This window comes from Myxococcales bacterium (assembly GCA_016706225.1).
Classification (GTDB): Bacteria; Myxococcota_A; Polyangia; order Polyangiales; family Polyangiaceae; genus JADJKB01.
Genome location: JADJKB010000021.1, coordinates 1 through 113,682, shown reverse-complemented (window position 1 = coordinate 113,682; position 113,682 = coordinate 1). Strand labels below are relative to the sequence as shown.

Below are 113,682 nucleotides of genomic sequence, written 5' to 3'. Positions count from 1 at the left end.
CGGAGGGAGATCCTGACCGCCGAGGGTTTCGATGTCGATGCGACGCTCGACCGGGTCGACGACGCCGAGCCGGGTGCGAGCGTTCTCAGGCGCTTCGTGGAGCAGGCCGTGCGCGGTGGGACTGGGTGAGGGGGGCGGACGCCCAGGCGCTGGTGCGGGCATACATGCTAGAGATACCGTGATGGCCAACTCGAAGGCTCCGCCGGGGCGCAAGTCCTCGAGGCCCACGAGCCGCAACTCGAAAGCGCCCGCGTCCCCCTCGAAATCCCCCGCGCGCCCGTCGAAGGCCCCCGCGCGCCCATCGAAGTCCCCCGCGCGCCCGTCGAAGGCCCCCGCGCGCCCGTCGAAGGCCCCCGCGCGCCCATCGAAGGCGCCGCGCGCCCGCGTCAGCCATCGCCCGCCGGCGTCCAACAAGAAGCTCATCGTCGTAGCGGATGACGATCCCGCAATCGCCAAGATGCTGCTGCGCATGCTCGAGCCCAAGTACGACGTGCGCTGGGCCCAGGATGGGCCGCAGGCCCTCGCGCAGGCCACGGCGGAGCCCCCACCGCAGTTGCTCGTGCTCGACGTGATGATGCCCGGCTTCGATGGGTTCGGCGTCGCGCAGCGGCTGAAGCTCGTGCCTCAGGCCCGGCGCCTGCCCATCCTGTTCCTCACGGCGCGCGACGCACCCAAGGACATCGTGCAGGGCATCCAGCTCGGGGCGCGCGGCTACATCATCAAGCCGTTCAAGGTGAAAGAACTGCTGGACAAGGTCCGCGCGCTAATTGGCGACTGAACCGAGCGCGGGTCAAACCCCGCGCGTGAAGCTCGGCAGCCCGGCGTACCTCGCGGTGTGAAACGCATCGTCGCCAAACAGCGTGGCGAGGATGTGCATGCGCTTGAAATACAGCCCGACGTCGTGTTCGTCGGTGACCCCGATGCCGCCGTGCAGCTGGATGCCCTGGCGAGTCACGAACGCCCCGCTCTCGATGACGCTGGTCTTGGCGGCGCTGATGGCCCGGTGCCGCTCGGCGACGTCGGTCTCGTCGGCCTTGATCATCGCGAGCATGGCCACGGATTTGGTCAGCTCGGTCTCCACGAACATGTCCACGGCGCGGTGCTGCAACGCTTGAAAGCTGCCGATGGGCGCGCCGAACTGCTTGCGCTCCATCAGGTAGCTGCGGGTCATCCACAGCACGGACTGCAGGATGCCACTTGCCTCACACACCGTGGCGGCGGCGCCGTAGTCCATCAGGTGATCGAGCAGCGGCCCGGCCTTGCCCTCTTCGCCGAGCAAGCGGTCCCTGCCGAGCTCGACGTTCTTCAGCTCCAAGAGCGCGCCCTTCTGGCTGTCCATCATCTGGACGGCCTGGATTTTCACGCCGGGCGTGTCCTTGTCGATCACGAACAGCGAGAGCCCGTCGCCACTGCGGGTGTCCCCGCCGGAGCGCGCGCTCAGCACGATGTGATCGGCCGCGTGGCCGTTCAGCACCCAGCGCTTCTGCCCATCGAGGCGGAACCCGTCCTTGGTCTTCTCGGCGCGGGTCTTCACGTCGTTGACGTCGTGCCGGCTCTGCTCCTCGTTCCAGGCAAAGGCCAGGCTCTCGTCGCCAGTCAACGACTTGGCCAGGAAGCGCTCTTGCTGCTCCGGCGAGCCGGACCTCGCGATGGCGGTGCCCGCAACCATGAGCGGGATGATGGGTTCGGGCACGAGCGTCGTGCCGAGCTCCTGCAAGATCAACCCGGCCTCGACGAACGTCATGCCGGCGCCGCCCACGCTCTCGGGGAACATCACGCCGAGCCAGCCGAGCTCGCCCATCTGTTTCCAGGTCTTCCGGTCCCAGCCGAGCTCCGTGCCGCGCAGCTTGCGCATGCGCTCGACGGGAGATTCCTTCTTCACGAACTCACGGACGGTGTCCACGAGCAGGGTCTGATCCTCGGTCAATTCGAAGTCCATCGTCGTTCCTCAGCTGGGGAGCCCAAGAATCATCTTCGAGATGATGTTCTTCTGGATCTCGTTGGAGCCCGCGTAGATCGTGGCCGCTCGCAGGTAGTTGAACCCCGGCGCGACCCAGTGCTCGCGCGGTGGAACGACGCCGGCCTCGTTGTACCAAGACAGCGAGTTGTGCCCCATCAAGACCATCAACAGGTCCATGCACCCCTGCTGGATCTCGGTGCCGCGGAGCTTGAGGATGCTGGACTCCGGTCCCGGCGCGTGACCGAGCTTGGCTCCGGCCAGCGCCCGATAGTTCGCCATGCGCAGCGCCTCGAGGCGGATCTCGAGGGTGGCGATGCGTGCACGAACGACCGGGTCGTCGAGCAGCGCCCGCCCGCCCGCCTGGGTATCTCGCGCAATGCGCTTGGCCCGAAGCAGCGCCCGGGCGCTGATGCCGATGCCCGCGACCAGCGTGCGCTCGTGGCCGAGCAGCGCTTTGGCGTAGGTCCAGCCCTGGTTCATCTCCCCGACCAGGTTCTCCTTCGGCACCTTCACGTTCTCGAACCAGGTCTCGCAGAACGCGGGCGTTCCACCGGTAGTCAGGAACGGTTTTGCCGTCACTCCCGGCGACTTCATGTCACACAGGATGAAGCTGATGCCTTCTTGTTTCTTCTTCGCTTCGCCGTTGGTCCGCGCCAGCAAGAAGATCCAGTCCGCGTACTGCGCGTAGGTCGTCCACGTCTTCTGCCCGTTCAGGATGAAGTGGTCGCCCTTGTCTTCCGCACGCAGCGCCAGCGAGGCCAGATCACTGCCGGCGTTCGGCTCCGAGTAACCCTGACACCAGACGTCCTCACCGCTGAGGATCTTCGGCAGGTAGCGCTTCTTCTGCGCGTCGTTGCCGAACTGGATCAAGAGCGGACCGACCATGGCCAGGCCAAACGGGGAGGTGCGCGGGGTGCCCGCCAGCTCCAGCTCTTCACTGAAGAGGAAGCGCCGTGCCGCATCCCAGCCGGTGCCGCCGACCTCTTTCGGCCAGTGGGGCGCAGCCCAGCCCTGCTTGCCGAGGATCTTGTGCCACTCCATCACCTCGTCGTGGTCGAACTCCGCGTCGATCTCGGCTTTGGCCTTGAGGTGTGGGGGCAGGGCGCTCGCGATCCAGGCGCGAACCTCGTCGCGGAAGGCGAGCTCTTCGGGGCTGAAAGAAAGGTCCATGGCGGGTCCTCGGGGTGGGCGTCCAGCCGACGCAGCGTGGGCTTATAACACGGCGCGGCAATTCGGGAGGCGCAGTGTCCGCGCCCAATTTCCCTAGCTGTTTCGTCGCTCCGAAAGATGCTCTATAGGGCTCGCCCTCATGGGATTTTCCTGCGGCATCGTCGGCCTGCCGAACGTCGGCAAGAGCACCCTCTTCAACTCGCTCTCCACCGCCAAGGCGGAGGCCGCGAATTTCCCGTTCTGCACCATCGAGCCGAACGTCGGCGTCGTCACGGTGCCGGACCCGCGGCTCGATGCGCTGGCCAAGGTGTGCAAACCCGAGAAGATCATCCCGACGACGATCCGCTTCGTGGACATCGCCGGCCTGGTGAAGGGCGCGTCGAAGGGTGAAGGCCTCGGCAACAAGTTCCTCTCGCACATTCGTGAGGTCGACGCGATTGCGCACGTCGTGCGCTGTTTCACCGACTCGAACGTGGTGCACGTCGACGGGCGGGTCGATCCGGTCGCCGACGTCGCGACCATCGGCACCGAGCTGTGTTTGAAAGATCTCGACACGGTACAGAACCGCCTGGACCGCGCCCGCAAGCAGTCGAAGGGTGGCGACCCCATCGAGAAGCTCGCCATCGGGGTGTGCGAGAAGCTGGCGGAGCACCTCGACGCCGGCAGGCCGGCGCGCAGCCTGCGCTTCGAGGACGAAAAGGAGAGCGCCATCGTCAAGGAGATGCAGCTGCTCACTTCGAAGCCGACGTTCTACGCGGCCAACGTCGACGAGGCCTCCCTGACGAACCTCGCAGGCAACCCGCACTACGCGGCGCTCGTTGCGCTGGCGAAAGCGGAGGGCGCGCCGGTCGTCCCGATCTGCGCATCGCTCGAGGCGCAGATCGCGGAGCTAGAGCCCGCCGATCGCCCCGACTTTCTCGCCAGCGTCGGCCTGAGTGAACCCGGCCTCAATCAGGTGATCCGCGTCGGTTACGAGATGCTCGGCCTGATCACGTACCTGACGGCGGGTGAAAAGGAGGTCCGTGCCTGGACCATCCAGAAAGGCTGGACGGCGCCCCAGGGTGCCGGCGTGATCCACACCGACTTCGAGCGCGGTTTCATCAAGGCCGAGGTCATCTGGTGGGAAGATCTGGTCAACCTCGGCAGCGAAGCCAAGTGCCGCGAGGCCGGCAAGCTGCGCATCGAGGGCCGCGACTACGTGGTCAAGGACGGCGACGTGATGCATTTCCGGTTCAACGTTTAGGCGCCGGGTTCCCTGCCACGGGTCGGGAGGCCGCCCGATCATCTCGCGCCGACCGCCTGGTGCTCGCCCGCCGCCAGCCTGGCGGCGGCGCGCTCGAGCCCGCGCTTGGACTGCGCCTTCCACTGCCGAACGATGATCTCGTGACCGGTCAGCGCCATCCTCAGGCCCGGCAGTCGGCGTTCTCGTCCCGTAGTGAGACGAGATCTGGTAGGTGGCGAACGCATCATCGATCCACTCTATCAAGCGGTGGTGGGCCTCGACTCCATCGTACGGCGCCACGCGCGCGATCCGCGCCAGGTGGGCCACGCCGCGCGCGTTGTTGCGCACGAATCGCCTCAGGCTTTGCCAAAGGGGCGGCCGTGCTCGAACCCTGTTGGCAGTATGCCACGACGGAAGTGCACGGCATCCGCCGGCCTCGCCGGTAGTTCAAGTGGGTTTACGCCGCTCATGCCGATCGCGATCTGAGCGTCGCAAGACTGCTCGAGTCGAGGCTAGATGGCGAAAACTCGAACCTGCTTGAAGGGTGAAGCAAGTCGCCGCATGTCCGCGGGGTCCCCGGTTGCGATCACGGAAGCGTCAAAGAGTAGCGCGGTTGCTACGACGAATGCGTCCACAGCGTGGGCGGAGGATAGCTTGGCACGACCTAGCAGATGGCCAGCCCGTTTGGCGATCGTCTGGGTGAGGTCACAAACGACGATCCCGCGCGAGGCGAGGAGGTGGTCAATGGGAGGGTCATGCCGAGGGCCTCGGCACACTTCGGCGAGCACAGGTGCGGGGACGCGGACGAGCGCACCACGCTCATGCGCCACGGTGAGGATGGCCCGGGCTCTATCCGCCAGCACGCCGCGCTCGGTCGCATTGGCGAGCGCATTGACCGCCTCCGAATCCAGAATCAGCGCTTCGGCCATGCTTTACGAGCAGTGGAGAGGGTGCCTTTCGGCACCGGACCGAGATCCCGGTCGAGCCCAGCCAAGAACGCACCGAGTTGTTCGCGCTCGAGCTCGTGCGCGATGGCACGCGCCACGAACCCCGAAAGCCCGCGAGGCCCGACCCGTCGCCGTACCGCCTTCGCCAGGTCGCTCGGGACGCTCACAGAGAGCTTGGCTGCAGCTGTCTCCGCCACACATGATTCCTACCAGAGTAGGAATCGTCACGCAAGTGGCGACAGGAGCCTCCACCCTGCACCCGCCCGCTCTTCTTCTTCGTGCGCAGGCGCGTCCGCGCGCCGCCCCGTCGCCGCCCGATCGCGGCCACCTCGCCGCCCCGCGCCGCGCTACGCGCTCGTTGCCGCGGTGCGCCCCCTCGGCTGCTTCGCCCGAATCGCTACTTGATGGGCGGAACGTACTGATCGCAGCTGTCGTCGACCACGTTGACGGCCTGCGCAAACGTGGTCGCGTAGTCCGTCGCACAGACGGGCGCGGCGATGGAGAACGGGAACTTCTTGATGAACTCCTCCCAGTGCGCGCCCTTGGTGGTGCCGCCGCCGCCGCAGGTGGCGGGCGTGAAACCGACCACCACCGCGGCCTTGGGGTCGCCCTTCTTGGCCGCAACGACCGCGTCGTACCAGCTCTGGGGTGTGCCCTTGTCTTCGTAGTTGGGGTCGTCGCTGATGAACGTCACGACCAGCAGCGCGTCGTCGCGCAAGAAACCTTCGTTGCAGCCGCCGGCCGCGTTGATCTGGGGTGTGAGCGCGGCGAGCATTGCATCCATGGGGCGCTCCTTCGAGTGACCCGCGACTCCGACCTGGGCCGCGCACGCGAAGGCCGCCGGCACGTTGGGATCGCCCTGCTGCAAGAAGCGACGCCCCGCGGGGAACGGGCAGATCTTGTTGCTGGCGAACTCCCCCGCGGGGTTGATCACTCCAGCGCCCAGCGTGCGGTCGCACTCCTCGAACTTGGTCTTCTTGATGTAGCCGTTGCAGGTCGTGCTGGTCGGATCGATGCCGGTCCAGGGATTGGCCGTGTTGCAGCGGCCCCACTCGTCGGTGTCCGCCACCATCACGTGGTAGTTGCTGCCCGCGGCGACGGTGCTCTCCACCGCGGCGATAAAACCCGGGAACGCCGCGACGAGCGCCGCCTGCTCCGGCTCCATCGAGACGGAGTTGTCGACGATGAACAGGAAGTCGATCTTCTCGCAGCCCTTCGTGCCGCCGCCGCCGCCCGTCCCGGTGCTGGCGCCGCCGCCGTCGAGGTTGATGCCGCCACCGCTGCCACCGTTCGCGCCGCTGGCCGCGCTGCCGCCGCCCCCTGCGTTGGCGCCGCCGCCGCCCGCGCCACCCAGGCTCGGCCCAACGGTGCCGCCGTCGTCGTTCCCGCCGCAGCCGCCGAGGCTAACGGAGAGGAGCCCAGAGAGACCGATGGCGAGTCCGGCCCGGCGCGCGGCGTTCAAGTTTCTCATGGGTTCAGCTCCGAGGTTCTTCGTGACGCGCTCGCGTCAGTCGAGCCCACAGTCTAGCGCATGTGGCGTTTGCTCTCCCGCGCGGGCCTATTTTGGCGGGAGAACCCCGGCTCGCGACCGCGTTCACCTGTGCGAAGCGCGGAAGGTTCGGATCTCGACGGGCCCACCGAACGCCCCAAAGAACCGCGCAAGCCAGATCCCCATCAGGAGGAAGAAGGTCACGACGGCCAGGGCCGAGATCAACTTCGTGAGGCGGCCGGAGGGGATCTTCTCGATGCCGCCGCGCACGTAGCCAAACGCGATGCTGCCGATGACTCCGAAGTACATCGGCGTCGCCAGGAACACGAGCGGGTGATAATGAAGCGCGCCGCCCAGATCACCGTGGAAGAGCGCGAGCGTGGCGCGAGTGAGGCCGCAGCCTGGACACGGGATGCCGAAGATCGCGGCAGTCGGGCACATCGGCATGTCGATGAGCACTGCGGCGAACAACGGTGACAGGATCAGCGCCACCAACAAAACGCGCTTGGGCCACCCGGGTTGAAATCCGAGTGGCCCAAAAGACGGGGCGGTCGCCGCGCTGCTCACATCTGCCGGCCGCCGCTCGCCGCCTGCCAGATCTCATTCAGATCGGCAGTCAGGAAGTACGGCCACAGGAAGAAGTAGAGAATTGGGTGCGACACCTGAGCATTGGGCACGCCGGCCATTTGTTTGGCCTCGAGCCTTCGGGGCCAAAAGTGGGGTTGAGGATCGGCACGAAGAACATGATCGGGTTGATGTCGTCCTTGCCGCGGAAGGCCTTGAGCGTCATTTCGACCGGCACGTAACAAAGCGCGTGCAGCCGTTGCGATGGGTGTCTGCTGGGGCCGAAGGGGGCGCGCCGCCGCACCATCATGGGTGCGCCGCCGGGTGGCGCGCGCGGGCGGTGTCGCCCGAAGCCCGGGGGCGGGCGCCGGCCGCGAAACCATGGCGGGGGCGGACGTAGGACCACCTGGGGGACCCCATCGGGCCGGGGCGGACCGCCGGGGGAGGACCGTAAGGCCCACCGGGGGAGACCACCCAGGGGGGGCCGTAAGGTCCACCGGAGGAGCCACCGTGGGATCACAGGGAGGCGGACCCCCCATCGGACCACCAGGAGGAGGGCCACCCATCGGACCACCGGGAGGCGGGCCGCCCATCGGACCGCCGGGCGGCGGACCCCCGAACCCTGGATCCGCACCAGGAGGAGGGAACCCGGGCGGCGCACCGCCGGGTGGCGCGACCATCGTGCCGCCGAGGGGATCGGCGGGGCCGCCAAAACCACCCGGAGGGGGTCCGGCCGGCGGGGGAGCCGCCGGAGCGGGTGCTCCTCCAGGGGGTAGCGGTGCGGACCCCATCGAGGGCGGCGCGACGCCGAGCATCGTCCCCTTCAGTTGAGGCTTGGGCGCCGAAGGCACGGCCGGAGCCGCTGGCGCACCCGGTTTAGGAGCTGCCGCCCCTTGCTGCGGGTTCATCATCAGCATCGTGCCCTTGAACTTAGGGGCAGCGGCGCCTTTGAGGTTGAAACCACACTTGGTGCAAGTGGTGGCCGTATCAGGATTCTGCGTCCCACAATTCGGGCAAAACACGAGTGACCTCCGCGCCTCGGGATTTACCACCGAGCGGCGTCAGCCTACACGCGGCAGTGGGGGGTTCTCAAGTCAATAGGATTGAAATTTCGAGGCCCCACACCCGCCTTGACACCGCGGTTTCCCGCTCACTAGGGTTCGCTCGCCCGACGCCCCGGGTCGGCACGGCAAAAGCCCTCGCGCCAGCGCCGCGCCCTTTTCGGGTCGCTTGGGCGGGGCCCGAGGCCCGAGCCGGGCGGCCCCCCACCGGTACACGGAAATCCCTAACATGGCTTTTTCTCTAAGCGGGGAGCAGGAGCGCGAGCTCGAGCGGATCCTCGCGCGATATCCGAACAAGATGGCGGCCACCATCCCGGTCCTCCACCTGTGTCAGGAGGCCAACGAGAACTGGGTGAGCGAAGACGTCATCCAGTTCGTCGCGCAGAAGCTCGGAGTGGGCACCGCGCACGTGATGGGTGTCGTCACCTTCTACACGCTCTTCAACCAGTCCAAGCCGGGCAAACACCAGGTCTGGGTGTGTCGCACGTTGTCCTGTGCGCTGCGGGGTGCGGACCAGATCCTGCACCACTGCGAGAAGCGCTTGAAGATCCACCAGGGCGAGACCACGCCCGACGGCAAGGTCACCTTGCGGACCGCGGAGTGCCTGGCCTCGTGCGGCACCGCGCCGATGATGCAGATCGACAAGACCTACCACGAGAACCTCACCACGGAACAAGTCGATCAGTTGCTCGACGGCCTGCTCTCGGACTGAGCGCCCATGTTGAAGATCACCAACTACCTCACGCACTCGTACGACAAATCGGACGGGCACACGCTCGCCGCTTACGAAGCAGCGGGCGGCTACAAGAGCGCAAGGAAGGCGCTCACCATGAGCCGCGACGCGCTCGTCGACGAGGTGAAAAAGGCTCACATTCGCGGCCGCGGCGGCGCGGGTTTCGACTGCGGCATGAAGTGGAGCTTCATGCCCAAGGAGAGCAAGAAACCTTGCTACCTGGTGGTCAACGCCGACGAGGGAGAGCCCGGGACCTTCAAGGATCGCACGATCATGGAGAAGAACCCGCACTCCGTGATCGAGGGCTGCATCATCGGTTGTTTCGGCATCGGGGCGCACGCGGCCTACATCTATGTGAGGGACGAGCTCCACCTCTCGAAGCAGCGGCTGTGGGAGGCCATCGAAGAGGCGCGGGCAAAGGGGTATCTGGGCGCAAGACCCTTCGGCCTCGACTACCCCGTCGAGGTGTACGTGCACACCGGCGCAGGCGCGTACATCTGCGGCGAGGAGACCTCGCTCCTCAATTCACTGGAGGGGCGTCGCGGCGAGCCCCGCTTCAAGCCGCCGTTCCCCGCGCAGTACGGCGCGTTCGGTTGCCCGACCACGGTGAACAACCTCGAGACGATCGCCATCGTGCCGACGGTGATGGCCATGGGAGGGGACGCCTTCAGTCGCCTCTCGACCTTGCACGACTTCAACGATGGGGGTGCGCGCCTGTTCGGCGTGAGCGGACACGTGAAGACCCCCGGCGTGTTCGAGTGCGCCGTCGGCCTCACGCTGCGCGAGCTGATCTACGATCTCGGCGGCGGCATCCTGGGTGACAAGCAGCTCCTGGCGGTGGATCCCCGGCGGCTCCTGCCCCGTCCACCTGCCCAGCGAGGTCGTGAACGTGCCCGGCGACCCGCGTTTCGACCCGTATAACGGCAAGAGCATCCTGGACCTGCCGCTCGGGGTCGAGACCTTCCGCAACGTCGGGGGCATGCTCGGCACCTGCTGCGCCATCGTGCTCTCCGAGGACGCCGACCCCGTGCTCGCGCTGCACAACCTGATGCGCTTCTACAAACACGAGTCCTGCGGCCAGTGCACCCCCTGCCGTGAGGGCTGCGGCTGGATCGACCGCATCTTGAACAAACTCGTGGAGGGTCACGCGACCCTGGAGGAGCTCGATCAGCTCCACCGCATCGCGTCGGACATCACCGGCAACACCATCTGCGCCTTCGGCGACGGTGCGGCCCAACCCGTTCTGTCGTTCGTTCGCAAATTCCGCAAACACTTCGAGGACTACGTCGTCACCGGCGGTAAGTCCCAGACCAAGAAGCTCGTGGCATGAGCGTCGGATCCCTCTTTTTCAGCGTGTGCGCGCTGGTCGCACTGGTTGGCGCGGTGAGCACGGTCGCAGCCAAGAACCCGATCCGCAGCGCGGTCGGTCTCTTGGCGACGATCGTGGGGATCGCCGCGCTGTTCTTGAAGCTGGCAGCCCAGTTCCTGGCGGCGATTCAGCTGATCGTCTACGCGGGCGCGGTCGTCGTGCTGTTCGTGTTCGTGATCATGCTGCTCGGACCGGACTCGAACCTCGGGGACAAACCGAGCAAGGAACGCCTCTCGCGGTATGGCGGCGCCGTGCTGCTGGTGGTGTCCGCAGTGGCCGCGTTCTTCGGCATGCGGGGCGGGTGGGGCGCACCGGTGGCCCTCGGCCCCACGGCTGCGGATTTTGGCTCGACGGAGGCCGTCGGTGGGCAGATCTTCCGCCAAGATCTGGTGGCGCTCGAGATCGCGACGGCGCTCTTGATCGTGGCCGTGGTCGGCGCCATCGCCGTCGCCCGCACCAAACCGCGCGCCAAAAAAGCGCGGGACTCGGAGCACGAGACCCGCCGCCTGTTCGTCGGGCCGCTCCACCCGCGGGATGCTCAGCGCCCGCTGCCCAAGGAGTCCGGCCGATGATGGGGCAACTGATCCAGCACTACGTGCTGCTCGCCACCGTCATCTTCCTGATCGGGGCGGTCGGTTTCCTGGTTCGCCGAAACATCCTGGTTCAGCTGATGAGCATCGAGCTCATGCTGAACGCGGTGAACCTGGCGCTGGTCGCCTTCAACCGCCAACACGGCGGCAACATGAACGGCCACGTGTTCGCGTTCTTCATCATCGCCGTGGCAGCGGCGGAGGCCGCGGTGGGTTTGGCCATCGTGCTCTCGTTCTACCGGCTCAAAGCCTCCGTCAACAGTGACGAGGCGGACACACTGAAGCACTGAAGGAGCAACGATGCAGGAGCTTCAGAAGATCTTTCCTCCGACCGAGTTTGCTCTGCTCGCGGTGATCCTGGCGCTGCCGCTGATCGGCGCCATCGTGAACGGCATCTTCGGCAAACGGCTCGGCAAAGAGGCCGTGACGATGATGGCGCTGTTTGCCGTCGGCGGTTCGTTCGTTGCCAGCGTGATCTCGTTCTTCATGCTCCAGAGCGCGCAGTCCGCCGCCCACGCCAAAGGCGCGGAAGAGGCCGTGCGGTTCGTCTGGAAGGGCTGGGAGTGGGTGCGCCTGTCCGGTCGCCACGACATGGGGCAGATCGGCGTCGACGTTGCGTTCTCGTTCGACGCCCTGAACGGGGTGATGAGCCTCGTGGTCACCGGCGTCGGCTTCTTGATCCACCTGTACTCGACGAAGTACATGGCGGAAGACGCCGGGTATCACCGCTTTTTCGCCTATCTGAACCTGTTCGTCTTTTCGATGCTGGTGCTGATCTTGGGCAACAGCCTGCCGATCCTGTTCGTGGGTTGGGAGGGCGTGGGCCTCTGCAGCTACCTGCTGATTGGCTTCTGGTTCGACGACGCGAAGAACGCCGCCGCCGGCAAGAAGGCGTTCATCACCAACCGCATCGGTGACTTCGGGCTGATCATCGCGATGGCCCTGCTCCTCTACTATGTCGGGGCACTCGACTGGTCGGGCATCGAGGGCGGGCGCATGAACCTGGTCACCCGGGTCCAGCTGTGGCCCATCGGCAACCAGGTGCTGGGCACGGGCTTGCTCCAGGGCAGCATGCCGTCGGTGGCGGAGTGGCTCAATCGCCCGCGCTTCGTGTCGGCGGCGACCCTGGTGGGGTTGGCCCTGTTCCTGGGCTGCGCCGGCAAGAGCGCGCAGTTCCCCCTCTACGTCTGGCTGCCGGACGCCATGGCCGGCCCGACGCCGGTCAGCGCGCTGATCCACGCCGCCACCATGGTGACCGCCGGCGTGTACCTCGTGTGCCGCATGGCAGGTGTGTTCGTGCTGAGTCCGGCCGCGATGTTCACGATGGCGCTGGTCGGTGCCTTCACCGCGCTCCTGGCCGCGAGCATCGCGTTCGTTCAGAACGACATCAAGAAGGTGCTGGCGTATTCCACCGTCAGTCAGCTCGGGTACATGTTCCTCGGTGTCGGCGTCGGCGCGTTCTCGGCGGGCTTTTTCCACGTCGTGACCCACGCCTTCTTCAAGGCCTGCCTGTTCCTCGCGGCTGGCTCGGTCATCTACGCCATGCACAAACGCATCCACGACACGGATGCCTCGCAGGACATGCGGAACATGGGCGGCATGCGCAAGTACATGCCGTACACGTTCGCGGCGTTCGTGGCCGCGTGGGTGGCCATCATCGGTGTGCCGGGCACCAGCGGCTTCTGGTCCAAGGACGAGATCCTCTACAAGGCCTACACCTCGAGTGTCGCCTTCCCGATCCCGGACGGAAAGCTGATCGATCCGCGCTCGGGCAAGGTCGCGCTCCAGCTCTTTGGCTGGCCGAGCTGGGGTGGCCCCGTGCTCTATACCCTGGGCGTCATCGGTGCGGTGATGACCGCGTTCTACATGTCCCGGCTGGTGTTCGGGATCTTCTGGGGCGACTTCAAGGGCTGGAAGATCGTCAAGGGCTGGAAGGAGCCAAAGCACGACGAGCACCACGACGAGCACCACGCCCACCACGACGCTGAGCCCCTCGAAGGGCCGAAGCCAAAAGAGAGCCCGTGGCAGATCACGGTGCCCATCGGCATTCTCGGCGGTCTCAGCGTGGTGGCCGGGTTCCTCAACGCACACCTCTTGCACATTGCGCCGTTCGAGCACTTTCTCGCGCCGGTCTTCGAGTTCGCGAACGGCAAAGAGGCGGTGGTGTCCGGCGCGAAGGGACCGGGGGTGGCGCTGCTGGAGAACGCAAAGGCTCTCGAGCTTCCGCTCTTGGTCCCCGGGCTCCTGGCGCTGGTGGCCGGCGCGGGCGGCGCCTTCTGGGTCTACATTCAGCAGGCGGGCGGCCCGGCCAAGGCGCTGGCCGAGAAGTTCCCGGCTCTTCACGAGCTGGTCTACGACAAGTGGCGCATCGACGAGCTGTACGAGGAGACGATCATCGGCGCGGTCGATTCGCTGGCGGAGTTCGCCGCCGGGTTCGACAGGATCGTGGTCGATGGCATCGTGGCGCGGCTCACATCGTTCATCGTCGCGGCTGCCGGCACCGGCTTGCGCTTCGTGCAGACCGGTCACGTGCAGGCGTACGCGGCCGTCATGGTCGTGGGCATGGGCGGGGTTGGGTGGTTCTTCGTCGCGCCGCACGCCACCGTCACCGTGAAGGCCGACGAGACCAGCGGGAACTACGAGCTCAACGCGGCTCCGGGGCTGGGTTACACGTACCGCTGGGACAGCGACGGGGACGGCAAGCCGGACTCCGAAGAGTTCACGCTGGAGAGCGCGCGTACGATCACCGTCGAGCGCGGCAAGAGTAAGAAGGTCGTGCTCGAGGTGAAGAACGCCTTCGAGCGCGTCGCAAAGCGTGAGGTCAACCTGGACCGTCCGCAGCTCGATGCGTCGAAAGGCGCGGGCCCGGGTGTGATCCAGATCGAGCAAGGCGCCGACGGGCAGCTGCGCGGGGTGGTGCCGGGGCAGAATCGCCCCATGCCGCTCCGGCCGGCGATGCCGCCGGGTCAGCCGGGTCAGCCCGGTCAGCCCGGCATGCCGAACCCCGGTCTGCGCATGCCCATGCCGCCCGGCAGACCGATCCCGCCCGCTGGCGATGGCCACCAGCATCAACCTGGAGACGTGCATTGAGCCCCGGAATGAAGTTGGTCTTCGAGGCCTGGCCGTTCCTGGCAGCGTTTGTCCTCGGCGTGCTGATCCCCAGGCGCCAGGGCAAGTTCGAGCGCATCGCCATCGGGGCCGTCTCGGCTCTCGCGGTGCTCTTGGTGATGGGCCTCTGGCCGGCCAAGGAAGCGGCGGAGGGGGCGGCCGAGATGGCCACGCCGAAGGAGTGGCCGAACCTCCTCAACGTGATCGTGTTCTTGCCAATCTTCGGCTCGATCTCGATCCTGTTCCTGCCGCGTCAGTCGCCCAAGCTGCTGCGCCGGTTCACGATGCTGATCCTGGGGCTCGACCTCCTGGCGTCGCTCTGGCTGCTCGGCGTGCCCATGACCGCGGGCTGGCATTTCCAGTACATCCGCGACTGGTTGCCGAGCTTCGGCATCCGGTACCACGTGGCCGTCGACGGGGTCTCGACCTGGCTCGTGCTGCTCAGCACGTTCACCACGCCCATCGCCGCGTACGTCTCGTTCGGTAGCCTCAAGACCCGCACCAAGGATCTGTGTTTCGCGCTGCTGCTCTTGCACGGCGCGATGCTCGGAGCCTTCGTCTCGCTGGATCTATTCCTGTTCTACGTGTTCTGGGAGCTGATGCTGATCCCGATGGTCATCCTGATCGGCATCTGGGGTGGCATCGACAAGATCAAGGCCGCGTACAAGTTCTTCCTCTACACGATGGCCGGCAGCGTGCTGATGCTCGCGGCCATCATCTACATGGTGTGGACCCACCAGCAGCTGGCGGGGTTTGTCACCTTCGACTACCTCGCGCTGAAGAACCTGGTGCTGCCCAAGAACGCGGCGATGCTGTGTTTCGGGGCCTTCTTGCTGGCGTTCATCATCAAGGTTCCGATGTTCCCGTTCCACACCTGGCTGCCCGACGCTCACGTCCAGGCCCCCACGGGTGGCTCCATCATCCTGGCGGCGGTGCTGCTGAAGCTCGGCACCTACGGGTACATCCGCTTTTGTATGGGCATGTTCGGAGGCCCGGCGTGGTCGACCGCCGCCAACCTGGCGGGCCTCGCGGTCGGAGGCGGCGTCCTGTACGGCGCGCTGGTCGCGTGGAAGCAGGACGACGCCAAACGCCTGATTGCCTACTCGTCCGTGGCCCACATGGGTTTTGTCATGCTCGGCCTGTTTGCGGCGACTCGCTCTGGCATCGAGGGGGCACTGCTGCAGATGGTGAACCACGGCATCTCGACCGGCGCGTTGTTCCTCCTGATCGGGGTCATCTACGACCGCCGGCACACCCGGGAGATCCGCGAGTTCGGCGGCCTGGCCAAGGTCATGCCGGTCTACACGGCGGTTTTCGTGATCGTCACCATGTCGAGCATCGGTGTGCCGGGTACCAACGGCTTCGTGGGTGAGTTCCTGGTAATCATGGGCACCTTCGTCTCGTTGCCGCTCGGCTCCCACGGGCAGCTTCAGGCCGGGCTGGCGACGCTGGGCGTGATCCTCGCAGCCGTGTACATGCTGAGCTTGGTGCAGAAGATGTTCTTTGGCCCGCTGTCGAATCCGAAGAACAAGAACCTGCCCGATCTGAGTGTCCGCGAGACGCTGGCGTTGGCGCCGCTGATCGCGCTGATCTTCGTGATCGGGTTGTTCCCGAACCTGTTCATCGAGCGCACCCGCGAGTCGGTGGGTTCGGTCATCGAGAGTTATCAGGAGGGGCGCAAGGCCTACATGGACATGACGCCGGGGGCGAAGGCTCGGCTTCGGCCCCGCAAGGGTGGCATGCTCGAGACCGGTTATCCTGAGCCGCCGAAGCCCGCCGACGCTAGCGGCGACAAGAAGGACGACAGCCAGACCGCGGCACTTGCCCCAGGTGGCCAAGAGCGGCCGACGGGAGGTGCCCATTGACCCTCTGGTTCGGCCTCTCCCCGATGCTCGTCGTCGGGCTCGGCACGTTGCTCTTGATGCTGGCGGAGGCCTTCGGCAAGGCACCCGCGGACAGCGACAACCCAGCGGACGCCGGCTCCGGCCGCTCCGGTGAGCTGGCGCTCGTCGCCGCGGTCGTGCTGATGGCCGGCGCCGCGTTCAGCATCGGCGTCTGGATGGTCGGTCCGGAGAACCTCCCGGGGCTCGAGGCAACGCGCCCGTACCTGGTGATGGACCGTTTCACCGTCTTCTTCTGCTTCGTGCTCTCCATCGGCGGGGCCTTCGCTGCGCTCCTGGCCGGCGGTTATTTGCCGGAGCACGGCATCGATCGCTCCGAGTTCTTCCCGCTCCTGCTGCTCAGCACCGTGGGAGCGATGACCCTGGCCGCGGCCGGCGATCTGCTCACGCTGTTCGTCGCGCTCGAGACCATGTCCCTCGGTGTGTACTGCATGGTCGGCCTCCGGCGCAGCGCGCGAGCGGCCGAGGCCGCCGTCAAATATTTCTTGCTCGGTAGCTTTGCCGCGGCGCTGATGCTCTTCGGGGCAGCGCTCTTGTACGGCGCAACGGGGCACACCGATCTGGTGGGCATCGGCGAGGCCATCAAGACCATCGGGCAGCCCGGGAGTGTGGTGCCGGTTGCGCCGGTGCTGCTCGCAGTGGTGCTGACGCTGACCGGTCTTGCGTTCAAGGTGAGCGCAGTGCCGTTCCACATGTGGACGCCGGACGCCTACGAGGGGGCGCCCACTCCCGCGACGAGCTTCATGGCTGTGGCCGTGAAGGCCGCGGCCTTCGCCGTGCTCCTGCGTGTGGTGGTCGTTGCCTTTGGTGACGCCCGCCTGATGAGCTGGGGCACCGGCTGGCCTCCGGTCCTGGCGACCTTGGCCGTCTTGTCGATGACCGTCGCCAACCTGGTCGCCGGGCGTCAGAGCTCGGTCAAGCGCATGCTGGCGTACTCGTCGATCGCGCACGCGGGCTACGCGCTCGTCGGCGTCGTCTCGACGATGCGTTCGGCAGACGGTCAGGCGAGTGTGCTCTTCTACTTGCTCACCTACACGGTCTCGACCGCTGGGGCCTTCGGCGCCTTGATCTTGTGCGGCAGCCGCGGCGCCGAAGCGACCAGCTACGAAGATCTGGCGGGGCTCGCCAAGCGCCACCCGTCCGCTGCGCTCGCCTTCAGCTTGTTCCTGATGTCCCTGGCGGGCATGCCGCCGACCGCTGGATTCTTCGGCAAGATCTACGTTTTCCGCGCGGCCATGGACGCCGAGCTGTACGTGCTCGCCGTCATTGGCCTGCTGAACAGCCTGGTTGGCGCCTACTACTACCTGCGGGTGATGGTGTTCATGTACATGCGTGAACCGGCGCCCGGAGCCGAGCTTGCCGTGCCGATGCGGTCGGCGTTCGTCTCGAGCGCGCTGGTCATCGCGGCGGTGCTCGTCTTCGCGCTGGGCATCGCCCCGGGTTGGTCGCTCGACATGGCGAGCGCAGCGAAGATCGTGGTCTCGGCTCGCTGAGCCCCGCGCACCCGCGCGACGCCGGTCCTACAAAACGAAAACGGGGCGCCCGAGAGCGCCCCGCTGTCACGACTGAGTTGCGATCAGCGACCCAGGTCGAACTTCACTTCTTGCTTCACCGTGCTGATGATGAACGGGTTGTAGGTGAGCTTCAGGTTGCTCGCCTTCTGCGGGACCTCGAAGGTGATCCAGCCCTTGGCCTTCTCCGCCTTGGTCACGCGCACACTCTTCAGCTCGGGATCACAGCCACCGAAGGTGCTGGTGTACGAGTAACCCTCGCCGTCGGTGATCTTCGCGTAGAAGGGGTTCACCGGCACGTCTTTGTCGGCGGAACCCTCGATCTGGACCTCGACGCCCAGCTTGATGTTCCCCTTCTTGGGCTTGAAGTAGTACGGGACCTTGCACTCCTTGACGTTCTCGATGCTCATCGAGAAGTCTGGGGCCTTGGCGGTCTCTCCCACCTTGTAGAGTTTGGTCGAGTCGAAGCTCGGCGTGGTGCCGGTTCCGGTACCCGTGCCCGTGCCCGTTCCGGTGCCCGTGCCGGTTCCGGTGCCCGTGCCCACTCCGGGATCCGGCGTCGGCGGCGGAGTCTTCTTCTTGCAGGCGAGCAGTGCGCCGGCGATGAGCGCGGTGCAGGCAAGGACGGTGAACGAGCGGGATCGAGTCTGCATCGACGGTTCCTTATCTCGGGCCCGAGCTATGGGCGTCCGGACGTTACACAGCTTGAAGCGGGTTCTCAAACATCCCGAACGATCGGGTCCGCGCTTTGCTACGCGCCGTGGTACGCACAGCGACGTGATTTCTACCCTGCCCCGCTCGGCTTTGAAATCACTTTATGATTCGGTAACTTGAAGCGCCTCCCCGCCCGGAATTGGAGCCCCCCAGATGCCCGCCCCACGCCTTCGCCTCGCCACCTTGGTTGCCGCCCTTGCCACCTGGGTCGGCGGTTGTGAGCGCTCCCCGGGCGCCGGTGGGCCAACCCCGAGCGCCACACAGAGCGCCGCCCCGGTGCCCTCCGCATCTGCCCCCGTCATGAATGCCACGCCGTTCTCCGAGGATTCGGTGCGCGCGCAGGTGAATCCGAAGGGGGAGCAGCCTTACTCCGGGCCCACGGGAACGCTGCGCGGGTCCATCGTGATGAAGGGAGATCCGCCGCCGGCGCTGCTCGAGGTGACGGAGAAGATCTCCGACAAGTGCAAGGGAGCCCGCGTCGTCTACGGGCGGTTGTTTCGAGAGGGCATGCTGCGGAGTCTGGCCGATGTGCTCGTGACGGTCACCGAGTACCAGGGCTTCGTGCCCGCCAAGGGGCAGGCTGTGACCTTGAACACCGAAGGCTGTGCTTTTCCCAGTCGCACCGTGGGCGTGACGTTTGGGCAGCGCCTCGATGTGCTCAGCAAGGACGGCGAGCCGTACGTGCCGAAGCTGATGGGGGGGCAGATGAAAGCCGACATGATCGCAGTGCCGGGTGGCTCGGCGGTGAAGCTCTATCCGCACGTGCCCGGTCGATACACGCTGATCGATCAGATGCACCTGTTCATGACCGCGGACGTGTTCGTGCTCAAGTACGCAACCTTCGACGTGACGGGACTCGACGGGAAGTACGAGATCACCGGCGTGCCGGTGGGTGAGGTCAGCGTCAACGCGCTCTTGCCCGCGACCATGTCGGTGGCTCAGAAGAAGGTGAAGGTCGAGGCCGGGAAAACGACGGTCGTCGATCTCGAGCTCCAGTTCGACAAGAAGACGATGGAAGACAAACCCAAGCCCCCGAAGCTGAAGATTCACTGAGCGCCGCGGGCCTCGACCCGGGCTTCGAGGGGCTCGCGAGCTTTGGTAAGGGCCCAGCCTTCGAGCCAGATGGCGGCGGCATCCTTGCCGACGCGCCGCCGCAGCAGCTCCGCGAACAAGCGCACGCCGAGGCTGCTCGGGGCGAGGGGCTCCGCGCCGCCGCGGGTGAGGAGGGCCGCGACGCCCGCGGGGTCACCGTCGAGCGAGGCGGCCGAGAGGGCCGCGATCAGCGCATCGCTGTCGTTCGGATCGGCGTCGAGCACGCGGGCGGCTTCCGTCCTGGCCACGTCGGTGACACCGAGCGCCGCTGCGCGCAGCGCCAGGTGGCTCGTGCGAAGGCCCACGAGTTTTGCCAGGCGGCGTGCCCGAGCCGGGGCGCGCTCGGCGAGCGCGCGATCGACGTCAGCGAGGGTCGGGCGGCGTTCGTTCGAGAAGTGTGCGCCCAGCGCGTCGGATCTTGGGGGTGGGCTCGGCGCGGCGGGGGAGGGCGCGACGCTCCTCCCGAGCGCTTCTTTCACCGCAGGCGAGGGTGGGCCGCGAAGGGAGAGCGCCAGCACCCAGCGCTGCGCCTCGTCGTTGCGGCCCAGCTTCGCCAGGGCCGACGCCACAGTCAGCGATGCGAGCTCGTCGTCCGGATCGAGGGCGACTGCGCGCTCCGCCTGCGCCAGCGCGGCCGCGGCGTTGCCTCCGGCGAGGGTGCAGCGCGCGCGTTCGCGCCACATCGGTGCAAACTTCGGGTCGAGCTCTTCGGCCTTCGCAAAGGCCGAGGTTGCCTCTTGCCTCGTCGCACACAATACCGCGCCCAGCCGCGTCCAGACGTCCGCGCTCGAGTCGTCGTCGAGCAGCACCCGTTGATACTCCGCCTGCGCTTTTGCGAAATTTCCCTGGCTCTCCTCGATCACACCCTGGGCATAGTGTGCGTAGGCCTCGGGTGTGATGTACGGACCTTCCACGCTGCGTCCGGCGTAGACCCGCGTGACGGAGCCCTCGCCGAAGATGCAGCCCGACACGCTCGGAGCCAGGAGGGCGAGGCAGAACCACTTCGCGGCGTGAGCCCTCACACCACCTCGCGCAGCGCCTGAAGGAAGAGCGTGTTCTCGTCCGGCGTGCCCACGGTCACACGCAGCTGGTGAGCGAGCCTGCCGCCCCGCGCATGGAAGCTCCGCACCAGGATCTTTTTCTCGAGCAGCGCGTCGAACACCTCGCCTGCCGGGCGTTCGGTGCGCACCCAGAGGAAGTTCGCCTGGCTCGGTGTGACCGTGACTCCGGCGATCTCCGAGATTGCTCGCGTCATGCGCTCTCGCTCCTGTCGCACGCTCTTCACCAGAGCTTCGAGCTCCCCGCCGAGCTCCGAGAGCACCGCCGTGGCCACCGCTTGGGACACCGTCGGCAGGTTGTAGGGCAAGCGAACCTTGTCCAGCTCCCGGATGATCTCGGGGCGCGCGATCAGCCAGCCCACGCGCAGCGCTGCAAACCCGACCTTCGAGAGGGTGCGGAGCAGCGCCACGTTCGGGTACTTGCGGAATGCGTCCAGGTGGCCGCCCGCTGCGTAGTCGACGTACGCCTCGTCGACGATCACCAGCGCGCCGGCGGCGGCCTCGATCCCACGCTCCAGGCGCTCCCGGCTCATGGCGTTGCCGGTCGGGTTGTTGGGAGTCGCGATGAAGACGACGTTCGGCGGCGTGATTTCGATGGCGCGGAGCAAGGAAGACTCCGCGAGGTCCCAGCTCGCGTCGAGCGGGACCTCCATCAAGTTCATGCCCCGGACCTTGGCGCTCTGCCGGTACATCACGAAGCTCGGAGTGGTCGTGAGCACGGTGGGGACCGGACTTTCGCCGCGCGGCCGCGCAAAGGCAGTGAGCAAGACCGAGATCACCTCGTCACTGCCGACGCCCGCCATCACCTCGTCCGGGGTCACGCCGGTGCGGGCCGCGATGGCGTGGCGGAGCGCGAGCGAGCGCGCGTCCGGGTAGCGCTGCCACTCGGTGCTGCCTGCGACCTCGGCCAGGCGCGCCCGGGCCGCGTCGGACAGGAAGGGCGGCGCCTCGTTGGCGTCGAGGCGAACTGTGAAGTCGCCCGCGAGCGGTGCGTAGGCCGAGAGCTCTGCGAGCTCGGGTCGGAGCAGTTCGAGCAGATCATTGCGGAGCTCAGCCATCCGTCTCGTTCCTCTTCTTCTGAAGCTGCAGTCCTGCCTCTTCGAGGGTGATGTTACCGAGCTCGGCGATGGCCGCTGCCACCCACTCGACCTCGGCGCCGACCGCGCCGGCCGCGGTTGCCACTGCCCGCGCATGCAGCGACATGTGGCCGCGCTGGATGCCCTCGGTCGCCAGCGCGCGCAGCGCCGCCAGGTTCGAAGCGAGCCCGGCGCACGCGGCGACCTCTTGCAGCTCCGCGGCGGTGGTGACCCCGAGCATCTTGAGCGACAGTCGGGCGACGGGATGAACACGCAGGGTGCCGCCGACGATGCCGAGGGCCAGCGGTAACTCCAGGGTGCCGCAGAGATCGTGTCCGTCACGGCGCCAGGTCGCCAGCGGACGGTAACGACCCGACTCGGCGGCGAACGAGTGCGCGCCGGCTTCGACAGCGCGGAAATCGTTGCCTGTGGCCAGAACGACAGCGTCGATGCCGTTCATGATGCCTTTGTTGTGGGTCGCAGCGCGGTACGGGTCGAGCTCGGCAAAGCGTGACGCCTCGGCGATCAAGTCCACGATCTGGGTGCCCGACGGCAGCGCGCGGGGCGGCTCGGAGCCGGTGCTCTCGGGCAGCGCGAGGTCCTTGGCGTGCACGCGGCAGGTGGCGCGCACCCGGCGTCGATCGCACAGGTTGGTGAGGATCCTGAGTCCGAGCTTGCCCCCCGAGAGCTCGGCCACGCGAGGGCCGACGGCCTCGGCGATCGAGTTGACCAGGTTGGCTCCCATCGCGTCGCAGCAGTCCACGTGCACGTGGACCACGAGGCTCTCCTGACCCAGATCGCGCACGTCGATGGACACCGGCCCACCACCACGTTCTACGAGGTTGGGTACCGCGCGCGTGCCGATCGAGAGAAGCTCGGGGATCGCGGCCTCGAGCTCCAGGATGGCGCGGGCGGGGTTTCGAACGCCGTAGACCTGTACCTGACCCGTCATCAGGGACTCGACCATCTCGGCCGAGAATCCGCCGGCGGCGCGCACCATCTTGGCGGCATTGGACGCGGCGGCGATCACGCTGGGCTCCTCGACGACCATCGGCACCAGCCGGTCCCGGCCGTTGATGCGGAAGTTCAGCGCGAGCCCAAACGGGATGGCATACGTGCCGAGCACGTTCTCGACGACCTTGTCGGCGGTGGCGACGTCGAGACCACCGGCCCGGACCGCGTCCGCGATTTCTTCCGGAGCCATGCCGACGCGCGCGGCGATTTCCTCCACGCGCTCGCGCAGGCCGAGTTTGTAGAAGCCGGCGATGCGCGAACCTTGCGCGTCGTCAGCTGGTTCAGAGTCGAGGGGCCGTGTCATCGCCAAGGTCCGAAGGTCTTATCACGACCCGTCCCATGCATGTACGCCGCGGGCGCCGAGGGTGAGCTCGAGGCGCTCGTGGCCGAGGCGATTCCTCCGCGCAACGAGCGCCGGTGATGGTGGCTCTGGTCCTGCGTAGAGTGCGACGTCGCCCCCTCCGGCGCCGGACGGGATCACGACCGCGTCGTCCTTCTCCGCCAGCTCGGCCAGCTCCTCGATGTCCTGGGTCACGATCGGGACCCCGGCGCTCTCACCGAGCCGGCCAAGCGCCCGCCGTTGCGCTCCGAGTGCGCTGAGCAATGCCGCGCCGTCGGCCGCAGCGAGGGCGCGCGCGGCATCCTCCGCGTGAAGCGTCAGCGTCGCCATCTGTCGCGCGAAGTCCGCGCGGTCGCGGGTCTCGAGCTCGGCGACTCGCTGCACGAACTCTGCGGTCGAAACGGGCTGCCCGCCGGCCCAGACCTCGAAGCTGAGCGAGCTGGGAAGAGCACGGGCTTCGAGCGAAAGGTCGCTGGCGGTTCGCCGAAACACCAGCGTTCCGCCGCGCGTGGCGCACGCAACGTCGATCCCACTGCCGCCACCCTGGGCCGCGCGGTGGGCTTCGAGGGCAGTTTCCAGGATCGCGTCGCCGAGCGAGGTGTCTTCGGCGGTCGCACCGGCGCGGAGTGTGATGGCGGCGAGGCTCGCGACGAGGATGGCCGCGCTCGAACCGAGCCCGAGCTTGCCTCGCGGGCCGCGCAAGGCCGAAGCGTCGAACCACGGCGCTGGAGCATCCCCGATGGCTGCGCGCACCTCGGGGGTCACGAGCTCCGCCGCGCGACTCGAGTCCGCGATCGCGTAGCGGTCGACAGCGCTGACGATCCCGGGCGCTCCGTAGAGCACCGCGTACGCACCGGACAACACCAGCTTGCCAGGCGCGCGAGCCTTCACACCTCGCCTCGGGGGTCTTCGTCCGTCGTGTGGGCGTCGGGGCCCGCGCTGCTGATCAGGGTGCGCTCCACGCCGGGCACGGCGCTCACGACGTCGCTGACCTGGGAGCTGTGCTCGGGCAGCGTGAGCACCTTCACGTGCGGTCCGGCATCCATCGTGTAGTACGCAGGCACTCCGCCTTCGCGCAGTGTCTTGACCGCGGTCATCACCGCCAGCGTCGTGGGCAGGAGGTAGATCACCGCGGGGCGGGCCGCGAACATGGAGGCGTGCATCATCAGTGCACTCTGTTCCATGGCTGTGCCCAAGCGTTCGATGTCGCGCTCGAGCACACCCCGTCGGACCTCCTCGAACAGCGCTGGCGCGTGCGCGACCCACGCTGGGTAGTAGGGGCTGGTGCTTGCGGTGTGCTGCATGCCCTCGGTCGAGCCGACGGATTTCGGCCCGCGTGCCGTGAGGGTGACCACCATGCTGAGCGGAAAGTGCTCGGCGCTCGCCACGCGTTCGGCGGAGCGCGCGCCGGCAGCCAGGCTGGCGTAGCCGCCGAACAGGGAGCGCGCTGCGGAGGCGCTCGAAGCGCGCGCCAGCGCACTCAGCTCTTCGAGCGACAGCTCGAGCCCGGCCGCGCTCGACGCCGAGAGCGCGAGGGCGGCGAACCCGGACGCGCTCGATGCCAGGCCGGCTGCGGTCGGGAAGTCGTTGCGCGAGATGACGTTCGCGCGGGTGCTGAGCCCGGCCTTGGCTCGCACTCGGTCGAGCAACGCGACCACACGCGCGAGAGGACGACCGGACAGCGGTTCAGTCCCAAGCCAGGCCTCGTCGTGCTCGAGTGCGGTATCGAACGTGACCTCGGTGAGGGTCCGGAGCCCGCCGAGGGTGAGCGAGAGACTGGGTGTCGCGGGCAGGTTCTCGGCCACGTCGGCCTTCCCCCAGTACTTTGCCAGCGCGATGTTCGAGTAGGCGACGGCGCGCACGCGTTTCATCTGCCACCACCCAGCCTTGCGACGCGTGTCGAAAAACACTCGAGCCCGTGCCTGCGCCAGGCGACGAGCACTGGCTCGGGATCGCCATCACACAGTGCCACCACCGCGCCGCCCCCTCCCGCGCCGGTGAGCTTGGCGCCGAGGGCACCGGCCTCGCGGGCGACGCGGCAGGCGGTTTCGATCTCTTCGGTCGAGACCATCAGTCCAGCCAATAACATCTGATTGAGATCAAGCAGGCGACCGAGGCCCGGCAGATCACCCGCTTCGAGGGCGAGTCGCGCGTTTTTCACGAGGGATTCGATACCTGAGAGGGTTTTTTTGAAGACGTCCGGCCGCCGCTCGGCGAGCCGCGCGACCGACTCCACCATGCTCTTGGTGCTGGCCGACGGCCCGGAGACTGCGATGGCCAGCGTGAGGGGCGCACCGAGCGCGAGGGATTCGGGGCCTGCGGCCCGTGTGAACCAGATGCAGCCGCCCTGTGCCGCGGCGGCGGTGTCGATGCCGGACGGATTGCCGTGAAAGACCCGCTCCCAGGCCATGGCCGCGGACAAGGCTCGTTCGTCGGATGGCTGGCCATCGAGCTCGAGGATGGAGCGTGCGATCGCCACGGCGATCGCAGCCGATGACCCGAGGCCCGCGCCGATGGGCAGGTCGGAGCTCGCCGTCACGCGCACCGCTGGGCTCCCCAGCTCGGTCAAGAGTGCGCCGAACGCCCGCGCGATCTCGTGGTCCTCGCCTGGAGTCACCAGCGAGCCGGAGAGCTCGAGCAGCGGCGAGTCCCCGCGCTCGGCCCTGGCCTTGGCGCCGTGTTCGATGCCCGCGGCGATGGCCGGGACTCCGTGCACCACCGCGTGCTCCCCGAGCAGGATGACCTTGCCGCAGGCAGAAGCCATCAGCTTCGCCTGAGCGTGAGCACCCGCGCGGCGCCTTGGAGCAGCGCCACCCCATCGGGCGAGAGTCGACCCTTCTGGAGCACGGCGAGGGCCGATTGCACCAGCTCGTCGATGCGCGCCTCGACCAAGTCGCGGGCGCCGGATCGCTCGATCACCTCGACGGCCTGGCGCAGCTCGGCCTCCGTGGCCCGCGAATTGCCGGTGGCCGCCTTCAAAATCCGATGATCGCGACCCCGCGCGCGCTTGAGGGCGGTCAAGAGCAGCACGGTATTTTTCCCGGATTTGATGTCGCTGCCGAAGGGTTTGCCCGTGGTCTTGGGATCCCCGAACACACTCAGGATGTCGTCGCGGAGCTGATACGCAACCCCGACCGGTAGCGCGAACTGATCGAGCGCGGTCAGCAGCCTTGGTGTGCCGCCGGCCATCAGCGCGCCCAGGCGCAGGGGACCGCGCACGGTGTAGCTGCCCGTCTTCAGCACGTAGACCTTCTCGACATCGGCGGCGTTCGCGAGGAGATCGAGCTGCTGCCCGGTCACCGCGTCGATCTGCATCTCTGCGAAACACTCGAGCACACGCCGCATGCGTGTTGGCTCGATGTCGACGCGCGCCAGCGCGTCGGTGGCCAGCGCCACCGCGTAGTCTCCGGCCAAGATGGCGGAAGCCTCGCCTTTGTCTCGGGAGCGGAGGCGACGGGACAGCGCGGCGTGAACACTCGGACCCCCGCGCCGGGTCTCGTCATGGTCCATCCAGTCGTCGTGAACCAGGAAGTAGGCGTGGAGCAGCTCGACCGCCACACCGGCGTCGAGCGCGGGCTCGAGCTTCGCTTTGGCGCTCGCGGCTCGGTAGCCCGTGACCAGCAGCGCCGCCCGCGCACGCTTGCCTCCGCGCAGGGTCAGATCCGACAGGGCGCTCACCATGTCGGTGACCCCAGAGCCGTACGCCTTGGCTGCGCTCAGGCGCGCTCCCAGGTAGGTCGTGAGCTTTGCGTCCACGTCGCGACGAACGGCGCTCATCAGGGCGGCGAAGGGATTTTTTGCGATCGCCTTTGCCTTGGCTCGCGGCGGGCGGCGTGCCGAGCCCCCACCTCTCGCGGAAGTCCTCGACCTCTTAGGCATTTTCCGGACAAAGCGTAGGGAGCGGCCGCGGGGCTGTCAATGCTCTCGCGGTCCGCGCTTCCGCCTTCTCTTTTTCGCCCATGTGTGGCCCGCTTCTTCCTCGATGAGCGAGATCGGAAAGCGCAAGGACGACCACCTGGATCTCGCGGCCCACGGCGACGTCGGCTTCCGTCAGACCACGACGTTGTTCGAGCAGATGCGCTTCGTGCACAACGCACTGCCGGAGCTGGCGGTCGATGAGCTCGACCTCGGCTCGAACGTGCTCGGCAAGCTACTGAGAGCGCCGATCTTGATCGCGGGAATGACGGGTGGCACGGAGCGAGCCGGGCGCATCAACCGAGACCTCGCTGCGCTGGCGGAAGCACGGGGATACGCGTTCGGGCTCGGAAGTCAGCGCGCCATGCACAAGGATCCGTCGCTGCTCGCTAGCTACGCGGTGCGCGACGTTGCGCCGAACGTGCTGCTGCTGGGCAACGTGGGGCTGGTGCAAGCAACGACCATGTCGAGCGACGAGCTCGGCGGGCTCGTGCAGGCCGTCGGCGCCGACGCGCTGTGTGTGCACTTGAACCCAGCCCAGGAGCTGGTGCAAATGGGCGGCGATCGAGACTTTCGCGGCGGGCTCGACACTCTGGAGCGTCTGGTTCGGGAGCTGCCCGTGCCGGTCGTCGTCAAGGAGACGGGCTGCGGCATCTCGGCGAACGTGGCCCGGCGACTTCGCGCGCGCGGAGTGCGGCATGTGGACGTCTCTGGCGCCGGAGGGACCAGCTGGGTTGCGGTCGAGACCCATCGCGGGGATGCTTCGCGGCGCGCGCTCGGCGAGACGTTCTGGGACTGGGGGATCCCGACTGCGGTGAGTCTCGTGTTCGTGGCTGGGCATGGCTTCGACAGTGTCTTCGCCACCGGCGGAGTCAGCTCGGGGCTCGACGTGGCCAAAGCCGTGGCGCTCGGGGCAAACGCAGCCGGGCTCGCGCGCCCGGTGTTGAAGGCGCTCGAGAGCGGCGGAGTGGACGCTGCCAACGCGCTCTTCGATCGCATCGAGGAGGAGCTTCGAGCGGCGATGCTGCTCAGCGGTGCACCGGATCTCGCGGCCCTTCGCCGGGTGCCGCGGCTATTTTCCAGCGAGTTTTCCCGGTGGATCAGCCAGGCAGGCTGAGGGTTCAGACCTCGACGTGGACCGCGATCAGCTTTCCGTCGACGGCCTCGCCGCGCAGCGTGAATTCCAGGTGGCCGGGCACGTCGGGAACCTGGAGCGCGACGCTCACGCTGTCGGGCCCGGCGTCGATGACCCTGTAGGTAGCGCCGCCGCCGCGTTCGAGTGACGACAGGACCAGCGCCCTGCCCTGGCAGAGCGTGCCATCCGCGAGCCGCAACAGGATCGCATCGTGCAAGACCGCCTCCCGTTCGACGCGGCTGCCGGTCACCAGCACCGCGAGCAAACGAGCGATGAACATTCGTCGATATTAGCAGCTTTCGGCGGGGCGTCGGCGCTCGACGACCCTCGGCTGCGTGCTTGTTAGAGCGCCCGCGCTTCAGCGACCGAGGCGCTGTTCGAGCAGACGTTTCATCGCGGCGGCGCGAACGTCCAGGCGCGTTCGCAGCTCTGCGTCGGGAACGGCCGCCGATTTTTCTTGGGCCCAGTCGCCGATGATCAGGCCGTAGCCCCACTCGAGGAGCTCGGAGAGCTCGCACTGAGCGGGTTTGTCGCGGCACTCGGCACGCTCCGCTTCGCGACGCTTGGCGAGCGCTGCTCCGAATGCGAACGTATGTTTTTGGTACTTGCCGCCGACCAGATCGAACACGATGGGGAACGACGGTGTGGTGGCGTAGGACAAGACCGGGTCTCCCGCGGCGACCGAAAACGGCGGGTCGATGATGTCCCAGCTGAGCAGCTGCCAGGTCGCTCCGGGCTTGAGCTTCACCGGCAGCACGCCGTGTCCGCCGTCGCCCTTCTCCCACATCAACAGGCGATGCGTCGGCGAGGTCAGCGACACGACGTAGTGGGTGTAACAGCAGTGGGCCCCCATCGTGCGTTCGGTGAGCAAGAGCTCCGGAACGCCGTCCCCGGTGAGATCACCACACCAGTCGGCGAGCAGCGACATACGCATGCGCGGCTCGCCGCGCCCGACCGAGTACTCTCGGCCTTTGGCCTGGTAGATTGGCTTGCCGTTGTGAGCCGTGACACGAACGTACGGTTCGTTGTTGCTCGAAGCATCCGTCAGCGCCTCGAGGACAAACTTGCCGCACTCGAGGCGCGGGCTCTCGCCGAAGGTGACGAACTCCGGGGGCAAACGCTTCAGCGGAGACTCTTCCCAGGCGGGTGCCGGTGGCGGGGCTGCGGAGCCGGACGCTGTCGGGGGTGGGGAAGGAGCTGCCGTGGGCCCGGGGTTCGGCGCGCTCGTTGCGGCGCGTTCCGGCGGTGCGCTCAGTGCCGGCGGCGCGGGTGCCGGGCTGCAGCCGACGGCGACTGCCAGAGCCAGGAGCACACGGAGCGTGGAGGGCACGACGTGAGACTACTCGAACTCGGCAGCGCGCCGCAGTCGCATCCGTGAGCGGCTTGGCACGGGAGCTCGAAGAACCTCGCGGCGTATTTCGGCCGGCGCGAGCTCCACGCGCGCCCGCAGCCTCGACTGCGTGAAGCGGCAGCCCCGACCCAGCTTCAGTTCCCAGCCGCGACCTTCTTGCAGTCGAACACGGGTTTGCCGCTCGGGTTTCGGTACTGTGCGGCGCAGGTACCGAGCAGCGCGCCCAGGCTCTTGAAGTCGACGCCCGCACTCGACGGCTCGAACGCGTAGCTGCCATCGGGCACGGATGCGCTCCTGGTGTCGAGCGACGCCGCGTTCGAGCTCGACAGCAGCTTCTGTTTCGCCACCTTCAGCTGCGTGTGCAGGAAGCGGACCTCGCGCGAGGTGAGGGGCACACCCGCGTTGGCCGAGTGGACGATCAGATCGGACATGCTCTTTTCGTCCATGAACTTGGGCGGAGTGCCGGCCTCGAAGCCGTCCAGACTCTGATCGAGGCGCTGGGCGAGACCGCCGAGGAGTTTCTGCGCCAGGTCGGTCTGGTTCGCGATCAGCGCCGCGTTGGCCGTCGCTTCGTGGAACGAGCGCAGGATCTCGCCGTTCTGATCGTTGGCGTTGCTGATGGCGGTGTCCAGACCGCCGACCCCGTTGCCACAATTGACGTCGTCTCGAGGCGCCCAGCGCCCGAACAGGCGGATCGAGAGCACCGGCGTGCACTCGGCGTTACCCAGGAGCGAAAATGTCGCGAGCCCCGCCGGATACCAGACCTTCAGGCTCTTGTCGTAGGTCGCGATCTTCCACTCGTCGTCCTCGACTCGACGGGCCCAGGTGACATACAGCCGTCGAAGCTCGCTCAGGTCTTGTTTGCCCGCCGCACTCAGGCTCGATGCGCACGAGTCGAGCTGGGAGGCGGCGCGCAACATGTGGCCGATGTCGTCCTTCGAGCGTTTGTTCTTCACCCAGATGTCCCCGAAGCTGGGGTTCTTCGCGATCTGAACGTACTCCGTGGCGCCGTTGTCTTTGCCCGGCCGGTTCAGGCTGTAATCGACGCTCAGGTCGCGGTCGGTGTCGGTGAAGTTCTCCAGATAGGCCGCGCGCGTGAGGAGCGCTCCTTCGGGTTCGCCGCCGGGAGTGACCATCGCCAAGGACCAGGAGCTGAAGCCGCGGATCAAACGTCGGAGCAGCTTTTCGTGCTTGGGTTTCTTCCAGAGCGCATGCGCAAAACACACGCCCTCCATCAGAGGCGCGGTTCGCAGCCCGTTGTTGTCCCCGCCGACGTCGTTGTGGCGGTAGGTGAGCTTGCCGCTCTGCTTGATGACGTCGGCGCCGCTCCACCACGTGCCGTACCAGTACCCACCGCTCGACTCCGGCCAACCATGCACGCGTTCGTCCAGGAACTCGAAGTAGCGGAGCTTGCTCAGCAGATCGAGATAGTCCGTCGTCGCCTGGTCGAGCTCCGCGGCGCTGAGCGGCGTGCCCTTGTCGGGGCGCGAGTACGAGAACGGAAGCTGGCTCGGGTGCGACGGCAGAGTGCCGTCCGGCGCGGCCTCGACGCCGCCTGTGCCTGCGCTGCCCGCGACTCCGCCCGCGCCGCCGCTGGCGGTGCCGCCGGTCCCAGGGACGTCGCCGGCTTCGGTGCCCGAGCACCCGGCGAGGGACAGCGTGAGTGCCAATGTGCGGGGGAGCCGCGCCTGCCAGAGCATGCCGGCACAATAGCGCGGTCGAGGGCGAAAGCTACGTCGCGCCCGCGTTCGCCACGCGACCGACGGCCGGGCTAGTGTTGCGGGGATGCGCTCTCTCTTGCTGCTCCTTTTCGGGTTCGTTGCCTGCGCAGGGACGACGCCGGCATGCTGGTCTACCTGCGGGCGTCGGACGGCGAGGTGTTGGTGATCTGGGCGCCGCCGGAGGGATAGGACACTCCCTGGGCGCAAATCGCGTCCCACCCGTGTTCGCGCGCGTCGTCAGCCCGACTTCTTGCACACCGTTGCGTTGCCGTCGAGGCCACACGAGGCCGCACACGCGCCGGAGCAAGTCTTCGAATCCGCCACGTAGCCGGTCGGGCAAAACGTGTCACACGTCGTCAGCTTGGCTCCGCAGATGGGGAGCAGGTCACGCGATTGTAACCGTAGGTGCAGGCGCCCGAACACACCGAGACCAGACAACTCTGGCCGGAAATGAAGAACCCGCTGTTGCAATACGTGCCGCAGACCGTGGTGGGCTTGGCGATGGCGGTGAAGCTGCAGCCGGTGGCCGGTGCACACGTGTCCACCGTGCACTCGTTCTTGTCATCACACGTCTTCGGTGCGTTCACGCAGCCGGTCGACGGGTTGCAGCTGTCGGTGGTGCAGGCGTTGCCGTCGTCACAGCTCTTCGGAGCGTGCTGAACGCCGAGCACGGGATCGCAGGAGTCGAGCGTGCAGGGGTTGCCGTCGTCGGTGGTCGTGGGTGCGAAGGCGCAGGCCCCGTTCGTGCAGAAGTGGTTGGTGCAGGGGTTCTTGTCGTCGCAGTCGGCGTCGACGCTGCATTTGCCGCTGGTGGTGCCGCCGGACCCGCCCGGTGCGCCACCGCTGCCGGTCGTGCCTGCAGTACCGGCGGCGCCACCGCTCGAGTTGCCGCCGGTCAACCAGGAGCCATCCGCCACGCTCGTGCCGCCGGTTCCTGCATCGGCGGGCGGTGAGTCGTCTTCGGACGAGCCGAGCGACAGACACGCGCTGGTGAGCAACGCCGCGCTGCCAATGCTCCAAGCCGCCCGCATGTCGAGAGAGTGTACGCGGCTTCGCCTTGCGACGCGAGCGGGGCGCCGAGTACAGCGCTTCGAGCTCAGGCCATCGCAGACGCCACTCGCACGGGATGCCCATGCGACAGGAGCCCGAGCGTTGGCGGAGTTACCTCAACAGCTCGGCGAGCCGCGGGCTGATCTCCGCGACCGCGCCCTCGCCTTTGATCGACCCCTCCATGCGCTGCTCGGAGCAGCGGCCGTCGGGGCTGGGGCGCGCGAAGAGCGGGATCAACCGCGACACACAGCCGGCAGCGGTGAGCGCTGCTTCGTGTCGGTCGTGGTCGAACTCGAGCAGGCGCAGGTCGGGGAACTTGGCGTCGAGCTCGCCCGCTGCCGCTGCCTTGTGAAAGCGCACACACGGCTCGCACCAGGGTGCTCCCACGTACACGATCAGCTTCCGCCCGTCCTTCTGCGCGCGCGCAGCCTCCCGCGCGATCACGGAGACCGCGTCGGTGGTGGCCTCGGCTTCGACCAGCTCGACCTTTGCCGCCGGCGCTGGTGGTGGTTCCTTGCGAGGAGTCGGTGCGTCCGTTTCACAACCGGCGAGACTCGAGAGCGCGAGGAACACGAGCGTGGCCTTTGCCGTCACGCCCCCGAGGTTGCCAAGCCCGGCCCGAGCGGGTCCACGGAAATTGTTCACGGTGCGAGCTCGATCAACGCCGGGTTGCCGGGCTCGACACCTCGGACCAGCACTTTGCCGGCGAGCTGTTCGCTCTCGCAGCTGCCGCAGCTCACGTGGTAGCCGTTCGGATATACAGCGGCCGGCACGCGGATTTCCGTCGCGGCGCCCAGGTTCTTCGGGATCAGGCGCACCAAGAGCCGGCTCGCGGCCTCGTCCCACTCGAAGTCCACGAGATCGCCGGCGACCCGCTCCGGGTAGGGGCGCACGAGCTCCGCCAGCACGTTCTTCTTTTCGCTGCCGTCTTCATTCAAGAGGCCGTAGCCGCCGTCCTTGTCGTAGGACCAGTAGGCCGAGCCCGCGGCATTCGCAGCGGCCCCGTCGAACGCGGCGTCGACGTAGGCCTCGATGCCCGGCGAGCCCGAGGTGCCGCCGTACTCGCCGATCCAGAGCGGAACTCCGAGCTCGTCGGCCTCCGCGCGGAGCTGGCTGATGCGCGCAATGAACGCCGCGCGCGAAGATGGCGCGAAGCCCTGCCCCGATTCGGCGCTGGTGTCGTACGCATGCGGCGCGTAGACGACGTTTTTCACCCCGAATGGCCGGAGGCTCGTGGCGAACCCGAGGTTCTTGCCGGCGAAGGGCTCCAGAAACGCCAGCCAGTCGGGAGCCTCGGTGCGGATCGCGCGGGTCAAGTCTTCGAAGAACGGCTGCAGCACCTCGGCATCGAAGGTGAGGGTGGCGTGCGAGCCCCAGAACGGTTCGTTCATCGGGTCGAAGCCGAGCACGGCGGGATGTTTTCCGAGCCGCGTGGCCACCCGGACCCACGCCTCCGTGTAATGCGCGCGCAGCTCGCTGCCGTTCCAGAAACCATCGACACACGCGACGACCTCCGGATCGAGGTAATTGAGGAACCACGGGGTGGTCGGCGTGAACTTCAGGTAGTGCGCGTCGTCACAGGTCCAGGTAGGGGCACCGTTGCCACCGAACCCCTCACCGTACACGTCCTGGTGCATGTCGAGCACGACCCGGAGGCCGGCGGCGAGCGCCCAGTCCATGCGGGTGGCGACGTCGTCCAGGTAAGCCTCGTTCCACTTGCCCTTTTCGGGTTCGATGGCCGACCACGAGAGCAGAAACCGGACGTGGTTCAGGCCCCAGTCGCCGCTCAGACGCTTGAAATCTGCGGGCCCGTGAAAGGCCAGATACGGAGGCTGCTTGTGTGCGTTGGCGAGGTTCACGCCGCGCAGGAGCACCGCGCGTCCCTCCGGATCGCGGATCGCTCCGCCGGCGACGTGCCAGCTGCGCGGTTTCGCGGGCTCGGGTTCATCGCCGTCGCCACAGCCGACGACCGCCATCAGGAGGCCCATGACCCAGCCTGCTCTCAGCATCGCTCTCAGCATCGCTCTCAGCTTAGATCAGCCGCGAAGAGCGGGCGAATGGCGACCGCCCGAGCTCGTGGCTCGGCCATCGATGCGCGTGATAGCGTCAGCCCCGATGCACAGCGGTACTCGCCCGAGAGCGGAGCGACGGCGCGTCGTTCGGGCGTTGCTCGTCCTGGCGTTGTTTGCTCCCGGCTGCGACACCATGTGCCGCAAGAAACCCGTCGGCTCTGCACCAGATGCAGGGGCAGAGCCCGCGCCAGGCGCAGTCGAGGTCCTGAGCCAGGGCGCCGAGCCGCGCTTCAAGCTCGAGCTCGGGCGCTGGGCAGGCCTCGTCTACGAGCTCGAGACGGAGAGTGATGGCTCCTTCGGGCGCTCCGACATGCCGCCCGCCAAGGCGCCGACGTCAAGCTTGAGGCTGAACGTCGAGGTCCAGCGTGGCACCGCCGATCCCGTGGTCGAGGAGCGCGACGGTAGAAAACTGCGCATGGTCGATGAACGCGCGACGCTCGAGCGCATCGAGCTCTCGAGCCCGACTGCGCCGGCGGATTTCCTGGCCAAGCTGAACGCGGCGTTCGGCCTGCTCAAGGGGCTGACCACGCGCTCGCTCGTGGCCGAAAACGGAGAAATCATCTCGGTTACGACCGAGAACGTCGGCGGTGTGGTGCCTCCGCCCGAGATCAAGAAGATCCTCGACGAAGCCCTGAGCGGGCAGCGTTATTTTCCATTTCGTTTGCCGCCGGAGCCGGTCGGTGTGGGCGCGCGCTGGCGGTTCAGCGCGCCGATGGAGGCGCGGGGTGTCAAGGCGCTGCAGATCGCGGACGCGACGCTGATCGCGCTGACCAAGAAGACCGCGCGCATCGGCATTCGCGCGCGCCATCAGGCTCCGCGGCAAGAGGTCCCGCACCCGACGGAGCCCGGGCTCACCGCAACCCTCGCCAACCTGCGCGGTGATGCCGACGGTGAAATCACGATTGATCGCCTGACCGCTTGCATCCTGTCCGCGCGCTTCAGCTCGACGTCGTTCTTGACGATGACGTGGGTGGGGCAGGACGGGCACGACCAGACGGCGACCTTCATGCAAGCCCAGGTTCAGCGCATGCGCGGTCATGTGGGCCCGCGGGATGACGCGGGGGCCGACGCAGGTGACGCCCAGGCCGGGTCGGCCGACGCGGGGGACGCGAGCGCGCCGGCCGCCACGGAAGACGAAGACGAGGACGATTCGCAGTGAGACCGGGCTGACGCGGTCCACCGCGCCAGCGTGGTCAACCGAACGGCGGGACCACGAAGTCGCCGCCGACCTCGGGCATCAGAGCGCGCCGCATGCGGCCATTCTCCAGCAGCAGAAACACCCGCTTCGGATCGTCCAGGTTGGTCTCGAACTTGAAACGCACCTTCTTGGGTGCCCAGCCATCGACGCTGAGCACCGTGACCTCGAGCCCCGGCAGCGTGGCCTTGTCGCCGGGATGAAAGACCAAGCTGGGCTCCCGGAACATCTGCGAGGTCGGATCTTCGAACATGTGCCCGCGCGTGACCTCCATCTCGAGCGTGTCGTCCGACACACGCACCAGGTGCTGTTCGGCGTTTGCGATGGTCAGCACACGCCAGCGCCGTGGCAGCGGGGCGCCGCGTGCGTGGCGCACCCAGGGTGGGTAGATCATCGAGGCGATCTCGCCGCCGGCGTTGATCAGGAACAGCTCCTCGGTCGCCACCAGGTCATCGTCGATCTGGCGGCCAGGTGTTTGGCGCGGATCCCGCCGACGATGTTCTTCCACAAGATGGTGTGGTCGTGGGTGAAACGCGCGGAAAACCCCAGGTGAACGACGAGCACCGGCAACGTGGCAGCGGCCCTCAGCCAGGTGAGCGCGCGGCCGCGAGAGTCGGCGTGGGCGACCAGCGCAGCCGAGTCCCAGATGGTTGCTCCGATCAGCGCGCTGCCGCCGAAGCTCGCGATCAAGAGCAGGCGGACGGAGGGGATGGTGCCGGTGAGCGGCAGCATGCCGAAGAGCGCGCCGAGCGCACACATCGTGAGCAGGCAGCGCGCGCGAGGCTCGGCCCGGCGCCAGGTGCCGGCCATCAGCACCACCACCAGCGTGAGCGGGATGAGCGACGTCCAGAGCTCCGGCGAACGTGCGATGAGCTTGCCGTAGAACTGCTCGCCAGGGACCAGGAGCAGCTCGGTGGCGATCATGGCGGGGATGCGCAGCGTCGCCTCGCTGAGGAACTGCTTCGGGCTCTGGAAGGGGCCGATGTAGACGACGGAGCCGTTCGCGCCATAACCGAGGGCGATGTGCACGCTCAAGTAGAGCGCCGCCGGCACCACGGCCAGCGCGAGACCACGCAGCCGGATGCCGAGCGGCTCGCGGGTCGCTGCGAGCTCGTAGCTGAGCACGTACGCCAGGGCGCAGATTGCGTACTCACCCCCGGCCAGGGCGAGCGTGAAAAAGACCAGGGCAAGCTTCGCCCCAGGGTGCCAACCGTCCTCCCGGTGCCGGAGATACGCCCACAGGCCGAGCGCGCCGAAGGTCGCGCTGATCAGCGCGGTGCGGTTGCAAATCCAGGCAATGGGTGCGACCAGGGCGGAGTCGAACGCGAGCACCGCCGTTGCAATCAGCGCCGCACCCTCCGCCACGACCCGGCGGACGAAGACGAAGTACGCGATGATCAACGCGGCCAGCCAGAGCAGTGAGTGCACGTGCTGCGCGCGGGCCGACAACCCGAGCACACTGTGGTCGAGCCAGAGCAGCAGGCTCGCCAGGGGCCTGAGCAGGCTCAGCTTGAGATCCGGGTGACTCCACCAGGGAGCAATGCCGCCGTCTTGCAGCGGCGCGAGCTCACCCGGGCGCCGCAGGAACGAGTACAGATCGAGCGGCGAGCGCGCCACCGGGTACTCGCCGTCGAGCATGGCTCGGTTGAGGTAGTCGTCCGCGGCGAGGCCTGCGCCGAGCGAGGGCCAGTGCAGCCACAGGGCGATCAGCACGAGGAGCGCGACAATCACCAGGCTCTTCAGGGATGGGCGTGGCATTCGTTTCCAGGCGATCGACGCGTCGACGAGCCGACGGGCGAGCATTGTCGATTTCCCCCGCAGCGCAAGCTAGACTCGATGGCGTTAGTCCTTTGACCCGATCCGATCGCGCCCGGCACAAGCGGCAATTTGCCACGAAAAAGCCCGGGCGGGCCGCCGCGGTCCACGGCTCGCAGTCGGCCGTGCGCAGCGAGCCTGCCCGATGTTGAACGCCCTGCGCATCCTCTGGGACGTCGCCGCGTTTCGGTTGCGTCGGCTCGAGATGGCGAACCTCGCCGGGGCGGTCTCGGTGATGGTTGCGCTCGGCCTCAGCGTCCGCGACATGCTGGTTCGGACCGGGTTTGCGCTGCTCTTGAACCTGCTCGCCTATCTGACCAACGACTACGCGGATCTCGATCGCGATCTGCGCACCGGACGCGCGCCGGACAAGACTCGTTTTCTGGACCAGCATCGCTCGGCGGCGATCGGTGCGCAGGTGGGCCTCGGTGTGGTGCTCACGGCGACCGCGCTTCTCTGGAGTCCGGGTCTCTTGCTTGCCGCAGCGCTCGGCGAGGGGCTGTGTTGGTTGTACTCGGCCAAGGTGAAACAGGTGGCGTACGCCGATGTGCTCGTCATGGCCGTGTGCGGCGGGGCCATGGCGCTCGTTGCCGTCCCGCTCGATCGCACCCTGGGCTGGTTGCTGGTGGTCGAGCTCGGGCTGTTTTCCGGGGCGTTCGAGCTGATCCAGGTGCTGCGGGATCGGCACGAAGACGCCGAGGCCGGCACGTCGACGACCGCGGTCGCCCTCGGCGAGACGAAGACGCTGTGGCTCCTGCGCGGGTGGATGGTGCTGACGGCGGGGTTCGCCACGCTGACGCTGCATCGATTGGTCGGGCCGCTCCTGCTCTTGGCCCTGGTTGTTCCGTACGGCAGCGGCGGCGCCAAGACGTACTGGAACCGCGTGCGGCTGGTGTTCGGCCTGGTGTGGCTCGCGCTGATCGTGATGACCACGCTCAGCGGTCGGAGTAACGGGTGGTGGCTCAGCGTCGAGCACACCGCCCTAGTATCGTCGCGCGCTCCGTGAGCGCCTGCGCCGCTGGTCAGGGTTTGCGGCGTCGCCGGGCTCCGAGGAGCAGTCCGGCTGCGGCGAGCAGCAGCGGCCATGCGCGGTTTGCGCCACCTGCCACGCGACAGCCGCAGCCGCTCTCTTCGGAGGCCGGTGTCACGCCGCCCTGGCTGCCGCCGTTCACCCCACCCCCCTTGCCGCCGCCGCCGGTCCCGGAGTTGCCGCCGCCTCCGCCAAGGGAGATGCCACCGCCGACGCCGGCGCCGCCATCGTTTGCACCACCCGCGCCGCCCGTGCCGGTCGTGTCCGGAGCACACTGGCCCTGGGTGCAGAGCTGGCCCTTCGGGCACACGACGCCGCCGCAAGCGTCGGCGCATGATCCGTCGCTGGCGCAGTACTGGCCGGCAGGGCAGGTCTTGCCGACGCAGGCCGTGGGGCTGCAGATGCCGCTCGTCTCACACTGATCGGTGGCAGGGCAGCCGGCGCACTGACACTTGTCGATGCAGGCACCCGCCGCGCAGACCTGGCTCGTGTCACAGGTGATGGCCCCGCATGGATCGATGCAATTGCCCGCGATGCAGGCCTGGCCGGGCGGGCAGACCGCACCGGCGCACGGATCCACACAGCTTCCGCCGATGCACTTCGTGCCCTCCGGGCAGTCCACCGTGAGGCAGGCTGGATCGACGCACACGCCCTTGTCGGTCTTGCACACCTTGCTCGACGGGCACTTGAACTCGCCGCCGCCGCACTTGGGGACGCAGTTGCCGTTGTCGCAGACCTGGCCAGCCGGGCAGATGTCGCCGTCGTCCACCGAGCCGTTGCAGTCGTTGTCGAAGCCGTCGCACGTCTCGGCAGAAGGCCCGACGAGCGGCACACACACCAGCTTGCCGCTCTGGCATTGATTCGTGCCATCGGCGCACACGCCCGGCTGTCCGGTCTGGCACTTTCCGCCGCCACCCGAGCAAGAAATCCCCGTGACGAACGTGGTCAGATCGTCGAAGTCGTTGTCGCCGCCGGAGAGCAGATCTTCCCAGCCGAAGTAGAAGGCCTTGGGGGTGACGGTGCTGTTGTAGATCAACAGGTGGATGTACGGGTTCGCCTGGTTGCCGTCCGGGTTGTACTTGATCTCGCTGAAGAAGATGGCGTTGTTGTTGTTGACGGTCGCGCAGCTCCCCGTGGCTTGATAGAAACCAATCAGCCCGCCCTGGTACGCGGGGTCCTTCTTGATGTCGAGGGTCTTGATGGTCCCTACGCCATCGTTGCAGGTCAGGAACTCGTGGTGATCACCGAGCGCGGGTTTTGCCCCGGTCACGTTGTACCAACCGAACGAGTTCTTATAGCCGGCGTTGCGTTGCAGCACCTCGAAGGTGAGGCCGCAGCTGGGTGTGAAGGTCTCCGGCGTCGTGGCCGCGTCGTTCAGCGCGTTGATGGCCTCACCGCGACCGGTGAAGAGGCTCTGCAGGCTGCCGCCCACGGGAATCGTCGCGCCGTTCGGCTGGGTGAGCGCGAACGCCGCCTGGGCAAAGAGCAAGACGGCCGAGCACGCCACGGCGAAGAGAGCGCGGGACATGCGCCCAGGCTACACGTTTCTTGGAGAACGCGCCCGGCGCTGGAGCGAGCCAGCGCCGAGCCTTTTTCGCGCCCAAGAGCGGGCGCCGTCATGCCTCACTGGATCGGGTAGACGCAGTGTCCAGCCGTGCAGGGCACGTTGTTGCAGCAGTTCGCGCTCGTTGTGCAGCTCTGGCCGTAGAGCGAGCACGTCGGGGTGCCGCCCGTCCCGCCACTCGGGCTGCCGCCCGTGCCACCCGTGCCGCCGCTGCCGCCGACGCCGCCGTCTGGGAGCTCCGTCGATCCGCACACGCCCTGGGTCGAGCCGGGGGGTGCCTTGCAGGGCAGCCCCGAGCAGCAGTCGGCGTTCGAGGTGCAAGTGCCCCCCGACGGCACACAGGTCGCCCCGCAGACGTAGAGCGCACCGCCGTCCGCCGAGCTCGGGTTGGGCACACACGGCAGCCCGCAGCAGTCCGCGCTGGTCGCGCAGGATTTCCCGGCTTGTGAGCCCGCGTCGGCGCAATTGCCGACCCCGGTGCAGCGCGGAATGCCGAGCAGATCCTGCTGACAAACGCTCGGGTCTTGGTTCACGTTGCCTGCGCAACAGTTGTTCTCCGCGTTGCAGGAGCCCGAAGCGAGCTTGCACACCGCACCGGCGGGGCGGCAGGCGTTGCCATTGTCGCAGCGCCCGACCGGTTCGTTGGCGGCCTTGCTGCATTTCACCGAGCCGTTGCCGCCGGGCATCCCCGGCGAGCCGCAGCAGTCCGAATCGATGACGCACGCCTCCCCGGTGGGATGGCAGCCGCTCGGGGGCTGGCAGATCAGTACGCCCGTGGGGCCGTGGGGGGCGCAAGCGCGGCTGCAGCACTCGCCGCCGCACGCGGGGACGCCGCCATCGCCCACGACGCCGCCATCGGACTTCGCGCCGGCTCCGCACACCTGCCCCGCAACGAGGCACCCGGTCGTGCCCGGGGCATTCGGGTTCTTGCACGTGCCCAGGGTCGCGCCGCTCGCCTTGTTGCAGATGCCGGTGCAGCACTGAATGTCGGTCGAGCAGAGGTCGCCGGTCTGATTGCAGAACGAGGGTTGCCCCGAGCACTTGCCGTTTTGGCACAGTTTCGAGCAGCAGTCGCCGTGGGCGCTGCAGGTGTTGCCAGCAGTCTTGCAGGCGGAGTTCAACGGCGTGCAACCGGCTCCGCCTGCGCCGCACTTGCCGCCGCAGCACTCGGCGTCGGTCGTGCAGGCTGCCAGATCGGATGCGCATTGTGTGCTTCCGCACTTGCCCGCGGAGCACACGAGTGTGCAGCAATCGGTGGCTACGCTGCACGCATCGCCAGCCGACTTGCAGGCTCCGGCTGGGTTCGCGCACGCATTGAGGGTGGGGTCGCAATTGGCGCTGCAGCAGTCGCTGTGCGAGGCACAGCTCGAGCCCGCGAGCTGGCAAGCGCCGCCCCCGCTTCCGCCGGCGCCCCCGGCTCCGGTTCCCCCGGCGGCGGTGCCTCCCGTGCCGGTGCCTCCCGCGCCGGCCGCACCCCCAGCTCCGGCGTCATTGCCGGCGTCCTGCTTCTTCGGGGTCTCCTCCTCGGAGTCGCTACTGCAGGCGTTCGACCAGGCAGCGCCGACCACCACCGAGAGAGCCATCACCAATACTGCGGACCGCCGTGCCTTGGATGCCATCACGCCTCTGTTCCCTTGTTGGAGTCCTCTGCGCCCAGTCTGGGTGAATATATCTCACCGATTCGGGATGTCGCCTGCCGATGACGAGCCCTGGAGGCGTGGAGACCCGAAGTTCTTCTGGCCAAAGCCCTCACTTCGGGACCGCCCGGCAACAGCCGGTAATACAGTAGTAGCCGCTGCTGCAGGGTGTTTGCCCTGCCAGAGCGCAGGCTTGAACGTTGGTCGGGCACTGGGTTCCGTCACCACCGTCGGGCTGCCCGGCGTCGCCGGCGTCGGGGTTGCCCCCGTCTGCGGTGCACTGGGCTGGGAGTTCCTCTTTGCCGACGCAGAACTCGCACGCGCCGCAGTTGTTGAGGCACGCCTTCACCGGCGTACAGGGCCTGCACTTTTCTGGGTCGTCGAGGCTTGCTTTGTCGCAGCTGCCGATCCCGTTGACCGTGGAACCGAGCCACACGAACTTGCCGCCGCCGGCCGGGAGCTCACAGCAGCCGAAGCAGTCGCAGCCGTTCGGGGTGAGGGGTCCACAATAGCTGGCGCAGAGCGCGCTTTGCGTGTTGAAGAGCTCGGAGCAGGTCGCAGACGAGCCGGGCGTCGTAGCGTTCGGGTCGTACGGGCAGTACGGCTTCTGCGCTTTGTCCAGGCCCTCGGGGGGATAGGAGGGAGCAACGGCGAGCGGATCACATTCGTGATTCCACTGACAGTCGTCGTTGCCCTGACCTGTATCCTGATCGAAGTAGCAGTCCATCTTGCACGGCGCGCTGTTCTGCCCTGGGATGCCGCCGTAGTACGACCCTTCGGTGTTGTCGCAGGGGCCGAGGCAGTCGGGATCGAGCTCGTCGACGCGGCCGTCGCCGTCATTGTCGATGAGGTCACCGCACTCGTAGGCGTGGCCCTGGCAAGTGGCGATGCCGCCGTCCGGGCTCCTTCCGCCAGCCCCCGCGGTAGCACCGGCCCCCGCACTATTGCCACTGCCCGACGCGGCGTCCCCGCTCACACCTCCGGCCCCACCGCTCGCTCCGGCGCCGACGAGCTCCTGGTTGTCCGCGCCGCAAGCAAACGCTGAGAGCGCTGCAACAGTCGCAAGGAACGAGCAGCATCGAAGCAGCCTCACGCGCACCCTCCTCTATTTACGGAGCGCCGCGAGTCTCGCCTTGGCTTCCTCGCGAAAGCGTCCGTTGGGATAACTCGCGAGATACTGGTTCAGCTGTCCCCGTGCCTTGATCGGGTCGCGCTCGAGACGGGCCGCCGCGAAAGCGGCGCTGTCCCCGGCCGCCGTGCCCGCGTGTCGCGAGGCGACGTCCGCGTAGCCCTTCTGCGCCGACCTGGTGTCGCCTGCCACCAGCGCGCACTCGGCCAAGAGCGTTCGAGCCTCGGCCAAATCGACGGGACGCGAGCGCTGGGCGAGCACAACCGCCAGACTCGCCCGAGCCTTTCCGACATCGCCGGATGCCAGTGCCTTGCGTGCTCTGGCCAGCAAGGGCGCTGCGTCGATTTCAGGTCTTGGCGCAGCGCTGGGTGGCGGCAGGGTTTCGGCGCCCGGTGCCGACCACGACTCGCCGACGCCGACTTCCACAGCCTCACCTCCCACCGGTGTGACCCGCACCCGCCCTCGGCTCACCCGTACCGACTCGAGCGAGACGTCGAAGACCGTCCCGACGACGTCCACCCGAAAGCGCGGAGTCGTGACGGCGAACGGCTTGCCGGGACTGGGGTCGACGTCCACGTGCACGCTGCCCGCATCCAGACGCAGCGTCTTTGCGGAGCCGAGCCAATGCGCAACGCTGCCTTGCTGCAGAACTGCCTGTGCATGGGCCAACGCGAACGCCCGCGTCCCCCGGAGCTCGAGGTCGTCCCAGCGCTGCGTATCCAGCACTGGTGGGGTGGCGAAGGAGCGGAGCTGGGCAACCGGTGAACGACCGACAGACAGCACCAGCCCGACGATCAGCGCGCCCAGGGCGGCTGCCCACGGCAACACGCGGAGCGGTCTTGGTCGTTCGAGCGGTTTGCTTCGCGCGGTGGTCAGCGCCGAGGACAACGCCCGCGCGCGCGCGTGCGGGGAGAGCTCGTCACCATCCGAGAGGTGCTCCACGAGCGCGGCGAGCACGCGCGACTGCTCACTGCAGCGCGGGCACTCCGCGAGGTGCTGCTCGAGCAGCAGGCGCTCGTGCTCCGCGATGCCGGCCGAGCGGCGTTCCAAGAGCACACCCGCGCGTTGACAAGCCCAGTCGATCATCGCGTGCTCCCGTCGAGCCAGTCGGAGAGCAGCGGGTCGCGTCGCGCCTTTTTCATCAGTTCACGACGCGCAAAAAAGATCCTGCTCTTGGTCGCGGCCCGCGATGCGCCGACCAACACTGCGACCTCGTCGATGCTGCGACCCTCGACGACGTGCAACACGAAGGCGGCTCGCTTCTTGGGGCTGATACCGGCCAGTACGGCACGGAGTCGAGCGACGCGGCGGCGGTCGTCGAGCTCGCGACCCAGGTCCGAGCGGTCGACCTGTGCTTCGTGCACGAGTACGAGCTGGCGCGCGGCGTGCTGGCGTCGCTCCTGGGCAAACCGGATCGCGATGCTGGTGAGCCAGGTCCGGACGCTTGCCTCACCGCGAAAGTTGGGGAAAGCGCGGATTGCCGCCACGAATGTCTGCTGGAGAACGTCTTCCACGTCGGACCGCGAGCCGAGGGTTCGCGACAGCGTGCGTTCCACGGCGGGCGCCTCGGCGGACAACACCCGACCGATTGTCTCCTGATCGCCGCGACGGCACGCCTCGAGCGTGTCCGCGCTCCAACCCGCTGCGGAGTCGGCGGGACGGGCGCTCTGCTGGATCTCGCGCACCACGACCCTTAGTGGGCCTCATGCGGCGCTCGGTTGAAAGAATTCCCGGAAGCCACTCGGCCGACCGCAATCCTGGCGAACAAGGAGGATGTGGGTGCAGGTCGGACTAGACTCACGGCAGCGCCACGACCAAGCCGACCGAGCCCACACCGCGCACTCGCCCGAGATCGCTGACGACCTCCCCCGCCACGCTGAAGCTCTGTCGCACCAGCGCAACGTCGAGGCCAACAGCGGTCCGCACCGCCACGCTGTCCGTCACGTTCACCCGGACCTCGGGACCGGCGCGCAACGCGGGCACGAGCTTGGTCGAGCGCCCGGAGCGGCCATCTGCTGCGGTGCCTTCGGCGCGCACCGCGCGAGCCCAGACGCCAGTATCAAGACCCGCCGCGACCGTCTCTGACACATACAGAGCGCGCAGGCCGATGCCCAACTCGAATTCGGACGTGTCCGCCGTGCCGCCGCTGCGCTCACTGTGGGCGCCACTGGCCCAACCGGCCGTGAGCACGGCTTCGCCCGCGACGGACGCACGCTGGACGCGCGCTCCAGCGCCGAGTGCCGCACCAAGCTGGGGGTCGTAGAGAGCGTTGCCGGCACTGGCTCCCGTGAGGTCGCCCACAAAGAGCGGAGCCCAATGCGTCATCGTAGGGCGCGGCGCGGAGGTCGGAGGATGGGCTCGCTCGGCGCGCAACGGCGCGCTGACATCGGGGTCGCGCCCGGCCTGTACAACCGAATCGAGCACTTCACGGACCTTGAGAGCGAGCGCGCGCTCCGTCTCCGGCGACTCCGGCCCGGGCAGACGGACCACTTGAACCAACACGCGATCTTGGCGCGGAGTCACGACGTAGACGAGAAACTCCGGCGAAGCTCCAGGCGCAGCGGTTCGCTCGACCCACACTCCCACGCTGGCTCGATGAGCGGTCAGAGGCTTGCCAACGCCTCGCAGGCGCTCCTGCAACGAGCCGCGGACTTCGCCGGAGCGCTCCATCGTCATGCTCCCCGCGAGCTGAATCGAGAGTGCTTCGACGAAGCCCTCCGGAGGCGGTCCCGCGTCCGAGCCCAAGATCAGAATCTTCGTCCGGGGCTGAGCGGAGGCGGAGCCGGCGCAGATCAGCAGCACCATCATGAGTCGAGCGGGCAGACTGGTCAGCAGCCTCCGGCGGCCCGAGAGCCTGGCCGGGCCGGCAAGCGGCGCGAGTCGGCAGCCCATCGCTCGAGTCTACTCGCGGCGACCCGGGCGAGCGGCCAAATGTCGGAAATTTGGCGGAAATAACGAGCGTTCGGCTCGGGCTTGTCGTGATAGACTCAGCCCATGGCTCGACTGACCGCGCGTGAGTTTCTCCTCCCGACTGCGTTGACCGTGACCACGTTTGCCATCGTGCTGGCTTGCGGCGGGGACGACGAGCCGGCGAAGAAGTCGGCTGCGGTCGCCGCCTGCGCCGATGTGCCCTCCAATGGCTGCGAGAAGTGCAAGGACGACCAGGGCAAGACAACCTGCGGTCCGAGCAAGGATTGTTACGCCACCAGTAGTGGTGGTTGTACCCCCGGCAACACTAGTTGATAGCGGATGGCGGTCCGGTCTGGACCGCGAGAAACTGCGACGATGTCCGAAACCGCTCGCCTGCGGCGCGCGCGCGTGGTGCGCATTTACGACACGCTCGACGCGACCGTCCTCTTGGGACCCGACGGTCGCGCGCACCAGCTGCACGCCGAGACGGCCCAGCTGGCGAAGGTCCTGCTGAACTTCCTGCTGGAGCCGAGGTCACGCCAGCAGATCGTGGAGCACGTGGAAACCCTCACCGGTGCAGCGCTCGGTGAAAACAACGTCGTCGAGCAGCTGCTCGACCTGCTGACGGACGCTGGAGCCGTCGAGTCGCTGGCGGACGAGGCGTCAGCCGCGCGGCCATCCCCGCGGTGGCACCCGCGTGTCGTCCTGTGCCTGGCCGGAGGTGTGGCGGCCATGCACGCGCCGGCGTTGATCACACGCCTGCTCGAGCGTGGTTTCGAGGTTCGTGCGGCGGCCACGAAGAATGCCCTGCGCTTCATCAACACCTACGCCATCGAGCGCCTCTTGCATCATGCGGTTGCCACGGATCTGTACGAAGGGGAGTCTCCCGTTCCTCACATCGACCTCGCGACCTGGGCTGACGCGGTCCTGGTCTGGCCGGCAACCGGGACCACGCTGTCTCGCCTCGCCACCGGCGACTTCGACTCGCTCGTGTCTGCCATCGCGCTCGCCACCTCTGCACCGGTCATCGTCGCGCCGTCGATGAACGCGGGCATGTACGCGCGCGCCGCCGTCCAGCGCAACGTCGAACAACTGGTGCAGGACGGCATGTACCTGCTGCATCCGTCATTTGGCACGGAGGTCGCCGACGCGCCGCTCGATCGCCCGCACAAACTCGGTCCGGCGCCGCCGGTGGGTGTCGTGGTGCAGATGCTCGAGACCGCGCTCCAGCTGCACCGCGCGGGGAAGAAACACACGCCGAAGAACGGGGCGGAATGGGACCAGGTGTACACGTCACAGCGACCGGAGCAGCTTCCCTGGTACACCGACGCGATCGATGAAGATCTGCTCGCGGCGTTCGAGCGACTCGCGCCGAATGCGGCCTTCGTGCTCGACGTCGGGACGGGACTCGGACAGATGGCCGTAGCGGCGGCGGAGCGGGGACACCGCGTCGTGGCGACCGACCTGTCCCGGCGCGCGCTCGAGGCCGCTTCAGAGCTCGCAGCCAATCTACCGGTGCTCTGGCTCGAGGACGACATCACGAAGAGCCGCCTCTGCCGGCAGTTCGACGTCGCCGTCGACCGCGGCTGCCTGCACCTGCTCGGCCCCGACGCTGCTCTGGCCTATGCGGCAAACATCAGCGCGCTGCTTGCGCCAGGTGGACACTTGCTACTCAAGACGCACGCCAGTGAAGAAGGCGACCGCCACGGCACGACGCCTCACACCCGGGCAACGTTGGAGCAGCTGTTCGCCAGCTGGTTCGAAATCGTCGAAGAGCACCCGAGCACGTTCCCCGGTCCGGCAGAGACCCCCAGCGCCAAGCTCTTCGTTCTGCGCCGCCGGGGCGTGTAGGCGGTTCATGAACCGGGCAAGCGGACGGTGCCGCCCACCGCTGGCAACACCACCGGTACAAATCGCTCTCCCTCGAAGGTCACGAACCTGAGCTTCGCGCTGCTGAGCGACCAGTTGAAGCGAAAGCTCGCTGCCGTCGGTTCGCCGCTCGCCGTAGCCTGCGTGACGATTGCCTCGAAGTTGCCGGCGTAGAGCTGCGCGCCAGCGCGGAGCGGCTCACGCCGGCTGCGGAAAATCCGGTTCAAGGGCTCGGCGAGGAAACCCTCCGGCACCTCCACGACCACGGCGTTGTCGTCGAGTCGCGAGACCGTGACCGGTCCGCGCGTTGCTGCCAGACAGATCACGGGCGCCGTCGGACCACGACCGACGTGGTGGCGCATGGCTCGGAGGAGCGAGCAGTAATAGTGGTCCGGTGCGTTCAGCGCGACGACCACGTCGTCTCCCGTCACGACGCTGGCGTACGCGCTCTCACTGCCGGCAACGACGCGCTCGTGATAGCGGCTCATCGTCAGAGCGCGCCAGGGTAACAGCGCCGGCGCCGCGACCAGATGCATCAGGGCGAAGCCCGCGGCGACTGCCTTCGTGTGGAGCGCGCTCGCCTCCAGCGCGACGCCGATGGCCTGGGCGAGACACATCGATGCACCGACGCCGCTGATGAGCAGCATGCGGTCGCTGGGGAACGTCGCGGCGGGCACGAGCAGCGACAGGAGCATGCCCGTGAAGGCGAACCTGAGCGACGCGGCTCGCGCTGAGCTTTTTGCCAGCGCCGGGCGCAGCTGCAAGAAGAGGAGCGCCGCCACGACGAGGCCCCCGAGCAAGAGCCAGCGATGGGATGCATCGCCGTCGATCACCCAGCTGTCCGCGGGTGGATGAGCGAGCTGTCCGCCGAGCAGGGCGCCGAGTCGGTGCGGCAGCTCCGAGAAATACTCGGCCGGTGATGCGAGCGGGTCGAGATAGATCCCCGAGCCCTGGGTCACGACGCCGAGCGCCCGGCGCACGCCTGCCCAGACCCCGACCACGGCGACGCTCGGCAGGAGCGCGAACACCCGCCGCGGGCCGCGATCGAGGAACAGTGCGTGAGCAGCGAGGTAGGCAACCACCGATAGGCCGAGCTCTCCGGAGAGCAGCGCCCCGGCTAGGAGCAGCGGGGCCAGGAGCGCATCCTTGCGCGAGCCGTGCCGGCGCCAGCGATCGTGGCAGAGCAACGCGGCCACGCCGAACAGCGCCGACAAGAGCGCGTTCCGGTTCGCGAGCCAGCCAACGGTGCGGCCGTGAGCGTCGTCGACCGCAAACAGAAGCGCCGCAAGCCCGGACAGCCACGGGTCCGACATCAGGCGTCGATACAGGCGCGCGACGAGGAACACGAGGCCCGCGTAGAGCGCGATGCTCTCCAGGTGCATCAACCACACGGCGTCGCCGAGCACCCGGTAGTCGATGAACGCAGACAACGACGCGAGCGGGCGCCAGAACGCCAATCGCAGATCGGGCGAGGCAAACCAGGGCAGCAGCCCCTCGCGCTGGGCGCCGAGCACGTCGGCCTTGCTGGTCAGGGTCGCGTACAGGTTGAGCGTCGACGCGGACACCGGGCGCAAAGAAAGCTCCCGGATGATCCAGTCCTCCGTGGCGAGCCCTGCCGCAAGGGAGGGCAACAAGAGCACGAAGCCGAGCAGCGCGACGCGGAAGGGCACGCTTGGGCTCGCGAGCCAGTCGCGGCATCGGGACTCGAGCGTCACGCCTCGGAACGTACCAAAACCGCCACCGCCGGGACGAGCAACAGGTAGAGCGCGGCGCTTATCGCAAGTAACGCCGTCAGCCCGAAGGAGAGCGCCAGCAGGATCGCCAGGCTCGACGACAGCACACTGCCCACGCCGTTGATGCCCCAGAGCCAGGGCGTCTCGGCGGCGTGGCTCCGCCGGACCAGGCGCATGCCCGCCGGAAACGCCGAGCCGAGGCCGACTCCAAGCACCGAACAGATGACGATCGCAAAACCAATGCGTGTCGGTGTCGGCGCGCCGATGATGCCGGCGGTCAGCCGAGTCCAGGCGAGCGCGACGAACAAGAGCAGGGCGGCGAGCACGATCGGGAAGACGTAACACCAGGGCTTGGAGTCGAGCGGGAGTTTGTCGCTCAAGAACGAGCCGAGGCCCATGGCGCTCACCAGGCTCGCGAGCACGACCATCAAGCTGTAGCTCGGGTGACCCAGCACCAGCGAGAGACGCTGGAGCAGCGCGATCTCCGCCAGCATGAACGCCACGCCGATCAGCGCGAAGTACACCAGGGCCGCGACCAGGCGGCGATCGACCCGGCCCTCGGGGCGGGCGCGCCTCGAGAGCGGCAGCGCGATGGCGACGATCACCAACACCAGGGACGCAAACAGTGCCAGGCCAAGGGTGCGCGTCGCGAGCAGATTGCCCTCGATGTAACCGAGGACCTCCGGCGGCAAGGTCTTCACGATGGCGCCGATGCGCACGACGTTGAAGAAGAATGGGCGGTCATCCGTCGACGGTCGCAGATCCATCGTGCTGGTCAGCGTGCGTCCATCCAGATCGACGCGGCTCGTCGCCGACAGGATGTGCTCGACCGGTTTCTGCACGGCGGGCTGACCGGGCAGCGCGGCGACCAGGAAACCCTTCTCGCCGGCCAGGTTCTGGAGCGTGAGCCGCTCGTCGGGAGACAGCGGCTGCTTGGCGAGCAAGAGCGTCGCCACGGGGCCGGCGGCCAGGAGCGCAATGTGCTCCCGCGGGTTCGCGGCTCCGTTCTCGAACAGCGCAGCGACCGCCAGGCCCACCATGCGCGGGGTCTCGATGCTGGCCCAGCGGGACACTGTCAGCACACCGTCTGGCTCCAGTCGATCCAAAAAGAGCCGGAACGCTTCGACCGTGTAGAGCCCATTTTCGCCGAGGGCGTGCGCGCCGGCGCCGGTGGCAGCCCAGGTGTCGATCAGGGAGGCCTGAATGACCCGATACTTCTCGGGGCTCCGCGCCAGGTAACTGCGCGCTTCATCGTGCACCAGGCGGACCTCGGGGCGTGCGACGACGCCGGTGTCCTTGCCCAGATCGGAGCGCAGAAGATCGAGCAGCACTGCGTTCAGCTCGATGCCAACGACCGGCGCGTGGCCCGCGAGCAGCGCTGCCTGGATGTCCCGCGAGCCGCCGACGCCGATGATCGCGATGCCACCCTGTGGCCGGATCCGGTGCACCGCATTGGTCACGTCGCAGTCGAGGAAGCGCAGGCTTTCCAGATCGTTTCCGACCAGGTAGAGCGGCGTCGCGGCGTGGGCATCGATCTCGACGCCGCGCTGCAGCACCGTGCGCTGCATACAACGATCCCCCTTGCCCCAGAGCGCCGCGGGCAGCTCGACGGCGCGGGTGACCATCACGCGGGAGTGGCTGTTCCAGCGCTCCACCTCAATCTCGTCGCGGGTCTCTGGCCGGCCCTTGACCCACAAGGGCACCAGCCCGTGGGCGCTGCCGGCGTTCACCCCCACGAGGACTGCGCTGGCGGCCGCCAGCACGAGTGCGCGGCGCACCCCTTGGGGTCACCCGCCGCGTGGGCAAAACACACCGAGCCCAGCGCGGCGAGCACCCCGGCGAACAGGATCCCGCTGCCGCCGCCCAGGCCTTCGAGCAGGAACGGACACAGCGGTGCGCCGAGGGCGGCCCCGGCCAGATCCACCGCGTACACCCGGCCAACCGGGAGCCCCGAGCGCGTGAGCGCCGCGGCGACGATCTTGCCCGCGGGATAGAAGGGCAGGGCGATGGCCGCGGCAAAGAACACGAACAGCGGGATGGTCGTGGCGACGCTCTCGGCGCGGAGCGGGACGATCAGCAGCAGCACGTAGCTCGCGGGCACCGCCAAGGACATCATGAAAGCGTCTTTGGCGAGCGAGCCCGCGAGGCGCTCCGCGGAGTACTGCTCACTCCGCAGGTAGACGGTCACCGCCCCCGCGGTCAGTCCGAACAACCCCATTGCGATCACGAAGAACGCCAGGGAGTACCAGGTCAGGACCGAGAGCAGACGTGTGTCGAGGACCTCCAGAGCGAGCACCGCAGTGCTCACCACGAAGAGTCCCGACAGAAAAGAGCGAGCGCCGAACGGCTCGGAGCTCACTCCTCGTCCTTCGGGTCCGACTCACGTACGGGCGGCGGCGGGTGCGAGTGAGAGATGCTCGACTGGCCGTGTTGATACGCGCGCCGCGACGCATCTTGGTAGAGCAGCTTGCCGCCTGGAGCGTCAGGATGCTGTCGCATCAGCTGGAGAAGTTTCTGCATCGCGAGCGGGGGCGGTACGGACTCGTCATACAACGCGAGCTTGATGCGCAGGACCTCGACCGCCGGGCTCGTGCCCGCCTCATCGAGCGTCGTCCGAGCGGCCTCATATTCCCCCGCTTCCAGCATCTCGTCGATGGCGCGCAGGTGTTCGGGGATCTCGGACATGGCAAGCTCGAGCTGCTCCCTCGGGGAGGGCCGCCCGCAGTGTACGGAAGCTACGTGACGCGAGTAAAGCGCTCTAACTGCCGAGGTCGTGGTGGACCCGGAAGCGTCATGATACGGTCTGTCGGCTCAGGGCCGTCCAGGCACGTATTTTCGAGGCGAAGGTGAACGGAAAGAAGGGCCAAAAGAGCGGCAGCGACTCGCCGCCCCACGATCTCCGGCGGGAGCGGGACGAGCTGTTGCAGAGCATCTCGAAGGGTCCCCGCATCACCGAGGAGTTCGCCCGTGAGCACGAACGTCAGGAGGCGCGACTCCGAGAGCTGGAGTCCGAGAACGCCAGCCTCCGTGCGAAAGTGGAGACGAACTCCGCGATGCGCGAACTGCTTCAGAAGATCGAGGCACTCGAGACCGACAAGGAGGAGCTGCTCTCGCGCTTTCATGCGGCCGAGGCGGCGTCCAGCGAGGTCAGCGCCCGGGTGCAAGAGATCGAGGCGGAGTTCGCCAACCTCGCCAACCTCTTCGTCGCGAGCAATCAACTCCACGGCAGCCTGTCCCCGCGCGGAGTCATGCGGCGCATCAAAGAGGTGCTGGCGCAGCTGGTCGGCGCCGAGCGGTACTGCCTCTACCTGGCGAGTGCCGACAAGAACGAGCTGGTGCCCATCGCCTTCGAGGGTGTCGCCGGGGACAAGGTGAGGTCCGTGAGCGCCGAGAGTGGGCCCATCGGAGCGGTCTTCCGCAGCGGCGCGGCGGCGGTCAACGAGGATCGCGACCCCAGCGCCGGCAACCACGAGTCACCGGCGGCCATCATTCCCCTCAGCGTGGACGAGCAACGGGTCGGAGTGATCGCCATCTTCAGCACGCTCTCCCAGAAGAAACGCTTCGACACCATCGATTTCGAGCTGTTCAAGCTCCTCGGCCAGCACGCCGCCGCGGCGCTGGTCAGCGCGAGTCTGTTCGCGCAGGCAGATCGCAAGTTTCCCGGACTAGAGTCCTTCATCGATCTCAGCGTGTGACCATGGCGGAATACTCCTGCTTGATTGTCGAAGATTCGCCGATGATGCGGCAGCTTCTGGTGTTTGCCCTGGCGCGGGTCAAGAACCTGCGTGTCACCGAGGCCGACGACGGGGTCGACGGGTTACGCAAGTTGGCGTCGGCCCGCTACGACATCATCGTGACGGACATCAACATGCCCATCATGGATGGCCTCAAGCTCGTGAAGCGCGTGCGCAGTGATCCGGTACACAAAGACACGCCGATCGTGATCATCACGACCGAGGGCTCCCACGAGGACCGCCAGCGCGCGCTGCAGCTCGGTGCCAACGCCTACATCACCAAGCCGATCCAGGCTCCCCAGGTGATCGCGACGGTCAAAGAGCTGCTCAAGATCGAGTGACTGGGCCGAGGCGCGCGCCGTGTGGGTGAAGATCTGCGGCATCACGCGGCCCGAGGACGCCGAGCACGCGATCGCAGCCGGCGCCGACGCCATCGGGCTGAACTTCGTGGCAAGCTCGCCGCGCGCCGTCGATCGAGTCAGCGCCCGAGCCATCGCCGAGCTCGCCCGCGGCCGCATCGAGTTGGTCGGGGTGATCGCTGAGCTCCAGCTCGACGAAGCTCGTGCGCTTCGCGCCGAGCTCGAGCTCGACTGCCTGCAGCTGCACGGGAGTGAGACCCCGGCGTTCTTGGCGGCGCTGCTCCCGAGGGCGTTCAAGGCCGTGCGCATCGGTGGCCCCGAGGACGTCGCCGCCGCGGAGGCTTTTGCCGGCGAACGGCTGCTCGTGGATGCGAAGGTGGAGGGTCAGCTCGGTGGCACCGGTGCGCGGGTCGACCCGGAGCTGGTGCGGGGTCTCGCCGAGCGGCGCCGACTCGTGCTCGCGGGCGGGCTCCGCCCCGACAACGTGGCGACGCTCGTCGGGGCGGTGAGACCCTGGGGAGTGGACGTCGCGAGTGGGGTGGAGCAGGCGGGCGACCCCAGGAAGAAGTCAGCCGAGCGCGTGCAGGCTTTTGTGCGTGCGGCGCGCGGGCCCTCGCTGATCTAGACTCGGCGCCCATGCCGCTCGCACCCCGACGCGCCATTGCAATCGCGCTTGCCCTCGCGAGTCCGGCGTGTGCTTCACCCAGCATCGCCGGTGGCGAGAGCGCGAGCCGTGGGCGTGAGCCGCCCGGGGAAGCTCGGGCCAGCTACGAGAGCGCAGCCTGTGTCGATGCGGCGGGCGGCAAGTTCCAGCACTCCACGCAGATTTTCTGGGTCGTCGACGCGGCCCAGAAGGACACCCTGGTGATCTCGCGTCAGGGTGCGGACTCCATCGTGCTCCGGGAGCCCCGCGTCGAACGCGGCGAGCAGGTATTCCAGGTGATCACCGACGACGCGAACGGGACCCGCGTGCTCTTCGACTACCGAATTCCACGCCAGGGCGACGGCCGCATGGCGGCCACGCGCAGATTCGTCCAGGCGCCCGGCAGCGCCACCCGCGTCGAAGCCAAACCATCGGGCATCGACTTCGTGTGCAAGCTCGCGCGAAGGTCCGATGAAGAAGCAGACGCCGGGTCATGAGCGAGCTTGGCGAGCGTCCGGGTTATTTTGGCGAATTCGGCGGGCGGTTCGTCGCCGAGACCTTGATGCCGGCGCTGATCGAGCTGACGGACGCGCTCGACACGATCGTGAACGTCGAGCCGTTTCAGCGCGAATGGCGCGAGTTGCTTCGACACTACGTCGGCAGGCCCACGCCGCTCTGGCGCGCCGAGAGACTTGCGGACGCGCTCGATCCGGCGCGCCGGCATCTCGGCGAGCTGTGGCTCAAGCGTGAAGATCTCTGCCACACCGGCGCTCACAAGATCAACAACGCTCTGGGTCAGGTCCTGCTCGCCAAGAAGCTCGGCAAGACCCGCATCATCGCCGAGACGGGCGCGGGTCAGCACGGTGTTGCGACCGCCACCGCGGCGGCGGTGATGGGGTTGCCCTGCGAAGTGTACATGGGGGAGGTCGACATCGCGCGGCAGGCTCCGAACGTGTCTCGGATGAAGATGCTCGGTGCAACGGTCACGCCGGCGCTCTCCGGCTCGCGCACGCTCAAGGACGCGATGAACGAAGCACTCCGCGACTGGGTGACGAACGTGCGTACCACGCACTACTGCGTGGGCTCCGCCGCAGGGCCGCACCCGTATCCCACGCTGGTCGCGGAGCTACAGCGGGTGATCGGTGACGAGGCCCGAGCCCAGTGGCTCGAGTCGGCGGGCGGGCTGCCGGACGCGGTCGTTGCGTGTGTGGGAGGGGGCTCGAACGCCATCGGCATGTTCCGAGCTTTCATCCCGGATGACGTGGCACTTTTTGGAGTCGAGGCCGCGGGCGAGGGGGTCGAGACCGGGCGCCACGCCGCGACCTTGACCGAGGGTCGTGTGGGGGTGCTGCACGGTGCACGAACGCTGGTGCTCTCGGATGACGACGGGCAGATCCTCGAGGCCCACTCGGTGAGCGCGGGCCTGGACTATCCCGGTGTTGGCCCGGAGCACGCAGCTTTGATGCGCTCCGGTCGCGCGCGCTACCTCACGGCCTCGGATGACGAAGCCCTGGCAGCGGCGCACCAGGTCGCGCGCACCGAGGGCATCCTGGTCGCGCTCGAGACCGCTCACGCCTTCGCACGCCTCGCCGACATCGCGCGCGAAGAGAGCCGACGCCTGGCCCGGCCCGCGCGCATCGCGCTGTGTCTGTCGGGTCGCGGCGACAAGGACCTGTCGACCATCGAGGAGCGCTCGAAGTGACGGTCGCGCGCATCGACGCGACGTTCGCGGCGTGTCGGGCCGAGGGCCGCCCGGCCTTGATCGCGTATCTCACGACCGGCGATCCCAGCTTGGAGGACTCACTCGCGTGTGCGCGTGCGCTGCTCGCGGCCGGTGCCGACATGCTCGAGCTCGGAGTGCCGTTCAGTGATCCGTCCGCCGATGGTCCGGTGATCGCCGCGGCGAGCGCCCGCGCCATTCGTGCTGGGGGCTCACTCACTGCGGCGCTCGGCCTCGCCAAGCGACTGCGCTCCGAGAGCAACGCTCCCCTCGTCCTCTTCACCTACCTGAATCCCGTGCTTGCGTTCGGACAGGAACGCCTGCCACAGGCGTTGTTGGACGCCGGAGTCGACGCACTCTTGGTGGTGGATCTGCCGGCGGAAGAGGGGGCCGAGCTGCGCGCCGCGCTCGCAGCCGTCGAGGTCGCGGTGATCCCGCTGGTCGCTCCAACGACGAGCGAGGCGCGCGAGCCCAGCGTCGTTCTCGGCGCACGCGGGTTCATCTACTACGTGTCGGCGACGGGTGTGACCGGGCTCGGGGACGCGCCGCTCGGCGCGGCGGCGGAGCGGGCTCGGGCGATCGCAGCTCGGGCGAAGCTCCCGGTCGTCGTGGGCTTCGGCGTCGACACGCCGGACAAGGCGCGTGCGCTGGCTGCTGCCCGGGTCGACGGAGTCGTGGTCGGGAGCGCCATCGTCGGAACCATCGCGGCGGCACCGGATCTCGCGAGCCGCATTGCCGCGGTCCGCAGCCTCGTGGCTAGCCTTGCGAGCGCCATGAAGTGAGACACCCCGTGCGAGACCGCCCGGCGAATTGCTCGGCGCGGCGGCCAGAGATGCGCATGTAGGTTCGGGTGGGCGACGCACGGGCTTTGCCGCTGGAGGCGAAGTGGGTTGAAATAGTCGGACCATGTCGTTCACAACCAAGCGGGTTCCGTGGCTCGTTCTCGGCACGCTGGCGGCGATCGCGTGCTCGAGTGGCTCGGATGGCGGAGGCGCCGGCAGCGGCGGCAACAACGCGACCGGCGGCAGTACGACCGGCGGCAGCTCGAGCGGTGGAAGCTCGAGCGGTGGTAGCTCGGCCTCCGGTGGCTCGAGTGCGACCGGTGGTGGCGGCGGTGCGAGCGGTGGTGCTGCGGGGGCGAGCGGCAGCGCCGGCGCGGCGGCAAGTGGCGGCGGCGGCGGCGTGAACGACGCCGGCCTGCCCGACGTGAGCTTCACCTACGACGCCAGCGAGCCCGACGTGTTCATCCCGGACGCGAGCTGCGCAGCGACCGTCGTGAAGGCCGATTTGATCCCGCTCGACATGTACATCATGACCGACAAGTCGTCGTCGATGATCGGTACCCGCTGGAACGACGTGAAAAAAGCCATCATCGGCTTCTCGAACGACCCTGCCTCGGTTGGCATTGGTGTCGGCATCCAGTACTTTCCGAAGTTGCCCACGCAGTACACGACCACCTGCAGTAACAACAATCAGTGCGGTGGGTACGGTGAATGTTGGCTCAGCTACTGCCGGGCCTGCTCGGTGACCCACTACTCCACCCCCGACGTCCCGATCACCGTGCTGCCCGGCGCGGCCACCGCGATCACCAACTCGATCAACGCCATCACGCCGTTCGGCGGCACCCCCACCGGCCCCGCGCTCCAGGGTGCGGTCACCTACGCCAAGAGCTGGGCGACCTCGAACCCGGGGCACACGACGGTCGTGGTGCTCGCGACGGACGGGGATCCCTACAGCTGCACACCGTCGGACATCCCGTCCATCTCGGCCATCGCCTCGGCGGCCGCCGCCGGGACCCCCAAGGTGCTCACGTTCGTGATCGGTGTTGGCACCTCACTCACCAACCTGAACGCCATCGCGGCGGCCGGGGGCACCAGCAAGGCCTACCTGGTCGATGCCGGGACCAACGTCACTCAGCAGTTCATCCAGGCGCTCAACGACATCCGCAAGAAGACCCTTGGTTGTGAGTATCAGATGCCGAAGACCGACGCCGGCATCATCGATCCCAGCAAGGTCGAGCTGCAGTGGACACCGAGCACTGGCGCGCCCGTCGTGATCCAACACGTCAAGGACGCGGCGGCGTGCGGCAGTGGCGACGGCTGGTACTACGACAACAACACGACCCCCTCCAAGCTGCTCTTGTGTCCGGCTTCGTGCACGAAGGTGCAAGCCGATGCCAAGAGCAAGGTCGACATCTCCCTCGGGTGTCTGGGTAGCTGATGTCGAGCCTGCTGCGACGCGCGCTCGGAGTGCTCTTCGTCGCTGGCGCTGCGGTCGGGCTGTCCCTCGGCTGTGCCGGCAGCACCGAGGACAGCGCGGTTCAGGTGCCCAGCGGCGGCAGCGGCGGTTCGACCGGCGGCAGCGGCGGCTCGACCGGCGGCAGCGGCGGCACTCAGGCGTTCCCGAGCTGCAACGACGGTTCGAAGGGCGAGACCGAGACGGACGTGGACTGCGGCGGCACCTGTCCACCGTGCGCCGACAAGAAGGGCTGCAAATCCATCGATGATTGCCTGTCGCAGATCTGCACCGACGGCGTGTGCGGCGGCTGCTCGACCACCTCGCCTTGCCCGAACGCGCTGGCGTGCGTCGCGGGGATTTGCCAGCCCTGCACCACGAACTCGGACTGCGGCTCGGGGCAAGCATGCAGCTCCGGTAAGTGCGGGGCGTGCGGTGGCGCCGGTGCGTGTGCCGCGGGTCAGGCCTGCGTGAGCGGCAAATGCGGACCCTGCAGCGCGAGCGCTGACTGCGGTGGCGGGCAGGTGTGTGAGGCCGGTGCGTGTAAACCCTGCGCGAGCGCCGGCCAGTGTGCGCCGGGGCAAATCTGCGCTGCTGGCGCCTGCAGTGCGTGCCAGAAGACCACGGATTGTCCGACGGGGCAGGCGTGTGTCGGCGGGGCGTGCGGCAACTGCACCGGCAATTCGGACTGCATTGCTGGACAGGCCTGCGTGGGGGGCGTGTGCGGTCCGTGCACGAACACGAGTCAGTGTGCGACCGGCCTGGCCTGTGTCGGTGGTACGTGTGGCGCGTGCGCGGAGACGAGTGACTGTCCGGCGGGACAAGCGTGCGTCGGCGGCACGTGTGGTGCGTGCACGACGACGAGCCAATGTGGCGGCACCGATGCTTGCGTCAACGGCGCGTGCACGACCTGCAACCAATCCTCTCAGTGTGGCAGCGGGAACGTGTGTGACTTTGGCCGCTGCCTCGCCGGCAAAGAAGTGCAGATGTATCAGTGCCCGCCCCAGCAGAATCTCGGCGGCGGAGCCTGGGGTTTTTACGGCTGCCAGAACCAGGTGGCGAGCACGCCCTCGTGCAGCATCATCGAATATCCGACCTCGAAGAGCTTTCCCTGCACGCCTCTCGGCAAGCTCGCTCTGGTCACAGCGACCGCCGCCGCGGCTCCGGGCACGACGCAAGTGCAGATGTACCAATGTCCACCCCAACAAACCCTCGGCGGTGGTGCGTGGGGTTTCTACGGCTGCCAGAACCAGCTCGCCAGCACCCCGACGTGCAACATCACGGAGTCGCCGACCTCGCAGAACTTCAACTGCACCCCGGTAGGGAAACTCTCACTCTCGACCTCGACCCCGACGGCGCCCCCCGGCGGCAAGGTCGTGCCGATGTACCAGTGTCCGCCGATGCAGAGCATTGGCGGCGGCTCCTGGGGTTTCTATGGCTGCACCGGTCAGCTCGCGAGCACGGCGACCTGCGCCATCATCGAATACCCGACGTCGAAGACCTTCAACTGCACGCCGGCGGGCTCGATGGTGCTCGGGCCTTGAGCTGGATCGTTCACGGCGTGGGGCAGCAGCGGAGCTGTCCCAACCCAGAGGTCGTCGTTGTCACTGAAAAGGTTCGCCTCTTCGAACGGCGGGGGCGAATCGCTAAGCTTCAAGGACGACTTCCGCGGGGACGAGGAGCTTGCTCCGTATCGCGAGAGCCCTCGCTTTCAGGCGCTTCTGAGCTGAGGGCTGCTTCGGTGCCGAGCGTCGGGTCGTCGGTCGGCGGAGCGTCTTTGTTGCGAGCGTCGTCAGGCCGCTACAGGGCGAATGTCTCGAGCGGATGCGTTGATGATTACGGGAAGCTTCCCCTTCCAGGCGTCCCAAGCGTTCGGGCTCCCCACCAGCTCGCACATGAAGTGCGCCACGTTGGCAATATTGGTGCTGGCAGGAGCAAAGAGAGTGCTCACGAGCCCCTCATGCAGCGCGTACTCCGAAACATCGCCTTCTAGGAGCGTGTCGGGACGGACCGCCACCCACTGCACGAACGGATGGTCCGGCCCGATGCTACGCCAGAGAAAGTCCGCAGCTCGCTGGTTGTCTCGTGCCGGAGGGACCAGACCACGAAGCAGCCACATGACCGTCTTTTCGAACATCCCGCGAAGCGTGTCGCGTCCGCCGGGGTGATTGACCGAGACGCTGCTCATGAGGACGAGCTTGATGGGCTCTCGGGGTTGCAGGGCCTCGATCCCGCGGCACAGCCTCATCGTGGACTGCACGACGAGGTCGTGCGGTGGTCCAAAGACGCCCTTGAAGCTGATGACGTGACCGAGGCACGAGATGACGGCGTCGCAACCGCGAAGGTGCAAGCGTACATCCTCGTCGCCGAGTGACAGCAGGTCGGCCTCGACCAGCGCAAGATTGGGGTGTTGCCGGGTGCTAGCACTTAGCTTTTCAGTGGATCGCACGATGGCGCGGACGGTGGCGCCGTTACTCAGAAGCTGCTCCATGACGCGCTGGCCCGTGCGTCCAGTGCCGCCCACTAGAAGAACCGTCTGCCGGGTGGCCATTGCACGCCCTCCCGCTGGCTAGCTCTCCATCGAGATCTCTTCGACTTCGCCATTGGCGTCGAACCGAACGGCGAGCAAGTAGTTTGAGACGCCACCCGGGAGCCCGAAGTCGAGCGTGTCGATTCCCTCTTCACCGTCCTTGCTCCAATGCGACTGCAGGGAGAGGAGATCGAGCACCTGCGCAGGCTCCGGCTTGTCGGTCTCGAGGTGAGCTCGCCAGTAGGACGGTTCGAGCTCGTCCAGATGGTGGGACGCGAACAGCGTGGCACCGTACTCGCCGGTCGCCGTGCCAAGGGAGCGTTTGATGGCTTCGAGTGCGACGTTCTTGCGCCTAGTGAGCTCGATTTCGTCAGCGGGCATCGTTGGGTCCTCCGATACTTCTAGGGAGTCGAGCTGCAGTGAGTTTCTGGAATTTCACTTCACCGCGCCGGTTGGCATCATCCAGCCGCACTGCGCGTTGATGAACGCCGGCGTCGCAGGCGCCACAGTAAGCTTCCCGCGTTCGGCTGCGGGCAGGTCAAAAGACTTCGTAGCCGCGCCCGAGGCTTTGCAACTGCAGGTCATCGGTGCGCTCGCCGGGTTGCCGTCCACTGTCGACAGGCACTCTACTTCCCGAATGACCTGGTCCGAGCACTTGAAAGACAGGGCCGCCCCGCCTTTGCCCGCTGACTCGCCGCTTGCAACGGTCCGCATTGAAGTTTGGCAGGCCGCGCCTTGCTCGCTGCTCTTGTTACAAGAGACAACGTTACCCAGCGAAACGAGCAACAAAATCCACAATGCGATTCGCATCGCGGCGGATCATAGAACCCACTACCGGACGCCAACAAGTCGATCATGGGCCTCGACGCTCGCAGAGGCCCTCGTTCCGCCCGCAACGGAACCCAGACGTCGCATGACGACGATCCGTCAACTTCCGCGAGCCCCATTCTCTCCGCTAGCTTCGCACGATCGGTTTGCTTGGGCTAGCCGCAATGCCGTTCACTTAGCGCTCCGACGGGGCGATTTGCGGTGTTTCTTGGCGTAGTTGCTCATCTTGATCTTCACGGCGCGCGGATAGACGCGGTTGCGGCGCCTTTCGGGCAAGACGAAGCGGAGCACGTTGTCGCGCATGCGCTGGGCTCCGGGGATGGAGCCCCCGCCCCCCCCCCCCCCCCCCCGCCCCGGGGGGGGGGCCCCGGCCCCCGGCCCCCCGCCCCCCCCCCCCCCGGCCCCCCCCCCCCCCCGCCCGGGGCGCCCCCCCCCCCCCCCCCCCCCCCCCCCGGCGGGGCCCCCGGGGCCGCGGGCGGGGCGCGGGGGCCCCCGGGGGCCCCCCCGCCGCCTCGCCCCGGGGGGCCCCCCCCCGCCCCCCGGCCCGGGCCGGCCCCCCCCCCCCCCCCCCCCCGGCCCCCCCCCCCGCCCCCCCCCCCCCGCCCCCCCCCCCCCCCGCCCCCCCCCCCCCACCCCCCCCCCGGCCCCCCCCGCGGCGGCCCCCCGGCCCGGCCGGCGCCGGCGGGCCCCGGGGGGCCCCCCCCCCCCCCCCCCGGCCCCCCCGCCCCCCCCCCCCCCCCGGGCCCCCCCCCCCCCCCCGCCCCCCCCCCCCCCCCCCCGCCCCGCCCCCCGCGGGGCCGCCCCGCCCCCCCCCCCCCCCCCGGGGCCCCCGCCCCCCCGGCGCCCGCCGGCCCCCGCGCGCCCCCCCCCCCCCCGCGCGCCCCCCCCGCCCGCCCCCCCCCCCCCCCCCCCGCCCCCCCCCCCCCCCCCCGCGCCGGCCCCCCGCCCCTTCCCCCGCCCCCCGGCGCCGCCCCTACCCCCCCCCCCCCCCCGCCCCGGGCCCCCCCCCCCCCCGCCGCCCCCCCCCCCCGCCCCCGCCCGCCCCCCCCGCCGGCCGCCCCCCCCCCCCCCTCCCCGGCCGGGGGGCGGGGGCCCCCCCCCCCCCCCCCCCCCCCCCCCCCGCCGGGGGGGGGGGGGGGGGGGCGCGGCCCCCCCCCCCCCCCCCCCCCCCCCCCCCCCCGGGGGGGGGGGGGGGGGAGGCCCCCGGCCCCCCCGGCCCCCCCCCCCCCCCCCCCCCCCCGGGCCCCCCCCCCCCCCCCCCCCCCGGGGGCCGGGGCCCCCCCCCCCCCCCCCCCCCCCCCCCCCCCCCCGGGGACCCCCCCGGGGCCCCGGGGGGGGGGGGGCGCCGGGCCCCCCCCCCGGCCGCCCCCCCCCCCCCCCCCCCCCCCCCCCCCGGGGGGGGGCCCCCCCCCCCCCCCGGGGGGGGGCCGCCCCCCGCCGCCCCCCCCCCCCCCCCCCCCCCCCCCCCCCCCGCCGCCCCCCCCGCCCCCCCCGCCCCCCCCCCCCCCCCCCCCCCCCCCCCCCCCCCCCCCCCCCCCCCCCCCCCCCCCCCGGGGGCCCCCGCGCCCGCCCCCCCGCGGCCCCCCCGGGGGGGAGGGCGGGGGGGGGGGGCCCCCCGGCAACGGCGGCGCGCCCCCGCCGCCCCCCCCCCCCCCCCCCCCCCCCGCCCCCCCCCCCCCGCGGGGGCCCCCCCCCCCCCCCCCCCCCCCCCCCCCCCCCCCCCCCCCCCCCCCCCCCGGCGGCGCGGCCCGGCGGCCCCCCCCCCCCCGCCCCCGCGCCCCGGCCGGCGCCCCCCCCCCCCCCGGCCCCCCCCCCCCCCCCCGGCCCGCCCCCGCCCCGGGCCCCCCCCCCCCCCCCCCCCCCCCCGCCGCGGCGGCCCCCCCCCCCCCCCCCCGCCCCCCCCCCGCCCGGGCCCCCCCCCCCCCCCCGGGCCGCGCCCCCGGGGCCCCGCCGGCCCGGGCGGCCCGGGCGGGGGGCCCCGCCGCCCCCCCCCCCCCCCCCCGGGCCGCCCCCGGCCGGAACCCCCCCCCCCCCCCCCCCCCCCCCCCCGCGCCCCCCCGCCCCGGCCCGGGCCCGGGCCCCCCCCCCCCCCCCCCCGCGGCCCCCCCCCCCCGCGGCCCCCGGCCCGTGGCCTGGAGCGCCTCATCGATCCGCCTCGGGTCGAGGCTTCGCCGGAACGTGTCCAGCGCTGGCGGGCCGGGCTGCTCCGCGAGCTCTTCGAGCGCGAAGCGGAGAAATGACAACGAGACCTCCTCGAGAGATCTCGGCATCCTGCGCGGGCCCGCCGCTCATGGAAAGGGCCCCGAAAAATACAAACGAAAACGATCTATTGCGTGCCTAACCGATCGGCATTGGGGCTAGCCGCCGATGTTGTCATCGGACTTGGCGATGAAATCGTTGTCGATGCCCTCGACGCCGCCGGGCTTGCCGAACAGGGTGTTGATGAACTTCGTGGCCCAGGCCCAGTTCATGAGCTTGAGGCCGTCCTTGCCAAAAGGCGCCTCGAGACTCTGACCAGGTGCGGCGCTGAAGCCGTCCAAGGAGATGGCGAAACTACGAACGACAAGCTTAGGCCGTGGCATACTCCTCGCGTGGGCGCTCCCAGCTACGACGAGACCACGCTCGCGGGGTACTTCCAGCCCGTTCACGCCGAGACTTATGCGGACCGGCGCATCGGGCCACTCCTGCGGCGGTTGCGCGACGAGCAATCGGACCTCGTCCTGGCCGTCAAGGACATCGACCGCTCCCAGATCAGGGACGCTCTGGAGCGTACGCCAGAGGAGCGGCTCCGGGCATGCTTCGAAATGGCGGCGGCGTACGCCGGAATGCGCGTTGTCGCTCGCTGATGATACTCAGGCGCTGCTGGTCGGGCTGGCCAGTGCCGGCGTCGAGTTCATCGTCGTCGGGATGAGCGCGGCTGTGGCGCAGGGCGTTCCCGCGGTGACCTTCGACCTCGACATCGTCCATCGGAGATCCGACGACAACGTCGATCGGCTGCTGGCCTGGCTCTTGGCTCACGAAGCGTTCCATCGCTTCGACCTTGCGAACAGACGGCTGCCGCCCACCCGCGAGGTCTTGCTCGGCGCCGGTCACGTGAACCTGCAGACCAACCACGGGAAGCTCGACGTCCTGTGCGAGTTGGCGCCGGGCGAGGGGTATGACGAGCTCGTAGAGGACACGCTGCTCGTAGAGACGGGCTCGGTGGTGGTGCGCGTGCTTGGGTTGCCACGACTCATCGAGGTCAAAGCTCGCGCGAACCGCGCGAAGGATCGCGCGGTGCTGCCGTTGCTCATCGCGACTCTCGACGAGCAGAAGTCGCGCCAAAGCTGACGGGCCCGAGCGCGCTGCACTCGAGCTGACAGCGCGCACGTGCGCGGCGGCGCAGGCGTCTGCCTGCCTGCCATGGCCGACCTTCCACGCTTCGTGCGGATTGCTGCTCATGCGACGCGCACGTCGTGCTCCATCACCGAGACGTGCGTCGCTCGAGGCACAACGCCGGTCGTGCCCCGCACGTTCGAGGGCCTCGAGGTCCGTGATGCGGACTCCGTCGAGGTACTCGAGCACCAGCAGGTGCTTCGAGGAGACGCCGGCGTACACCTTCGGGACACGCACGTCCGCGGATTCACCGAACGCAGCGTTGCCGTGCCCGTGGCCTGGAGCGCCTCATCGATCCACCTCGGGTCGAGGCCTCGCCGGAGACCTGAAGTGTGGACGCCAACGCTGAACGTGATCAACAGTGGCGACGATGCGATTCTTTCAGGTGCTGCTGCGGACGTCCGATGTGGATGCGGCGCGCGCGTTCTATGCGACGGTGCTGGGGGACTGCGTACTGGATGTGGTGCCGCTGCACGAACAGGCTGTGGCGCGCGGTGCTCGGCCCCACTGGTTGGGCTTTCTTGACGTGGGTGACGTGGATCGTGCCGCAGCTGCGTTCGCGGAGCGCGGTGCGACTGCGTTGGGGCCGACCTGGGTGAACCCTGAAGGGTTGAAGGCTGCGGTCATGCGCGATCCAGGCGGCGCGGTCATCGCCCTCGCGCAACCGGCGGAACGGTCCGCTCAAGACATCGCGTCCGCAAGCACCGGGCCCGACGTGGTCTGGTACATGCTGCACACGGCTGACGTCGTGCGCGCGAAAGCCAACTATGGCGAGTTGTTCGGGTGGGAGTTCGCAGCGGCGGTTGATCTGGGGACCAGCGGAGTCTTCCATCCGTTCGCGTGTGAGCGCGGTGGCATCGCCGTCGGATCGATGACCGACGTCGAGACGCGGACCGACGTTCACCCGCATTGGCAGTTTCAGTTGCGCGTACCTGGGGTCGATCGCGCAATGGATGCTGTGCGTCACAACGGTGGCGTAGTGCTGGGTCCGTTCACAACTGAACGCGGCGACCGCATCGCAGTCTGCGAAGACCCCCAGGGCGCAGCCTTCGCGATCCGCGAGTAACGCCCCACCTCCATGAATTTCCACAGAGCCCTCGTTCCGCCCGCAATGGAACCCAAACGTCGCATGACGAACGATCCGTCAACTTCCGCGAGCCCCATTCTAAGCCGGCGGGTTCGCCCTTGATGAAGGCCGCCAGCGAGAAAACCCGCCGCGATCATCCCCCGCCGCAGGGCGTGCCGCAGCAGTCGGTGATGGCGCCTCGTGCTTTCTCCACCGCCTCCCGTAACAGACGCACGGACTCCGTCACCTGGGCGCGCTTGCCTGCGGGCACCGCCGATAGGATCGCTTCGGTCGCTTGCTCGGTGAGGTCGCGCAGTCGTTCTGCCTCCTTCTTGCCTGCGGGGGTCAGCGTGACCTCGATGCGCCGTCGATCGTTCGGGTCGCGGCGCCGCTCGACCCAGCTGTTGCCCTCCAGCCCATCGACCAGGCGCGTTGCCGCGCTGGGGGTCACGCCCATTCGCTCGGCCACGCTCGCGACGTCGAGATCCCCCTCGAGCAGCGCCTGCAGCGCCACACACTGCGGAACCGTGACGGTTCCGCAGCAGACCGCCTCGCGCTCGAAGACGCCAAACACCCGGCAGATGGCCACCAGCTCCTGGGCAAAAGGGCTCACGGCTTGGTCGCTTCCAGGCTGACGCTGCGCACCGTGTCCGCAATGGCACGCAATCGCTCGCTGCCGATGCCTTGGACCACCGCGCTCAGAGTCGGATCTTCGAGCAATGCGTCGAGCATCGGCGCTGCGGAGCGGCTGTTCGTCGTCACGTTCGAGAAACCCGCGGCGCGCACCGCCTCTTCGTAGTCACTCTCGAGCAGCGCGCCGGAGATGCAGCCGATGTAGGCCTCCGCCATGCTGGCAATGTCCGCCGGGAGCGGCTCGCGCAGGCAGATGTCCGAGACCGCGACCCGGCCGCCGGGCTTCAACACCCGAAACATCTCGCGGAACACCTTGGGTTTGTCCGGGCTGAGGTTGATCACACAGTTCGAGATCACCACGTCGACGCTGCTGTCGACGACCGGCAGCGCTTCGATGATTCCCTCGCGGAACTCCACCGTGCGCGAGATCCCCATCTTCACCGCGTTCGCGCGGGCCCGTTCCAGCATCTCCGGCGTCATGTCGACACCAATCACACGCCCCTCCGGGCCGACCTTGCGCGCCGCGATCAAGGAGTCGATGCCAGCTCCAGAGCCGAGGTCGAGCACGGTCTCCCCAGGTCGGAGCGCGGCGAGCGCCGTGGGATTGCCGCAGCCAAGTCCCAGGTTCGCTTCTTCGGGGATGGCTTCGAGCTCACTGGCCTGGTAACCCAGCCGTTCTGCCGTGCCGCGCGGGTTGGTCTCCGGTGCGCAGCAGCTCGGGCCGCAGCAGGAGCGTTCCTTTGTTGCGACTGCTGCGTAGCCGGCGCGAACGTTGGCGCGGATGCTGTCGTCGTTGTCGGGGCGGGGACTCGGGTCGGATTGAGGCATGGGTTTTTGGCTCCAGTGAAAGGGTGTGGGCTGCAATATATGAGTACTGCAACTATTGTCAAGGGCGCGCCATGGCGGCCACTTCCTCGAGCCGAGCTGATTCTGGGGCGCCGGGAGACCGCCCTCGGCAGGCTCAGTCGCCCGCGTCGGGCGAGCTGGCGTCGCCCGGTCCCGCGTCGCCCGCGTTGCTGCAGATCCCCAAGCTCCCGAGGAACGGGTCGAACGTCAGGCACGTTCCACCAGGACATTCGGCGTTCGTGCAGCAGAACTTCGTGCAGACGCCGGGTGTTCCGTTGCACGAATACTTTCCTGCGCAATAGGGACCGTCGACGGCGTCGCACTTCCCCCCGAGCTGCACCCCGTCAGTCGGCAGACACACGAGCCGCGGCTGAGTGTAGCCGCCCCGATCACACCCGCGGTAGTCGCCGCAGCCGGCGTTGGAGCGGGGATCACACGTGGCTTGCACGACGTCGGAGTTCAGGCAACCAGGAGGCAACACAAAGACCATGGCGTCGCTCTTGGCGTCAGTCCCCGCGTCTTTGGCTGGCGTGAGCGCTGGCCCCAGGTCGAGCGAACAGCCCGCCGCGACTCCCAGAGAGCCGATCCCAGCCATCAGCCAGCGTAAGGCCCGAGCCATGAGCGCATCGTATCAGAAGGCGCCGTGAAGCATGAGCCCGCTCGTTTTTTCGGGGCCCGAGGCGTCCACGTGCGGTGCGACGTACAGGAGCAGGACGCCGCTGCCCACTGCTCCGACCGCGGCAACCCCCCAACAGATATTCGTAACGTGCATGTTGCGCACGGCGCGATCGCGGGCGCCTTGGTCGGTCTGCCCCGAGCTCTTGAATTCATCCCGGGCGCTCAGCGCGTTCAAGCCGAAAATCACCGCGCCGCCGGTCGCTAGGCCTGCGACGCCGAGCGAGACCCAGCCTGCCGTTCGCCACGGACCGGCTTTGGAGCGTTTCGGTGGAGGGGTGGGCTTGGGTGGGGGCGGTGGCGGCTTCGGCGTTTCGATGCGCTCCGTCAGCGTCTCTCCCGGGGCGGCATCGACCAACCGGGTGAGACGTTGGCCGTCCTTCAGGGTGACGATCAGGGCGTGAGAGCCCGGGTCGACGTAGAGCGTGACCCGCTCGCCCTCGAGCGACAGCACATCCGCGCGCGCCGTGGAGCCGGGGGGCATCGTGAGCTCGATCTTCGCCAGGTGTCTCTCGAGTGCCGCCAAGCTCGCGCGAGCCTTGCTTTCACCCTTGCCGGTAATTCCTTCTTCGAGCGCACGCGCGTAAGCGGTCGCAGCAACCGCGCGCCTGCCGGCGCCTTCCCACGCGAGCCCAGCATTGAAGAGCGCGTCGCCGTGAGGATGAATTCGGTAGGCGTCGTGGAAGGCGTCGGCAGCCTCGACGAATTTCTTGCGCTTGAACAGCAGTAGCCCTTCGTCGAAGCGTTTCGCTGCTGCGCTTGCGTCGGAGCCTTCGGCGCGCGCTGGCAGCGTCGCGAAGAGCACGGTGGCAAGCAGCAAATAGAGCCAGAGCCGAGTGATCATTTGCCCTTCTTGTAGGGGTTGCCCAGCGGCACCTTGTCATCCGAATACACCGGGGCGACAACACGCTTGGGTGCGGCATCGCCCGCGGGAGCAGCATCGGCGCCCGCGTCATGAACGGCGCCGACGGGATCGGGTTCCGGCGCTGAGGTCGGGGACGGTGTTGGGGTCGGCGGTGGCAGGTTCAACTGCGAGGTAGCGGCGGTCGTCGCTGGCTTGGAGCCCTCGTCCGTCGATGACCCCAGGAACGCCACGAGTCCGAAGGCTGCCACGACGGAGCCCCCGGCCACCGCGCCGACCACCCAGGGGCGGGGGGAGCTCCGAGCGACCGGCGGCAGATCGATCGCCGAGGTGCCACCCGTGCCAGGCTGGTTGTTCGCAGCTGGGGCGAGCGCCGTATCGAACGGCGGCGACGAACGGACGGTGGGCGTGTGCGGCGGCAGGAGCCCGCCGCGTGGGTCGCTCGCTGGGATGGGGTTCGACGGGTTCGAGCGGGCCTCGAGCCCCGCCGCCGCGTCCCGCATGCGCGCTGCACGTTTCTCGATCAGCGGCGCGAGGATCGGCTCGAAGAACCGGCGAACCTCCCGATGGTCCGCCTTCAGCTGGTGCTTCTCGGCGGCCTCTGCCAGCGCGTCTGCGAACTCCTCGGCGCTGGCGAAGCGCTTCGCCGGGTCGGGCTCGAGGGCTCGAGCCAGACTCGCGTCTATTTCGTCTGGCACGTCCTTGCGCAGGTGTTTGACGCGCATCGGTCGCTCGCGCACGATCTTGAACAGGATCGCAGCGTCGTTCGGTCCGTCGTAGAGGCGCTGCCCGGTCAGGAGCTCCCAGGCTACGACGCCCGCTGCCCACACGTCAGAGCGCCGGTCGACCTCGGCCCCTTGAGCTTGTTCGGGCGACATGTAGGCCGCCTTGCCTTTCACCAGGCCGGTGCTGGTGCTTCCGAGGCGGCTTGCGGCTTTCGCGATGCCGAAGTCGGCCAAGCGTGACACGCCGTCCGTGGCCAACAAGATGTTGTGCGGTGTGACGTCGCGGTGAACGAGGCCGAGCAAGTTGCCTTCGGCGTCCGCTAGCTGGTGGGCGGCGTGCAAGCCGGCGAGGGTGTCGTCGATGATGCGCAGGGCAATGCCGATCGGCACGACAAGGTCTTGTTTGCGCATGGCTCGGAGCACGGTCGATAACGAATCGCCGTCGACGTAGTCCATGACGATGAACACCCCCGCCGAGTCGACTCCGACATCCAAGATCGACACCACGTTCTGGTGGCGAATGCGCCCGGCTAGGCGTGCCTCGTCGATCAGCGCGGTGACGAAGTCCGGCTCGTCTCGGAGATGCGAATGGGTGATCTTGATCGCGACTTCACGCTCGAAGCCGGCGAGGCCGGTCACGCGCGCCAAGTACACCGTCGCCATGCCGCCGCTGGCAATCGCCCCGAGCACTTGGTAACGACCGAGCGACGCGGGCAGCGGGTGGGTCGCTCCGCTCGGCACGGATCCGGACACGGGCTCAGCGTATAGCAAGCTGACCCCCTGAGGACTGACAGGCCGCCGGGAGGCCAGACATTCGCTGTGAATCCTGGGAAAACGTGCCTGTCAGGCTCGGAGTGCTGTATACTTGTTCAGTATCATGGCGGCGCGGATCTGTTGCCTCGATCTCGACACGTTCTTTGTGTCCGTGGAGCGCCTCTTCGATCCGTCCTTGATCGGTAAACCCGTGGTCGTGGGCGGGCGCCGCGGGTCCCGGGGGGTCGTCACCGCGGCGAGCTACGAGGTGCGGGAGTTCGGCGTGCGCTCGGGAATGTCGCTGCGCGACGCGAGCCGCCTGGCGCCCCCTCACGCGATCTTCCTTCCGACGCGTCACGGTGTGTACGGGGACTACGCCAAGCGCGTGCGCGCCGTGCTCGATCGGTTCACACCCGAGGTGCGCACCGCGAGCATCGACGAGTTCTACCTCGACTTTGCCGGCTGCGAGGAGCTGTATCGGCAGGCCCCCGGCGAAGATGGCGACCTCGTCATCGAGCGTGTGGTGCGCGAGATGTGTCGCGCCATTCGCAGCGAGGTAGGGCTGCCCGCGAGTGCGGGCATCGGCGGCACGCGCATCATCGCGAAGGTGGCGAGCGGTCGAGCCAAACCCGAAGGCGTCTTGTTCGTAGCGCAGGGGACCGAGCCTGAGTTCTTGTTGCCGCTTGCCGTGCGCAAACTGCCTGGCATTGGACCGAGCGCCGAAGCGCGGATGGCCGCGGACCAGATCCACACCCTCGGCGATCTGGTGGGTCTGCCGACCGGGGCAACACGGGCCCGATATGGCCGCATCTTGGCGCTGCTGCTGCGTGAGCTCAGCGGGGAGGGAACTCGAACCCCGCTCGCGCGCGAGCGGCCCGCGTTCAGTGAGCACGACCCAGAAGGGCTGCACGTCGGGAGCATCTCCAACGAGCGGACGTTCTTCGCTTCGCTGGGAGACGAAGCCAAGATCTTCGCGCAGCTCCTCGGCTTGGTCGAGCGGGTGTGTTTTCGAGCGCGCAAGCGCGGGATCCGGGCGCGGACCATCACACTCAAGCTGCGTTACTCCGATTTCGTGACGCTGAGTCGCTCGCGGAGCGTCGAGCCCACCCACGAAGAGGCGGTGGTCCTCTGCACGGTGACGGAGCTCTACCGCGCTGCCCGGACCCGACCCTTGCCGATTCGCTTGCTCGGCATTGCCCTGTCGAAGCTGGTAGCCGAGGACGAGGCGCGGCAGCTTCCGTTGCCGTTCCGCCGCGCACCACCGGTCTTCACCGCGATCGATCAGGTGCGCAAGCGCTATGGCTACGACGCCGTACACCTGGCCGCTTCACTCGGAAAGGGCAAGCGCCAGTGAGCCGGGCTGCCTACGGGCTCGACCTGCGCGTCAGGGGTGCCACGCCGAACCCGACGCTGAAGCGCCGGCACCACACCACGGCGCTCACGTACTTCGATACGTCCACCCCGGCTGGGATTTCGTAGTTGGCGGAGCCGATGTTGCCCTTCAGGGGCCCAAGATCGACGAACTCCCCGTCATCGTAGACGGACCAGTCCTTCTGCGGAGCCACGGCCGACAGGTACACATGGAGCTCGGGGCCATTCGAGGTGTGGAGCTCGTCCAGCCGTAGCAGGTGTTTCCCGTCCGCGAGCGCAACCAGTGAAGCCGTGCCCTTTGTCTCGTGCTCCAGGCTCTGGAACGCTCCGCTCGCCACCGTCGCCATGCCGGTGGGCGCGGTCTCGTTCACCTGCTGGTTGATGAACAAGTAGTGGGGGCCGAACCAGTAGACAGCAAAAGCGATGGCGGGGGCGACAACGGCGGCGCCGACCAACAACAGCTTCCGCCGACTCATGTCGGACATCCTGGCACGGAATGCGGTGTAGCTCCTCCGCTGCTGTCGACTGGAGCCTGCAGGTTGCTGTCAGTACCCTGCGGGTTGTGCGCGGGGAACCGACGTTCTGCCGGGAAAACGCCTGGCGCGCGCCTTGCTCTCTGGTGGATTGTGATGACGGCCACGAACAAGACGACGCAACCCGAAATTCCGAGTGCCCGTCGCGCCGACCCCAAAAGCTCGCCGCGCACGGAGGACGTGTTGCAGGAGCAGATCGACCGCGCGACCGAGGCGCTCCTCCGCGGCAATGCGGGTCGTGCTCGCGAGCTGCTTTTGGCCGTGCTCGATTCGTACCCGGGCAACACGGAGGTCCGCCGGCTGCTCGCGAAGCTGCCCAGCGATGTTCCCCCTGCTCGGGCGCCGACAAAATGAAAACGGGGCCGGTGGTGACCGACCCCGGTCGGCCGATGACACGGTCCGCGTTTGCGAGCCTCGTCGTTCGAATGGCCAACGAAAACCCGCCAGGACTTGCCTGATGGTACTTCGCCCGAGACTCAGAAAGCCGGCCACCGCGTTTGCCGGCCAGGAGCCCGAGCCCGAATGCGTATGCGGAGAGGTTCGTTCGATCAATCAGGCACGAGTGCCTGCGGCGTGTCATCCCGCTCGGCGAGCAACACCTTCGACAGATCGTGGCCGACTACGTCGAGCACTACCATCTCGAGAGAAACCATCAGGGCCTCGGCAACGCGCTGATCGAAGCCCCGCCCGCAAACTCGAACGGCGGGCGGACGATTCGATGTCGGGAGCGGCTCGGCGGAACGCTCCGCTACTACCACCGGGATGCGGCTTGATTTCGCGCGGACCAGTTTTCGGACAGTACGCCCTTGTACTGATCCTCTCACTTTCAGCTGCCGCAAGCCGTCCAACATTGCTGTAGGAGACAGTTTCCGTACGTGACGTAGAGCGCCGATCCCGCCGGGTGATCCGCGTCGCACTTCTGCATGCAAACCGTGTCCGTCCCGCATCCCGAGTAGCACTGCGTCCACACCCAGTACTCGCTGGACTGGGAGGCAGCGTACATCTCGGCGCAGCACTGCGCCTGCGCACACGTCGAGCACGCGGCGTCCTGGATGGTCACGCCACAAACCAGAGACGTTGGCATGACGCACTCGGCCGTGCACTCGTGAGCCATGCACGCGCTGAACACGTTCATTTCGGGGAGCCCTCCTGCATGGTCGACCTTGCATTGCTGCCAGCAGGGCCCAGAAGAGCACCCCGGTTTCCCGCCGCAGGTGCGCAGAGCAACGCAGTCGGCGTCGCTGGCGCATCCCTTCATCTGGGAGCAGCACTTTGCCTCGACGCAGCTCACGCAGGCCGCAGGGGCGCCAAACGGCAGGCTTCCGCAAACGGCGCCGCTGCCCCCGGTTCCGCCCACGCCCGCCGTACCGCTCGACCCGCCGCCGCCCGGTGCCCCACCACTGGTCGTGCCACCCGTCGCGCTGGTGCCACCCGTCGCGCTGGTGCCACCCGCCGCACTGGTGCCGCCCGTCGCACTGGCACCCGCAGCACCGCCGCCAGCGGCCGCGTCGGCACTGCCGCCAGCGGCCGCATCGGCGCCGCCACCGCCAGCGGCGTCCTCACTCCCACCGCAAGCGGTCGCGAGCAACGCGAAGCCAAGACCCCACCCCACCCCACGTTTCATGCTGGACAACCATAGACCCGCGGCCCGCGGTTGCAAGCTGGGTCTTGGCTGCCCGTTCTTGTCGTGCGGTCGGGCGCGCGCCGGCGAGGCTCGTAACGGTACGCCGGGGCCTCATGCTACTGGCTAGGGCTTTGCGTCGAAGCCGCCGGGGTGGGCGTAGGCGGTGTATTGGCCGTAGCCGACCAGCTGCAAGCCGAAAGGTTTGTCGCCGGTCAGCGTGTGGAACACCAGACCCGTCGCGTCGGCGGGGATGGTCAGCACGCCGAACCCCGAGGTGCCGATCGCCTTCGGAGTGCCGGTCACGGGATTGCCGTCGAGAGTCACGGTCGCGCCGCTCGGAACGACCAGCTCGAAGTGAGACGAAGGATAGTCGGGCGCCGCGCTCACACTGTATTGCGTGCGGAACTGAGATACGGATACCACCTGCCGTAAGGCCGGGTCGCCCACCTGATTCGGAGCTGGGGTCAGGGGATCGAGTAGGGCGCCCCCAGGGATGAACGACATGACGGCGATGGGCTGATCGGCGACGACCGAGAAGTCGGCTGCGACCAGTCCGAGGTCCGCGAGCTGACCCGCCGCCAGCGAGCTCGGCGCTTTCGCAGGCTTCGTCCCCGAGTAGGTCAAATTCGTTCCATCCACGTGCCCCACGATCTTCACGACGTGCGAGACGGGGGCACCCTTTGGTCCCTGCGGCACGGGAACGACGTAGCTCTTGCCCAGTGCGTGCGCCGGGGGCAGCGCGTCTTCCAGATGATCGCAGGCCTGAGTGCCCTGTGGGACCTGGACGCAGGACGCACCCGAAATGACCTGGACCGGCTTGTCAGCGGAGATCAAAGTTCCGCTGAGATCTGCCGTGCTCTGCCCCTGGAGCACTACGACGTCGCTCTTGTTCAAGTAGAGCTCAAACGTTCCGCCCGCGGGTTGGGCCGAAATGCCACCGCCACCCTTCAGCGTTGCGCTGAACGAAAGTGTCACGCTCAGCTTGGTGTTGTCGCTGGCAGCCGTGACGGTCAGCGTCGGACCGATGTCCAGGCCGACGGTGCTCCAACCCAAAGGGCCGACGGCGCGATAGCTCGTGCCCAGAGCGCTGGTCGGCAGCAGGACCGACGAGTCTGCGGTGTATGCGAAGCAGCCCATGCTGCAACTCAGCCCGGGACAAGCGGCCCAGCTCTTCCCGGGGGGACCTCCTTGGTCCTTGTATTCGATGGGACTGAACTGCGTCACTCCAACAGGCAAGGAGCTGGTGACCCGATACGCTCCGCCGTCGACCCGCACCGTGCCGCCGCTCGGCACTGCACTCCCGTTGCAGTTGCTGTCGTCGCCTTTGAGCCCGCTCACCCACGGCAGGAAGATGATCTTGGACGTCTTTCCAGCCAGTTTCTCGTTCACGGTCGTCCCCGCGCGCGTCACCGTGACGTCGACACTCGCAGTGTGCGGGTTCACGACCACGATGGCGAAGTCGAAGATGGACCACACGCTCGTGGGCGTGACCGTCGGCCAAAACTCGCACCCGTAGGTCGACTTCTGAAGCCCGGCCTCGGCACACGTCGACGGCACGCCGCTGATTGGCACGCCGCCGCCGGTTCCGCCACCACCGGCGGTTCCACCGACACCGCCACCGCTGCCTCCAGCTCCGCCGGCGGAACCGCTGCCCGCTGCGCCACCGCTCGGCCCACCGCCTGCTCCGCCTCCGCCGCTGCCACCCCCGCAGTCGCACGCGCCCCAGGAGCCGTCCTTGCCGCAGGTTTGCCCGCCCTGACATGCTCCGGGCCCGACACAAGCCCGGGTCTCCCCTTGCGGGCAGCCACCCTTGCCTCCACCGCCGGACTCACTGCCACACGCCGCAGCCGCTCCCATCGCGACGAGCGCCGACGCGAGTGATACGCCACCGATTCGCATATTGCCGCTCCCGGACTCGACTATCGCGTGTCCCGGCGTGGCTGCCAAGTGACGCGCTCGATGTTCAGCGTAGCCCGACCGTCGATCGGTGGGCCCGAGATGACTGTGACGTCGTTTTGCCGCGCCCCTGCAGCTCGAACGGAGCAACAGCCATCAAGGCATCTTCACCCGGTACAGATGATGGCGATAGTCACCGCCGCCGGGCTTCCACCAGGTCTTCCTTCACGGCCGGATAGTTGGGCTCGATCTTCAGCGCCCGCTCGAAGCGACTGCGCGCCTGGTCGCGATCCCCTCGAGCCAGCGCGACGAGGCCTCGCCCGTGGGAGTGTGTGGACGAGGATATCACTCCTAGACGCAAGCCCAGGCCGCTGCGGCCGACCGAACAGCGCTCTCAGTTCGCCTTGCACCCGGAGACCGGGATGGATGCGGGAGATACGACCGCGGAACTCGCGCGGCGTTCGCGCGCTCGGAGCGCAGCGGCCTGTGGAGCGCCACAGATTCTGGATCCGGAACCGCTCAGCTCCGCGTAGTGTTCGAAAACCCAGCCCACGAAATCGCCGCCGATTTGGGACCTCCACCGCCGGCTGCGCCGCCCGTCTGTGCAGACGCACCACTCCCGGCCGCACCGCCGCTCGACGAAGTTCCCCCGGAATCGTCGGAGCCGAAGAGCGCGAGCCCGCCGGCCAAGGTCAAGAGAGCAGAAGAGGACCGTTGGGAGAGCATACGCTGAGGTTAGCGCGATCCTTCGGCTCGGGCTCACGACCGCGCAAAAGCGAGTAATGGTTCGAGCTCGTGGCCGTCGGCGGCTCGAAGCGCAGCCACATATCGGCTGCGCAACTCGCCCACATCCGCAAGGCTGCCCCCACCCCAACTGAAGGGTTCGCCGCCGAGTTTCTCGATCAGGAGATCGGCCATGAGGCGCGCGTGCCGTCCGTTGCCATTCGGGAACGGGTGGATGGCGACCAGCCGGTGATGCAGCCTCAGTGCGATCTCGTCTGGCGCGTAGGTCGCGTGCTCCACCCAGTAGCGTACGTCGTCGAACAACGTCACCAGGGCCACGGGAATGCGGTGGGAATCGATGCCGATGTTGCGTTCGGTCTGCCGGTAGGTTCCGGCCCAACTCCAGACATCACCGAACATGCGCTCGTGCAAGGTCCGAGCAAAGGAGTCATTTAGCAGGCCGACTGCCGTGAGGCCGCGGCTGCGCCGCGCCCATATGGCGGCCTTCAGAATGTTACCCTGCTCGGCGTCGTTGAGGTCGCGTCGGTGCGTCACCCATGTCTGCAGGAGTCCCTCTCGCTCTTCGTGCGCGACGGGCGTCGCGTCGTCCGCTTCCTGAAACAGATCCGTCACGCCTGAACCCAGAGATCGCGGTCCTCGAGGGTGTCGCGAATGTAGGCGTCGATCCGAGCTTCGAGATCGGCGTCGCCGGTTCCTTGCGCCTCCAGCTTCATCGTGTGCGCGACGCGGCCAAGGTCGCGCATCGCTATCTTGCGGGCGCGGTCACGCACCATCGCCTCGAGCGAGGTGTTCGGCACGAGCGCATAGACCAGCGTGCAGTCGAGGGCTTCCGCCGCCCGGCGCAGGGTCTCGAGCTTGATGGCGCCATTTTTCTCGGACCGCTCCAGGGCGCCGACGCTTTGCGGACTGATCTTCAGCCGCTTGGCAAACTGCACTCCCGTCATGCCGAGGGCATCGCGGACCGCCCTGATCCAGCCCTTCGGCGGGACCTGGAACCGATCGGGTGGCTTGAGCGTCAGGAGCCGTTCGTCGAGCCTCTGACGCGCTCTTTGGCGAATCTGCGATTTCATAGCAGCACCTGATTTTAGTACCTGAAAATCATACCACAATATGAGTTTAGAGCGTTGAGATCAGACTACTAGCTGACAATATCGCGCTAAAATCATAGTATGTCCTGACTAAACGCCACTTCCATGGCGTAGTGCACGAAAACCCCTGCTCGGGCGCCGACAAAATGAAAACGGGGCCGGTGGTGACCGACCCCGCTCTCGGTGTTCCGACCGCTCCGGGTGTTACTCCGCCGGCTCGGGCTCCGCTTTCTTGGTCGGCGCCGGCTCCTGTCCGGAGTGGATCCGCATGCCGTAGAAGCTGCGGTAGACGAAGAACAGCATGAGCGAGAAGAAGACCACTGCGAGGATCGCGCTGGTCTGGCGGCTGAACTGCATCGCCATCTCGACTGCCAAGAGACCGAACAGCGTCGTGAACTTGATGATCGGGTTCATCGCCACGCTGGACGTGTCCTTGAAGGGATCCCCGACGGTGTCACCGACGACACAGGCATCGTGCAGCGGCGTGCCCTTCTCCTTGAGGTCGACCTCGACCACCTTCTTGGCGTTGTCCCAGGCGCCGCCGGCGTTGGCCATGAAGAGCGCCTGGTGCAGGCCGAAGAGCGCGATGCTGATCAGGTAGCCGATGAAAAAGAACGGCTCGACGCAGGCGTACGCCAAGGTCGCAAAGAACACGACCAGGAAGATGTTGAACATGCCCTTCTGCGCGTAGGTCGTGCAGATCTCGACGACCTTCTTGCTGTCGGCGATGCTGGCCTTGACCACTCCGTCCAGCTTGATGTTCGCCTTGATGAACTCGACCGCACGGTAGGCGCCGGTCGTCACCGCCTGGGTCGACGCACCGGTGAACCAGTAGATGATGCCGCCGCCGGCGATCAGTCCGAGCAGGAAGGGCGGGTGGATCAGCGAGAGTTTGTCCAGGTCCTGTTTCAGCCCATTGGTCAGCATGACGATGATCGAGAAGATCATCGTGGTTGCGCCCACGACCGCGGTGCCGATCAACACCGGTTTGGCGGTCGCCTTGAAGGTGTTTCCAGCGCCGTCGTTCTCTTCGAGCAGGTGTTTGGCCTTCTCGAAGTTGACCTTGATCTTGTAGTCCTTCTGGAGCTCGTCCTCGATGCCCTCGATGCTCTCGATGGTGGACAGCTCGTACACACTCTGCGCGTTGTCGGTCACCGGGCCGTAGCTGTCGACGGCGATGGTCACCGGGCCCATGCCGAGGAAGCCGAAGGCCACCAGGCCGAAGGCGAAGACGGCCGGCGCCATCATGATGGTCTCGAGCCCCATCATGCTGACCCAGTAGCTCGCGCCCATCAGGATCATGAGCACGATGCCCATCCAGAACGCGCTGAAGTTCCCGGCGGTCAGCCCCGAGAGGATGTTGAGCGAGGCGCCGCCTTCGCGGCTGGAGGTGACGACCTCTTCGACGTGCCGGCTCGAGGTGCTGGTGAAGACCTTGATCAGCTCGGGGATGATGGCACCGGCAAGCGTGCCGCAGCTGATGATGATGCTGAGCTTCCACCATAGGGTCGGGTCGCCGCCGAGGCTCGGTACCAGGAGGTACGAGACCAGGAACGTCAGCCCGACGCTGACCAGGGACGTCAGCCACACCAGAACGGTGAGTGGGTGCTCGAAGTTGAACTTGTCCTTCGGGCCCAGCGTCGCCTTCTGGTAGGCCTCGTTGGCCAGGTACGAGAACGCGCTGGCGATGACCATCATCACGCGCATTGCGAAGATCCAGACCAGGAGCTGGACCTGCAGCAACTCTTGCGGCACCGCCAGGAGAATGAACGTGATGAGCGCAACACCGGTCACGCCGTAGGTCTCGAAGCCATCCGCCGACGGACCGACCGAGTCACCCGCGTTGTCGCCGGTGCAGTCGGCGATCACACCGGGGTTGCGCGCGTCGTCCTCTTTGATCTTGAAGACGATCTTCATCAAGTCCGAGCCAATGTCGGCGATCTTGGTGAAGATGCCGCCGGCGATGCGGAGCGCCGAGGCGCCCAGGGACTCACCGATGGCAAACCCGATGAAACACGGGCCCGCGTACTCGCGCGGGATGAACAGCAGGATGCAGAGCATGATCAGCAGCTCCACGCTGATCAGCGCCATGCCGATGCTCATGCCGGCCTTGAGTGGGATGGCGTAGAGCGGGAACGGCTTGCCGCCGAGCGCCGCGAATGCGGTGCGGCTATTGGCGTAGGTGTTGATTCGGATCCCGTACCAGGCCACCCCGTAGCTGCCGGCGATGCCGACCAAGCTGAACAGCAGGATGATTAGTACGCGCTCCGCGGGGAAGTGCTGGAGCACGCCGAAGTACACCACGATGATCGCCCCGATGAAGATCTCGAGGATCATGATGAACTTGCCCTGAGTGATCAGGTACGTCTTGCACGTCTCCCAGATGAGCTCATTGATCTCCTTCATCGACTTGTGAGCCGGGAGGTTCTCCACCTGCTTCAAGGTGATGAAGGCGAACACGAGCCCCAGCACGCAAACGACGAGGCCGCCCATCAGGAGCGCCCTGCCGCTCATGCCGAGCATCTGGACCTTCTCCAGGTCCGGCAGGACCAGCGCGGCTTCGCCACCGCCGTGGGGTTGGCCTTCGCTGGCCTGGGCCAAGCCGCTCACGAAGAACGTCGCGAGCAGCGCCATGAGTGAAGTGAGAGCGAATGTGGCCTTGTGCAGTGCGCCACGGGCTGACCAAATAGACATCTCGCTTAAACCTCCGCTTTCGCGGAGGCGAGCTTCCACGTCCGTGCGACGAAACGAGCACCAATCGGGCAGCTCGGGTCGCCGTTCGAAGCGCTTGGCCTCGCCTCGCCCCCCCTAAAGCAGGGGGAGAAACCGCGGCCCGTTTACCAGAGTCGGGCCTGAACGCAAATGCCTGTCAGTCCAGAATCAACCGGGCCTGTCACAGCTCGGTGCCGTAGGGGCGTAAGCCGCTGAAAACGAAGGCGGACGCAACCGGCTTGGGCGGCCGAATAATCGGGCCAATCACCCCCCGCGGCTTCGCGTGCCGGACGAAGGTGCTCCGTTGGCGGCGCGGGGCGCCCTGGAGGGGGCGGCGCTCAGGGCGTGAAGCGCAGACCTGCCCAGCCGGCGGGGTACTCGTCGACGGCGGCGCTGGCGCGGGCGGGGCCCGAGCTCCCGAGGCTGAGGCCGTAGCGGCGGTAGTCCCCGGCGACGACCGCCCGGAGCATCGGGATGATCTGCCACTCAGCGAACAGACCCGCGTCGAGGCCGAAGCCGGAGCTCTCCGGGAACCACTCGGCCTCGCCGACCTCTCCGACTCCCGTCAGCAATCGACCGCCGAGCATCGAGCCGAGTGAGAAGTCTCCGAACACCAGCCGCCCTTCGGCGCCAAGCCGCACGAACCCATACTTCACGTCGGGCAAGAGCGGTCGGGTAGAGCTCGCATCGACGGCGAACTCGTCCTGGCCGTAGCCGAGCAAGAAGTCGAGCTCGTGGGCCGAGACCGGGACACGAAACACACCTTGCGCGAGCCAGTGGGTGGCGCGGGTCGAGGCTTGGGTGCCGTCCGGTGCTCGGGTCTCGAGCAGCACCGCCCGATCGAAGCGCCCATCGAGTCCCAAGTTTCCGCCCGCGCCGTCGGTGAAGTGGGCGCCGGGAAACCAGCGCAGCGAGACCGTCTGCAGGGGCGCGGCGCCGAGGTCGTAGGGTCGGAGCGTCGGGTCGGACACACCGGTGTAGCGGAAGTGTCGCGCGAACACGCCGGCGCCGAGCGTGGCGCGCAGTGGCTCGCGTCCGCGGTCCGTCGACGTCTTGCTCAGTTTCGGCGCGCCTTGTCCTCGGTCCGCTTCGGCGTCCCGGCTCGGGATGGTCTCACGCGGTGGCACGGGCGCCTTGGCCAACGACAGGGCCGGCTGCATGCGGGGCGCGAGGTCGCGGTCAATCTTCGCCTTCATGCCGCCCAGATAGGGCGCGTCGAACTCGTACTCACCCAGGACTCCACCGTCCGAACCGCTCATCAGCTTGATGCGCGCCAGGTGCGTTCGGCCTCGTCGCGTGACCTCGCCGACGATCACGGCCGCGGCGTTCACCGACTGTGCGATGCGGATGATGTCGGACTCGTTCTCGTCGTCGGCGCCCCGCGCCAGGTCTTTGGGGACTTCTCTGTCCGGAACCAGTGCCAGCTCACCCCGGCGCTTCAGCGCGCCCGCGACCCAGCCTCGTACGGCCGCGTTTCCGGCGCCGTCGAAGTGTGTCAGCACGATGCGCTGTGGGCCGCCGTCCGTCTTTGGTGCGAGCTCCCGGATGCTGCTGCCGAGCAGGCGCCAGGTCGTCTTCTCGAGTTTGTCGTGCAGCTCTTCGGGTGACGCGGCGCGAAGCTTTCGGGTCTCGACCACCTGTCCTTTGGGCGACAGCACGCGCAGCGTGGCCTCCACCGAACCCCTGCGCTGTTTGACCTCACCCTCGACGAGGGCGGAGAGGCCGAGCGCGCGTGCGACCCGGCTGACGCCGGCGCGCTTGCCAAGATCTGCGTCGAGATCGCCGGCGACGTCGACGGCGTGACGCAGGGAGACCAAGCGGATCTTCTTGCGACGAGCGAGCGCGCTGAGGACACCGGAGCGCACGCCGTCGGCGTCCTCGCCGCTGAACTCCGTCACGAGCACACGTCGCTCGGCGGTCTTGGCCAGAGCGGGTCGCGGGACGAGCGTGGTCGTCAACGCCAGCAGACACAGCCAGAGGAACTTGTGCACGCTTCTCATGGGCTCATCCACCGAAGTTCTGGACCCAGTAGTGTTTGTAGCCCTGCGCGCCGAGGTAGTACCCGACGCCCAGGTCCTTGTATTTGCCCTGCATGATGTTCTGGCAGTGCCCGGTGCTCTGCATCCAGCCCTCGACCACCGACGCAGGACTCGGCTGGCCGGCGGCGATGTTCTCGCCCATGGTGCCGCCGGAGTAGCCGGCCTCCTTCATGCGATCGAACGGGCTCTTGCCGTCCAGGCCCTGATGACTGAAGTAGCCCTTGTCGCCCATGTCCTTGGCGTGTCCCCGCGCGGATTGGGTGAGCAGGGCGTTCCTCGTCAGCGGTCCCGCGGGCGGGTAGGGAACACCGCCGCACGATGCGCCCTGCGCACGCTTCTGATTCACGAGCGCGAGCACCTCGCATTCGAAATTTTGGAAGCTGGAGCTCCAGCCGGTGCCGTCGTCTCCGCAGGAGCCGGCGCCACCGCCTGCGCCCGCGCTGCCGCCACCGACGCCGGCGCCGCCGCCGCCGCCCGACGGAGCTCCGCCGCTCGAAGCGCCGCCTGCGCTGGTGCCTCCACCGGAAGGCGCGCCGCCCGCGCTGCCCGCGCCGCCCGCGCTCGTGCCGCCGCCGGAAGGCGCGCCGCCCACGCCGCCCGCGTTCGGTGCGCCGCCCGTCTCACCCCCACCGGCGCCAGCACCGCCGCCAGCCCCTTCGCCGCACGCGACCTTGCACGCCTGGGGCGCGCCGTCCGCACACAGGCAGAGCTGGAAGCAGCTCGACGCCTGCTCACACAGCGCGCTGTTCGTGCCGTCTCCTTCCGGTGGACCGATCTCTCCGGTGCAAGCGGTGAGGGCGAGGCAGAGCCCGCCGAGCGTGCCGAGCCAGCGAATCAGGGGAGTCCGCATCACGCCGGGGACGAGTGCAGCGCTCGTGCCAAGGAGAAACACGGGAGTTTACCGCCCCGAGCGCCGACCGTTGGTATGGCGCACCCAACCGCCGGGTGCGGTCGAGCAGTCCATTCGACGCCCGGAGCCGGGCTTTGCTAGTGTCGAATCAATGCAGGATTCGACGCTTCGGGCGGCCATCGCCGGGCTGCCGGTCCGGTCGATGCGTCTCACCCTCTCGGGCGTCGAAGGCGCTGCCTCCAGCGTGTTCGGGGGTGAGAGTGTCTCCGTCGGTAGCGCCCAGGGCAACGACTTGATCGCCACCCACCCGACGGTCAGTCGCTTCCATCTGACGCTGGAGCGCGATGCGACCGCAGTGCGGGTCACCGATCTCGGATCGACGAACGGCACGCGCATCGGCCCGGTATTGGTGCGCGACGCCACGGTCTCGCTGTCGGTGCCTGCCAGCCTCAAGCTGGGCGACGTGACGCTCGCCATAGAAGACGGCGATGTCGTGATGCAGAGCCTGTTCGACGAGGACACGCTCGGCGGATTGCGCGGGAAATCGCCGCTGATGCGCCGCCTGATGGCGGACATCCGAAAGCTGGCGGCGAGCGACGTCAGTGTGCTCCTGATCGGGGAGTCCGGGACCGGCAAGGAGCTCATCGCACGGGCCATTCACGACCTGTCGCCCCGCGCCAAGGCGCCCTTCGTGGTGGTCGATTGTGCTGCGATCCCACCGAGTGTTTTTGCGGCAGAGTTGTTTGGTCACGAGCGAGGCGCGTTCACGGGGGCTGACCGCCGGCGCGCCGGCGCGCTGGAGCGGGCCAACGGAGGCACGGTGCTCCTGGACGAGCTCGGCGAGCTGCCGCCTTCGCTTCAGGCGTCGCTGCTCGGTGCGCTCGAGCGCCGACGATTCACCCGCCTCGGCGGCAGCGAAGAGGTCCCAGTCGACGTCCGCATCGTGTCGGCGACGAACCGCGATCTCCGCCGCGACGTGAACTCCGGCAGCTTTCGCCTCGACCTGTTCTATCGCCTGGGAGTCGTCGTGCTGGAGGTGCCCGCGTTGCGGCGCCGGACCGAGGACGTTCCACTGTTGATCGAGCACTTCATCCGCGAGGTCGGGGGTGAGGAGGCGGCGTCGGATCTGTTCAACGAGGCCGTGATGCAGGAGCTCGCCAGCTACGCCTGGCCTGGCAACGTGCGCGAGCTGAAGAACCTGGTGGCCAGCGCGCTGGCAATGGGACGCCAACCCAGCGTCGACTCGGTCGCCGACCCCGGCGGGCAAGCCGAGGCTGGCGAGGACATCATCGAGAGTGTGCTTGCTCGCCCATATCGGGACGCCCGCGGCGAGCTCCTGGAGCGCTTCGAGAAGCGCTACTTGCAGGCGTTGCTCGAGCGCGCCGAGGGCAACGTGCGCAAGGCAGCGCGGGTTGGGCAGATGAATCGTTCTTACCTGATCGAGCTGCTCAAGCGCCACGAGATCCGCTGACCCACGCTACTTCTTGTTCGCCTGGGCGAGCTGTTCCAGCTGACTGAACACACTGCCGCCTGCACCCATCTGGGTGAAGACCACCTTCATCGTGCGCGGGTCGACGATGTGCTGCATGGGAGTGCCAATCGTGTTCGAGTAGGCCATCGACGGGGGCATCGAGTCCGCGAGGACCGCGCTCTTGTTCAGGCCGTACTGGTTCTTCCAGGTGCCTGCGGTCGAGACGCTGCCGATCATCAGCGTGATCACCTTGATGCCCATGGGAGCCCAGGTCGCCATCTTGGCCTCGAGGATGGCCGCCTCGCTCTTGCACGCGCCGCAGCCCGGCTGGCCGGTGATGATCAGGAGTGCGTGGATGCCCTTGGTGCCGTCGCAGTCGCGGTAGTCCTGAATGCTGACCGACGAGGGCGTCGAGGAATTCTCTCGGTAGCCGGTCCACGAGAGGTTCTGCGGCAGGGTGTTGTCCTTTGCCACGCCGGTCGTTCCTGCGGGCCACGAACCGCAGGTGTTTTGCCCGCTGCCGCCCCCCGAGCCGGTCGCCCCGCCACTGCCGGTTGCTCCGCCGCTACCACCGCTGCAGGCAGCGGCCAGATCGGGGCAGCAGTCGCCGTACTTCTGACATTCGCTGTCGCAGTAGCAGGTCCCGGCAACCGGTTCGGAGCTGCCGCAATGACCGACGCAGCTCGGTCCTGTCGGAGCGCCGCCGGCGCCCGGTGTGCCGCCGCTGGCGGGCGTTCCGCCGCCGCCTGGAGTGTTGCCTTCGCCGCCGGCGCCCGGTGTGCCGCCACCACTCGGGGCGTTGCCTGAACCACCGGAGCTTGGAGCAGCGCCCGCACCGCCCGTGCCAGGTCCGGCCGCGCTTCCACCGCCCGCACCGTCGTCGCAGGCGTCGAAGCAGCGGTCCGCTTCGCCGGTCGCGCACAGGCAAAACTCGAAGCAAGTCTGCAGCGAGCTCTTGCAGTACTCGGGCTGCGCCTGCAAATCGCCGCTTGGATTCGTCGAGCACCCCGCGGCGGTGCCCAAGAGCAAAACGGCGATCGTGGACAGTGACAGTCTGAGCATGCGTGAGTCCTCCGAGGCGAGGGCAATGCAGCCGGCGTGCCCGGCAGGGTTGGCCGACGATTGCGCGGGTTTCCTGGCGGTGCGCGCGGCCCGGATGGACCTTCTCGGCCGACCATGGACTGGCGCACCCGACCATCTCGAGAGCGCTCGCCGCCGCGTCAGCCGGCAGTTGCGGACAGCCCGGCGAGCAGGCGCGCGACGAGTGCGGTGCCACTCTGGCCGGCGGTCTGGGCGCCGGCCTCGAAGAGCTCGGCAACGGCCGCCGCGGAGGCGGGTCGCGCGGCGCGATCGCGGGACAAACACCGCTGGATGACGCGGACGACCGGCTCGGGCAACCTGCCGCCCACTTCGAGCGCGGGGATCTCCTGGTGCACGACGTTCCAGATGGTCAAGCCCTCCATCTTGTCGAAGAACAATCGTCGCTCGCTCAACGCCTCCCAAGCCACGACTCCGAGCGCCCACAGATCGGCGCGCCGGTCGACGTCGCGCGGTGACAAGATCTGCTCCGGCGCCAGGTAGGCCAGGGTGCCCTTGGTCGCGCCCGTGGCAGTCCGGGTGCTGCGATCTCGGGCCGCGGCGATGCCGAAGTCGACCACCTTCACTCGCCCGTCGAGGCCCAGCAGGATGTTCTCTGGTTTGACGTCGCGGTGCACGATGTTGAGCGACTGGCCGTCATCGCCACGGGTCTCATGGGCCGCGTGCAAGCCCTCGGCTGCTTGCGCGAGGACGGACAGGTGCGCTGCGAGCTCGAAGCGGAGCCCCCGATCTGCCGCGCGCGCCCGGGCCTCGGAGTAGGAGAGCCCTTCGACCAGCTCTTGCACGATGAAGGGCGCGCCCTGATGGGCTCCGGTCGAGAGCACCCGGGCCACGTTGGGGTGCACGATGCGCGATGCGATCCTGGCTTCGTCGGCGAACATCGAGACGGCGGACTCGACCAGCGCCAGATCTGGCCGCAGCAGCTTCAGCGCGACATCCTGGCCGCTGTCGAGGTTGCGAGCACGGAACACACTCGCGGTCGAGCCGCGGCCGACCTCCTCGACGATGACGTGCCGGTCCAAGATGTCCCCGGGGCCGACGGGGCTCGCGTCCACACCCAGGGTGGTCATTTCGTCGGTCGTTTCGCGATCCAGGCCTCGAGCGCGGGCAGAAGAGGGCTTCGCCTGGCCAGCGGTCGCGGCTCTGCCTATTCTTCCACGGACCCGTGAGCCGCGCGGAACAATCTGAGCCCATCATCTTGGCGGGACGCTATCGACTGCTCGAAGCCCTCGCCACGGGGGGTATGGCGACCGTGTACCTGGCGCGGCAGCGCGGGCGCGCGGGGTTCGCCCGGACCGTGGCGGTCAAGCGCATGCACCCGCACTTCGCGGGGCAGCACGACTTCAAGGTGCTGTTCATCGACGAGGCACGGCTGGCGGCGCGGGTCACCCATCCGAACGTCGTGCAGACGCTCGACGTGGTCGAAGACGACGACGAGCTGTTCATCGTGATGGAATACGTGCGCGGGCTGCCGCTGTCGCAGCTGCAGCGACTGGCGGATGCCGGCCATGGCATCCCCATCGACGTGGCCGTCAGCATCGCCGTCGGAACGTTGAACGGACTTCACGCGGCCCACGATGCCAAGGACGAGACCGGGCACCCGCTAGGCATCGTGCACCGGGACGTGTCACCGCAAAATATCTTGGTCGGGGTGGACGGTGTCGCGCGATTGATCGACTTTGGGGTGGCCAAGGCCGTGTCGCAGCTCCACACGACCCGCGAGGGTGAGCTGCGCGGCAAGCTCGCTTACATGGCGCCGGAGCAGATCCGTGGCGGCGTGGCCGATCGTCAGACTGACGTGTTCAGCGCGTCGGTGGTGCTTTGGCAGTCGTTGGCCGGCCGGCGCCTGTTCGTGGGGAGCAACGATGGGGAGCTGATCTATCGGCTGCTCGAGGCTGAGGTTCTGCCGCCGTCGACCCATCGCGCAGGCGTGAGCCCGGAGCTGGACCGCATCGTCGTGAAGGGCCTGTCCCGCGACCGGGCCGAGCGCTACGAGACCGCCGTGCAGATGGCGCACGACCTGGAGAAGTTCGCGAAAATGGCGAGCCAGCGCGCCGTCGCGGAGTTCGTGCAGGACGTCGCGCACGAGGTTCTGAAGGAGCGGAGCGCAGTGCTCAGTGAGCTGCTCGAGCAAGCCTCACTCCACGACGATCCGGACACCCTCGGTGCGCTCCGGGCCAGCTTGACCTCGTCGCCCAGCCTGCATGCCGACGGTTCGAAGACCCCGCGCATGTTCCCGATGGACCCGAAATTTTCAAAGGGGAAACCCTCGGAAGACGGCACGGATACCGTGCCGCTTCCAGGCCCGGACGCCGAGGTGCGAGCGGCGGAGACGGACAGTCAGCTCTCGGTGGACACGCGCTGGGCGCGGCCGCGCCGCCAGCGTCCGGCGCTGATCGCCGCGGGGGTGGTCGCGCTTGGTTTGCTGGTCGCGCTCTTCTTCGGGCAGCGCAGCGACGACCCGGTCAGCGTATTGTCGAAAGCCGCCCCAGAGCTGCGGGCGTTTGCCGCTCGAGCCCAGGTGGCAGCCCCGCCGGCGCCTGCGTCCGCCGAGCCGGCTCTGTCCGCGAGCGCAGCGCCGACGGCCACGCTGCCCGTCGCAAAGCGAAAGCCGCGGGTCGGCAAACCCTTCGTTCCACACGTCAAACCCCAGCCAACGGTCAAGAGCCCGAGCCTCTACAAGCGCGAATAGGGGAGCACTGGTCGCGCGACCACATCCGTGGCTAGAGTCGGGACCGAATGCGTCTGCTGCCGGTCGCCGCGCTGTCTCTGTCACTCTGTCTCGGCGCATCGAAGGCGCGGGCGGCGGAGCGCGCTGAGGTGTTGTTCGAGCGGGGAGTAGAGGCGTTTCTGGCTGGGAAGTTCGAGCAAGGGTGCCCGCTGCTCGAACAGAGTTACGTCATCGATCCGCTGCCCGGCGTGCTCTTCACACTGGCGGAGTGTCAGTTCGGTTGGGGCAAAGCCAAGACCGCCGCGGACAACTACGGAAAGTTCTTGGACGCCATCGGTCGTCTACCACCCGCTGAGGCGAGCAAGCACGCCGAGCGCGCGGCGGTTGCCATCCGCAAGCGCGCGGTGGCGGCACGCAGCATCGCCTCCGTGCGAATCACCGTGTCCGGCACCTGGGTCGCTGGCACTCGGCTCACACTCGATCACCAGGACGTGACTCTCGTCGTGGGCAAGCTCGTCGAGCTCGATCCGGGACCACACCAGGTCGTGCTCGCTCAACCCGGGCACGCGCGGGTCGCGCGCAGTGTTCAACTGGGACCTGCCCAGTCCGAGGCGGTCGCGTTCACGCTGTCCGCCGAGGCCCCGCCCGTCGCGACGAACGCCCAGCCGGCGCAAGAAGCGCCTCGGGCGGGTGCACCGACGGCGGCCTACGTGCTCGGCGGAGTCGGCGCGCTGGGTGTGGTCGTCGGTACGGTCACGGGCCTGATGGCTCAGAGCAAGAAGTCCACCATCAATGACAACTGCCCCGGGCGAGTGTGCAACGCCGAGGGACGCGACGCGGTCGACAGCGGACAACGCTTCGCGACCATCAGCACCATCTCGTTCGGCGTGGGCATTGGCGCGCTCGTGGGTGCGACGTATCTGTTCTTGCGCCCGGAGCGGCCGGCGAAGAGCGAGAGCCGCGCTTTCCCACGGCTCTCGCTCGAGCTCGGCTCTCGGCGTTCGGTCAGCCTGTCGGCGGAGTTCTGACGCGCTCGACCGCGGCGCCCACGCGCCCGGTTTCGGGCGCTCAGCGCCGCCCGGCCACGGCGAGCGTGGCCTGACCCGGCCTGCGCAGGGAGTGAGCGGAGCTGACGGAGGCTTCGCGCACGAGCAGCAGCTCGCCGGCGGTGTGGCTGAAGCCGTAGCGATATGCGGGTGTCTTGCCCTGAGCCACACCGTGTTCGTCGACGAGCTCGAGCTCCAGTGCGTCGCCCAGCACGGGATCCGAGAGCTCATGAGTGCTGCCCCAGCTGAGCGCGCCCGTGTCGTCGACCAGGACCGAGACGAAACGGCCTGGTGCACGCCCGGGCTCGACGTACATCTGGCTCTGGACGCCATGGACGTGGGCCACGCGCTGGAACAGCCGATCGTAGTTGAAGTCGCTGATCCAGGTCGGATCGCAGTAGCTCATCACGTCGACGCGGGAGGTCGGTGACAGCAGCGTCGAGGTGAGGAGATCCCAACCCCATGCGCCGATCTTGGCTCCGGCGTAGGGGAACGCCCCGGCGCCGGAGACCCCGCAGGGTGCGTGCGGGAGACCATGGGCGTGGCCGAGCTCGTGGCTCATGGTGTCGGGGCTGTCGAAGGAGCCGTTCTGTCCAAAAAAACCGAGGCCGATGGAACCGCGGCTGAACGCGTCGTCCGCCGGCGACAGCGCGCTCAGCCCCGCGATGCAGCTGCCGGAGCAGTACTGGGCGAAGCTCGGCGCGGGCGCGAACACCCCATAGTAGTACTGATCGGGCTTGGCTCCGTCCGCCGCTCGCTTCGAGTACAGGAAGTCGAGCGCCGCGTTCCACTGGTTGCCGCTCTGCCCGCTGATGCTTCCGGAGTAGGTCACCGGGCTGTGCAGCGTGACGCTGACCTCGGGCACGGGAAATAGTTGATACAGCCGCTTCTGGTAGGCCTCGAGGCGAGCGGGACTGGTATCGGGGCTCTGGCCGCCGACCACGATCGGAACGACGACGACGTCGAGCTTCCCGCCGGCGTCCTTCGCGCCGAGTGGCTGGGTTCCCTGACTGGGATAACGCGCCCCGGACGTGTCGCCCGCGGGGCCTGTCGCCGTCTCCTCGATGCTCACCGAGAAGTCGGTGGTCTTCGAGATCGAGGCTCCGTCGAGCTCGAAGTTGAACGTGCTGGTGAGGGCTTCGTCCGTCGACGCGTTGCTCACGACCTGCTTTTTTTCCCAGCTCTTCTCGGCGAGAGTGAGCCGCACCAGGAGCTCTCTCGGGCTGAACGCGGGCTTGGGACTCACGAATACCCGCACCAGCCCCGGTCGACCCGCGACCACGGGCGCGTTCTTGTTCGTGACTGCGCTTCCCGCCTTGACGATCGGGATCTTCACGCTCTGATAGACGGCGATCTCGGCGATGTCGATCCCGCTGGCGAGCGGACCCGCGGGGCTGCTGGCGCCGCCTTGGCCACCGGTTGCCGGGCTGCCGCCTGCGCCGCCGGTCGCGGCGCCGCCGGATGACGCTGGTGGATCGCCGGTCACGCCGCCACTGCCGCCGCTGCCGCCTGGGCCGCCACCGCCGGTTGCCCATCCCCCGCCGACCGGCGACTTCTGGCCCATCTCGTCGCAGGCCGAAGCACACTGCTCGACCTCACCGCTTGCGCACACGCAGAACTGAAAACAGGTGCTTGCCTGTTCGCAGGCGCTGTTGGTTTCGGTGCCCGGCTCGGCGACGGCGCAACCCGACGTGGCGAACAAGAACAGGACCAGCGTGGCTCGAGCGTTGAACATGGCGTGCACCTCTCGGTCGCCGAGAGAGCAGAACGCGTGCCACGGGGGCTTTTTCCAGCGGCAGCGGGGATCTCTCGTGAGGGTGCTCGAACCGACGCGAGGTCGCATCGAAGCGAGCCCCGAGGCAGGGCTCACCCGCCGCCGTGGGCTGGCGCACCACACCACCAGTCGGCTGCACCACACCAACGAGTTGGCCGCGGCACTCCGCCGCATCGCAAACGGCGCAGCCGGTGTCCCGCCATCCGCCCGTGGTATCGTCGTCGCGTGCGTCTCGGGTTCACGTGTTTGCTATTCGCCCAGCTGGGCCTCGGTTGCTCGGCGGTCCTGGGCATCGACGGCGCGTACGACGATCAACCGGACAGTGATGCGGCGTCCGGGGGAAAGGGGGGAAGCGGCGGCTCGGGTGCAACCCCGTCGGGTGGAGCTGGCGGGCTCGGGGGCAGCACGACGGGCGGCGCGGCTGGCATCAACGCCGGCGGCACGAACGCCGGCGGCGGTGGGACGGGCCCCGGCGGTGGGGGCACGAACGCGGGCGGCACGGGTGGAGTAGCTGGCGGGGAGAACTGCACGAACGGCGTCGATGACGACGCGGACTCGCTGATCGACTGCGCCGATCCGGAGTGCCAGTCCGCGGGCTTTGCTTGTGTCGCGGCGCCGAATGGTTTCAAGGGTCCGTTCGTGTTCGGTCAGGCGCCGAGCCTCGGCTCTTGTCCGAGCGCGTACCCGGTCGAGAGCGTGACGGGCGGGGACGTGCTGGTCGCTCCAGCCGCGAACTGCGGACAAATCAGCTGTTCTTGCGCTCCCGCGAGCGGCGTGCCCTGCAGTGGTCTCCTGGTCGACTACTTCGGCGACGCGTCGTGCACGGGCCAGCCCAAGTGGACGAAGCTGCCCAGCGGAGGCTGTTACTCCAGCAATTTCGTGCACTGCGCGACCGGCTGCGCGTATCCAACTGGAGCCACCGTCGACTACGGCTACCCCGTGTCGTCCGGAGCATGCCAGGCGAGCAGCCAAGGCAGCCCCGTGGTCGCGCCGGCCAAATGGAACAGTCCGGCTCGGCTGTGCTCGAGCGGCAAGACCTCCGGTGGCTGCAGCGCCGGCGAGTGCATCGCCAAAGCCCCCGCACCGTTCGAGCGGATCTGTGTCTACGCCCTGGGCAACGTGTCGTGCCCGGTGCCCTTCAACGCCAAGCTCAATCTGAGAAATGGCTTCAGCGACTCGCGCGCTTGCAGCCCGTGTGGGTGCGGCGCGCCCGCGTTGGACTGTAGCGCGCAGGTTACCGACTACTACGGGAGTGTGTGTGGTGCCGGCGGCTCCGGTGGCGGCAAGGGCACCCCTCTCGACGCGTCGTGCACGGCGGTCGAGGTCAGCGGAGCGGTGAGCTCGGAGACGCGGTATCTGGAGGTCACGAACCACGCCGCAAGCGGACCTTGTACCCCCTCGGGCTCCACGCCCACAGGTAGCGCGACGGCGGGACCGACCCTCACCGTCTGCTGCATGCCCTGAGCGCCGGCTGGTTGGATGAAACAGACCAGGGTGGTCTGACCGAGTGGACCGGGGAGTCGCGGGTTGCCCCAGCGCATGGGCCTTGACGCCGGGACAAAGGCCTCTGACTTCCAGCCGAGCGGCACGATTGTGCGCTCAGTCGAAGCGCGGCTCCCGGCACGCTCCGTGCTCTTCCGCACTGCATGACCCAGCTCGCGAGCTCCGCTGTCCAGAGTCCCCCGACGTTGCCTGCTCCCGGTTCAATCGTGGATGGCTACGTGGTCGAGGAGTTGATCGGCAAGGGCGGGATGGCGGCCGTCTACAGCGCGCGGGGCTTGATCAGGGGCGACCGCGTTGCGCTCAAGATGCTCCTGCCCCAGGTTGCGACGCACCTCGCGGTCGTCCACATGTTGCTCGACGAATCGCGCATCATCGGGCGGATCACCCACGAGAACGTCGCGCGAGTTCTGCACACGGGGCGCTGGTTCGGGACGCCGTACCTGCGCCTGGAGCTGGTCGAAGGCTGGTCCTACGCGCGCATCCTGAAGCGCGCGCGCCGGGTCGGCATGCGTCTGCCGAGCGGGTTTCACGCCGCGGTGCTGGCGCAAGTTGCGCTGGGATTGTCGGCAGCCCACGCAGCCTGCGACCGCGACGGGCAGAGTCTCCTGGTCATTCATCGCGACGTGAAGCCTGAGAACGTGCTGGTCGGCTTCGACGGTCGGGCGAAGCTGGTCGACTTCGGGATCGCACGGGCGCGCACGCGTTCCAGCCGCACACGCCCCGGCGGAGTCAAGGGGACCGTCGGGTACATGGCCCCGGAGCAGTTCGTCGCGCCGGAGCGGGTGAGCTTCCTGGCAGATCTCTGGGGGCTCGGCGCGACGGCCTGGGAGTGTTTTGCGGACCGCCCGCTGTTCCGCTCGCGTTCGCTGGGCGAGGCCATGCTTGCGATCGTCTACGCAGAGATCCCGGACATCGGCGCCGTTGCCGGCGATCTGCCGGAGGAGCTCGGCTCGATCATCATGCGCTGTCTGGAGCGCGAGCCCACTCGGCGCCCGGCCTCGGCGCTGGAGGTCGCGGACGCATTTGCGGTCGAGGCGTTCGCGCTCGGGTTCGGTGATCCAGTGCAGGTTGCCCGCGTGCTCGGCCAGCTGCGGGAACTCTGGGCTCTCTACACGAGCGCCGCGAGCCCGAGCGTGCCGCGGGTCGACGCTCGGCCGCGCGCGCGCGGACATGGGCTCGGCTTGACGCTCGGGCTCGGTGTGTTTGCGCTGGCGGCGGCCCTCGCTGTTTGGTTGGTTCAAGCGCGCGTCGCGCCGGAGCTGCCACTTGCAGAACGCGGCGTGGCCAGCTGGCGCGTCGAGCGGCCTCGCGAGGGTCGGCCAGTTCACGACGAGCTCATTCCAACCGTCGACGTGCTCGATCTCGCGCTCGAGCGCTGAGCCGCTGCCCCACGTTGTCCGAAGCCAAGGAGCCCCATGCACCGCTCACACACCCACGAAACTCCGGTCGAGGTCGGACCGTCATCCATTGCGCCGGTTGCCTGGACCGACACGTACGACCCGCCCGTCATTCCCCTCGAGCCGCCTCTACCTCGGTGGGTCTGGATCAGCAGCTCGATCGCGGCCCTGTTCGTGTTGATCTCCGCGCTCGCTGCAGGGTCGGGCGAGGCGATTCCGGAGCCCGCTGCGCCGGTTGAATCACCGGTGGCTCGGGTGGAGGACTCGGAGCACGAAACGGAGCTAGTGCCGCTCGCGATCGAGGGTGACGGCGCGTCGCTCGAGCGATTGCTGATGATGCCGGCGGATGCCCGCAGCGTCACGGAGGTGCTGGCGCTGACGGAGGGGCAGCGAGTACGAGAGCTGCGCTCCGCGCGGGCCTTGATCGACGCGGGTGTCGATGGGATCTCACAGGCGGACCGCCGGCAGCTCCTCGCGCTGGCGCGGCGCGCGGACACTGGGCCCGAAGTGCTGGGCGCACTCGCGGCGTCCGGGGCGAGCCGGGCCACGGACTTGATCTTCAGCGTTCGGCAGAGCGCAGCCAAAGGCAGCGTGCTCTCGATCGTCGCCGCACAGCTGCTGCTCTCCCCGAGCACGCGCGCCGCGAGCTCTCCGGCGCTCTCCGTCGCCGTCGAATTGGAACGCATCCGTGACTGCGAAGGCGCCGCGCTGCTCGTTCACCGCGCCATTTCGGACGCTGACCGGCGGGCGCTTGGGGGCCTGCGTCGACTCGCCCGGCGCACGGGCTGCGGGCCTGACGGTCGCGGCGATTGTTTCGCCTGCCTGCGGGGCTCGCGGGAGCTGGCCGAGGCCGTACGCAGCGCGAGCCGGCGGACGCCGCCCGGGTTGTGACCGGCAGCGGCGCACGAGCTTGGGACAGGCTTTTCCACACAGGCCGCAGTGGTTTGGATCGGTCTCGGTGTTCACGCACGAGCAAGCCGCCTGTCCGCACTGGGTCATCCCGGCGGGACACGAACAGATGCAGTAGCCCTTGACGCAGATCTGCGCGGGCAGCCACGCGGCGTCACAGGAGCCGCAGTTGTTCGGGTCGGTGGTCACGTCCACGCAGGCACCCGAGCAGACGCTGACGGGGCATGAAGCTGCCGCGGATCCTTGCGGCACGCTGGGCTGCGAGCGCCGCCTGGGACCGCGGTTGTTCTGGTGGTATGTTGGCGGGCATGTTCACCCTCCGTGCCGCGCGAGCTTGTCGCGCCGTTCTCGCGGTGGTGGGCTGCGTCGTCCTTGCTGCGCTCTTGGTCCCGGCTTGCTCGCTCTCGTCCAGCCTCGAAGACCTCAAGGGCGCTACCGACGCCGGGTCGGGCGCGGATGCGTGTGTGCCGCGCACCTGCGCCGCTGCCCTCGCCCAGTGTGGAGCGATCGACGACGGATGCGGCAAGGTCCTCGCCTGCGGTGACTGCCCCACCGGTCAGAACTGCGGCGGCGCTGGCGTGAACCAGTGCGGAACGGGCTGTCCCTCCAAGAACTGCACCGAGCTCGGGGTCGCCTGCGGAGTGACCAACAACGGCTGCGGGCTCGCACTCGACTGCGGGGCCTGCACGGCGGGCAGCGTGTGCACCGAGGGCTCGTGCCTGAAACAGGCGGGCTGCGGGGACGGAACCTGCGACGTGAGCGAGAGCTGCGAGACCTGCCCCGCCGACTGCGGCTGTGCCGCGTCGGGCGTGTGTGTGGGTGGGCAGTGCTGCACACCCAGCTGCCCGACCGGCAAGTGCGGAGCGGACGGCTGCGGCGGGAGCTGCGGCACGTGTCCCGGCGGCCAGATCTGTCAGGCAGGCTCGTGCGTCACATCGGCGACGTGTGGCAACGCGGTATGTGATGCTGACAAAGCCGAGACCTGTGAGAACTGTGCGGACTGCGCCTGTGGGGCGGGTGTGTCGTGTGTCAACGGTCAGTGCTGCAAACCCAGCTGCGCGGGCAAGACCTGCGGCTCGGACGGATGCAACGGCACCTGCGGCTCGTGTGCGACTGGACAAACCTGCGCCGCTGGAACCTGCACGCTCGACGTCGTCTGTGGCAACAAGAGCTGCCAGTCCGGGGAGAACTGCAACAACTGCTCGGCGGACTGCGCCTGCACTTCGGGTCAGGTGTGCACGGGGGCGGGGAGCTGCTGCACCCAAGCTTGCAACGGCAAACAATGCGGCAGCGACGGCTGCGGCGGCAGCTGCGGCTCCTGTCCGGCTGGAGAAAACTGCTCTGCGAGCGGCACCTGCACGCCGTCGGTCTCGTGTCCCAACGGGACCTGCGAGTCGAGCGAAGACTGTTCGACCTGCGCCGACTGTGCCTGCGGGACCGGGAAGGTCTGTTACAACGCGGCCTGCTGTACCAAACAGTGCACTGGAAAACAGTGCGGTTCGGACGCTTGCGGCGGCAGCTGTGGCAGCTGCAAGTCGGGAGAGACGTGTCAGGCGAACGGGACCTGCCTGCCGCCCCCGTGTCCGAACGGCGTTTGCGACAACGGTGAGAACTGCTCGACCTGCCCCGACTGCAACTGTGCGACTGGCTCGATCTGTTACCAGAGCGGGTGTTGCGTGAAGAAGACCTACGACGACGTGTGCCCGTCCTACGGTGACTGCGGCAATGCGCCCGACGGTTGTGGCGGCACGGTCAACTGTGGGTCGTGTCCAGCCTCGTTCACCTGCGTCAAACAGGGCGGTTATTTCTGTTGCTCCTACAAGAACGGGACCTGCCTGCTCTGATCGGGTCCGCCACGGCAGGAACAGCGTCGCTCAACGCCGTAACGCCAGCGCCAGCAGAAACGCTGCATAGATGCTCACCATCAGCGCGCCTTCGGCGCGTTGGATGCGGCGGGCCGTCCTCATGCTCACCGCGCACACGACCGTGAGCACGCCGAGCACCAAGAAGTCGAGCCTCATGTTCGCGAGCGGAGCAGCGACGGGTCGCACCAGCGCAGCGATGCCCAGGATCAGGAGCACGTTGAAGATGTTGGAGCCGAGCACGTTGCCGACCGCGAGCTCCGATTTCCCGCGCAGCGCCGCGACCAACGACGCCGAGAGCTCCGGCAGGCTCGTTCCCACCGCAACGACGGTGAGCCCCACGACCCGCTCACTCATCCCGAAGCGCAGGGCCAGCCCGACCGCGCCGTCGACGAACAGCTTGCCGGCGCCGAGCAGCACGCCCAGCCCCAGGGCCGCGTAGAGCGCAAGCACCAGCTTGCCCTCGCGCGGCTCGGGTTCGGCTTCGCTGTGCAGTGGAGCGTCCTTCGGTGTCACTCGGCGCAGCGTCACCCAGGTGAACATCAGGGCTCCGGAGAGCAGCAGTGCGCCTTCGATGCGCCCGATCCCGCCATTCCACAGCAACAGCGGCAACGCGGCGGTGCTCAACATCATCAGAGGCAGCTCCCGCCGCATCAGTCCGGTCTGAACTTTTGGCGGCGAGATGATCGCCGTCAACCCCAGGATGAGTCCGATGTTGGCGATGTTCGAGCCGACGATGTTGGCGATGGCGAGCGCGCCCCTGCCGTTCACGGCGGCGACGGTGCTGACCGCGAGCTCGGGCATCGACGTGCCGTAGGCCACGACGGTGAGGCCAACGGCGAGTGGGCTGACGCCCATCGTGCGAGCGAGCCCGGAGGCCCCCTTCACCAACCACTCGGCGCCCAGGTAGAGGCCCAGGCCTCCGAGCGCCAGGAACAGCACGTAGGTGGTCAACCCCCCAATCAGAGCGCGGCCCGGCTTGACGGCGCAAGCATTGACGGCGCCGCGCGGCGAGCGGAGGTTCCGCTCGTGGGACCGAAGCGAAGGATCTGGGCAGCGGCGCTCCCGCTCGTCGGGCTCTGCGCGTGCATTTCGACCCGGCAATCGCTGACACCCGAGGCGGCCGGGGTGCGCTACGTCGAGGGCAAGCTGGAGCCGGCGTGTGACTTCGTCGAGGAGATCAGCGTGGGGCGGGACTGGTTCGTCACGGACGAACGGCAACCGGCCGTGTCCAACGACGACGTGGTGGTGCGCATGCGGCGTCTCAGCGCAAAACGCGGCGGCAATCTGGTCGTGATCCTGGAGAATGAACCGCCCAACAACAAATGTACGGGGTTCAACGGTCTGGGGCGGGTCTACCGCTGCTCGGCCGAGGCGCTCGCGGCGCTGCCGCCATCCGGCACCAAGCTCAGCCAGAAGGACGCGCCGTGAACCTCGGCAACCTCTTGCTCAGGGTCGGCGTGCGGTGCAGCGCGCGAGACTGAGCGCCCTTGGCCTGGCTTTGGTGATCGGCACGAGCTGCGGTCCCGACGCCCGCCGTCCGCGAGCCGTCGGGGTGGACGGGGCTGAGCCCGTCGCGGCGGAAGCGGGCAGCGCGAACGGAGCGGGCAAGAACCTGCTTCGAGTCTGCGCGGTTGCCGGCCCGAAGGCGACGAACACCCCGCTCGGCAACTTGAGTCACGTGGTCGAGCTCGCCTCGCGCAGCTTCTACCTGGCGCGCTTGGCAAACGATGCAGTGAGCCTCGTCCAGCTCGGGGCGAGCGGTGAGCTGGTCGAGACTCGGCTTCCGCCTGGGGCTTCCCAGATGGCCCGCGAAGGGAGCTCGCGACTGCGTTTTTTCGTGGATGGCAAGAGCCCGAGCTGGGTCAGCGTCGATCTATCGAACCCGGACGCACCGAGTGTCGGTGGGCTTCAACCGGCGCCGGGCCTCGCACACGCGGGGACCTTGAAGGCGTTCGTATCCGACGGCGAACGCGCGCTGCTCGGTCGATACATGGTCGACTACGACCAGCAGCCGCCGCGGTACCATGGCGAGACCGCGCTCCATTCAGTGCCCGACGGTCAGCGCACGAGCCCGGTCGTGCCGATGACCGCCTGGAGCGGAGCCTGCCGCCACAAGCGCTGTGTGGCAGCGGCGAGCGCCGAGGGGCTCGCGGTGCCCGTCGAGCTCATCGGCTTGAGCGACGGCGGCTATCAGAAGCTCGGAAGGTTCGACGACGCCTGCGGTTGGTCAGACTGGGTCCAAGGTGATCGCTGGATCGTCGCGCTCTCGACCAAAGCAGGGATCGACCTCTGGGGGATCGATCTTGCCTCGTGGAAGGTATCGAAGCGGCGGATCTCACTCGACGCCGAGTGTCCGAAGGTCGAACACATCGAGCTCGGCGGCCGCCCGGGCCTGCTGTACGAGCCCCAGAAGGGGCGCTCACGCTTCGCGCCGGTGACGGCTGCCCTTCGACTGGGTGCGCCCGAGACACTCCCGTCCAGTAGCTTTCAGGAGCGGAAGGTTGCACCCTTGCCCGACGCTGCGCTCTGGGTCGAGCAAACCGTAGGCCACGGCATGATGCACTCGCCCACGGACCGCGAGATCCGACGCTACTACCAGGTGTGGAGCTTCGACGGACGCGCGACCTTGCTCCACCGAGAGCCACGCGCTGGTTGGGCGGCGGAGAAGTTCGAGAGCCTGCCGCACTCGGGCGAAGAGGGGAAATTCAGCGGCGGCTTCCGCGCTCACCCGCTGGTCCGCCCCGGGTTTGCGGCGGTGTTCATCGATCAGCGTCCGGCGGGCAAGAGTGAGCTTCTGCTCGTGGGTCGTCCGTGTACGGATTGAGACCGCGGACGGGCAGCCATGCCAGAGATCTCACGGGAAGCCGGCAGAGCGAACGTGGGTTTGGCTCAGGTTGGGAGATCGACGGTCAGGAGGCGGACGTCGTGGCCGATCGAGCTGGTCTCGAGCAGTGCGGCGCTGGCGACACCGCCGGGGTGTTCGCCCACGCTGCCGACACCAACGATGTGGACGTCGGGCAGGCGCCGCTCGAAGTGAATGTGGCTGCCACCACACACGATGATGTCGGCCATGTCGTCGCCGACCAGCGCGTTCATCTCGTCGTCGCTCATCTCGGGTGAAAACGACTCCGTCAGGTCCACCGGTGAGCCATGGATCAACAGGATCTCGTCCGCGTTCTCCACCGGGATGCGGGCCGTGGGCGCGAGCTTCGCTACGCGCGCGATGATCAGCTCACCCAGCTCCTGGTGCACCTCCCGCAAGCGCTGAATGCGTCGCCGCTCCGTCTCGGTCGTGCCAAGCAGCTTGTCCGGATCCACCCGCGCCAGGGCCTTGTCACCAATGCCCTGGACACACACCGCCTTGTGTTCGATGAGCAGCTTCCACACACCGAGCGGATCCGGACCGGGGAAGAGCAGATCCCCACAGGCCAGCACCTGATCGAATCCCAGGCCGCTCGCGTACTCGAGCACTGCCGCGAGCGCTTTCGCGTGACCATGAATGTCGGAGACGCACAGAAATCGCATGCTCGGCTCGCCGCCCCAGTCTTCCCACGATCGGATCACTCACGGCAAGTCCGGGCGCAACAGGTCACAAACACCGGTCACCCGCCAAGCCTCGGGCGATTCGTGCTAATTCGGCGGCGCCGATGGAGTCGTCCGAGAGCCTGCTCGTCCGAGCCCGAAGCATCGACGAAGCTCGCGCCCGGAGCCGCGAGCACGAGCTCGGAAGAAAGCGCGCGGTCGCGGTGCTGCTCTCCACCGCATTTCCCCCGCTGCGCCCGGCGCTCACCTGGCAGGTCGAGGCGCTGGACGAAATTGCGCGGGCGGGCTGGCGAGGGCGGCGGCAGCGTGCCGATCTCCTGAGTCGCATCCTCGGGGCGGTCGGTGACCTTTCGAATGCCGACCAGGTAAAGTCCCGCCTCCGCCGCGCGGTCTGGAGCGAGAAGTCACGCATTGCGCTGAGGGAGCTGCTGCCGCCCGACATGGGTGGCGCGAGCATCGATGTCACTGCGGCGGAGCTGAGTGACCTGGCGGAAGCGGCGCTGGAGGTCGCGCTGGCGGAGGCGCGGGCTCACGTCGCCACGCGTTTTGGTGAGCCGCGACTCGACACCGGGGCGCCGGCCGCGCTGCTCTGCCTCGGCATGGGGAAGCTGGGAGGTCGGGAGCTCAACGCTGGCTCCGATGTCGATCTCATCTTCGTTTACGACAGCGACGAGGGCAGTGCGGGGGAGCTCTCGCTGCACGACTTCTGGACGCGGGTGGTGCGGCGCGCCGTGGCGACGATCGAAACGCCCACGGCGGACGGTCTGGTGTGGCGCGTCGATCTGAGGCTGCGCCCCGAGGGCTCTCAGGGGCCGATCGTCAACAGCGTGGCGGCGACGGAGCGTTATTACGAAACGTGGGGGCGATTGTGGGAGCGTGCTGCGCTCCTGCGTGCCCGACCGGTGGCCGGCGACGCTGCGCTCGGAGCGCTCGTCGAGCGGGAGCTGATCGGCCCCTTCGTGTACCGGCGCAAGGTGGATCCCAGCATTGCTGGTGCGCTCTCGGCGCTGGTGGAACAATCGCGCGCGGAGCTCTCGACGGACCCGGCGCGGGACGTGAAGCTCGGACCGGGCGGCATCCGCGAGGCGGAGTTCTTCGTCCAGAGTCTGCAGCTGATCTGGGGCGGTCAGGAGCCCAGCCTGCGGGTCACGGGTACACTGCCCGCGCTCAATCGCCTGCGCGCCCGGGGTCTGGTGAGCGACCGCGAGATGCGGAGTGTCGCCGGTGCGTATCGCCTGCTCCGTCGGGTCGAACATCGCGTGCAGTGGATGACCGGAGTGCAGACGCACAACCTTCCGGAACAAGCCGAGGACATGGAGGTGCTCGCGCGCTCGCTCGACCACAAACGCGCCGCCGCGCTCAGCGAGGAGCTCGACCTGGCCCGTGCGCGAGTGAGCAAGCTCTTTCGTTCCCTCTCGCCCGGGGGACCGCCGCCGCTCTCGCGCCACCACGCTCTACTCAAGAAGTTGGATCTCGGGGACCCGTCGCTGAACGAGCTCGTCGAACAGAGCTTCGGCCCGGGTGATACGGCGGAGCACCTACGGGCCCTCGCCCGGCGCCCTGACGGGTTGCTCGGCGTGCTCACGCGCGAACGTCACCCCGAGCTCGCCGACCCCTTGCTGGATGGGATCGCGGAGTCGCCGGATCCCGAGCAAGCCGCGCGCACCCTGCGCTCGCTGCTCGGCCGCTTCACGAACCCCGGTGCCTACGTCAAGGTGCTCGCCGAAAATCCCCGCGCACTCGCGCGTCTGCTCTGGGTCATCGGCGCCAGCGTCTTCGTCGCGGATGCCGTGGTGAGCCGGCCGGAGCTGGCCGACATCGTGCTCTTCGGGCGAGACAGTGAGCCGCGTCCCGAGGCGGCGGTGAGCGCCGAGCTTGCCGCCATCGCAGCGGGGGTGAACGCGGAAGATTTCGAGCGCCGCGACAGCTTCGTGCGGGCGCTGCGACGGGCCAAGCGCCAGGTGATGGTGGAGGTCGCAGTGGCCGACCTGGCTGGCGTGCTCACGACGCGGGACGCAACCCGCCTGCTCTCCAACCTGGCGGACGACGTCATCGACCGCGCGCTCCGCTTCGAGCTCGGGGACGAGCCCCGCGGCCTCGCCGTGATCGCGGTGGGCAAGCTCGGCGGGCGCGAGATCGGCTACGGCTCCGATCTCGACGTCCTGTTCGTGTACGACCCGGCGCACGCTCCCGACGGCAAGGACCCCGGCGAGTACTTCGTGCGGGTGGCTCAGCGCATCATCCGTCTGATCAGCGAGCCCCATCCGGCGGGACCGGGTTACGAGCTGGATACCCGGCTGCGCCCGAGCGGCACGCATGGGATGTTGGTCACCTCGCTGGCATCGTTCGCGCGTTATCACGGCGTGCAAGTGTCGAGAGACGACGGGGGCCCGGCGGTGCAGTCCTCGGGTGCGGCGTGGGAGCGTCAGGCGCTGATCCGCGCTCGCGGCGCCGCTGGAGATCCGGCGCTGGTCGCGGCGACGGTGGAGGTTGCGGTGCGGGCGGCATACGAGGCGGGTGCGCCGCCCATCGAAGACATGCAGCGGCTGCGGACGCGCATGGAGGTCGAGCTCGGCCGGGAGAAACCCGGTCACTACGATCTCAAGACCGGCCGGGGTGGCCTCCTTGACATCGAGTTCGCGACCCAGTGGCTGCAGATGCGACATGGCAAGGATCCGCGTGTTCGCACGCCGGATACGGGTGAGGGGCTCGATGCGCTGGCAAATCTCGGTTATTTGCCGCGCCCCGAGTACGAGACTCTGCGCGAAGCCTATTCGTTCCTGCGCCGCATCGAGCAGCGGATCCACGTGCTCCATGGCACGAGTGCCACGGTGCTCGACGCGCGTTCGCCCGGGCTCGCCCAACTCGCACGGCGCATGGGACTCTACGACAGTCCGCTCGGCTCGGGTGTCGACGAGCTGCTCGCGCGCTACCGCGACGTGACGGAAGCCGTGCGCGGCGCGTACGAACGCGTGCTCTCAGGTCGCTGAGCGCTGTCCCTGGTGAAAACCCGGTCTGCCACGTGATCCTTGAAGTTTCGTGCCAAGGGATGAGACTCGGAAGCCCATGCGTGCCGTCTTGACTGCGCTGCTCCACTCCATCCTGTCGTTCCTGCGATCTCGCCAAGCCGTCGCGCTCGAGATCGTCGCGCTGCGCCATCAGCTCGTGGCTCCACCTGTGTTGGCTACTTCGAGTATCCGCCGAATGATCGCCCGGAAATCGGAGGCGAACAAGACTTGAACAGCGCGCCGGTATCACGACAATCCCTCGTGTGCTGGCCGTGTTTGCTCGATGGGCTGGAGGCGTCGTCGCCGGCGTGGTGCGAAGGGTGCACTCCGCCGTTCGGGCGACGACGCGGCCAACGTCTCTTTTCGTCGGACTCGTCGAGGACGCGTTCCGGTCGCGCGAGGAGCTCATCGCGGACGACCCCGGGAAGTCCCCGGAGGGGGAGAACACCCTTCTGCGCCAGCAACTTATCGTCGCCGCGCGACGCGCTTCGTGGCACCCGACGGGGTGATCGGTCGCGCGCCCAAGCTTCAAGGCGCACGAGCGCGGGCTCATGGTCCTCCTGGCAAGTCTCGCTCGCCATTGGCAGAGCGCCATTCTTCTGATCCAGCCACAGACCGTGCTTCGCAGGCATCGTCACGGGGTTCGACTCTTCTGGCGCTGGAAGTCACGCCACCCCAGGGCCGCTGCACCGCGGGTCGCAGCGGAAACCGTGGAGCTCATCCAGAGAATCGCGCGGGACAACCGGCTCTGGGGCGCGGAGCGCATCCGAGCCGAGCTTTTGAAGCTCGGCATCCGCGTCGCCAAGCGCACCGTGCAGAAGTACATGCGGTCGGCGCGACCGCGCCCGCCGTCGGGCCAAACTTGGGCGACCTTCCAACGCAATCACATGCACCAAGTCTGGGCGTGCGACTTCATCCAGACCTACGACATATGGTTCCGGCCGCTCTTCGCGTTCTTCATCATCGAGCTTGGGTCGCGCAAGATCGTGAGCGTGGGGGTGACGAGCAACCCGAGCTCGAGCTGGGTTGCGCAGCAGCTCCGCAACGCCACGGCGTTTGGCGTCGGGCCTCGCTTCATCATTCGAGATCGACGCGCTTCGCGATACTCGAAGGAGTGCGACGACAAGTACGGAGGTGAATTCGACCGCGTCGCTCGCGGCGTCGGAACGAGGGTGTTAAAGACACCTGTGCGGGCCCCAAAAGCCAATTCTTTCTGTGAACGCTTCTTGGGTAGTGTGCGCCGCGAGTGCCTCGACCACGTCATCGTGCTCGGCGAGCATCACCTGTTCCAGACTCTCGTCGAGTACGCGGGTTACTTCGACCGGGGCCGAAACCATCAAGGGATCGGTCAGCTCGTCCCCGCTGGGTGCTCGACCGCGGCCGCGGGGGGCGGCGCGGTGATTGCGCGCCCCGTCCTGAACGGACTGCATCACGACCACCGGCGAGCGGCGTGACGGTGACGACGCGCTTCACGCTCCGGATAGGCGAGGTAGCCGGTACGGCCAGCGTGACGAATCCCTCCGAGCGATCCCGATGAAGCAACCCCAACGCTGAAGAAGCCGAACGAGGCTGTGATGTCCGTGATCTTCGACGACTCGACCAGGAAGGAGTAATCTTGAACCCGATGCACGCCCTGAAGGCCCACGTGAAGAACGGCCGTCTCGTTCTCGACGAACCGACTGATCTGCCGGAAGGCAGAGAGGTCGAGCTGGTCGTCATGGACGACGAAGAGTTCGCCCCAGAGGAGAAGGCTCGGTTGCTCCAGGCCATCGAGGACGGGGTCGAAGACTTCGAGCGAGGCGACCACATGGACGGCTTCGAGTTCATCGCCCAGCTACGAGCCAAACGTGAAGCTGCGAGTCGGTAAGCGGGCTCAAGGACAGGCCGACCGGCTCGAAGAGTGGTGGGTCAAGAACCGGCCAGCGGCACCAAGTCTCTTCACGGACGAGCTGGAGGAACTCTTCGAGCACATCCGGAGCACGACCGCAGCCGGCGTCCGATGGCCGACTTCGAAACGTCCTGACCTTCGACGGATCTTGATGCCCCGCACGTTGAACCACATCTACTTCCGGGTGGACGAGGCGAAGGGCGTCGTTCATGTTCTCTCCGTCTGGGGCGCTCCCCGTGAACGAAACCCAAGACTGTGAAGCGTAAGCTCGACGGTGAACTGCTCGATGGCGTGTACGTGCACGCGGACGGCGACCCGCGCGCGCCGCTCGAGTTCCGGGAGCTCGACGCGCCCACGCACGCGGACGTGGCGCAGGTCGCAGCGCGCACTGCGGCCCGCATCGAGAGCATCCTCAAAGCGCACGGGCGGAGCCTCGACCCCGAGCTCGGTGAGCAGGAGCTGCCGGAGCTGTGCTTTGACGAGCCGGGGCTGGCTGCGTGTTACGCGGCGGCAGCTCAGGGCATTGGCGTGAGCGGTGATCGCGCAGGCAAGCCGCTCTTGCGGTTGGTCGTGCCGGCGGAGTTGCCCGAGCGCTCGCGTGCCGCGGACGCGACGGATGCGCCCATCGCGGAGGTGCGCGGCATCAACTTGCATGCGGCGCAGGTCATCGACGGCCGAGATCGGCGACGAGTGGAGCGGCTCGTCAAGTACATCACGCGCCCACCGATCGCGCAGGACCGCCTCGAGCGCCGGCAGGACGGCAGGCTCGAGCTCATCTTCAAGAAGGTGTGGCGGGACGGCACCCGCGCGCTGGTGCTCGAGCCCCACGACCTGATTGCGCGGTTGGTGGCGGCCGTGCCGCCTCCACGCTTTCACATGCCCGGTATTTCGGGGTGCTCTCGAGCCACTCATCGCGCCGGGCCCTCGTCGTGCCCAATCCGCCCGTGGATGCGGCCTGTCACAAGCCACCTCCGGCTCGAGGCGATCAGCTCGAGCTGCTCGGCGAGAAGGACGATGCGCCGGTTGGGCGGAGGCGGTGGGCGTGGTTGTTAGCGCACGTCCCCCGTCGGGGACTTCCAAGGGTCGTGTTCGCGGCCGATGTCGAGACGTGCCCGAGTTGCTCCGGCCCGATGAGGTGGGCGGAGGTCGCCACGAGTCGCGCGGCCATCACGCGGCTGATTGCGGAGCACGAGGACGGCCTCGGATCGAGAGCGCCGCCCACGGCGAGAGTCCCCGTCCGCGTGCCCGAGCAATTGGGGATGGGGTTCGGGGAGAGGTGAGGCGACCGAAGGCTTCGCTGGGGGCGGAGGTGTGTGTCGCGTGGGCTTGGCGAGGGTGATCGAGCTCGGCAGAGGACCCGGCGAGCCCAATCGGCGGCGGGGGTCGGGGTGCGGGAGGTGATCTCGACCCGAAGCCGTCGAGCGCGTACTCTCGGCTTGGTGGGTTTTGGCAGTTCAAATGCCCTATGCGCTCTGACGGCGACACTGGCGGCATCGGCAATCTGGATCGGCTTCGCGCCAGTGAGCGCTGCTGAGCGGGAACCGGCACCCGAGGGTCGAGGTTGCTGCTCGCACCACGACGGTGTCTGCGGTTGCTCTGGCGGTCGCGTGCAGTGTTGTGACGGCACGGCAAGTCCGAGCTGTCGGTGCTAGCCGATGGGACCACGCTCCGGATTTGACGAGCGCACCACACGTGGCGCACCCCGGGGACCAGTGAGCAGCGCCGGTGCGCCGGCAGATGGAACAGGAGCAAGACATTGCGCAGCCTGAAGCCCGTCGAACTGGTCGTCGTGGCGACTTGCACAATGGTCGCGGCCGGGTGCGAGTCGGGTGCACGGCCAGGCGCCTCCGAGGAACGCCACCGGGAGTCCACCATGGAACGGCCGCCCGCCCCATTCGGCTCAGCTCAGGCCCCGCCTTCAACGAACTTCTACTGCCGCCAGGCAAGCAACGGATACGCACGACAATGCATCAAGTCGCAAGCAGGTTGCCAGGGACAGTGTTTCACCCGATCAGTCGCGTACTGTTTCCAGGAGACACTGCATTCCCAGGGTGAGCGCGGATACCGCTTTGTCATGTGCGCTGCGACATCTGAAGAGTGCGGCGCCTGGCAGCAAATGAACAAGGCCGTGGAGCCATCGACCACGGCCTGCTACGACGCTCGCCCGGACGAGATCCCGGACGACTTCAGGATCAAGCCGGTCGAACGCGACTATTGATGCCGGCCGCAGGGGACAGCGTGCCCGGATGCCGCTCTTTCGCTTCAGCGTCTACGCGCAGGCCAATCGGATGCGCGAGCAACGCCGATGCCACCCACGACCAGCACGGCGAACCCTCCGTGACGACTCTCGAAGCCTCCCGTGTTCGTCGACTGGAATCTGATACAGCCGAAGCCCCCGTTGCCTCCGCATAGCAGAGTGTCGAACTGATGAATTGCACGCCCGCGCCTCGCTGCGATTCGCAGGAAGCGCATTTCGAACCCGAGTGCCTCCGTGAACATGGCCGCCCGACCCCCGAAGACAGGCGACAACGATCGCTTGTCCTCGAAACGAGCCCGGCCGTCGAACGCGAGGGAATCGAAGCCGACGACTTCCAGCGCGCCGATGCCGCCGACTTCGCTCACCACCGTACGTGAGTAGAGCCCGTACCCGAATTCGCCGACGGGCAGTGAAAGATCATGGTTCCGCCGCCTCGGATCAGCGCTGAGCGAGCCATCGAGCCCAACTCGAGCATGAAACCCATGGACCGGCCAGCGACGATCGATCGCGACGAAGAGACCGTAGGTCCCACTCATCATCAGCTCGCCCGCTGCCCCGTCACTGTCGTCCGCGCCCAATCCGAACGACCACCGGGCGTTGAAGCTCGACGACTGGCGAGGGTCTTCCGAAAGGATCCGTCCAATTCCGACGAGACCCCAGTGTCGGCCGGTATCTCTCGCGGCGCCAGTTCGAACGACATCACTACGTTCCACGCCCAGACCAACGCCGACGATCACACCGGCGTGGCGCTCGGAAGATGAGTCTTGCGCGTGTGCGGGTCTAGCCGTGAACCCAATGCCGAGGAGCATCGCGACCCCAGCGGCGCCCCACGCGCCGCGCATCTTTGCCGCAGGGCCAGCGCTGTCAGGCATGTCCCCGAGACGTTACAGCGGCTTTCCATGATCGGGAACACCTGATAGACGATGTTGCATGAAACTGACGTCTTTGGATTTGCGCGAGCGGATCTTGGGGGCTCTTGTCGAAGAGCCCTCGTCGCTGAAGGTTGGGAAGCGGTTCAAGATCAGCGCCAGCTCGGTGCGCAAGCTCCGACTGAAGGTAGACCGCACCGGGGTTGTCGCGGCCGGCAAGGCGCCGGGGAAGGAGCGCCTCGTGCAGGGCAAGAACGAGCGAAGGCTTCGAAAGCTGGTTGCGCAGCACCCGGACGCGACCCTCGCCGTTCTGTGCGAACTGCTGGCGGACGCGACGGGTGTGGGTGTCAGCGAGACCACGATGTGGAGGCAGCTCCGACGCATGGACCTGACGCTAAAAAAAAGTCCCTCTACGCGTCGGAGAGAAACCGCCCCGATGTAGTCGAAGCGCGGGAGCGTTTTCAGCGCCGCATGCGCAGATGGCCCGCCGGCAGGCTGGTCTTCATCGACGAGAGCGGCGTGAATCTCGCACTGACGCGCAGCCACGCCTGGGGCCCACGCGGCGAGCGCGTCGTCGATGACGTGCCTGCCGGACGGTGGGAGACGTACTCGGTAATCGCTGCACTTCGCGAAGAGGGAGTCACGGCGCCGATGGTCCTGCGCGGCGCGATGGACACCGAGTCGATGCGCGCTTGGGTCCGCACGCAACTTGCGCCGAGCCTTCCTTCGTGATTCCGCCGGTCCTGTGAGCCTTGTCGCTCTGCCACACCGATGGGACCAGGCCCGCGTAGGAAGCGAGCTCCCGCGCGCTCCGGAAGCGTCGCACGTCGCCCACCCATGCGTGGATCATCGTCGCCACCCGCTCGCCGACTGCCGGGATCGTAGTGAGCCGCGCAATCTCGGGAATGGTGCTCGTCTCGTCGTGCATCTTCTTCTCGAGGGCCGAGAGCTCTGCGCCCAGAGCCCTTCCGACGGTTCGAGGAGGCTGCGCCTGATCATCCCGAGGCGCACCTCGCGCTCGGCTGGATCGGAGAGCTGTACGAAATCGACGAGCGTGCCGCGGCGGTGCCTGGCCGCAGCGAAGCGGAAGGGCCTGAGCGCCGGACTTGTTGGCGCGGGCTTGGGTGATCGCGGAGGGAGCTCGGGCGCGGCGGGTCGTGACGGGTGGCGATCGCCGCCGGCGGCCGCAGGTTCGCCACCCCGAGTCCGCGCATTTTTGCGAGGAAACATCGGCCTTCCGGGGGGGCACGCCGCTGGCCATAGCGCCGTCGTGGGGCCACCCCGCACACACCCGTCCCGAGCCCTCGCGCGTCCGGCATCGACCGGAGAGCACGCTGCTCTACCAGACAGTGGCGGAGCACTGGCCGGCGTTCCTCGAGCGCGCGGACGAGCACGGCGGCCTGCCGCGCTTCGTGGTGAAAGAGTTCGAGGCCTACCTGCGCTGCGGGCAGCTGGAGCACGGGTAAGCACGTACAGACTCAGTATTGCACTCACCCTGAATCGCATGCCGAAACAGACAACGCTCGACCTGCGAGGTGACGGGCTCGCGACGTTGTGGAAGCGACTGCCGGAACAATGCCGACGCGAAGCCGTCGCCGTGTGGTCGCGGCTGATCGCCGCTGCTGCCCGTCGGACGAGCAAGAGTGAAAGAAGCGAGGAGGAGATCGATGAGACTGGACCGAGTGGATCGAATGGGGATCGTCTGAAGGTACGAGTCGAGCATCAGGCGCGCCTGGCCTTCGTCTACGTGCGGCAGTCGTCGCTCAAGCAGGTGCGCGGCAACCTCGAAAGCCAGCGCCGGCAGTACGCGTTCGCCGACGAGGCGTTCGCGCTGGGTGGAGCCGCGGGCGCGTCCTCGTCATCGACGAGGATCAGGGCAAGGCGGCGCGCTGCCCGGAGCACGCGCCGGCTTCGGCGGGCTGGTGGCCGCCGTTGCCCGCGGCGAGGTCGGCATCGTGATGAGCCTCGAGGTGTCGCGCCTGTCGCGCAACGATTCCGACTGGCATCACCTCGTGTACCTGTGTCGCTGGACGGGTACGCTGATCGCCGACGAGCACGGCGTGTACGACCCGTCGTCGTCCGCCGACCGCATGGTGCTCGGCATCCGCGGGCAGGTGAGTGAGCTCGAGCGTGACAGCGCCGTGCACCGGATGGTCGAGGCGCGCTGGAGTAAGGCCCGCCGCGGAGAAGCGTTCACGATCCGCCGGCGGGCTACGACCTCGACGAGCTCGGGCAGCTCGAGATGTCGAGCGACGAGGCAGTTCAGGCCGCCGTGCACCGCGTGTTCCACAAGTTCGAGGGAGCTGGTGCCGGCCGTCAGGTGTACCTGTGGTGGCGCGAGCAAGGCCTGCCGTTTCCTGTGCGTCGCATGTTGCCGAGGTCGCATCCGATCGTCTGGGTTCCGGTCGGCTACCGGATGATCCACAACATGCTGCGCCACCCGATCTATGGCGGCGCCTTCGTCTTCGGACGCAGCGAAACCCTGCGCGAGCTCGATCCGCAGACGCAGAAGCTGTCGCTGCGGCGAGGGCGGCGGGGATGGTCGACTGGCCCGTCTTGATCAAGGACCATCATCCGGCATACATCTCTTTCGAAACGTTCCTCAAAACCAGGAGAGCCTGCGCGCCAACAGCGTGATTCCAGTCCCCGCCGACGAAGCTCACCAAGGAGCCGCGCGTGGATGTCGAGCGGTTTTGCAGGGCCTGATGCGTGGTGGGCACTGGGGCCGGCGCATGTACGTCAACCACGGCGGTGAGCGCGCCGTTCGGACGCTGCAGTATCGTTGCTCGCGTCCGCTCGCCGCCGTCGCAGGGCAGGACTGCCAGCTCATTGGCGGCAAGCGCATCGAAGCGCTGGTGGTCGAGGCGTTCCTCGACGTGTCGGCCGCTGCCGGGATTGAAGCGGCGGCGCTGGCGGGCGAAACGCTGCGGCTCGAAATCGAGGCGACAGAGCGCTCCTGGCACTTGCAGATCGAAAAGGCCGAGTACGAGGCTCAGCGTGCGGAGCGGCAGTACCTGGCAGTAGAGCCCGAAAACCGCACCGTGGCCCGCGAGCTCGAGCGGCGCTGGAACGAGCGCCTGGTCGAGGCTCGGAGCGCTGCGCGCGCAAGCGGCGCGGACGCGCAGGACCCAGCGTCCGCTGAGCGACGAAGAGCTTGCCCGCGCCCAGGAGCTCGGAAAAGACCTGCATGAGGTATGGAGCGCACCGAGCACGACCGTGCGCGATCGCAAGCGCCTGCTACGTGCGCTGATCGAGGAAGTGCAGGTCAAGAGCGACGAGAAACGTCACCTGCTGCGCATCGTGTGGAAGGGAGGTGCGGTTACGGATCGTGACCTCGTCCGTTACCGCTCAAAGGGTCCTCGTGCACACGCCACCTCTGAGGAGATCATCGAGCTGGTGCGCAAACTGGCGACGGAGTTCGACGACGTGCAGATCGCCGGCATCCTCAACCGGCAAGGGCACAAGAGCGGCCTGGGACGCGCCTTCACGAAGTCGAGCGTCCTGTCGCTTCGTGGCAGTCACCAGATCCCGAAGTGTCCAACTCCCCAAACCGCGCGATGAGCGCGAAGGCCCTTTCACCGCCGATCGGGCCGCGCGCGAGCTCGGCGTCTCAATGCACACCATCCATCGCTGGCTCCGCGACGGCACGCTGTCGGGGCAGCAAGCCACCGAAACGGCCTGGCGGATCGTGCTCACCGAAGACGTTCGACGTCGCCTGACCAGCGGCTCCGCGCCGGAGAACTGGGTCGGGCTGAAGGCGGCACGCCGCCTGGCCTGGCAAAGTCGCTCGTTGCCCATCTGGTCAAGCAGGGCAAGCTCGGGCGGTCCGCACTGTCGTGCGCAACCGCGAGTGCTGGCGAATCGACGTTTCTTCCGCAGATCACGCGCCCCAAACCGACCTCTTTGACCGGAATGCGCAACGGTAAGAAAAAGGAACCGTAGTATGTCCGCACGCACGGCTGCCTGCACCTTGCGTGTCGTGACTGCGGGTACTCGGTTCGTCGCGCTCAGTTGCAAGAAGCGCGGGTTCTGTCCATCCTGTTTGGGCCGCCGGATGGCCGACACCGCGGCGCACTTGAGCAGGCGGTGCTGCCGCGCGTGCCCATCCGTCATTGGATCTCGCTTTGCCCTGGGGTCTGCGCTTGCTGCTTTCGGGCACGACCGCAAGCTCTGCTCCGAGGTGGTGAGCGCGTTCATGGCGGAGGTGGACCGCCTGGCTGCGCTGGCGCGCGAAGCGCGAGCTCTCGGCTGGCGAGTGTGGCAAGCTGCCACCTGGATCCGTGGTCGCTGTGCAGAGGACGGGACAGCGCTCCGGCTCAACGTCACTTCCACGCCCTGGTGCTCGATGGCGTCTACGTGCACGCGGACGGCGACCCGCGCGCCGCTCGAGTTCCGGAGCTCGACGCGCCCACGCACGCGGACGCGGCAGGTCGCAGCGCACCGCGGCCGCATCGAGAGCATCCTCAGCGCACGGGCGGAGCCTCCTTGACCCCGAGCCCGGTGAGCAGGAGCTGCCGGAGCTCTGCTTTGACGAGCCGGGGCTGGCTGCGTGTTACGCGGCGGCAGCCTCAGGCATTGGCGTGAGCGGTGAGCGCAGGCAAGCCGCCTGCGGTTGGTCGTGCCGGCGGGAGTTGCCCGAGCGCTCGCGTGCCGCGGACGCGACGGATGCGCCCATCGCGGAGGCGCGGCATCAACTTGCATGCGGCGCAGGTCATCGACGGCCGGGGACGGGCGACGAGTGGAGCGGGCTCGCCAAATACATCACGCGCCCTCCGATCGCGCAGGACCGCCTGAGCGCCGGCAGGACGGCAGGCTCGAGCTCATCTTCAAGGAGTGGCGGACGGCACCCGCGCGCCGTGCTCGAACCCCTACGGACCTGATTGCGCGGTTGGCGGCGGCCGTGCCGCCTCCACGCTTCACATGCTCCGGTATTCCGGGTGCTCGAGCCACCATCGCGCGCCGGCCCCGGTCGCGCTCGCCGCCCGTGGATGCGGCCTGTCAGTAAGCCACCTCCGCTCGCGAGGCGATCAGCCTCGAGCTGCTCGGCGAGAAGGACGATGCCGCCGGTCGGGCGGAAGCGGTGGGCGTGGTTGCTGGCGCACGTGTTCGCGGCCGATGTCGAGACGTGCCCGCGTGTTCGGCCCGATGAGGTGGGCGGAGGTCGCCACGAGCCGCGCGCCAATCACGCGGCTGATTGCGGAGCACGAGGACGGCCTCGAGAGCGCCGCCCACGGCGAGAGTCCCCGTCCGGGCCTGGAGCAATTGGGGATGGGGTTCGGGGGGTGAGGCGACCGGCGACTCCGCTGGGGGCGGAGGTGTGTGTCGCGCGCGCTTGGCGAGGGCGTGATTTGTTCTCGGCAGAGACCTGGCGAGCGACCAATCGGCGCCCGGCGAGCCTAATCGGCGCCGGGGGTCGGGGTCGGGAGGTGATCTCGACCCGGGAAGCCGCCGTCGAGCGCGTACTCCGGCTTGGTGGGTTTTGGCAGTTCAAATGCCC

107 protein-coding genes and 1 pseudogene (1 of these 108 only partly in view) are annotated in these 113,682 nt (G+C 68.0%); 50 read left to right on the top strand and 58 right to left on the bottom strand.

Annotation, left to right across the window (positions count from 1 at the left end; all coding sequences use genetic code 11):
- Together IPI67_25240 and IPI67_25235 are read left to right on the top strand one after the other, a co-directional pair.
- Positions 1–129 carry the final stretch of a glutamine amidotransferase gene (locus IPI67_25240; protein MBK7583483.1) on the top strand. 591 nt of this gene lie to the left of the window's left edge, so 129 of the gene's 720 nt are visible here — the last part of the coding sequence; the start codon falls outside the window, past its left edge; the stop codon is at positions 127–129.
- A 52-nt stretch (positions 130–181) separates the two neighbouring features.
- Positions 182–778 (top strand): response regulator, encoded by a 597-nt coding sequence (locus IPI67_25235; protein MBK7583482.1) that lies wholly within the window; start codon positions 182–184, stop codon positions 776–778.
- 12 nt (positions 779–790) lie between these two features.
- Here IPI67_25235 and IPI67_25230 read toward each other — a convergent pair whose 3' ends face one another.
- Both IPI67_25230 and IPI67_25225 read right to left on the bottom strand, forming a co-directional pair.
- A complete protein-coding gene (locus IPI67_25230) occupies positions 791–1,939 on the bottom strand; it encodes an acyl-CoA dehydrogenase family protein (GenBank protein MBK7583481.1) in 1,149 nt (382 codons plus the stop codon).
- A gap of 9 nt (positions 1,940–1,948) precedes the next feature.
- Positions 1,949–3,130 (bottom strand): acyl-CoA dehydrogenase family protein, encoded by a 1,182-nt coding sequence (locus IPI67_25225; protein ID MBK7583480.1) that lies wholly within the window; start codon positions 3,128–3,130, stop codon positions 1,949–1,951.
- A gap of 139 nt (positions 3,131–3,269) precedes the next feature.
- Here IPI67_25225 and ychF point away from each other — a divergent pair, with 139 nt between their 5' ends.
- Positions 3,270–4,373, top strand: coding sequence for a redox-regulated ATPase YchF (gene ychF / locus IPI67_25220; GenBank protein MBK7583479.1), 1,104 nt, complete (start codon positions 3,270–3,272; stop codon positions 4,371–4,373).
- A gap of 491 nt (positions 4,374–4,864) precedes the next feature.
- On the opposite strand, the gene IPI67_25215 is transcribed toward ychF, so the two are convergent.
- From IPI67_25215 to IPI67_25200, 4 genes are all read right to left on the bottom strand, one after another.
- Positions 4,865–5,281, bottom strand: coding sequence for a PIN domain-containing protein (locus IPI67_25215; protein MBK7583478.1), 417 nt, complete (start codon positions 5,279–5,281; stop codon positions 4,865–4,867).
- A 415-nt stretch (positions 5,282–5,696) separates the two neighbouring features.
- A complete protein-coding gene (locus IPI67_25210) occupies positions 5,697–6,770 on the bottom strand; it encodes a hypothetical protein (GenBank protein MBK7583477.1) in 1,074 nt (357 codons plus the stop codon).
- Positions 6,771–6,893: 123 nt separating this feature from the next.
- Positions 6,894–7,235: a DUF2752 domain-containing protein gene (locus IPI67_25205; GenBank protein ID MBK7583476.1), complete on the bottom strand. Its 342-nt coding sequence runs from the start codon at positions 7,233–7,235 to the stop codon at positions 6,894–6,896.
- A 116-nt stretch (positions 7,236–7,351) separates the two neighbouring features.
- Positions 7,352–8,374 carry a zinc-ribbon domain-containing protein gene (locus IPI67_25200; GenBank protein ID MBK7583475.1) on the bottom strand — a complete coding sequence of 341 codons (1,023 nt, stop codon included), beginning with the start codon at positions 8,372–8,374 and terminating at the stop codon, positions 7,352–7,354.
- A gap of 268 nt (positions 8,375–8,642) precedes the next feature.
- Here IPI67_25200 and IPI67_25195 point away from each other — a divergent pair, with 268 nt between their 5' ends.
- From IPI67_25195 to IPI67_25165, 7 genes and pseudogenes are all read left to right on the top strand, one after another.
- Positions 8,643–9,125 carry an NAD(P)H-dependent oxidoreductase subunit E gene (locus tag IPI67_25195; GenBank protein ID MBK7583474.1) on the top strand — a complete coding sequence of 161 codons (483 nt, stop codon included), beginning with the start codon at positions 8,643–8,645 and terminating at the stop codon, positions 9,123–9,125.
- 6 nt (positions 9,126–9,131) lie between these two features.
- A pseudogene (gene nuoF, locus IPI67_25190) lies at positions 9,132–10,476 on the top strand (NADH-quinone oxidoreductase subunit NuoF).
- A complete protein-coding gene (locus tag IPI67_25185) occupies positions 10,473–11,087 on the top strand; it encodes an NADH-quinone oxidoreductase subunit J (protein ID MBK7583473.1) in 615 nt (204 codons plus the stop codon). The pseudogene nuoF and the gene IPI67_25185 overlap by 4 nt, the downstream one beginning before the upstream one ends.
- Positions 11,084–11,395 carry an NADH-quinone oxidoreductase subunit NuoK gene (nuoK, locus tag IPI67_25180; protein MBK7583472.1) on the top strand — a complete coding sequence of 104 codons (312 nt, stop codon included), beginning with the start codon at positions 11,084–11,086 and terminating at the stop codon, positions 11,393–11,395. The genes IPI67_25185 and nuoK overlap by 4 nt, the downstream gene beginning before the upstream one ends.
- Positions 11,396–11,405: 10 nt before the next feature.
- A complete protein-coding gene (gene nuoL / locus IPI67_25175; protein MBK7583471.1) occupies positions 11,406–14,195 on the top strand; it encodes an NADH-quinone oxidoreductase subunit L in 2,790 nt (929 codons plus the stop codon).
- A gap of 8 nt (positions 14,196–14,203) precedes the next feature.
- Entirely contained in the window at positions 14,204–16,078 is a 1,875-nt protein-coding gene (locus tag IPI67_25170; GenBank protein MBK7583470.1) for an NADH-quinone oxidoreductase subunit M, read from the top strand.
- A 23-nt stretch (positions 16,079–16,101) separates the two neighbouring features.
- Entirely contained in the window at positions 16,102–17,607 is a 1,506-nt protein-coding gene (locus IPI67_25165) for an NADH-quinone oxidoreductase subunit N (GenBank protein ID MBK7583469.1), read from the top strand.
- Between the two features lie 83 nt (positions 17,608–17,690).
- Here the strand turns inward: IPI67_25165 and IPI67_25160 are convergent, their stop codons facing one another.
- Entirely contained in the window at positions 17,691–18,278 is a 588-nt protein-coding gene (locus IPI67_25160; GenBank protein ID MBK7583468.1) for a DUF4352 domain-containing protein, read from the bottom strand.
- 214 nt (positions 18,279–18,492) lie between these two features.
- Here IPI67_25160 and IPI67_25155 point away from each other — a divergent pair, with 214 nt between their 5' ends.
- A complete protein-coding gene (locus IPI67_25155; GenBank protein ID MBK7583467.1) occupies positions 18,493–19,392 on the top strand; it encodes a carboxypeptidase regulatory-like domain-containing protein in 900 nt (299 codons plus the stop codon).
- On the opposite strand, the gene IPI67_25150 is transcribed toward IPI67_25155, so the two are convergent.
- The 7 genes from IPI67_25150 to IPI67_25120 are packed head-to-tail and all read right to left on the bottom strand — an operon-like array spanning position 19,386 to position 26,696.
- Positions 19,386–20,453, bottom strand: coding sequence for a tetratricopeptide repeat protein (locus IPI67_25150; protein MBK7583466.1), 1,068 nt, complete (start codon positions 20,451–20,453; stop codon positions 19,386–19,388). The genes IPI67_25155 and IPI67_25150 overlap by 7 nt on opposite strands.
- Positions 20,450–21,547, bottom strand: a complete 1,098-nt coding sequence (gene hisC / locus IPI67_25145) for a histidinol-phosphate transaminase (protein MBK7583465.1) — start codon at positions 21,545–21,547, stop codon at positions 20,450–20,452. The genes IPI67_25150 and hisC overlap by 4 nt, the downstream gene beginning before the upstream one ends.
- The gene (locus IPI67_25140) at positions 21,540–22,883 is read right to left on the bottom strand and encodes a hydroxymethylglutaryl-CoA reductase, degradative (protein MBK7583464.1); all 1,344 of its coding nucleotides are present in this window, start codon (positions 22,881–22,883) and stop codon (positions 21,540–21,542) included. The genes hisC and IPI67_25140 overlap by 8 nt, the downstream gene beginning before the upstream one ends.
- 21 nt (positions 22,884–22,904) lie before the next feature.
- Positions 22,905–23,810 carry a hypothetical protein gene (locus IPI67_25135; protein ID MBK7583463.1) on the bottom strand — a complete coding sequence of 302 codons (906 nt, stop codon included), beginning with the start codon at positions 23,808–23,810 and terminating at the stop codon, positions 22,905–22,907.
- Positions 23,807–24,790, bottom strand: a complete 984-nt coding sequence (mvaD, locus tag IPI67_25130) for a diphosphomevalonate decarboxylase (protein ID MBK7583462.1) — start codon at positions 24,788–24,790, stop codon at positions 23,807–23,809. Before mvaD ends, IPI67_25135 begins: the two co-directional genes overlap by 4 nt.
- Positions 24,787–25,683: a mevalonate kinase gene (gene mvk / locus IPI67_25125; protein ID MBK7583461.1), complete on the bottom strand. Its 897-nt coding sequence runs from the start codon at positions 25,681–25,683 to the stop codon at positions 24,787–24,789. Before mvk ends, mvaD begins: the two co-directional genes overlap by 4 nt.
- On the bottom strand, positions 25,683–26,696 hold the full coding sequence (locus tag IPI67_25120; protein MBK7583460.1) for a polyprenyl synthetase family protein: 1,014 nt from the start codon (positions 26,694–26,696) through the stop codon (positions 25,683–25,685). The genes mvk and IPI67_25120 overlap by 1 nt, the downstream gene beginning before the upstream one ends.
- 205 nt (positions 26,697–26,901) lie before the next feature.
- Here IPI67_25120 and IPI67_25115 point away from each other — a divergent pair, with 205 nt between their 5' ends.
- Positions 26,902–27,951, top strand: a complete 1,050-nt coding sequence (locus IPI67_25115) for a type 2 isopentenyl-diphosphate Delta-isomerase (protein ID MBK7583459.1) — start codon at positions 26,902–26,904, stop codon at positions 27,949–27,951.
- Between the two features lie 4 nt (positions 27,952–27,955).
- Here IPI67_25115 and IPI67_25110 read toward each other — a convergent pair whose 3' ends face one another.
- The 6 genes from IPI67_25110 to IPI67_25085 all read right to left on the bottom strand — a co-directional run bounded on the left by IPI67_25110 (position 27,956) and on the right by IPI67_25085 (position 34,112).
- Positions 27,956–28,249: a hypothetical protein gene (locus IPI67_25110; GenBank protein ID MBK7583458.1), complete on the bottom strand. Its 294-nt coding sequence runs from the start codon at positions 28,247–28,249 to the stop codon at positions 27,956–27,958.
- Positions 28,250–28,327: 78 nt separating this feature from the next.
- The gene (locus tag IPI67_25105; GenBank protein MBK7583457.1) at positions 28,328–29,299 is read right to left on the bottom strand and encodes a hypothetical protein; all 972 of its coding nucleotides are present in this window, start codon (positions 29,297–29,299) and stop codon (positions 28,328–28,330) included.
- A gap of 155 nt (positions 29,300–29,454) precedes the next feature.
- Entirely contained in the window at positions 29,455–31,020 is a 1,566-nt protein-coding gene (locus tag IPI67_25100; GenBank protein MBK7583456.1) for a hypothetical protein, read from the bottom strand.
- A gap of 377 nt (positions 31,021–31,397) precedes the next feature.
- A complete protein-coding gene (locus IPI67_25095) occupies positions 31,398–32,072 on the bottom strand; it encodes a hypothetical protein (GenBank protein ID MBK7583455.1) in 675 nt (224 codons plus the stop codon).
- Positions 32,073–32,202: 130 nt separating this feature from the next.
- On the bottom strand, positions 32,203–32,664 hold the full coding sequence (locus IPI67_25090) for a thioredoxin (GenBank protein MBK7583454.1): 462 nt from the start codon (positions 32,662–32,664) through the stop codon (positions 32,203–32,205).
- Positions 32,665–32,732: 68 nt separating this feature from the next.
- Complete coding sequence (locus tag IPI67_25085) at positions 32,733–34,112, bottom strand: cellulase family glycosylhydrolase (protein ID MBK7583453.1); 1,380 nt, start codon at positions 34,110–34,112, stop codon at positions 32,733–32,735.
- A gap of 94 nt (positions 34,113–34,206) precedes the next feature.
- On the opposite strand from IPI67_25085, the gene IPI67_25080 reads away from it, so the two are divergent.
- The gene (locus IPI67_25080; protein MBK7583452.1) at positions 34,207–35,322 is read left to right on the top strand and encodes a hypothetical protein; all 1,116 of its coding nucleotides are present in this window, start codon (positions 34,207–34,209) and stop codon (positions 35,320–35,322) included.
- Positions 35,323–35,356: 34 nt separating this feature from the next.
- On the opposite strand, the gene IPI67_25075 is transcribed toward IPI67_25080, so the two are convergent.
- Together IPI67_25075 and IPI67_25070 are read right to left on the bottom strand one after the other, a co-directional pair.
- Positions 35,357–35,803 carry a hypothetical protein gene (locus IPI67_25075; GenBank protein MBK7583451.1) on the bottom strand — a complete coding sequence of 149 codons (447 nt, stop codon included), beginning with the start codon at positions 35,801–35,803 and terminating at the stop codon, positions 35,357–35,359.
- Positions 35,779–37,116, bottom strand: coding sequence for a hypothetical protein (locus tag IPI67_25070; GenBank protein ID MBK7583450.1), 1,338 nt, complete (start codon positions 37,114–37,116; stop codon positions 35,779–35,781). The genes IPI67_25075 and IPI67_25070 overlap by 25 nt, the downstream gene beginning before the upstream one ends.
- A gap of 202 nt (positions 37,117–37,318) precedes the next feature.
- Between IPI67_25070 and IPI67_25065 the strand changes: the two genes are divergently transcribed.
- Complete coding sequence (locus IPI67_25065; protein ID MBK7583449.1) at positions 37,319–38,179, top strand: UbiA family prenyltransferase; 861 nt, start codon at positions 37,319–37,321, stop codon at positions 38,177–38,179.
- Between the two features lie 16 nt (positions 38,180–38,195).
- Here the strand turns inward: IPI67_25065 and IPI67_25060 are convergent, their stop codons facing one another.
- The 6 genes from IPI67_25060 to IPI67_25035 form a co-directional block, all read right to left on the bottom strand.
- Positions 38,196–39,731, bottom strand: a complete 1,536-nt coding sequence (locus tag IPI67_25060) for a DUF4114 domain-containing protein (protein MBK7583448.1) — start codon at positions 39,729–39,731, stop codon at positions 38,196–38,198.
- A 95-nt stretch (positions 39,732–39,826) separates the two neighbouring features.
- On the bottom strand, positions 39,827–41,389 hold the full coding sequence (locus IPI67_25055; GenBank protein MBK7583447.1) for a hypothetical protein: 1,563 nt from the start codon (positions 41,387–41,389) through the stop codon (positions 39,827–39,829).
- 127 nt (positions 41,390–41,516) lie between these two features.
- Entirely contained in the window at positions 41,517–42,497 is a 981-nt protein-coding gene (locus IPI67_25050; GenBank protein ID MBK7583446.1) for a hypothetical protein, read from the bottom strand.
- A gap of 12 nt (positions 42,498–42,509) precedes the next feature.
- Entirely contained in the window at positions 42,510–43,619 is a 1,110-nt protein-coding gene (locus tag IPI67_25045; protein MBK7583445.1) for a FecR domain-containing protein, read from the bottom strand.
- Positions 43,616–44,218, bottom strand: a complete 603-nt coding sequence (locus IPI67_25040; protein ID MBK7583444.1) for an RNA polymerase sigma factor — start codon at positions 44,216–44,218, stop codon at positions 43,616–43,618. Before IPI67_25040 ends, IPI67_25045 begins: the two co-directional genes overlap by 4 nt.
- Positions 44,219–44,330: 112 nt before the next feature.
- Positions 44,331–45,425: a hypothetical protein gene (locus IPI67_25035; GenBank protein ID MBK7583443.1), complete on the bottom strand. Its 1,095-nt coding sequence runs from the start codon at positions 45,423–45,425 to the stop codon at positions 44,331–44,333.
- Positions 45,426–45,527: 102 nt separating this feature from the next.
- Here IPI67_25035 and IPI67_25030 point away from each other — a divergent pair, with 102 nt between their 5' ends.
- Both IPI67_25030 and IPI67_25025 read left to right on the top strand, forming a co-directional pair.
- Positions 45,528–45,776, top strand: coding sequence for a hypothetical protein (locus IPI67_25030; GenBank protein MBK7583442.1), 249 nt, complete (start codon positions 45,528–45,530; stop codon positions 45,774–45,776).
- A gap of 42 nt (positions 45,777–45,818) precedes the next feature.
- Entirely contained in the window at positions 45,819–47,294 is a 1,476-nt protein-coding gene (locus tag IPI67_25025; GenBank protein MBK7583441.1) for a methyltransferase domain-containing protein, read from the top strand.
- Positions 47,295–47,299: 5 nt separating this feature from the next.
- Here IPI67_25025 and IPI67_25020 read toward each other — a convergent pair whose 3' ends face one another.
- Genes IPI67_25020 through IPI67_25005 form a run of 4 tightly spaced genes read right to left on the bottom strand, consistent with a single transcriptional unit; the run spans position 47,300 to position 51,730 of the window.
- Complete coding sequence (locus IPI67_25020) at positions 47,300–49,027, bottom strand: hypothetical protein (GenBank protein MBK7583440.1); 1,728 nt, start codon at positions 49,025–49,027, stop codon at positions 47,300–47,302.
- Entirely contained in the window at positions 49,024–50,823 is a 1,800-nt protein-coding gene (locus tag IPI67_25015; GenBank protein MBK7583439.1) for a hypothetical protein, read from the bottom strand. The genes IPI67_25020 and IPI67_25015 overlap by 4 nt, the downstream gene beginning before the upstream one ends.
- Positions 50,772–51,404 (bottom strand): hypothetical protein, encoded by a 633-nt coding sequence (locus IPI67_25010; GenBank protein MBK7583438.1) that lies wholly within the window; start codon positions 51,402–51,404, stop codon positions 50,772–50,774. Before IPI67_25010 ends, IPI67_25015 begins: the two co-directional genes overlap by 52 nt.
- Positions 51,401–51,730, bottom strand: a complete 330-nt coding sequence (locus tag IPI67_25005) for a hypothetical protein (GenBank protein ID MBK7583437.1) — start codon at positions 51,728–51,730, stop codon at positions 51,401–51,403. Before IPI67_25005 ends, IPI67_25010 begins: the two co-directional genes overlap by 4 nt.
- Before the next feature lie 161 nt (positions 51,731–51,891).
- On the opposite strand from IPI67_25005, the gene IPI67_25000 reads away from it, so the two are divergent.
- The 8 genes from IPI67_25000 to IPI67_24965 all read left to right on the top strand — a co-directional run bounded on the left by IPI67_25000 (position 51,892) and on the right by IPI67_24965 (position 59,280).
- On the top strand, positions 51,892–52,740 hold the full coding sequence (locus IPI67_25000) for a GAF domain-containing protein (protein MBK7583436.1): 849 nt from the start codon (positions 51,892–51,894) through the stop codon (positions 52,738–52,740).
- 2 nt (positions 52,741–52,742) lie between these two features.
- The gene (locus IPI67_24995; GenBank protein ID MBK7583435.1) at positions 52,743–53,120 is read left to right on the top strand and encodes a response regulator; all 378 of its coding nucleotides are present in this window, start codon (positions 52,743–52,745) and stop codon (positions 53,118–53,120) included.
- Positions 53,121–53,139: 19 nt separating this feature from the next.
- Positions 53,140–53,763 carry a phosphoribosylanthranilate isomerase gene (locus IPI67_24990; GenBank protein MBK7583434.1) on the top strand — a complete coding sequence of 208 codons (624 nt, stop codon included), beginning with the start codon at positions 53,140–53,142 and terminating at the stop codon, positions 53,761–53,763.
- 11 nt (positions 53,764–53,774) lie between these two features.
- A complete protein-coding gene (locus IPI67_24985; GenBank protein ID MBK7583433.1) occupies positions 53,775–54,278 on the top strand; it encodes a hypothetical protein in 504 nt (167 codons plus the stop codon).
- Positions 54,275–55,483 (top strand): tryptophan synthase subunit beta, encoded by a 1,209-nt coding sequence (gene trpB / locus IPI67_24980; protein MBK7583432.1) that lies wholly within the window; start codon positions 54,275–54,277, stop codon positions 55,481–55,483. The genes IPI67_24985 and trpB overlap by 4 nt, the downstream gene beginning before the upstream one ends.
- Positions 55,480–56,283, top strand: a complete 804-nt coding sequence (locus IPI67_24975) for a tryptophan synthase subunit alpha (protein ID MBK7583431.1) — start codon at positions 55,480–55,482, stop codon at positions 56,281–56,283. The genes trpB and IPI67_24975 overlap by 4 nt, the downstream gene beginning before the upstream one ends.
- 124 nt (positions 56,284–56,407) lie before the next feature.
- Positions 56,408–57,721 (top strand): VWA domain-containing protein, encoded by a 1,314-nt coding sequence (locus IPI67_24970; protein MBK7583430.1) that lies wholly within the window; start codon positions 56,408–56,410, stop codon positions 57,719–57,721.
- Positions 57,721–59,280: a hypothetical protein gene (locus tag IPI67_24965; GenBank protein ID MBK7583429.1), complete on the top strand. Its 1,560-nt coding sequence runs from the start codon at positions 57,721–57,723 to the stop codon at positions 59,278–59,280. Before IPI67_24970 ends, IPI67_24965 begins: the two co-directional genes overlap by 1 nt.
- 248 nt (positions 59,281–59,528) lie before the next feature.
- Here IPI67_24965 and IPI67_24960 read toward each other — a convergent pair whose 3' ends face one another.
- The 4 genes from IPI67_24960 to IPI67_24945 all read right to left on the bottom strand — a co-directional run bounded on the left by IPI67_24960 (position 59,529) and on the right by IPI67_24945 (position 63,676).
- Positions 59,529–60,287: an SDR family oxidoreductase gene (locus tag IPI67_24960; protein ID MBK7583428.1), complete on the bottom strand. Its 759-nt coding sequence runs from the start codon at positions 60,285–60,287 to the stop codon at positions 59,529–59,531.
- 18 nt (positions 60,288–60,305) lie between these two features.
- Complete coding sequence (locus tag IPI67_24955) at positions 60,306–60,647, bottom strand: DUF2004 domain-containing protein (protein ID MBK7583427.1); 342 nt, start codon at positions 60,645–60,647, stop codon at positions 60,306–60,308.
- 54 nt (positions 60,648–60,701) lie between these two features.
- Positions 60,702–61,076, bottom strand: a complete 375-nt coding sequence (locus IPI67_24950; protein ID MBK7583426.1) for a hypothetical protein — start codon at positions 61,074–61,076, stop codon at positions 60,702–60,704.
- 2,375 nt (positions 61,077–63,451) lie between these two features.
- Complete coding sequence (locus IPI67_24945) at positions 63,452–63,676, bottom strand: DNA-binding protein (GenBank protein ID MBK7583425.1); 225 nt, start codon at positions 63,674–63,676, stop codon at positions 63,452–63,454.
- A gap of 9 nt (positions 63,677–63,685) precedes the next feature.
- Here IPI67_24945 and IPI67_24940 point away from each other — a divergent pair, with 9 nt between their 5' ends.
- From IPI67_24940 to IPI67_24930, 3 genes are all read left to right on the top strand, one after another.
- The gene (locus tag IPI67_24940) at positions 63,686–63,940 is read left to right on the top strand and encodes a hypothetical protein (GenBank protein MBK7583424.1); all 255 of its coding nucleotides are present in this window, start codon (positions 63,686–63,688) and stop codon (positions 63,938–63,940) included.
- Positions 63,927–64,424, top strand: coding sequence for a hypothetical protein (locus IPI67_24935; GenBank protein ID MBK7583423.1), 498 nt, complete (start codon positions 63,927–63,929; stop codon positions 64,422–64,424). The genes IPI67_24940 and IPI67_24935 overlap by 14 nt, the downstream gene beginning before the upstream one ends.
- Before the next feature lie 415 nt (positions 64,425–64,839).
- Complete coding sequence (locus IPI67_24930) at positions 64,840–65,535, top strand: hypothetical protein (protein MBK7583422.1); 696 nt, start codon at positions 64,840–64,842, stop codon at positions 65,533–65,535.
- A gap of 154 nt (positions 65,536–65,689) precedes the next feature.
- On the opposite strand, the gene IPI67_24925 is transcribed toward IPI67_24930, so the two are convergent.
- The 5 genes from IPI67_24925 to IPI67_24905 all read right to left on the bottom strand — a co-directional run bounded on the left by IPI67_24925 (position 65,690) and on the right by IPI67_24905 (position 70,029).
- Positions 65,690–66,148 (bottom strand): winged helix-turn-helix transcriptional regulator, encoded by a 459-nt coding sequence (locus IPI67_24925; GenBank protein MBK7583421.1) that lies wholly within the window; start codon positions 66,146–66,148, stop codon positions 65,690–65,692.
- Positions 66,145–66,996 carry an arsenite methyltransferase gene (arsM, locus tag IPI67_24920; GenBank protein MBK7583420.1) on the bottom strand — a complete coding sequence of 284 codons (852 nt, stop codon included), beginning with the start codon at positions 66,994–66,996 and terminating at the stop codon, positions 66,145–66,147. The genes IPI67_24925 and arsM overlap by 4 nt, the downstream gene beginning before the upstream one ends.
- Positions 66,997–67,129: 133 nt before the next feature.
- A complete protein-coding gene (locus IPI67_24915; GenBank protein MBK7583419.1) occupies positions 67,130–67,633 on the bottom strand; it encodes a hypothetical protein in 504 nt (167 codons plus the stop codon).
- A 12-nt stretch (positions 67,634–67,645) separates the two neighbouring features.
- Positions 67,646–68,533, bottom strand: coding sequence for a hypothetical protein (locus IPI67_24910; GenBank protein MBK7583418.1), 888 nt, complete (start codon positions 68,531–68,533; stop codon positions 67,646–67,648).
- Positions 68,530–70,029, bottom strand: coding sequence for a serine/threonine protein kinase (locus tag IPI67_24905; GenBank protein ID MBK7583417.1), 1,500 nt, complete (start codon positions 70,027–70,029; stop codon positions 68,530–68,532). Before IPI67_24905 ends, IPI67_24910 begins: the two co-directional genes overlap by 4 nt.
- A 124-nt stretch (positions 70,030–70,153) precedes the next feature.
- Between IPI67_24905 and IPI67_24900 the strand changes: the two genes are divergently transcribed.
- On the top strand, positions 70,154–71,383 hold the full coding sequence (locus IPI67_24900; GenBank protein MBK7583416.1) for a DNA polymerase IV: 1,230 nt from the start codon (positions 70,154–70,156) through the stop codon (positions 71,381–71,383).
- Between the two features lie 10 nt (positions 71,384–71,393).
- Here the strand turns inward: IPI67_24900 and IPI67_24895 are convergent, their stop codons facing one another.
- A complete protein-coding gene (locus IPI67_24895) occupies positions 71,394–71,876 on the bottom strand; it encodes a DM13 domain-containing protein (protein ID MBK7583415.1) in 483 nt (160 codons plus the stop codon).
- A gap of 153 nt (positions 71,877–72,029) precedes the next feature.
- On the opposite strand from IPI67_24895, the gene IPI67_24890 reads away from it, so the two are divergent.
- Both IPI67_24890 and IPI67_24885 read left to right on the top strand, forming a co-directional pair.
- Complete coding sequence (locus tag IPI67_24890) at positions 72,030–72,287, top strand: hypothetical protein (GenBank protein MBK7583414.1); 258 nt, start codon at positions 72,030–72,032, stop codon at positions 72,285–72,287.
- Between the two features lie 143 nt (positions 72,288–72,430).
- A complete protein-coding gene (locus IPI67_24885) occupies positions 72,431–72,706 on the top strand; it encodes a transposase (protein ID MBK7583413.1) in 276 nt (91 codons plus the stop codon).
- Positions 72,707–72,759: 53 nt separating this feature from the next.
- On the opposite strand, the gene IPI67_24880 is transcribed toward IPI67_24885, so the two are convergent.
- From IPI67_24880 to IPI67_24845, 8 genes are all read right to left on the bottom strand, one after another.
- Positions 72,760–73,557, bottom strand: coding sequence for a hypothetical protein (locus IPI67_24880; GenBank protein ID MBK7583412.1), 798 nt, complete (start codon positions 73,555–73,557; stop codon positions 72,760–72,762).
- A 123-nt stretch (positions 73,558–73,680) separates the two neighbouring features.
- Complete coding sequence (locus tag IPI67_24875) at positions 73,681–75,456, bottom strand: IgGFc-binding protein (protein MBK7583411.1); 1,776 nt, start codon at positions 75,454–75,456, stop codon at positions 73,681–73,683.
- A 190-nt stretch (positions 75,457–75,646) separates the two neighbouring features.
- Positions 75,647–75,802, bottom strand: a complete 156-nt coding sequence (locus IPI67_24870) for a hypothetical protein (protein MBK7583410.1) — start codon at positions 75,800–75,802, stop codon at positions 75,647–75,649.
- A 410-nt stretch (positions 75,803–76,212) separates the two neighbouring features.
- Positions 76,213–76,809: a mobile mystery protein B gene (locus IPI67_24865; protein MBK7583409.1), complete on the bottom strand. Its 597-nt coding sequence runs from the start codon at positions 76,807–76,809 to the stop codon at positions 76,213–76,215.
- On the bottom strand, positions 76,806–77,267 hold the full coding sequence (locus tag IPI67_24860; protein MBK7583408.1) for a mobile mystery protein A: 462 nt from the start codon (positions 77,265–77,267) through the stop codon (positions 76,806–76,808). The genes IPI67_24865 and IPI67_24860 overlap by 4 nt, the downstream gene beginning before the upstream one ends.
- A gap of 222 nt (positions 77,268–77,489) precedes the next feature.
- On the bottom strand, positions 77,490–79,919 hold the full coding sequence (locus IPI67_24855) for a sodium-translocating pyrophosphatase (protein MBK7583407.1): 2,430 nt from the start codon (positions 79,917–79,919) through the stop codon (positions 77,490–77,492).
- Positions 79,920–80,335: 416 nt separating this feature from the next.
- On the bottom strand, positions 80,336–81,997 hold the full coding sequence (locus tag IPI67_24850) for a hypothetical protein (GenBank protein MBK7583406.1): 1,662 nt from the start codon (positions 81,995–81,997) through the stop codon (positions 80,336–80,338).
- 4 nt (positions 81,998–82,001) lie between these two features.
- Entirely contained in the window at positions 82,002–82,889 is an 888-nt protein-coding gene (locus IPI67_24845; protein ID MBK7583405.1) for a CAP domain-containing protein, read from the bottom strand.
- Between the two features lie 148 nt (positions 82,890–83,037).
- On the opposite strand from IPI67_24845, the gene IPI67_24840 reads away from it, so the two are divergent.
- A complete protein-coding gene (locus IPI67_24840; protein MBK7583404.1) occupies positions 83,038–84,357 on the top strand; it encodes a sigma 54-interacting transcriptional regulator in 1,320 nt (439 codons plus the stop codon).
- A 6-nt stretch (positions 84,358–84,363) separates the two neighbouring features.
- On the opposite strand, the gene IPI67_24835 is transcribed toward IPI67_24840, so the two are convergent.
- The gene (locus IPI67_24835) at positions 84,364–85,419 is read right to left on the bottom strand and encodes a hypothetical protein (GenBank protein MBK7583403.1); all 1,056 of its coding nucleotides are present in this window, start codon (positions 85,417–85,419) and stop codon (positions 84,364–84,366) included.
- 158 nt (positions 85,420–85,577) lie between these two features.
- Positions 85,578–86,525, bottom strand: a complete 948-nt coding sequence (locus IPI67_24830) for a serine/threonine protein kinase (GenBank protein MBK7583402.1) — start codon at positions 86,523–86,525, stop codon at positions 85,578–85,580.
- Between the two features lie 95 nt (positions 86,526–86,620).
- Between IPI67_24830 and IPI67_24825 the strand changes: the two genes are divergently transcribed.
- Together IPI67_24825 and IPI67_24820 are read left to right on the top strand one after the other, a co-directional pair.
- Positions 86,621–88,147, top strand: coding sequence for a serine/threonine protein kinase (locus tag IPI67_24825; protein ID MBK7583401.1), 1,527 nt, complete (start codon positions 86,621–86,623; stop codon positions 88,145–88,147).
- Positions 88,148–88,194: 47 nt separating this feature from the next.
- Positions 88,195–89,154 (top strand): hypothetical protein, encoded by a 960-nt coding sequence (locus tag IPI67_24820; GenBank protein ID MBK7583400.1) that lies wholly within the window; start codon positions 88,195–88,197, stop codon positions 89,152–89,154.
- A gap of 40 nt (positions 89,155–89,194) precedes the next feature.
- Here the strand turns inward: IPI67_24820 and IPI67_24815 are convergent, their stop codons facing one another.
- A complete protein-coding gene (locus IPI67_24815) occupies positions 89,195–90,907 on the bottom strand; it encodes a hypothetical protein (GenBank protein ID MBK7583399.1) in 1,713 nt (570 codons plus the stop codon).
- A 264-nt stretch (positions 90,908–91,171) separates the two neighbouring features.
- On the opposite strand from IPI67_24815, the gene IPI67_24810 reads away from it, so the two are divergent.
- The 4 genes from IPI67_24810 (at position 91,172) to IPI67_24795 (ending at position 96,599) form a co-directional block, all read left to right on the top strand.
- On the top strand, positions 91,172–92,410 hold the full coding sequence (locus tag IPI67_24810; protein ID MBK7583398.1) for a hypothetical protein: 1,239 nt from the start codon (positions 91,172–91,174) through the stop codon (positions 92,408–92,410).
- A gap of 182 nt (positions 92,411–92,592) precedes the next feature.
- Positions 92,593–93,828, top strand: a complete 1,236-nt coding sequence (locus IPI67_24805) for a serine/threonine protein kinase (GenBank protein MBK7583397.1) — start codon at positions 92,593–92,595, stop codon at positions 93,826–93,828.
- A 36-nt stretch (positions 93,829–93,864) separates the two neighbouring features.
- Positions 93,865–94,737, top strand: a complete 873-nt coding sequence (locus IPI67_24800) for a hypothetical protein (protein MBK7583396.1) — start codon at positions 93,865–93,867, stop codon at positions 94,735–94,737.
- Between the two features lie 326 nt (positions 94,738–95,063).
- Positions 95,064–96,599 (top strand): hypothetical protein, encoded by a 1,536-nt coding sequence (locus IPI67_24795; GenBank protein MBK7583395.1) that lies wholly within the window; start codon positions 95,064–95,066, stop codon positions 96,597–96,599.
- A 30-nt stretch (positions 96,600–96,629) separates the two neighbouring features.
- Here IPI67_24795 and IPI67_24790 read toward each other — a convergent pair whose 3' ends face one another.
- Positions 96,630–97,571: a calcium/sodium antiporter gene (locus IPI67_24790; GenBank protein ID MBK7583394.1), complete on the bottom strand. Its 942-nt coding sequence runs from the start codon at positions 97,569–97,571 to the stop codon at positions 96,630–96,632.
- A gap of 75 nt (positions 97,572–97,646) precedes the next feature.
- Between IPI67_24790 and IPI67_24785 the strand changes: the two genes are divergently transcribed.
- Together IPI67_24785 and IPI67_24780 are read left to right on the top strand one after the other, a co-directional pair.
- Positions 97,647–98,048, top strand: coding sequence for a hypothetical protein (locus tag IPI67_24785; protein MBK7583393.1), 402 nt, complete (start codon positions 97,647–97,649; stop codon positions 98,046–98,048).
- A gap of 34 nt (positions 98,049–98,082) precedes the next feature.
- Positions 98,083–99,444, top strand: coding sequence for a hypothetical protein (locus tag IPI67_24780; GenBank protein MBK7583392.1), 1,362 nt, complete (start codon positions 98,083–98,085; stop codon positions 99,442–99,444).
- 65 nt (positions 99,445–99,509) lie between these two features.
- Here the strand turns inward: IPI67_24780 and IPI67_24775 are convergent, their stop codons facing one another.
- Positions 99,510–100,184, bottom strand: coding sequence for a metallophosphoesterase family protein (locus IPI67_24775; protein MBK7583391.1), 675 nt, complete (start codon positions 100,182–100,184; stop codon positions 99,510–99,512).
- 83 nt (positions 100,185–100,267) lie between these two features.
- Here IPI67_24775 and glnE point away from each other — a divergent pair, with 83 nt between their 5' ends.
- The 6 genes from glnE to IPI67_24745 all read left to right on the top strand — a co-directional run bounded on the left by glnE (position 100,268) and on the right by IPI67_24745 (position 106,112).
- Positions 100,268–103,153, top strand: coding sequence for a bifunctional [glutamate--ammonia ligase]-adenylyl-L-tyrosine phosphorylase/[glutamate--ammonia-ligase] adenylyltransferase (glnE, locus tag IPI67_24770; protein ID MBK7583390.1), 2,886 nt, complete (start codon positions 100,268–100,270; stop codon positions 103,151–103,153).
- A 76-nt stretch (positions 103,154–103,229) separates the two neighbouring features.
- A complete protein-coding gene (locus IPI67_24765) occupies positions 103,230–103,403 on the top strand; it encodes a hypothetical protein (protein MBK7583389.1) in 174 nt (57 codons plus the stop codon).
- A gap of 478 nt (positions 103,404–103,881) precedes the next feature.
- Positions 103,882–104,625 (top strand): DDE-type integrase/transposase/recombinase, encoded by a 744-nt coding sequence (locus IPI67_24760; GenBank protein ID MBK7583388.1) that lies wholly within the window; start codon positions 103,882–103,884, stop codon positions 104,623–104,625.
- A 161-nt stretch (positions 104,626–104,786) separates the two neighbouring features.
- Positions 104,787–105,038 carry a hypothetical protein gene (locus IPI67_24755; protein MBK7583387.1) on the top strand — a complete coding sequence of 84 codons (252 nt, stop codon included), beginning with the start codon at positions 104,787–104,789 and terminating at the stop codon, positions 105,036–105,038.
- Entirely contained in the window at positions 105,019–105,318 is a 300-nt protein-coding gene (locus IPI67_24750; protein MBK7583386.1) for a hypothetical protein, read from the top strand. The genes IPI67_24755 and IPI67_24750 overlap by 20 nt, the downstream gene beginning before the upstream one ends.
- Complete coding sequence (locus tag IPI67_24745; GenBank protein ID MBK7583385.1) at positions 105,315–106,112, top strand: transposase; 798 nt, start codon at positions 105,315–105,317, stop codon at positions 106,110–106,112. Before IPI67_24750 ends, IPI67_24745 begins: the two co-directional genes overlap by 4 nt.
- 1,209 nt (positions 106,113–107,321) lie before the next feature.
- Here the strand turns inward: IPI67_24745 and IPI67_24740 are convergent.
- The gene (locus IPI67_24740; GenBank protein MBK7583384.1) at positions 107,322–108,188 is read right to left on the bottom strand and encodes a hypothetical protein; all 867 of its coding nucleotides are present in this window, start codon (positions 108,186–108,188) and stop codon (positions 107,322–107,324) included.
- Positions 108,189–108,246: 58 nt separating this feature from the next.
- Between IPI67_24740 and IPI67_24735 the strand changes: the two genes are divergently transcribed.
- Positions 108,247–108,627, top strand: coding sequence for a hypothetical protein (locus IPI67_24735; GenBank protein MBK7583383.1), 381 nt, complete (start codon positions 108,247–108,249; stop codon positions 108,625–108,627).
- A 29-nt stretch (positions 108,628–108,656) separates the two neighbouring features.
- On the top strand, positions 108,657–108,917 hold the full coding sequence (locus IPI67_24730) for a transposase (protein MBK7583382.1): 261 nt from the start codon (positions 108,657–108,659) through the stop codon (positions 108,915–108,917).
- On the opposite strand, the gene IPI67_24725 is transcribed toward IPI67_24730, so the two are convergent.
- Positions 108,826–109,113 (bottom strand): IS110 family transposase, encoded by a 288-nt coding sequence (locus tag IPI67_24725; GenBank protein ID MBK7583381.1) that lies wholly within the window; start codon positions 109,111–109,113, stop codon positions 108,826–108,828. The two genes, IPI67_24730 and IPI67_24725, sit on opposite strands and share 92 nt — an antisense overlap.
- A gap of 943 nt (positions 109,114–110,056) precedes the next feature.
- A complete protein-coding gene (locus IPI67_24720) occupies positions 110,057–110,332 on the bottom strand; it encodes a hypothetical protein (protein MBK7583380.1) in 276 nt (91 codons plus the stop codon).
- A 134-nt stretch (positions 110,333–110,466) separates the two neighbouring features.
- On the opposite strand from IPI67_24720, the gene IPI67_24715 reads away from it, so the two are divergent.
- The 3 genes from IPI67_24715 (at position 110,467) to IPI67_24705 (ending at position 111,746) form a co-directional block, all read left to right on the top strand.
- Positions 110,467–110,745 carry a hypothetical protein gene (locus IPI67_24715; protein ID MBK7583379.1) on the top strand — a complete coding sequence of 93 codons (279 nt, stop codon included), beginning with the start codon at positions 110,467–110,469 and terminating at the stop codon, positions 110,743–110,745.
- Between the two features lie 145 nt (positions 110,746–110,890).
- Positions 110,891–111,376, top strand: coding sequence for a hypothetical protein (locus tag IPI67_24710; GenBank protein ID MBK7583378.1), 486 nt, complete (start codon positions 110,891–110,893; stop codon positions 111,374–111,376).
- 25 nt (positions 111,377–111,401) lie between these two features.
- Entirely contained in the window at positions 111,402–111,746 is a 345-nt protein-coding gene (locus tag IPI67_24705) for a hypothetical protein (GenBank protein ID MBK7583377.1), read from the top strand.
- The last annotated feature ends 1,936 nt before the right edge of the window (positions 111,747–113,682 follow it).

Bases quoted from the DNA above. Each gene is read 5' to 3' on its own strand.
- IPI67_25235 (MBK7583482.1), top strand. From the start codon at position 182: ATGGCCAACTCGAAGGCTCCGCCGGGGCGCAAGTCCTCGAGGCCCACG.
- IPI67_25230 (MBK7583481.1), bottom strand. From the start codon at position 1,939: ATGGACTTCGAATTGACCGAGGATCAGACCCTGCTCGTGGACACCGTC.
- IPI67_25225 (MBK7583480.1), bottom strand. From the start codon at position 3,130: ATGGACCTTTCTTTCAGCCCCGAAGAGCTCGCCTTCCGCGACGAGGTT.
- ychF (MBK7583479.1), top strand. From the start codon at position 3,270: ATGGGATTTTCCTGCGGCATCGTCGGCCTGCCGAACGTCGGCAAGAGC.
- IPI67_25215 (MBK7583478.1), bottom strand. From the start codon at position 5,281: ATGGCCGAAGCGCTGATTCTGGATTCGGAGGCGGTCAATGCGCTCGCC.
- IPI67_25210 (MBK7583477.1), bottom strand. From the start codon at position 6,770: ATGAGAAACTTGAACGCCGCGCGCCGGGCCGGACTCGCCATCGGTCTC.
- IPI67_25205 (MBK7583476.1), bottom strand. From the start codon at position 7,235: ATGCCGATGTGCCCGACTGCCGCGATCTTCGGCATCCCGTGTCCAGGC.
- IPI67_25195 (MBK7583474.1), top strand. From the start codon at position 8,643: ATGGCTTTTTCTCTAAGCGGGGAGCAGGAGCGCGAGCTCGAGCGGATC.
- IPI67_25185 (MBK7583473.1), top strand. From the start codon at position 10,473: ATGAGCGTCGGATCCCTCTTTTTCAGCGTGTGCGCGCTGGTCGCACTG.
- nuoK (MBK7583472.1), top strand. From the start codon at position 11,084: ATGATGGGGCAACTGATCCAGCACTACGTGCTGCTCGCCACCGTCATC.
- nuoL (MBK7583471.1), top strand. From the start codon at position 11,406: ATGCAGGAGCTTCAGAAGATCTTTCCTCCGACCGAGTTTGCTCTGCTC.
- IPI67_25170 (MBK7583470.1), top strand. From the start codon at position 14,204: ATGAAGTTGGTCTTCGAGGCCTGGCCGTTCCTGGCAGCGTTTGTCCTC.
- IPI67_25165 (MBK7583469.1), top strand. From the start codon at position 16,102: ATGCTCGTCGTCGGGCTCGGCACGTTGCTCTTGATGCTGGCGGAGGCC.
- IPI67_25160 (MBK7583468.1), bottom strand. From the start codon at position 18,278: ATGCAGACTCGATCCCGCTCGTTCACCGTCCTTGCCTGCACCGCGCTC.
- IPI67_25155 (MBK7583467.1), top strand. From the start codon at position 18,493: ATGCCCGCCCCACGCCTTCGCCTCGCCACCTTGGTTGCCGCCCTTGCC.
- hisC (MBK7583465.1), bottom strand. From the start codon at position 21,547: ATGGCTGAGCTCCGCAATGATCTGCTCGAACTGCTCCGACCCGAGCTC.
- IPI67_25140 (MBK7583464.1), bottom strand. From the start codon at position 22,883: ATGACACGGCCCCTCGACTCTGAACCAGCTGACGACGCGCAAGGTTCG.
- mvaD (MBK7583462.1), bottom strand. From the start codon at position 24,790: ATGAAACGCGTGCGCGCCGTCGCCTACTCGAACATCGCGCTGGCAAAG.
- mvk (MBK7583461.1), bottom strand. From the start codon at position 25,683: ATGGCTTCTGCCTGCGGCAAGGTCATCCTGCTCGGGGAGCACGCGGTG.
- IPI67_25120 (MBK7583460.1), bottom strand. From the start codon at position 26,696: ATGAGCGCCGTTCGTCGCGACGTGGACGCAAAGCTCACGACCTACCTG.
- IPI67_25115 (MBK7583459.1), top strand. From the start codon at position 26,902: ATGAGCGAGATCGGAAAGCGCAAGGACGACCACCTGGATCTCGCGGCC.
- IPI67_25110 (MBK7583458.1), bottom strand. From the start codon at position 28,249: ATGTTCATCGCTCGTTTGCTCGCGGTGCTGGTGACCGGCAGCCGCGTC.
- IPI67_25100 (MBK7583456.1), bottom strand. From the start codon at position 31,020: ATGCTCTGGCAGGCGCGGCTCCCCCGCACATTGGCACTCACGCTGTCC.
- IPI67_25095 (MBK7583455.1), bottom strand. From the start codon at position 32,072: ATGCGGGCGGCTTGGAGCATTGGCAGCGCGGCGTTGCTCACCAGCGCG.
- IPI67_25085 (MBK7583453.1), bottom strand. From the start codon at position 34,112: ATGCTGAGAGCGATGCTGAGAGCAGGCTGGGTCATGGGCCTCCTGATG.
- IPI67_25080 (MBK7583452.1), top strand. From the start codon at position 34,207: ATGCACAGCGGTACTCGCCCGAGAGCGGAGCGACGGCGCGTCGTTCGG.
- IPI67_25070 (MBK7583450.1), bottom strand. From the start codon at position 37,116: ATGCCACGCCCATCCCTGAAGAGCCTGGTGATTGTCGCGCTCCTCGTG.
- IPI67_25065 (MBK7583449.1), top strand. From the start codon at position 37,319: ATGTTGAACGCCCTGCGCATCCTCTGGGACGTCGCCGCGTTTCGGTTG.
- IPI67_25060 (MBK7583448.1), bottom strand. From the start codon at position 39,731: ATGTCCCGCGCTCTCTTCGCCGTGGCGTGCTCGGCCGTCTTGCTCTTT.
- IPI67_25045 (MBK7583445.1), bottom strand. From the start codon at position 43,619: ATGATCGACTGGGCTTGTCAACGCGCGGGTGTGCTCTTGGAACGCCGC.
- IPI67_25035 (MBK7583443.1), bottom strand. From the start codon at position 45,425: ATGGGCTGCCGACTCGCGCCGCTTGCCGGCCCGGCCAGGCTCTCGGGC.
- IPI67_25030 (MBK7583442.1), top strand. From the start codon at position 45,528: ATGGCTCGACTGACCGCGCGTGAGTTTCTCCTCCCGACTGCGTTGACC.
- IPI67_25025 (MBK7583441.1), top strand. From the start codon at position 45,819: ATGTCCGAAACCGCTCGCCTGCGGCGCGCGCGCGTGGTGCGCATTTAC.
- IPI67_25005 (MBK7583437.1), bottom strand. From the start codon at position 51,730: ATGTCCGAGATCCCCGAACACCTGCGCGCCATCGACGAGATGCTGGAA.
- IPI67_24995 (MBK7583435.1), top strand. From the start codon at position 52,743: ATGGCGGAATACTCCTGCTTGATTGTCGAAGATTCGCCGATGATGCGG.
- IPI67_24985 (MBK7583433.1), top strand. From the start codon at position 53,775: ATGCCGCTCGCACCCCGACGCGCCATTGCAATCGCGCTTGCCCTCGCG.
- trpB (MBK7583432.1), top strand. From the start codon at position 54,275: ATGAGCGAGCTTGGCGAGCGTCCGGGTTATTTTGGCGAATTCGGCGGG.
- IPI67_24970 (MBK7583430.1), top strand. From the start codon at position 56,408: ATGTCGTTCACAACCAAGCGGGTTCCGTGGCTCGTTCTCGGCACGCTG.
- IPI67_24965 (MBK7583429.1), top strand. From the start codon at position 57,721: ATGTCGAGCCTGCTGCGACGCGCGCTCGGAGTGCTCTTCGTCGCTGGC.
- IPI67_24960 (MBK7583428.1), bottom strand. From the start codon at position 60,287: ATGGCCACCCGGCAGACGGTTCTTCTAGTGGGCGGCACTGGACGCACG.
- IPI67_24955 (MBK7583427.1), bottom strand. From the start codon at position 60,647: ATGCCCGCTGACGAAATCGAGCTCACTAGGCGCAAGAACGTCGCACTC.
- IPI67_24950 (MBK7583426.1), bottom strand. From the start codon at position 61,076: ATGCGAATCGCATTGTGGATTTTGTTGCTCGTTTCGCTGGGTAACGTT.
- IPI67_24945 (MBK7583425.1), bottom strand. From the start codon at position 63,676: ATGCCACGGCCTAAGCTTGTCGTTCGTAGTTTCGCCATCTCCTTGGAC.
- IPI67_24930 (MBK7583422.1), top strand. From the start codon at position 64,840: ATGCGATTCTTTCAGGTGCTGCTGCGGACGTCCGATGTGGATGCGGCG.
- arsM (MBK7583420.1), bottom strand. From the start codon at position 66,996: ATGCCTCAATCCGACCCGAGTCCCCGCCCCGACAACGACGACAGCATC.
- IPI67_24915 (MBK7583419.1), bottom strand. From the start codon at position 67,633: ATGGCTCGGGCCTTACGCTGGCTGATGGCTGGGATCGGCTCTCTGGGA.
- IPI67_24910 (MBK7583418.1), bottom strand. From the start codon at position 68,533: ATGATCACTCGGCTCTGGCTCTATTTGCTGCTTGCCACCGTGCTCTTC.
- IPI67_24900 (MBK7583416.1), top strand. From the start codon at position 70,154: ATGGCGGCGCGGATCTGTTGCCTCGATCTCGACACGTTCTTTGTGTCC.
- IPI67_24895 (MBK7583415.1), bottom strand. From the start codon at position 71,876: ATGAGTCGGCGGAAGCTGTTGTTGGTCGGCGCCGCCGTTGTCGCCCCC.
- IPI67_24890 (MBK7583414.1), top strand. From the start codon at position 72,030: ATGACGGCCACGAACAAGACGACGCAACCCGAAATTCCGAGTGCCCGT.
- IPI67_24880 (MBK7583412.1), bottom strand. From the start codon at position 73,557: ATGAAACGTGGGGTGGGGTGGGGTCTTGGCTTCGCGTTGCTCGCGACC.
- IPI67_24875 (MBK7583411.1), bottom strand. From the start codon at position 75,456: ATGCGAATCGGTGGCGTATCACTCGCGTCGGCGCTCGTCGCGATGGGA.
- IPI67_24860 (MBK7583408.1), bottom strand. From the start codon at position 77,267: ATGAAATCGCAGATTCGCCAAAGAGCGCGTCAGAGGCTCGACGAACGG.
- IPI67_24855 (MBK7583407.1), bottom strand. From the start codon at position 79,919: ATGGCGCTGCTCGCGACGTTCTTCGTGAGCGGCTTGGCCCAGGCCAGC.
- IPI67_24850 (MBK7583406.1), bottom strand. From the start codon at position 81,997: ATGAGAAGCGTGCACAAGTTCCTCTGGCTGTGTCTGCTGGCGTTGACG.
- IPI67_24840 (MBK7583404.1), top strand. From the start codon at position 83,038: ATGCAGGATTCGACGCTTCGGGCGGCCATCGCCGGGCTGCCGGTCCGG.
- IPI67_24835 (MBK7583403.1), bottom strand. From the start codon at position 85,419: ATGCTCAGACTGTCACTGTCCACGATCGCCGTTTTGCTCTTGGGCACC.
- IPI67_24830 (MBK7583402.1), bottom strand. From the start codon at position 86,525: ATGACCACCCTGGGTGTGGACGCGAGCCCCGTCGGCCCCGGGGACATC.
- IPI67_24820 (MBK7583400.1), top strand. From the start codon at position 88,195: ATGCGTCTGCTGCCGGTCGCCGCGCTGTCTCTGTCACTCTGTCTCGGC.
- IPI67_24815 (MBK7583399.1), bottom strand. From the start codon at position 90,907: ATGTTCAACGCTCGAGCCACGCTGGTCCTGTTCTTGTTCGCCACGTCG.
- IPI67_24805 (MBK7583397.1), top strand. From the start codon at position 92,593: ATGACCCAGCTCGCGAGCTCCGCTGTCCAGAGTCCCCCGACGTTGCCT.
- IPI67_24800 (MBK7583396.1), top strand. From the start codon at position 93,865: ATGCACCGCTCACACACCCACGAAACTCCGGTCGAGGTCGGACCGTCA.
- IPI67_24795 (MBK7583395.1), top strand. From the start codon at position 95,064: ATGTTCACCCTCCGTGCCGCGCGAGCTTGTCGCGCCGTTCTCGCGGTG.
- glnE (MBK7583390.1), top strand. From the start codon at position 100,268: ATGGAGTCGTCCGAGAGCCTGCTCGTCCGAGCCCGAAGCATCGACGAA.
- IPI67_24765 (MBK7583389.1), top strand. From the start codon at position 103,230: ATGCGTGCCGTCTTGACTGCGCTGCTCCACTCCATCCTGTCGTTCCTG.
- IPI67_24740 (MBK7583384.1), bottom strand. From the start codon at position 108,188: ATGCCTGACAGCGCTGGCCCTGCGGCAAAGATGCGCGGCGCGTGGGGC.
- IPI67_24735 (MBK7583383.1), top strand. From the start codon at position 108,247: ATGAAACTGACGTCTTTGGATTTGCGCGAGCGGATCTTGGGGGCTCTT.
- IPI67_24730 (MBK7583382.1), top strand. From the start codon at position 108,657: ATGCGCAGATGGCCCGCCGGCAGGCTGGTCTTCATCGACGAGAGCGGC.
- IPI67_24725 (MBK7583381.1), bottom strand. From the start codon at position 109,113: ATGCACGACGAGACGAGCACCATTCCCGAGATTGCGCGGCTCACTACG.
- IPI67_24710 (MBK7583378.1), top strand. From the start codon at position 110,891: ATGCGTGGTGGGCACTGGGGCCGGCGCATGTACGTCAACCACGGCGGT.